This window comes from Winogradskyella marincola, from assembly GCF_029624125.1.
GTDB lineage: Bacteria > Bacteroidota > Bacteroidia > Flavobacteriales > Flavobacteriaceae > Winogradskyella > Winogradskyella marincola.
On the sequence record NZ_JARSBN010000001.1, the window covers coordinates 434,586 to 549,928 of the forward strand.

107 protein-coding genes (2 of these 107 cut by a window edge) are annotated in these 115,343 nt (G+C 33.4%); 54 read left to right on the plus strand and 53 right to left on the minus strand.

Annotation, left to right across the window (positions count from 1 at the left end):
- The 7 genes from P7122_RS02050 to groL form a co-directional block, all read left to right on the plus strand.
- A protein-coding gene (locus P7122_RS02050; RefSeq protein ID WP_278004107.1) for a hypothetical protein crosses the window boundary here: on the plus strand, positions 1-800 show its 3' portion. 136 nt of this gene lie to the left of the window's left edge; the window shows 800 of its 936 coding nt (coding positions 137-936); its start codon lies off the left edge, out of view; it ends in the stop codon at positions 798-800.
- A gap of 2 nt (positions 801-802) precedes the next feature.
- Positions 803-2,068, plus strand: a complete 1,266-nt coding sequence (locus P7122_RS02055) for a sigma-54 interaction domain-containing protein (protein ID WP_278004108.1) — start codon at positions 803-805, stop codon at positions 2,066-2,068.
- Between the two features lie 67 nt (positions 2,069-2,135).
- The gene (locus P7122_RS02060) at positions 2,136-2,639 is read left to right on the plus strand and encodes an LptE family protein (RefSeq protein WP_278004109.1); all 504 of its coding nucleotides are present in this window, start codon (positions 2,136-2,138) and stop codon (positions 2,637-2,639) included.
- 3 nt (positions 2,640-2,642) lie between these two features.
- Positions 2,643-3,569, plus strand: a complete 927-nt coding sequence (locus tag P7122_RS02065) for a DUF8458 domain-containing protein (protein WP_278004110.1) — start codon at positions 2,643-2,645, stop codon at positions 3,567-3,569.
- A gap of 1 nt (position 3,570) precedes the next feature.
- Entirely contained in the window at positions 3,571-3,909 is a 339-nt protein-coding gene (gene secG / locus P7122_RS02070) for a preprotein translocase subunit SecG (protein WP_278004111.1), read from the plus strand.
- Positions 3,910-4,085: 176 nt separating this feature from the next.
- The gene (locus tag P7122_RS02075; RefSeq protein ID WP_278004112.1) at positions 4,086-4,361 is read left to right on the plus strand and encodes a co-chaperone GroES; all 276 of its coding nucleotides are present in this window, start codon (positions 4,086-4,088) and stop codon (positions 4,359-4,361) included.
- A 104-nt stretch (positions 4,362-4,465) separates the two neighbouring features.
- A complete protein-coding gene (gene groL, locus P7122_RS02080) occupies positions 4,466-6,097 on the plus strand; it encodes a chaperonin GroEL (RefSeq protein WP_278004113.1) in 1,632 nt (543 codons plus the stop codon).
- Positions 6,098-6,505: 408 nt separating this feature from the next.
- Here the strand turns inward: groL and P7122_RS02085 are convergent, their stop codons facing one another.
- The 7 genes from P7122_RS02085 to xrtF form a co-directional block, all read right to left on the minus strand.
- A complete protein-coding gene (locus P7122_RS02085) occupies positions 6,506-10,429 on the minus strand; it encodes a LamG domain-containing protein (RefSeq protein WP_278004114.1) in 3,924 nt (1,307 codons plus the stop codon).
- Between the two features lie 475 nt (positions 10,430-10,904).
- On the minus strand, positions 10,905-11,279 hold the full coding sequence (locus P7122_RS02090) for a heavy-metal-associated domain-containing protein (RefSeq protein WP_278004115.1): 375 nt from the start codon (positions 11,277-11,279) through the stop codon (positions 10,905-10,907).
- A gap of 91 nt (positions 11,280-11,370) precedes the next feature.
- Positions 11,371-13,611 carry a TonB-dependent receptor gene (locus P7122_RS02095; protein WP_278004116.1) on the minus strand — a complete coding sequence of 747 codons (2,241 nt, stop codon included), beginning with the start codon at positions 13,609-13,611 and terminating at the stop codon, positions 11,371-11,373.
- Complete coding sequence (locus P7122_RS02100; RefSeq protein ID WP_278004117.1) at positions 13,608-14,336, minus strand: heavy metal translocating P-type ATPase; 729 nt, start codon at positions 14,334-14,336, stop codon at positions 13,608-13,610. Before P7122_RS02100 ends, P7122_RS02095 begins: the two co-directional genes overlap by 4 nt.
- 84 nt (positions 14,337-14,420) lie before the next feature.
- Positions 14,421-14,840 (minus strand): HYC_CC_PP family protein, encoded by a 420-nt coding sequence (locus tag P7122_RS02105; protein WP_278004118.1) that lies wholly within the window; start codon positions 14,838-14,840, stop codon positions 14,421-14,423.
- Between the two features lie 49 nt (positions 14,841-14,889).
- Positions 14,890-15,318: an exosortase F system-associated membrane protein gene (locus P7122_RS02110; protein ID WP_278004119.1), complete on the minus strand. Its 429-nt coding sequence runs from the start codon at positions 15,316-15,318 to the stop codon at positions 14,890-14,892.
- Positions 15,311-15,862, minus strand: coding sequence for an exosortase family protein XrtF (gene xrtF / locus P7122_RS02115; protein ID WP_278004120.1), 552 nt, complete (start codon positions 15,860-15,862; stop codon positions 15,311-15,313). Before xrtF ends, P7122_RS02110 begins: the two co-directional genes overlap by 8 nt.
- 88 nt (positions 15,863-15,950) lie before the next feature.
- Here xrtF and P7122_RS02120 point away from each other — a divergent pair, with 88 nt between their 5' ends.
- Complete coding sequence (locus P7122_RS02120) at positions 15,951-16,406, plus strand: GAF domain-containing protein (protein WP_278004121.1); 456 nt, start codon at positions 15,951-15,953, stop codon at positions 16,404-16,406.
- Positions 16,407-16,427: 21 nt separating this feature from the next.
- Here P7122_RS02120 and P7122_RS02125 read toward each other — a convergent pair whose 3' ends face one another.
- Positions 16,428-17,681: an ABC transporter permease gene (locus P7122_RS02125; protein WP_278004122.1), complete on the minus strand. Its 1,254-nt coding sequence runs from the start codon at positions 17,679-17,681 to the stop codon at positions 16,428-16,430.
- Positions 17,682-17,824: 143 nt separating this feature from the next.
- On the opposite strand from P7122_RS02125, the gene purH reads away from it, so the two are divergent.
- The 6 genes from purH (at position 17,825) to rodA (ending at position 25,043) form a co-directional block, all read left to right on the plus strand.
- Entirely contained in the window at positions 17,825-19,354 is a 1,530-nt protein-coding gene (purH, locus tag P7122_RS02130; protein WP_278004123.1) for a bifunctional phosphoribosylaminoimidazolecarboxamide formyltransferase/IMP cyclohydrolase, read from the plus strand.
- A 113-nt stretch (positions 19,355-19,467) separates the two neighbouring features.
- Positions 19,468-20,496 carry a rod shape-determining protein gene (locus P7122_RS02135; protein WP_243472821.1) on the plus strand — a complete coding sequence of 343 codons (1,029 nt, stop codon included), beginning with the start codon at positions 19,468-19,470 and terminating at the stop codon, positions 20,494-20,496.
- 11 nt (positions 20,497-20,507) lie between these two features.
- A complete protein-coding gene (gene mreC, locus P7122_RS02140; protein ID WP_278004124.1) occupies positions 20,508-21,329 on the plus strand; it encodes a rod shape-determining protein MreC in 822 nt (273 codons plus the stop codon).
- The gene (locus tag P7122_RS02145; protein WP_278004125.1) at positions 21,322-21,828 is read left to right on the plus strand and encodes a rod shape-determining protein MreD; all 507 of its coding nucleotides are present in this window, start codon (positions 21,322-21,324) and stop codon (positions 21,826-21,828) included. The genes mreC and P7122_RS02145 overlap by 8 nt, the downstream gene beginning before the upstream one ends.
- Positions 21,825-23,759, plus strand: coding sequence for a penicillin-binding protein 2 (gene mrdA, locus P7122_RS02150; RefSeq protein WP_278004126.1), 1,935 nt, complete (start codon positions 21,825-21,827; stop codon positions 23,757-23,759). Before P7122_RS02145 ends, mrdA begins: the two co-directional genes overlap by 4 nt.
- Positions 23,760-23,762: 3 nt before the next feature.
- Positions 23,763-25,043: a rod shape-determining protein RodA gene (gene rodA, locus P7122_RS02155; RefSeq protein WP_278004127.1), complete on the plus strand. Its 1,281-nt coding sequence runs from the start codon at positions 23,763-23,765 to the stop codon at positions 25,041-25,043.
- Between the two features lie 57 nt (positions 25,044-25,100).
- On the opposite strand, the gene P7122_RS02160 is transcribed toward rodA, so the two are convergent.
- Positions 25,101-27,734, minus strand: a complete 2,634-nt coding sequence (locus P7122_RS02160; RefSeq protein WP_278004128.1) for a valine--tRNA ligase — start codon at positions 27,732-27,734, stop codon at positions 25,101-25,103.
- Between the two features lie 188 nt (positions 27,735-27,922).
- Here P7122_RS02160 and P7122_RS02165 point away from each other — a divergent pair, with 188 nt between their 5' ends.
- Positions 27,923-28,351, plus strand: a complete 429-nt coding sequence (locus P7122_RS02165; protein ID WP_278004350.1) for a DUF1573 domain-containing protein — start codon at positions 27,923-27,925, stop codon at positions 28,349-28,351.
- A gap of 31 nt (positions 28,352-28,382) precedes the next feature.
- On the opposite strand, the gene P7122_RS02170 is transcribed toward P7122_RS02165, so the two are convergent.
- Positions 28,383-29,657: a retropepsin-like aspartic protease gene (locus tag P7122_RS02170; protein WP_278004129.1), complete on the minus strand. Its 1,275-nt coding sequence runs from the start codon at positions 29,655-29,657 to the stop codon at positions 28,383-28,385.
- A gap of 328 nt (positions 29,658-29,985) precedes the next feature.
- Here P7122_RS02170 and P7122_RS02175 point away from each other — a divergent pair, with 328 nt between their 5' ends.
- The 7 genes from P7122_RS02175 to P7122_RS02205 all read left to right on the plus strand — a co-directional run bounded on the left by P7122_RS02175 (position 29,986) and on the right by P7122_RS02205 (position 35,737).
- Positions 29,986-31,176: a pyridoxal phosphate-dependent aminotransferase gene (locus P7122_RS02175; RefSeq protein ID WP_278004130.1), complete on the plus strand. Its 1,191-nt coding sequence runs from the start codon at positions 29,986-29,988 to the stop codon at positions 31,174-31,176.
- A gap of 1 nt (position 31,177) precedes the next feature.
- On the plus strand, positions 31,178-32,191 hold the full coding sequence (gene murB / locus P7122_RS02180) for a UDP-N-acetylmuramate dehydrogenase (RefSeq protein ID WP_278004131.1): 1,014 nt from the start codon (positions 31,178-31,180) through the stop codon (positions 32,189-32,191).
- 196 nt (positions 32,192-32,387) lie between these two features.
- Positions 32,388-32,924, plus strand: coding sequence for an RNA polymerase sigma factor (locus P7122_RS02185; protein ID WP_278004132.1), 537 nt, complete (start codon positions 32,388-32,390; stop codon positions 32,922-32,924).
- Between the two features lie 7 nt (positions 32,925-32,931).
- Positions 32,932-33,723: an anti-sigma factor domain-containing protein gene (locus tag P7122_RS02190; RefSeq protein ID WP_278004133.1), complete on the plus strand. Its 792-nt coding sequence runs from the start codon at positions 32,932-32,934 to the stop codon at positions 33,721-33,723.
- Positions 33,724-33,878: 155 nt separating this feature from the next.
- Positions 33,879-34,082 carry a membrane or secreted protein gene (locus P7122_RS02195; protein WP_278004134.1) on the plus strand — a complete coding sequence of 68 codons (204 nt, stop codon included), beginning with the start codon at positions 33,879-33,881 and terminating at the stop codon, positions 34,080-34,082.
- Between the two features lie 6 nt (positions 34,083-34,088).
- Positions 34,089-35,201, plus strand: a complete 1,113-nt coding sequence (locus P7122_RS02200) for a glycosyltransferase (protein WP_278004135.1) — start codon at positions 34,089-34,091, stop codon at positions 35,199-35,201.
- A complete protein-coding gene (locus tag P7122_RS02205) occupies positions 35,192-35,737 on the plus strand; it encodes an RNA polymerase sigma factor (RefSeq protein WP_278004136.1) in 546 nt (181 codons plus the stop codon). The genes P7122_RS02200 and P7122_RS02205 overlap by 10 nt, the downstream gene beginning before the upstream one ends.
- Before the next feature lie 64 nt (positions 35,738-35,801).
- On the opposite strand, the gene P7122_RS02210 is transcribed toward P7122_RS02205, so the two are convergent.
- The 3 genes from P7122_RS02210 to P7122_RS02220 form a co-directional block, all read right to left on the minus strand.
- Positions 35,802-36,203: a response regulator gene (locus tag P7122_RS02210; RefSeq protein ID WP_278004137.1), complete on the minus strand. Its 402-nt coding sequence runs from the start codon at positions 36,201-36,203 to the stop codon at positions 35,802-35,804.
- The gene (locus tag P7122_RS02215) at positions 36,190-37,689 is read right to left on the minus strand and encodes a sensor histidine kinase (protein WP_278004138.1); all 1,500 of its coding nucleotides are present in this window, start codon (positions 37,687-37,689) and stop codon (positions 36,190-36,192) included. Before P7122_RS02215 ends, P7122_RS02210 begins: the two co-directional genes overlap by 14 nt.
- A gap of 320 nt (positions 37,690-38,009) precedes the next feature.
- The gene (locus P7122_RS02220) at positions 38,010-39,446 is read right to left on the minus strand and encodes an SLC13 family permease (protein WP_278004139.1); all 1,437 of its coding nucleotides are present in this window, start codon (positions 39,444-39,446) and stop codon (positions 38,010-38,012) included.
- Positions 39,447-39,503: 57 nt separating this feature from the next.
- On the opposite strand from P7122_RS02220, the gene P7122_RS02225 reads away from it, so the two are divergent.
- The 9 genes from P7122_RS02225 (at position 39,504) to P7122_RS02265 (ending at position 52,183) form a co-directional block, all read left to right on the plus strand.
- The gene (locus tag P7122_RS02225; RefSeq protein WP_278004140.1) at positions 39,504-40,367 is read left to right on the plus strand and encodes a DUF4846 domain-containing protein; all 864 of its coding nucleotides are present in this window, start codon (positions 39,504-39,506) and stop codon (positions 40,365-40,367) included.
- 101 nt (positions 40,368-40,468) lie between these two features.
- Positions 40,469-40,846, plus strand: a complete 378-nt coding sequence (locus tag P7122_RS02230; RefSeq protein ID WP_278004141.1) for a DUF8840 domain-containing protein — start codon at positions 40,469-40,471, stop codon at positions 40,844-40,846.
- A 5-nt stretch (positions 40,847-40,851) separates the two neighbouring features.
- Positions 40,852-41,829 carry an FAD:protein FMN transferase gene (locus tag P7122_RS02235; RefSeq protein ID WP_278004142.1) on the plus strand — a complete coding sequence of 326 codons (978 nt, stop codon included), beginning with the start codon at positions 40,852-40,854 and terminating at the stop codon, positions 41,827-41,829.
- An 84-nt stretch (positions 41,830-41,913) separates the two neighbouring features.
- Positions 41,914-44,814 carry a sensor histidine kinase gene (locus tag P7122_RS02240; RefSeq protein WP_278004143.1) on the plus strand — a complete coding sequence of 967 codons (2,901 nt, stop codon included), beginning with the start codon at positions 41,914-41,916 and terminating at the stop codon, positions 44,812-44,814.
- Between the two features lie 55 nt (positions 44,815-44,869).
- Positions 44,870-45,628 (plus strand): LytR/AlgR family response regulator transcription factor, encoded by a 759-nt coding sequence (locus tag P7122_RS02245; protein WP_278004144.1) that lies wholly within the window; start codon positions 44,870-44,872, stop codon positions 45,626-45,628.
- A gap of 97 nt (positions 45,629-45,725) precedes the next feature.
- The gene (locus P7122_RS02250; protein WP_278004145.1) at positions 45,726-46,775 is read left to right on the plus strand and encodes a hypothetical protein; all 1,050 of its coding nucleotides are present in this window, start codon (positions 45,726-45,728) and stop codon (positions 46,773-46,775) included.
- Positions 46,776-46,962: 187 nt separating this feature from the next.
- Positions 46,963-49,479: a T9SS type A sorting domain-containing protein gene (locus P7122_RS02255; RefSeq protein WP_278004146.1), complete on the plus strand. Its 2,517-nt coding sequence runs from the start codon at positions 46,963-46,965 to the stop codon at positions 49,477-49,479.
- A 93-nt stretch (positions 49,480-49,572) separates the two neighbouring features.
- Positions 49,573-50,019, plus strand: a complete 447-nt coding sequence (locus P7122_RS02260) for a hypothetical protein (RefSeq protein ID WP_278004147.1) — start codon at positions 49,573-49,575, stop codon at positions 50,017-50,019.
- A gap of 397 nt (positions 50,020-50,416) precedes the next feature.
- Positions 50,417-52,183: a T9SS-dependent choice-of-anchor J family protein gene (locus P7122_RS02265; protein WP_278004148.1), complete on the plus strand. Its 1,767-nt coding sequence runs from the start codon at positions 50,417-50,419 to the stop codon at positions 52,181-52,183.
- A gap of 102 nt (positions 52,184-52,285) precedes the next feature.
- On the opposite strand, the gene P7122_RS02270 is transcribed toward P7122_RS02265, so the two are convergent.
- The 4 genes from P7122_RS02270 to map are packed head-to-tail and all read right to left on the minus strand — an operon-like array spanning position 52,286 to position 55,041.
- A complete protein-coding gene (locus tag P7122_RS02270) occupies positions 52,286-52,654 on the minus strand; it encodes a DUF423 domain-containing protein (RefSeq protein WP_278004149.1) in 369 nt (122 codons plus the stop codon).
- A gap of 6 nt (positions 52,655-52,660) precedes the next feature.
- Entirely contained in the window at positions 52,661-53,428 is a 768-nt protein-coding gene (locus P7122_RS02275; protein WP_278004150.1) for a class I SAM-dependent methyltransferase, read from the minus strand.
- A gap of 5 nt (positions 53,429-53,433) precedes the next feature.
- Positions 53,434-54,213 carry a DUF3050 domain-containing protein gene (locus P7122_RS02280; RefSeq protein WP_278004151.1) on the minus strand — a complete coding sequence of 260 codons (780 nt, stop codon included), beginning with the start codon at positions 54,211-54,213 and terminating at the stop codon, positions 53,434-53,436.
- A gap of 9 nt (positions 54,214-54,222) precedes the next feature.
- Positions 54,223-55,041: a type I methionyl aminopeptidase gene (gene map, locus P7122_RS02285; RefSeq protein ID WP_278004152.1), complete on the minus strand. Its 819-nt coding sequence runs from the start codon at positions 55,039-55,041 to the stop codon at positions 54,223-54,225.
- Positions 55,042-55,163: 122 nt separating this feature from the next.
- On the opposite strand from map, the gene P7122_RS02290 reads away from it, so the two are divergent.
- Entirely contained in the window at positions 55,164-56,429 is a 1,266-nt protein-coding gene (locus P7122_RS02290) for an acetyl-CoA hydrolase/transferase family protein (RefSeq protein ID WP_278004153.1), read from the plus strand.
- 7 nt (positions 56,430-56,436) lie between these two features.
- Here P7122_RS02290 and P7122_RS02295 read toward each other — a convergent pair whose 3' ends face one another.
- Both P7122_RS02295 and gpmI read right to left on the minus strand, forming a co-directional pair.
- Positions 56,437-56,847 (minus strand): BT0820 family HAD-type phosphatase, encoded by a 411-nt coding sequence (locus tag P7122_RS02295; RefSeq protein ID WP_278004154.1) that lies wholly within the window; start codon positions 56,845-56,847, stop codon positions 56,437-56,439.
- 42 nt (positions 56,848-56,889) lie between these two features.
- Positions 56,890-58,404 (minus strand): 2,3-bisphosphoglycerate-independent phosphoglycerate mutase, encoded by a 1,515-nt coding sequence (gene gpmI / locus P7122_RS02300; protein ID WP_278004155.1) that lies wholly within the window; start codon positions 58,402-58,404, stop codon positions 56,890-56,892.
- Positions 58,405-58,667: 263 nt separating this feature from the next.
- On the opposite strand from gpmI, the gene P7122_RS02305 reads away from it, so the two are divergent.
- Positions 58,668-59,063, plus strand: coding sequence for an ankyrin repeat domain-containing protein (locus P7122_RS02305; RefSeq protein ID WP_278004156.1), 396 nt, complete (start codon positions 58,668-58,670; stop codon positions 59,061-59,063).
- A gap of 43 nt (positions 59,064-59,106) precedes the next feature.
- Here P7122_RS02305 and P7122_RS02310 read toward each other — a convergent pair whose 3' ends face one another.
- Complete coding sequence (locus P7122_RS02310) at positions 59,107-59,874, minus strand: M48 family metalloprotease (RefSeq protein WP_278004157.1); 768 nt, start codon at positions 59,872-59,874, stop codon at positions 59,107-59,109.
- 116 nt (positions 59,875-59,990) lie between these two features.
- Here P7122_RS02310 and P7122_RS02315 point away from each other — a divergent pair, with 116 nt between their 5' ends.
- The gene (locus P7122_RS02315) at positions 59,991-60,416 is read left to right on the plus strand and encodes a GNAT family N-acetyltransferase (protein WP_278004158.1); all 426 of its coding nucleotides are present in this window, start codon (positions 59,991-59,993) and stop codon (positions 60,414-60,416) included.
- 1 nt (position 60,417) lies between these two features.
- On the opposite strand, the gene pepE is transcribed toward P7122_RS02315, so the two are convergent.
- Positions 60,418-61,125 (minus strand): dipeptidase PepE, encoded by a 708-nt coding sequence (gene pepE, locus P7122_RS02320; protein WP_278004159.1) that lies wholly within the window; start codon positions 61,123-61,125, stop codon positions 60,418-60,420.
- A 127-nt stretch (positions 61,126-61,252) separates the two neighbouring features.
- Between pepE and P7122_RS02325 the strand changes: the two genes are divergently transcribed.
- The 6 genes from P7122_RS02325 to P7122_RS02350 all read left to right on the plus strand — a co-directional run bounded on the left by P7122_RS02325 (position 61,253) and on the right by P7122_RS02350 (position 67,761).
- On the plus strand, positions 61,253-62,068 hold the full coding sequence (locus tag P7122_RS02325; protein ID WP_278004160.1) for a carboxypeptidase-like regulatory domain-containing protein: 816 nt from the start codon (positions 61,253-61,255) through the stop codon (positions 62,066-62,068).
- Positions 62,055-62,852 (plus strand): carboxypeptidase-like regulatory domain-containing protein, encoded by a 798-nt coding sequence (locus P7122_RS02330; RefSeq protein WP_278004161.1) that lies wholly within the window; start codon positions 62,055-62,057, stop codon positions 62,850-62,852. Before P7122_RS02325 ends, P7122_RS02330 begins: the two co-directional genes overlap by 14 nt.
- Before the next feature lie 48 nt (positions 62,853-62,900).
- Positions 62,901-63,407: a DUF6702 family protein gene (locus tag P7122_RS02335; RefSeq protein WP_278004162.1), complete on the plus strand. Its 507-nt coding sequence runs from the start codon at positions 62,901-62,903 to the stop codon at positions 63,405-63,407.
- A 65-nt stretch (positions 63,408-63,472) separates the two neighbouring features.
- A complete protein-coding gene (locus tag P7122_RS02340; RefSeq protein ID WP_278004163.1) occupies positions 63,473-65,773 on the plus strand; it encodes a M1 family metallopeptidase in 2,301 nt (766 codons plus the stop codon).
- A 78-nt stretch (positions 65,774-65,851) separates the two neighbouring features.
- The gene (locus P7122_RS02345) at positions 65,852-66,142 is read left to right on the plus strand and encodes a Sec-independent protein translocase subunit TatA/TatB (protein ID WP_278004164.1); all 291 of its coding nucleotides are present in this window, start codon (positions 65,852-65,854) and stop codon (positions 66,140-66,142) included.
- 116 nt (positions 66,143-66,258) lie between these two features.
- Positions 66,259-67,761 (plus strand): S8 family peptidase, encoded by a 1,503-nt coding sequence (locus P7122_RS02350; RefSeq protein WP_278004165.1) that lies wholly within the window; start codon positions 66,259-66,261, stop codon positions 67,759-67,761.
- Between the two features lie 56 nt (positions 67,762-67,817).
- Here P7122_RS02350 and P7122_RS02355 read toward each other — a convergent pair whose 3' ends face one another.
- The 10 genes from P7122_RS02355 to kynU form a co-directional block, all read right to left on the minus strand.
- Positions 67,818-68,459 (minus strand): O-methyltransferase, encoded by a 642-nt coding sequence (locus P7122_RS02355; RefSeq protein WP_278004166.1) that lies wholly within the window; start codon positions 68,457-68,459, stop codon positions 67,818-67,820.
- Between the two features lie 29 nt (positions 68,460-68,488).
- Entirely contained in the window at positions 68,489-68,719 is a 231-nt protein-coding gene (locus P7122_RS02360) for a hypothetical protein (RefSeq protein WP_278004167.1), read from the minus strand.
- Positions 68,720-68,776: 57 nt separating this feature from the next.
- Positions 68,777-69,862, minus strand: a complete 1,086-nt coding sequence (locus P7122_RS02365; RefSeq protein ID WP_278004168.1) for an amidohydrolase family protein — start codon at positions 69,860-69,862, stop codon at positions 68,777-68,779.
- An 84-nt stretch (positions 69,863-69,946) separates the two neighbouring features.
- Positions 69,947-70,483 (minus strand): 3-hydroxyanthranilate 3,4-dioxygenase, encoded by a 537-nt coding sequence (locus P7122_RS02370; protein WP_278004169.1) that lies wholly within the window; start codon positions 70,481-70,483, stop codon positions 69,947-69,949.
- Positions 70,484-70,633: 150 nt separating this feature from the next.
- Positions 70,634-71,416 (minus strand): SDR family oxidoreductase, encoded by a 783-nt coding sequence (locus P7122_RS02375; RefSeq protein WP_278004170.1) that lies wholly within the window; start codon positions 71,414-71,416, stop codon positions 70,634-70,636.
- 75 nt (positions 71,417-71,491) lie between these two features.
- Positions 71,492-72,931, minus strand: coding sequence for an aldehyde dehydrogenase (locus P7122_RS02380; RefSeq protein ID WP_278004171.1), 1,440 nt, complete (start codon positions 72,929-72,931; stop codon positions 71,492-71,494).
- Positions 72,932-73,017: 86 nt separating this feature from the next.
- Positions 73,018-73,524, minus strand: coding sequence for a hypothetical protein (locus P7122_RS02385; RefSeq protein WP_278004172.1), 507 nt, complete (start codon positions 73,522-73,524; stop codon positions 73,018-73,020).
- Between the two features lie 133 nt (positions 73,525-73,657).
- Positions 73,658-74,068: a RidA family protein gene (locus P7122_RS02390; RefSeq protein ID WP_278004173.1), complete on the minus strand. Its 411-nt coding sequence runs from the start codon at positions 74,066-74,068 to the stop codon at positions 73,658-73,660.
- Positions 74,069-74,193: 125 nt separating this feature from the next.
- Complete coding sequence (locus P7122_RS02395; protein ID WP_278004174.1) at positions 74,194-75,612, minus strand: FAD-dependent oxidoreductase; 1,419 nt, start codon at positions 75,610-75,612, stop codon at positions 74,194-74,196.
- A gap of 325 nt (positions 75,613-75,937) precedes the next feature.
- On the minus strand, positions 75,938-77,206 hold the full coding sequence (gene kynU, locus P7122_RS02400) for a kynureninase (protein WP_278004175.1): 1,269 nt from the start codon (positions 77,204-77,206) through the stop codon (positions 75,938-75,940).
- Positions 77,207-77,345: 139 nt separating this feature from the next.
- Here kynU and P7122_RS02405 point away from each other — a divergent pair, with 139 nt between their 5' ends.
- Entirely contained in the window at positions 77,346-78,719 is a 1,374-nt protein-coding gene (locus tag P7122_RS02405; protein WP_278004176.1) for a sensor histidine kinase, read from the plus strand.
- Between the two features lie 142 nt (positions 78,720-78,861).
- On the opposite strand, the gene P7122_RS02410 is transcribed toward P7122_RS02405, so the two are convergent.
- Positions 78,862-79,542, minus strand: a complete 681-nt coding sequence (locus P7122_RS02410) for a hypothetical protein (protein ID WP_278004177.1) — start codon at positions 79,540-79,542, stop codon at positions 78,862-78,864.
- Positions 79,543-79,625: 83 nt separating this feature from the next.
- Here P7122_RS02410 and P7122_RS02415 point away from each other — a divergent pair, with 83 nt between their 5' ends.
- On the plus strand, positions 79,626-80,432 hold the full coding sequence (locus tag P7122_RS02415; protein ID WP_278004178.1) for a methyltransferase domain-containing protein: 807 nt from the start codon (positions 79,626-79,628) through the stop codon (positions 80,430-80,432).
- A gap of 72 nt (positions 80,433-80,504) precedes the next feature.
- Here P7122_RS02415 and msrA read toward each other — a convergent pair whose 3' ends face one another.
- The 3 genes from msrA to P7122_RS02430 form a co-directional block, all read right to left on the minus strand.
- Positions 80,505-81,167, minus strand: a complete 663-nt coding sequence (gene msrA / locus P7122_RS02420) for a peptide-methionine (S)-S-oxide reductase MsrA (protein ID WP_278004179.1) — start codon at positions 81,165-81,167, stop codon at positions 80,505-80,507.
- Between the two features lie 130 nt (positions 81,168-81,297).
- Complete coding sequence (locus P7122_RS02425; protein WP_278004180.1) at positions 81,298-82,083, minus strand: zinc ribbon domain-containing protein; 786 nt, start codon at positions 82,081-82,083, stop codon at positions 81,298-81,300.
- Between the two features lie 2 nt (positions 82,084-82,085).
- Entirely contained in the window at positions 82,086-83,201 is a 1,116-nt protein-coding gene (locus tag P7122_RS02430) for a Nif3-like dinuclear metal center hexameric protein (protein WP_278004181.1), read from the minus strand.
- A gap of 42 nt (positions 83,202-83,243) precedes the next feature.
- Here P7122_RS02430 and lpxK point away from each other — a divergent pair, with 42 nt between their 5' ends.
- A complete protein-coding gene (gene lpxK, locus P7122_RS02435; RefSeq protein WP_278004182.1) occupies positions 83,244-84,242 on the plus strand; it encodes a tetraacyldisaccharide 4'-kinase in 999 nt (332 codons plus the stop codon).
- Here lpxK and P7122_RS02440 read toward each other — a convergent pair.
- The 9 genes from P7122_RS02440 to P7122_RS02480 all read right to left on the minus strand — a co-directional run bounded on the left by P7122_RS02440 (position 84,239) and on the right by P7122_RS02480 (position 94,693).
- Complete coding sequence (locus tag P7122_RS02440) at positions 84,239-86,476, minus strand: tetratricopeptide repeat-containing hybrid sensor histidine kinase/response regulator (protein ID WP_278004183.1); 2,238 nt, start codon at positions 86,474-86,476, stop codon at positions 84,239-84,241. The genes lpxK and P7122_RS02440 overlap by 4 nt on opposite strands.
- A 29-nt stretch (positions 86,477-86,505) precedes the next feature.
- Positions 86,506-87,522: a type I glyceraldehyde-3-phosphate dehydrogenase gene (gap, locus tag P7122_RS02445; protein ID WP_278004184.1), complete on the minus strand. Its 1,017-nt coding sequence runs from the start codon at positions 87,520-87,522 to the stop codon at positions 86,506-86,508.
- Positions 87,522-88,394: a lipoyl synthase gene (gene lipA / locus P7122_RS02450; RefSeq protein ID WP_278004185.1), complete on the minus strand. Its 873-nt coding sequence runs from the start codon at positions 88,392-88,394 to the stop codon at positions 87,522-87,524. Before lipA ends, gap begins: the two co-directional genes overlap by 1 nt.
- Before the next feature lie 159 nt (positions 88,395-88,553).
- The gene (nqrF, locus tag P7122_RS02455) at positions 88,554-89,864 is read right to left on the minus strand and encodes an NADH:ubiquinone reductase (Na(+)-transporting) subunit F (RefSeq protein WP_278004351.1); all 1,311 of its coding nucleotides are present in this window, start codon (positions 89,862-89,864) and stop codon (positions 88,554-88,556) included.
- Positions 89,865-89,876: 12 nt separating this feature from the next.
- Entirely contained in the window at positions 89,877-90,611 is a 735-nt protein-coding gene (nqrE, locus tag P7122_RS02460; protein ID WP_278004186.1) for an NADH:ubiquinone reductase (Na(+)-transporting) subunit E, read from the minus strand.
- A gap of 75 nt (positions 90,612-90,686) precedes the next feature.
- Complete coding sequence (locus tag P7122_RS02465) at positions 90,687-91,319, minus strand: NADH:ubiquinone reductase (Na(+)-transporting) subunit D (protein ID WP_278004187.1); 633 nt, start codon at positions 91,317-91,319, stop codon at positions 90,687-90,689.
- Between the two features lie 6 nt (positions 91,320-91,325).
- The gene (locus P7122_RS02470) at positions 91,326-92,117 is read right to left on the minus strand and encodes a Na(+)-translocating NADH-quinone reductase subunit C (RefSeq protein ID WP_278004188.1); all 792 of its coding nucleotides are present in this window, start codon (positions 92,115-92,117) and stop codon (positions 91,326-91,328) included.
- A gap of 3 nt (positions 92,118-92,120) precedes the next feature.
- Positions 92,121-93,344, minus strand: coding sequence for an NADH:ubiquinone reductase (Na(+)-transporting) subunit B (locus P7122_RS02475; RefSeq protein WP_278004189.1), 1,224 nt, complete (start codon positions 93,342-93,344; stop codon positions 92,121-92,123).
- Positions 93,344-94,693 (minus strand): Na(+)-translocating NADH-quinone reductase subunit A, encoded by a 1,350-nt coding sequence (locus tag P7122_RS02480; RefSeq protein ID WP_278004190.1) that lies wholly within the window; start codon positions 94,691-94,693, stop codon positions 93,344-93,346. The genes P7122_RS02475 and P7122_RS02480 overlap by 1 nt, the downstream gene beginning before the upstream one ends.
- A gap of 164 nt (positions 94,694-94,857) precedes the next feature.
- On the opposite strand from P7122_RS02480, the gene P7122_RS02485 reads away from it, so the two are divergent.
- Positions 94,858-96,111 carry a type IX secretion system plug protein gene (locus P7122_RS02485; RefSeq protein WP_278004191.1) on the plus strand — a complete coding sequence of 418 codons (1,254 nt, stop codon included), beginning with the start codon at positions 94,858-94,860 and terminating at the stop codon, positions 96,109-96,111.
- Here P7122_RS02485 and P7122_RS02490 read toward each other — a convergent pair.
- A complete protein-coding gene (locus P7122_RS02490) occupies positions 96,104-96,601 on the minus strand; it encodes a cysteine dioxygenase (RefSeq protein WP_278004192.1) in 498 nt (165 codons plus the stop codon). The genes P7122_RS02485 and P7122_RS02490 overlap by 8 nt on opposite strands.
- 113 nt (positions 96,602-96,714) lie before the next feature.
- Here P7122_RS02490 and P7122_RS02495 point away from each other — a divergent pair, with 113 nt between their 5' ends.
- The 3 genes from P7122_RS02495 (at position 96,715) to P7122_RS02505 (ending at position 99,068) form a co-directional block, all read left to right on the plus strand.
- Complete coding sequence (locus tag P7122_RS02495) at positions 96,715-98,091, plus strand: pyridoxal phosphate-dependent decarboxylase family protein (RefSeq protein ID WP_278004193.1); 1,377 nt, start codon at positions 96,715-96,717, stop codon at positions 98,089-98,091.
- A 63-nt stretch (positions 98,092-98,154) separates the two neighbouring features.
- Entirely contained in the window at positions 98,155-98,541 is a 387-nt protein-coding gene (gene apaG, locus P7122_RS02500; RefSeq protein ID WP_278004194.1) for a Co2+/Mg2+ efflux facilitator ApaG/CorD, read from the plus strand.
- Positions 98,542-98,555: 14 nt separating this feature from the next.
- Positions 98,556-99,068 carry a hypothetical protein gene (locus P7122_RS02505; RefSeq protein WP_278004195.1) on the plus strand — a complete coding sequence of 171 codons (513 nt, stop codon included), beginning with the start codon at positions 98,556-98,558 and terminating at the stop codon, positions 99,066-99,068.
- 10 nt (positions 99,069-99,078) lie between these two features.
- Here P7122_RS02505 and P7122_RS02510 read toward each other — a convergent pair whose 3' ends face one another.
- Positions 99,079-100,086: a DUF6695 family protein gene (locus P7122_RS02510; protein ID WP_278004196.1), complete on the minus strand. Its 1,008-nt coding sequence runs from the start codon at positions 100,084-100,086 to the stop codon at positions 99,079-99,081.
- A 141-nt stretch (positions 100,087-100,227) separates the two neighbouring features.
- Here P7122_RS02510 and pruA point away from each other — a divergent pair, with 141 nt between their 5' ends.
- Both pruA and P7122_RS02520 read left to right on the plus strand, forming a co-directional pair.
- Positions 100,228-101,853: an L-glutamate gamma-semialdehyde dehydrogenase gene (gene pruA / locus P7122_RS02515; RefSeq protein ID WP_278004197.1), complete on the plus strand. Its 1,626-nt coding sequence runs from the start codon at positions 100,228-100,230 to the stop codon at positions 101,851-101,853.
- 136 nt (positions 101,854-101,989) lie between these two features.
- Positions 101,990-103,681 carry a T9SS type A sorting domain-containing protein gene (locus P7122_RS02520; protein WP_278004198.1) on the plus strand — a complete coding sequence of 564 codons (1,692 nt, stop codon included), beginning with the start codon at positions 101,990-101,992 and terminating at the stop codon, positions 103,679-103,681.
- Between the two features lie 52 nt (positions 103,682-103,733).
- Here P7122_RS02520 and rsmG read toward each other — a convergent pair whose 3' ends face one another.
- The gene (gene rsmG, locus P7122_RS02525; protein WP_278004199.1) at positions 103,734-104,360 is read right to left on the minus strand and encodes a 16S rRNA (guanine(527)-N(7))-methyltransferase RsmG; all 627 of its coding nucleotides are present in this window, start codon (positions 104,358-104,360) and stop codon (positions 103,734-103,736) included.
- A 140-nt stretch (positions 104,361-104,500) separates the two neighbouring features.
- Between rsmG and P7122_RS02530 the strand changes: the two genes are divergently transcribed.
- Entirely contained in the window at positions 104,501-105,601 is a 1,101-nt protein-coding gene (locus P7122_RS02530) for a fatty acid desaturase family protein (protein WP_278004200.1), read from the plus strand.
- A gap of 18 nt (positions 105,602-105,619) precedes the next feature.
- Positions 105,620-106,804, plus strand: coding sequence for a pyridoxal phosphate-dependent aminotransferase (locus P7122_RS02535; protein WP_278004201.1), 1,185 nt, complete (start codon positions 105,620-105,622; stop codon positions 106,802-106,804).
- Positions 106,805-106,863: 59 nt separating this feature from the next.
- On the opposite strand, the gene P7122_RS02540 is transcribed toward P7122_RS02535, so the two are convergent.
- The 5 genes from P7122_RS02540 to trkA form a co-directional block, all read right to left on the minus strand.
- Positions 106,864-107,124, minus strand: coding sequence for a hypothetical protein (locus tag P7122_RS02540; RefSeq protein ID WP_278004202.1), 261 nt, complete (start codon positions 107,122-107,124; stop codon positions 106,864-106,866).
- 8 nt (positions 107,125-107,132) lie between these two features.
- Positions 107,133-107,408, minus strand: a complete 276-nt coding sequence (locus P7122_RS02545) for a hypothetical protein (protein ID WP_278004203.1) — start codon at positions 107,406-107,408, stop codon at positions 107,133-107,135.
- 117 nt (positions 107,409-107,525) lie between these two features.
- Positions 107,526-107,774 carry a hypothetical protein gene (locus P7122_RS02550; protein WP_278004204.1) on the minus strand — a complete coding sequence of 83 codons (249 nt, stop codon included), beginning with the start codon at positions 107,772-107,774 and terminating at the stop codon, positions 107,526-107,528.
- 162 nt (positions 107,775-107,936) lie between these two features.
- Positions 107,937-109,439, minus strand: coding sequence for a TrkH family potassium uptake protein (locus tag P7122_RS02555; protein ID WP_278004205.1), 1,503 nt, complete (start codon positions 109,437-109,439; stop codon positions 107,937-107,939).
- Positions 109,440-109,447: 8 nt separating this feature from the next.
- Positions 109,448-110,797 (minus strand): Trk system potassium transporter TrkA, encoded by a 1,350-nt coding sequence (gene trkA / locus P7122_RS02560; RefSeq protein WP_278004206.1) that lies wholly within the window; start codon positions 110,795-110,797, stop codon positions 109,448-109,450.
- 182 nt (positions 110,798-110,979) lie between these two features.
- Between trkA and ubiE the strand changes: the two genes are divergently transcribed.
- Together ubiE and porT are read left to right on the plus strand one after the other, a co-directional pair.
- The gene (ubiE, locus tag P7122_RS02565) at positions 110,980-111,711 is read left to right on the plus strand and encodes a bifunctional demethylmenaquinone methyltransferase/2-methoxy-6-polyprenyl-1,4-benzoquinol methylase UbiE (RefSeq protein WP_278004207.1); all 732 of its coding nucleotides are present in this window, start codon (positions 110,980-110,982) and stop codon (positions 111,709-111,711) included.
- A 2-nt stretch (positions 111,712-111,713) separates the two neighbouring features.
- Entirely contained in the window at positions 111,714-112,430 is a 717-nt protein-coding gene (gene porT, locus P7122_RS02570) for a type IX secretion/gliding motility protein PorT/SprT (RefSeq protein ID WP_278004208.1), read from the plus strand.
- Here the strand turns inward: porT and P7122_RS02575 are convergent.
- The gene (locus P7122_RS02575) at positions 112,417-113,151 is read right to left on the minus strand and encodes a TrmH family RNA methyltransferase (protein WP_278004209.1); all 735 of its coding nucleotides are present in this window, start codon (positions 113,149-113,151) and stop codon (positions 112,417-112,419) included. The two genes, porT and P7122_RS02575, sit on opposite strands and share 14 nt — an antisense overlap.
- A gap of 103 nt (positions 113,152-113,254) precedes the next feature.
- On the opposite strand from P7122_RS02575, the gene tamL reads away from it, so the two are divergent.
- Positions 113,255-115,343, plus strand: partial view of a translocation and assembly module lipoprotein TamL gene (gene tamL / locus P7122_RS02580; RefSeq protein WP_347402805.1) — the 5' portion only. It continues 476 nt past the right edge of the window; only the first 2,089 of its 2,565 coding nucleotides appear in the window; the start codon lies at positions 113,255-113,257; the stop codon falls past the right edge of the window.

The following is a 115,343-nucleotide window of genomic DNA, read 5'->3' on the forward strand; positions in this document are numbered from 1 at the left end:
CATTATCTATGTATGAGCTAGACACAGACACTTCTATTAATTTCTTTGGTCTTCCTATACGTACAATTACAAATTCTGACCTTAATATTTCAGACAATAAAATTGTATCAAGTACAACAGTTTTTGAATTTGAAGGAGCTCCAAACGAAACAGAAAACCAAACCTTTACTCGTAATGCTCAAGGACAAATAACAAGTAATGTATCTGTAAACTCTAATGGTACAACTACCAATGAATATATCATTACATACACCAACGGACAAATCTCACAAATTACGTACGACTATTTTGAAGATGACTTTGAAGACTACGTTTACAACTTCACATACGACGGTAACTTAATTACAAGAACTGTTGAAGGCTCAAGCATTTCTACAGTATTTACAATAGATGGGTTTGACAGAGTTATAAAAAAGGAATCTTTTGATGGTACTACTTCTATACAAGTAGAAACAATTACCTATAATGGACTTGGCAATATTAACAACAGTGTAGGCACAGGTGAGTTAGACAGTAACTATACCTATGCTTTTGACGACAATACCAACCCATTACAAGTTGTATACAACGACAATTACCTATTAAACTTTTTAAGTGATGACTATTCTGACGAAATAGGACCTATAATTGCTCAGTTTCACTCTACAAACAATTGGAATGGAGCTACATTTAACGGAGACACCTTCACTTTTGATTTAGCGTACAACACAGCCGGAAGAATTACAAGTCGTGATATTGCTTACGATTTTGGAGCTGATTTAATGATAGAAATTAACGAAAGATTTAACTACGTTAATTAAACATGGAATCCATACAAGCCATAAAACAACGCTTCGGCATTATTGGTAACGACCCTAAACTCAATCGTGCCATAGAAAAAGCCATTCAGGTTGCTGCAACAGATATTTCTGTATTGGTAACTGGAGAAAGTGGTGTTGGTAAAGAGAGTATTCCAAAAATTATACACCAACTTTCTCACAGAAAGCACGGCAAATATATTGCTGTAAACTGTGGTGCTATACCAGAAGGCACTATAGACAGTGAGTTGTTTGGTCACGAAAAAGGTGCGTTTACAGGTGCTACACAAACACGTTCTGGTTATTTTGAAGTTGCAGATGGCGGAACCATCTTTTTAGATGAAGTTGGTGAATTACCATTAACAACACAAGTACGTTTGCTTCGTGTTTTAGAAAATGGAGAGTTTATTAAGGTAGGTTCTAGTAAGGTCCAAAAAACCAATGTAAGAATCGTAGCAGCTACAAACGTTAATATGTTTGAAGCTATTAAGAAAGAAAGGTTTAGAGAAGATCTTTACTACCGTTTAAGTACTATAGAAATCAATCTTCCTGCTTTGAGAGAACGCAAGGAAGACATTCATTTATTGTTTAGAAAATTTGCAAGCGACTTTGCTCTAAAATATAAAATGCCAACAGTAAAATTAACTGATGATGCTGTTGCTTTACTTTTAAAATACCGTTGGAATGGTAACATTCGTCAATTACGAAATGTCGCAGAGCAAGTTTCTGTTTTAGAACACAACCGCACTATTAATGCAATTACACTTCAGAATTATTTACCAAACACAGGTTCTAACTTACCTGCTGTAATAAATACATCTAAATCTGAAAGTGATTTTAGCAGTGAAAGAGAAATACTTTATAAGGTTTTATTCGACATGAAAAGTGATTTGAATGACCTTAAAAAGTTAACCATGGAACTCATGAAGTCTGGAAGTGTTTCTGATGTTCAGAAAGATAACGAGCATCTTATTCAGAAAATCTATGGTAATGACGATGATGAAGATTTTGAAAACACTGTTGAAGATTTAGAAGTTCTATCTATACCTGAGCACTCTGAGGTTAACGAACCTTTATCTACTGATGTAGATGACAAATATCATTTTGCTGAAGAAATTGAGGAAGAAGAAACTTTATCGCTACAAGACAAGGAGTTAGAACTCATAAAAAAGTCTTTAGAACGCCATAACGGAAAGAGAAAACTCGCTGCATCAGAGCTTGGAATAAGCGAACGTACACTTTACAGAAAAATAAAGCAATACGATCTTTAAGAAAAGATTAGGACAATATTAGCACTATAAACAAAGCTAACACGTTCAGATAATAAAAAAACGCTACATGAGATTATTAAAATATATCAGCATACTATTTCTTTCGCTAGCACTTACTGGTTGTGGCATATATTCCTTTACTGGTGCAGACACAGGTGATGCAAAGACATTTCAAGTAAACTTCTTTCAGAATAATGCTGAATTGGTAGAACCTGGTTTAGATATAGATTTTACAAATGCACTTCAAGATTTAGTACAAAATCAAACAAGTTTAAGTTTAGTTACAACAGGAGGTGATTTACTTTTTGAAGGTGAAATTGTTGAATACAGAATCGCTCCAATGACAGCAACATCAGACAACAAAGCAGCACAAAACAGACTAACTGTAAGCGTCAATGTTAGATATTTCAACACCTTAGACGAAGAAAAGGATTTTGAACAACGTTTTTCATTTTTCTATGATTTTGATGCCAATGCTCAACTTATTGGCGGCACTAAAGATGAAGCATTTGAGGTTATTTTTGAACGATTAACTCAAGATATATTCAATGCATCTTTAGCCAATTGGTAATATATGCAACTAAAAGAATTAACATATTTACTTCAGCATCCTGAAGCTGTTACAGCGTCTCAAACCGATGCGCTCTTGACTAAAACTAATGAGTATCCTTACTTTCAGCCCTTACGTGCCTTATACCTTAAAGGTCTTAAGCAAAAGGAAAGCTTCAAATACAACAATGCTTTAAAAGTAACAGCTGCTCATACCGCAGACCGTAGTGTTTTGTTCGATTATATTACTTCTGAAGTATTTAACCAGAATGAAATTTCTAATCATATCAAACAAAATTCTGAGCATATAAAAGCTCTGGAAGTTAATGAAGCTGATGATATTTCTGTAAATAAAAGTGTTACCATTGATGATGCACTAAAAGAACACATTAAAGCAACTGAAGGTGTTTTAGACCCAAATTTATTTGAAATAAAACCTCAACAGCAACCAACCAAAAAAGAGGAAACTCCAAAAATTGAAGATTCTATAATTTCGGTTGATGTAAAAAACATAACACCAGAAGAAAAACTCAATATTGGAAAACCTCTAGAGTTTAATAAAAATGAAAGTCATTCTTTTACAGAGTGGTTAAAAATTACAAGTTTTAGACCTATTGAAAGGGAAACAGAAACTCAAACAGAAGAAACAAAAAAAGAGTACACAACGCAACCACTAGCCAATAAACTAGATCTTATTGACAAGTTTATAAGCGAAAACCCTAAGATAAAACCAGTTGCCAGTCATACACCAAAGCCCAAATTAGTAAATAATAACGATGATGTTTCTGACAGTTTAATGACAGAAACTTTAGCCAGAATTTATTTAGAACAAAAAAACTACGACAAGGCTATTCAATCTTATAAAATTTTAAGTTTGAAATATCCAGAAAAAAGTAGTTTCTTTGCAGACCAAATAAAATTGGTAGAAGAATTAAAAGATAATACTATATAAAATGTTTACAATATTTTTAATCTTAATCGTAGCAGTAGCCTTTCTATTGGTAGTAGTAATTATGGTACAAAACCCTAAAGGAGGAGGTTTATCATCTTCTTTTGGTGGCGGAGGCACACAACAATTAGGTGGTGTAAAAAAGACAGGTGACTTCTTAGACAAAAGTACTTGGTTTTTAGGTACAGCATTAATTGTTTTAATCCTTGCATCAAACTTAACTATTCCTTCAGACAACAATATTGACTCTAAAGCTTTAGACGAAAAAGAAGCTGTTGAAATGCCTGCATCAACTCCTGCAAGCACAGAAGATGCTGGTACTACTGACGGTACAGGGAATTAATAATTCCTTTTATTAACAATACTACTAAGCCAACTATATAGTTGGCTTTTTTTATGCTTCATATTTTAGGCAGACAAGTCTATCTGAAAGTTTGTCAGTCTGTTTGTCTTGGCATAATTTTCGAATAACGCTATAGCGTTAAAACAAATTTTAATTAATCAAAAATATTATAACAAATGGCTTTAAACATTAAACCTTTAGCAGACAGAGTTCTTGTAGAACCAAAGGAAGCTGAGACAAAAACAGCTTCTGGTATTATTATTCCAGATAATGCAAAAGAAAAACCGCAAAAAGGGACTGTTGTTGCTGTTGGCAATGGCAAGAAGGATGAACCTTTAACCGTTAAAGTTGGCGATACTGTACTTTACGGAAAGTATGGTGGCACTGAGTTAAAGTTAGAAGGTAAAGACTATTTAATAATGCGCGAAAGCGACATTTTAGCAATTGTTTAAAAACTTTAGCTATTAGCCCTTGGCTTTTAGCACCTAAAATCAATTAATAAACTTATAAGCCTATAGCAAATAGCTAGAGGCAAAAAGCTAAAAATTAAAAAAAAATGGCAAAAGATATAAAATTCGATATTGAAGCACGCGACGGACTAAAACGTGGTGTTGATGCTTTAGCAAACGCAGTAAAAGTAACTTTAGGACCAAAAGGACGTAACGTAATTATTGGTAAATCATTTGGTGCACCTCAAGTAACCAAAGATGGTGTTTCTGTAGCTAAAGAGATTGAACTAGAGGATGAGCTAGAAAACATGGGAGCTCAAATGGTAAAAGAAGTTGCCTCTAAAACTAACGATTTAGCAGGTGATGGTACAACAACTGCAACTGTTTTAGCACAAGCTATCGTAAAAGAAGGCTTAAAAAACGTTGCTGCAGGCGCTAACCCAATGGACCTAAAACGTGGTATTGACAAAGCTGTAGAAACAATTACTGCAGACTTAGAAAAGCAAGCAAAAAAAGTAGGTAACTCTTCTGAAAAAATTCAGCAAGTGGCCTCTATTTCTGCTAACAATGATAATACTATTGGTGAGCTTATCGCTGAAGCTTTTGGAAAAGTTGGGAAAGAAGGTGTAATCACTGTTGAAGAAGCAAAAGGAACAGATACTTATGTAGACGTTGTAGAAGGAATGCAGTTTGACAGAGGTTATTTATCTCCTTATTTTGTGACTGATGCTGATAAGATGGTTGCAGATTTAGAAAATCCATACATTTTATTATTCGATAAGAAGATTTCTAACTTACAAGAAATTCTTCCAATCCTAGAACCAGTTGCTCAATCTGGTCGTCCGTTATTAATCATCGCAGAAGATGTAGAAGGACAAGCTTTAGCTACTTTAGTGGTTAATAAATTACGTGGTGGTCTTAAAATTGCAGCAGTAAAAGCTCCTGGTTTTGGAGACAGACGTAAAGCTATGTTAGAGGATATTGCAATCTTAACTGGTGGTACTGTAATCTCTGAAGAAAGAGGTTTCTCATTAGAAAACGCTGATCTTTCTATGTTAGGTACTGCTGAGTCTGTAATGATAGACAAAGACAACACAACTATCGTAAATGGTAACGGAAATACTTCAGACATTAAAGCTAGAGTTAACCAAATTAAAGCTCAGATAGAAACAACCACTTCTGACTATGATAAAGAAAAACTGCAAGAGCGTTTAGCAAAATTAGCTGGTGGTGTTGCTGTATTATATGTTGGCGCAGCTTCTGAAGTAGAAATGAAAGAAAAGAAAGATCGTGTTGATGATGCTTTACATGCTACACGTGCTGCTGTAGAAGAAGGTATTGTTGCTGGTGGAGGAGTTGCTTTAGTAAGAGCTAAAAAGACTTTAGAAAAAATCACTACAGATAACCTTGACGAAACTACAGGTGTACAAATCGTTAATAAAGCGATTGAAGCTCCTTTAAGAACTATTGTTGAGAACGCTGGTGGTGAAGGATCTGTAGTTATCAATAAAGTGTTAGAAGGCAAAAAAGACTTTGGTTACGATGCTAAGTCAGAACAATACGTAGATATGCTTAAAGCTGGTATTATAGACCCTAAGAAAGTAACGCGTATTGCTTTAGAAAATGCAGCTTCTGTAGCTGGTATGATCTTAACCACAGAGTGTGCTTTAGTAGATATAAAAGAAGATGCTCCTGCAATGCCACCAATGGGTGGAGGCGGAATGCCAGGAATGATGTAGGTCGAACACTTCGGCAAGCAATAAACTCAATGTTTTAGATAGAATTGTTGAGTTTGAATAGTAAAGACAAAAGCCTTTGATTTTCATCAAAGGCTTTTGTCTTTACAGAATATATTAAATTGAAATTTAATTAAATATAAAAACCACCTCTTTTGGAGGTGGAATCTCAATCAATTTACCAAAAAAATTAGGCTTATATACAATAAGCCAACCACAAAATTACTTCTTCTTTGGAGAAGCCTGTGGAGTCTTCTTAGGCGCTTGTTTAGGCGCTGAAGACTTGCCTTTAGACTGTGTTTGTCCCATAACTTATATGTTTTAAAAGAACATATTAAAGGTATAGAAAAAGCAAATCCGTGATATTTTCGTTGGCAAATATTTAACTAAAATTTAGAGAAAGAATGCAAACTAACGCATCACTATTTTCTCTGATAAACTAACTCCTGATTTTAACTTTAAATCTATGATATAAACACCGGTACTACACTCTTGTAGTTTAAGGCCTTTTTCTATTTTTGAAACAGAAACCTCATTGTAACTCTGCACTTTTTGTCCTACGATATTAGTTACAGACAATTCAGACACATCTTCTTGCAGTCCTTTAGCATATAACACATTGGTACCATTAGCTACAAATATTTTTACATTTTCACCTTCAAAATCATCTACTGAAAGAGATTCTTCTTGAGAAAACACAATTTTAAATCTATCATTAATCTCTCCTGCCACATCTGATAAAAACTCATAATCAGAATTTTTTAAATCAATATAAATATTGTTGTGTACATCATACAAGTATATATTTATATCATCTGATATATTTTCGGTTTCTACCATTTCTAATGTAAATGTTTCTACACCATCACTATTTAAAACCAAGCTGACTTCTTTTTCTGGAGTTATAGATGAGTATGATTGAATAACATAATGCTCACCATTAAGAACAGTAGTTAAATCATTTGTGTTTGCATTATCTATTTTGGCATCGTAACCATAATCATATCCATCTGTAGTTACATCGCTGAATGCCAATGCAAGTTCTCTAGATACTCCATTACTAATGGTTAATTTTAGTTTAATTAATTGAATTGTGTCTTCTTCAGCGTCTGTTGATGCTGTATTATTTACCTGATTAGCAGATCTAAAAAACACAGATTCGTTTAAATCTTCTTGCTTAAATATTCTCTGACCATTGTTAAACTCTACAGTTCCATCTGCTATAATTTCAGTCATAAAACCTTGTCCAACAGGAAGATATCTTGTAGGTGTTTTTGTTCCGCTTTGTACACCTGTATCGTTACCTAATACTCCTTCAAATTGATACGCTCTCACTTTTGCGGCTTTATTCAAAATAGCATAACCACCTTCATATTCATCTAAAGCATGAGAATTTCCAGACCATTGCTCCCATAAATATATCACTCCATTTGTTACAGCAACATTATCATCTATAAATTGATGAGCATCTATAGCCGAAGGATAAGGATTACCCAGCAAGTATTCTGTTTTAGAAACGCCTGGCACAGAACCTAAACCACCAACATCTGTAACACTTATTAGTACATCTCCATTATTTGGCTTGCCAGAAAAGATATACTCATAATCTAAACCTGCTGATCCTGGTCCTTTTTGTGTATATCCTGTTCCTGCAGGAATATTAGTAGAAGGTGCCAAAGCTTGCCAATCATTATACGATAGTCCGTTTACATAGGAGTACAACCAGTATGTACTCACTGTTACAGGCGAAGTAAGTGGCACATTATAACTACCTACAAATTGCACACTACCTGCAGAATCCTCTAACATAGATAGGTTAAAGTCGGTATTATTACTAATACTACTCTGCTGACCAACTGGCGAACTCCAATAATTATACCTATACATACTGGCATGACCTTGTTGTCTTCTTAAAATCTTACCTGCACTTGTAACTGCTAGTTCGCTTTTATCAGATTGAATTAATTGAGAATCCTCCATTAAATCAATTGTTCCATTAAGCTCTAGATACAAAGAGTTATTTAACTCATTTGTGCCATTTATAGTTAATGTTTTATTAGCATCGACTATAAGTCCTAAATGATTGTGTGAGGCAGATGTGCTTATATCATTTTTTACATGGACTATTGCCCAATCTTTATTTGGTAAGTCTGTAATATCCCAAACACTACCATTTTCCCATGTTGAAACATCGGTCCACAAACCATCGCTTACGGTTGTATAAGGCATAGGAGCTCCTTGAGCTAATATTGAACTAGACGCTAAATTAAATGCATAGCCATTAGAAAGACCATTAGAGCCATCTATGATACGGTTACCTCTAATAGCATTAAGTGTATAATAAAGTGATAATGAAGACCAGTCTACCGTAGCATCTGTCACAGTATCTGTTATATCCTTAGGGATTACTGAGCCTGAAACTTTACCAGAACCATTTACTATTTCTTGGTAAACCATTTGTTGTATTTGCTCATCTTCTAGCGCAACCGAAAAAACCCTGACCTCATCTATTTCACCTTCAAAATTATCGCCACTTAAAATTGAAGTTACATCACCACCTATATTAAAACTTGCTGCTGTTGTTACGCCTAATAAGGTATTACCAGAAACATCTATTAAAGAGTCTACAAGCTCACCATCAAAGTACATCTTAACGTTGCCATTTTTAAATGTCGTTGCTATATGATGCCATGACTGAGATGTATTTCCTATACCTGATTGTGTGAGATTAAGTCCGCCAACAAGGTTTCCTGCAAAATCGACACTTAAATCATCACCTAATACAGACAAACCTATAACTCCAGGCTGACCAATGATACCTGTTTGTAACAACTCTGTATCATTTGTGCGCTTTACCCAACACATTATAGTTACTTCTGGCAAACCACTAAGATCTAAATTAGTTTCTACAATATCATCTACACCATCAAAAAGCAGAGAAAATGCACCCGAAAGCACATTTGGCTCTGCTATAGTAAAAAACTGACCATCTTCTAAGTCAATAAGGTTAAAGGTTAAAATTTTAGTTGAGGAATTATATGAGCCTTGGTAGTTTTTAAAATTATTTAATCCAGTATTATCTGCAACATATAAATCTAAATTTGCTGCTACTGCATCTGATATCGCTGTAGATGATAAGTCAAAATCTAATTGCATGTTGCCTGTATCTGCAAGAGTTTCACTTACTTTCCATAATCTGTTTAGCATAGACACTGTTCTTCCTGGTGTACCTGTAGATGTTAATGTTGCAGGCAAACCATTGTTACCGACTAACAAAAATCCATTGTCTGTACTTAAGCTTCCTGCCTCACCTTCTAAAGTAAGAATATCTGTAGTTACCTGACTTGTTGTTGCTGACTTTGTTTGTAACAGCCCAGACAAATCATCTCTTCCTAGTCCCATAACATTGTATCCAAATCCTGCATTTGTTGTACCATCCCACACAACAGTGCCTAAAGAATTGTAATAATTGTTACTTGTTCCGAGATATGTAATTGGACTACTTGTCCCTAATGCTGAATCCCATAACTCATCATTTGCTCCTAGAGTAATACCATACTTTATTGCTAAATAAGACTCTATTTTTTGTCGTTCTACAAGTGTTAAAAACCTATCATAAACAATAATTTCTGCTATATCTCCATGATACTCTTCATCAGAGCCTGTGTTACCTGTATTTCTTCTCGCACCAACTAGAACATCTGAAGTCGACGATGTACCAGAACCTGTACCATCATTAATATCTATACCATCTACTACTCCATTAACATAAGACGTTAACCGTAATAATGGATCTACATCTACAGAGACTATACCTGTATTTATTTTAGGTTCATTTTTGACATGAAATGTGCCAGATTTTTGACCTCCATCGACAATGCTTTTTCCTAAAGTATAATTTGCTACTCTATCTACATCATCATACCATAATTGAAAGTTTCGGTTGGTATTGTCTCCTTTAGAAATTACTGTACCTCCAGTAATTTCTCCTGAAGTTGTAACTACAATAACAGACAATGTTTGTAATGAGGGATCTATGTTTAAGGCTAATGGTGTTCCGTAGTTGTAAAAATTATTTCCATTAAAAGTAATAACCGGATTAAAATTTAAACCATCTGCTGTATATTGTGCATCAGTTGTACCATCTGAAGTACCTGTAATATTATTAGGGGATTGGTCTGTCCAAGAATCTACATCTGTTCCAGAAAGTGTAACTCCACTATCGGCTTTTAACCAAATTTGAAGACCTGAAGATACATTTCCAGGATTTTGGGCATGTACATTAATCACAAAAAATAATACATAAAGCAGTTTGAAGGGTAGGTTTGATTTCATAAGCCAACTTAAAATTTTAGTGTGCTTTTGGGCACGGATTAATTTTTACTGTTGTCATTAATTAAGGGACTCAAACCTATTTAACAAGCCGCTTATTTTAATATAAAATACGTTTTTTATCGATAAATTGCATTTTTTATAAATCTTTTTCCTACATATTGTAATTATTGTATTACAAATTTATACGCTATCATTTCACGACGCAAGTACCTGATAATGAAATTAAAAATTAAAATTATTTCAATTTTATTTAAAAAAAAGACTAAAAAAGCAGATAAAAAATTACTATTTCATAAGGCTTGTATAGCTTCTTGATAAAACATGTATTAAAAAGAATAAAGCCATACCAAAAAGGCTAACATGTGTACTTTTTAGATAATAATGTGATCTAAAATGCAGCTTTCAAAAAATCAAAAATTTGAACACAAAAAAAGCCTGAACTCAATGTTCAGGCTTTTTCTTTATGAATTTGTATTTAATTCTTTTTTGATTTCTTTTCTTCTTTATGATCATCTACAATTTCCTTGTCTCTATATCTACAACAAGGATGTACAGAATCATAAGCTTCATCTGTCGCTTTTATTTCTTTGGTATCGTGACCTACAGCTGCAATGTTTTTTGAAATCGTTTCTAAATTTGTTTTTCTTTCATCATACATCAGCTTTAGCTCATGAGTATCAATACTCCATACTGCAGATTTTACACCTTTAGTTCTTATAGCTGCCTTTTCTATTCGTTCCTTACACATACCACAAACACCATCTACTTCCATAGAAGCTTTGGCATTCTTATTTTGGGAAAATGTTACTGTAGTAATTAATAATGTGAATATTAAAATTATTTTTTTCATTTTGTTTTTTCATTTTAGACACTTCGACTGCGCTCAGTGTGATAATTAGTTTATTATTTTAAGCCTTCTTTTGGAAAAATTTGGATGGGATCTATTTTATTCTGTAACGTAATCCTGCGTAATACATACTTCCAAATATTGGGCCATACACATAATTACTATCAAAATTTGCTCCAAAAGGATCATCTTCACTAATGATAGGATTAGACTGCCTTACATTAGTTACATTTTCTCCACCTAAATATACTTCAAAATTAGGAGAAAACACCTTTGTTACCTGTAGATTTAATGTTCCTACTGTAGGCGAATAATCATCTAATTGATATTCTGAAGGGCTTAAATCTGTGCTAGGAAAGCGTTGAGCATCTAACCAGTTGTACGTTGCATCAAACTTCCATTGCTTTGCATTATCCTTTACGTGTGTTTCGTATGAAGCATTTGCAAAGAAACGATGCGTTGGTACTAAAGGCTTTTCTAACTTACCCGAATTGTAATCTGTTTTAACATCGTAGTATTTGTATGCTGTTCGAATATCAAAGTGTTCAAAAGGATTATAGTTAAATTCAAACTGAAAGCTATTAGCGTAGCTATCTCCTTCAAGATTATAGAAATTGATTTCATAAGGGTTTTCCCAATCTACAACAACTTGATTCTGAAAATCTGTTCTGTAAAAATCAAAGGTTACGTCTGCTTTTCTTCCAAAGAGATTAAATCCTTGTAAGTAACTTACTCCATAATTCCATGCCACTTCAGGATCCAAACCATAAATTTTCCCTCCAGAATTTAAAATATTAATCTGTCTAGAACTGGAAAACATATTTTGGTTTTCGGCAAAAATATTAGCACTACGCTTTCCTCTTCCGACAGAAAAACGCAACGCTGATTTTTCCCATGGTGTGTATCGTACATGCAAACGAGGTGTTACAAAAAAGCCTAGTCTATTGTGCTGATCTACTCTTACTCCTGCTGTCATAGATAATTTATCTAAATTATCGTAAGAATACTCAAAGAAACCTCCAACAGAATTCTCTGTACGCTCATAAGTTGAGGCATTTACCAATTCGTCATAATGATCGTAAGTAAAACTTAAACCTGTTTTTACTTTGTGTCTAGAGTCTGAAATTATACTGTTATAGACCACATTTGAATAAAAACTATTATGCTGAATGTCATACAAATTAAGCCCAAAATATGAATCTTGATCGTGATGGCTAAATGCTGTTTGAAATCCAATACTTTGATGAGGAATTTCGGGATTAACGTAACCTAACTTTGTAGTGACCTCAAAACGCTCTGTATTAATCTCACTTCCCCAAAAGTTAGTCGTTCCTTTATCTGTATCTGGATTAAAGTCTAATTGGCCTGCTTGAGTATTGTCATTTAAATATCTTAAGTTTATAAAACTAACGACTCCCTTTTCTGCATTTGTATACTGCCAACGGTTCATTACGTTAATCTGCTCTTTTAGAGGAACATCTAAGAACGTATCGTCATTTTTATCAAACTTTTGATCTCTCATATTGCCATGAACATACAAGCCTGTACTCCATTTATCAGAAATCTTTTGATTTATATGCGTGTTTAATTCTAATCTGCCATTAACACCTGCATAGGCATTAACAAATAACCTGTCATCTGAAACTGGCTTTACCATTTCGGCATTTATCTGGCCTGCAATACTTTCAAAACCATTAACAACACTACCAGCGCCTTTGGTAATTTGAATACTCTCTACCCAAGTACCTGGTATAAAACTTAATCCATAAGCTTGCGAAGCGCCTCTAATAGCTGGTATATTTTCTGTAGCTATTAATATGTATGGAGATTTTAAACCCAGCATTTTTATTTGCTTTGTTCCTGAGACAGCATCAGCAAAATTAACGTCGATTGAAGGATTGGTTTCAAAACTCTCAGAGAGGTTACAACAAGCAGCTTTTAACAATTCATCAGAGCTAACTGTAAAGGTGTTAGTCGCTTGCAAATAAGACTTAACAGTAGCTTGTTTTCTAGAAGTTATTGTTACCGCATCTAACTCTTCTGATGCTTGTAACACATGTTTTATGTACTTATTCTCTGTAACATCTATAGTATCTATTTTAAAACCTACATAGCTTATTACTAACTTAGTAAAAGAAAATTTATACGGTAACGCAAATGTTCCGTCATCATTTGTAATAGTTCCTACAGAAGAGCCTAACCAATATACATTGGCGCCTGGCAATGGATTTTCTCCATTATCTGAAGATTCTAATACAATACCCTTTAACTGGTCTTCTTGAGAAAAAGACAACACAGGCAAAATCACTGCAATAATTAAGATTAACTTTTTCATACGGCATAGGTATTAACTAGCATTATTACAGCCATTATTATCATTATTGCATTTTCTATAAATGTTGCCTTTGTCATAGGTAACTTTAAAGCCGTACCTAAACATGCACATTGAATAGATTTTTTATCGAGTAAGGTTTTTGTAACTCCTATTGTTGTGATTCCTAAAACAACTAAAGTTATTATAAGAGCTGCACTTGTCTGAAAGCGCATTAAAAACATTAAACCTAAAGCGACTTCTATAAAAGGATATACCCAACCGTAAGCAGGTACTGCCTTAGCTAAAGGATCGTACATTCTAAAACTTTCTGGAAACCCTTTAAGATCTAAAAGTTTAAAAAAGCTAAACACAATATAGAATAAGCCCATAAAATCTAGCATAAAGCTATTGGTATTCCATGGATTTCTATTTAAAAGTATTGATGCTACTGTAATATAGCCTATAATTAAGAATAAAGGCATTAACTGTCTTAACTCACTCTTCTCTTCAACTGATTTTACAGAACTAAATACGTTTTTAGTTGCCTGCTCTGTTATAGTATATTTATCTGATAATGCATTTTGAAGTGTATCTACTTCTATATGCTTACTCATGGTTATGGTTGCAGTTTGGCTTTGTAGTTCTACGTCTACTTTAGTAACATTTGGTAATGCAGACAAAGTTTTTTCTACCGAAGCTCTACAACCGTTACAGGTCATACCTGTAACATTGTATGTATGTGTCATTATTTGTTTGTTTTATATTTTAATAATTGATATTAAACCACTTGTAGCTACAAGCAACTTAAGCTTTCAAGAAAAAATATAAAATCAAATTAGGTAAGTCTCGTCCAAGACGTGTATGTCTTTTATGAGTGTTACTGAGGAATAATCCTTATGCGGAATTGTAAGCTTTGGTATGCTTTCAAATAAAGCTACATAAGAATATGTGTAGGCATATAAGACTTGTTTTTGGATATCGTCTAAGTCTTCAAACTTATTTATAGTGATATCACTAAGACCTTCAAAAACGTCTATCTCGTCTTTACAACACGATTTTTTTAAAACTTCATTAGTGCCATCACTAATATTAATAATATCATCGGAGCATTTTTCTACTTCAGTAAATACAGCAACATCAATTAACACACCACCACAAAAATGTTGTTGTATGGTTAATGACAATGTAGATACTAACACTACTAGAGATAGTATAATTGAAAATACTTTATGTGATATTGATAGTTTCACGCTACAAAATTACAAAATTATTGAAACATGATTTAAGTTTATGAAATTCTTAACGATTCAATTTATAGTAATAAAACGCTGGTAATAATAAAATTAAACCTATTGGTTGAATTAAAAATCTCCTAACATTAAAAAACAAGTAGTAATCTTCTTGCTTTGGGTTAATTACAAAATAAATAAAAGGAATTAGCAGTAGTACATAGGCTATAGTGTACAGTAAAACCGAAAACTTAATCATTATCTTGTCCTTAAAAATTAGATACAAAATTCCTAAAGAAGCCAAGGTATTAAGTACATACCTAAAACTTGTGTAAAGCACTAATTTGGCCACTTCTCTCCTTGGATTATCGATATAGAGATAATCGTTTTCAAAAAAAGTAAGATATGGATCGTAAAACAAGTAATCTTCAAAAGCTCTAATTGCCACTAAAACAAACAGTAATAGAACTACCAATATGTAACGCGTAAGTTTAGGCATTGGCTTTGGTGTTTTTAGAAAATCGGTTAACCCAAAACATCCAAAGTAAAAATACTGTGCCGTAGATTAACATCGGAAAAACAACACTATGCAAGACTTCTTTTCTCCATGGATAATGGTACAATCCTACAGACAAAATAACAATGCGAATAACATTAAAAGCATAAATGATGATGCTCCCTGCAAAACAATAGAAAAATGTTGTTTTAAATTTCTCTGCAAAGGCAATAACAAATGATAGAAATAAAATAATAATACTAACAGCATTACAACCTTCTATAACTCTTGCTAAATATTTTCCGTTAATAATCAATTTCATAGAAGGCTCATCTGGATGTGGTAAAACAAATGCCTCATAACCTATAGCATTGAGTATAGAATTGGCTTGCCTGGCTACCAAATTGGTCATATAATCCGGATAGTAAATAGAACCGTCAGAAAATTTTAGATATAAGTTATAACCAATAGTTAACACTCCATACACCAACAAAAATGTGAGTATGAATTTTATAACGAGTTTATATTTTATTAAGAGTTCTTTCAAAAAAAATTTCTGTAAGCAGTTGTTAAATTTATGAAAACCCTAATTTATAATTCAAGCTTTTAGATATTTTTGCAAAAAAATTGCAGTTATGACTTTTGAAACTCTAAAACCAGAAATAAAATCAATAGTATCTAATGCAGATTACACTACAGACGAGCGTCTATTAAAAATCTGCGAACTTCTTGAAGCTAATGTAGATTATTACAACTGGGTTGGTTTCTATTTTAAAAATGGCGACAAAAACGAGTTAAAACTTGGACCTTACGTTGGTGAACCAACTGACCACACCATCATTCCGTTTGGTAAAGGTATTTGTGGACAAGTTGCTGTGAGTAATGAAAACTTTGTAGTGCCAGATGTGTCTGCGCAAGATAACTACATAGCCTGTAGCATTACTGTAAAAGCTGAGATTGTAATTCCAATTTTTGTAAATGGTGAAAATATTGGACAAATAGATATAGATTCTAATACTCCAGATCCATTTACTGAAGCTGATGAACGCTTTTTAGAGTTTGTTTGTGCGGAAGTAGCAAGTTTACTTTAACAAAAACTACTCACTAAAATACTACATTCCAGTTCTGATAGCCTCTACAGGATCTAACTTTGATGCGGAAATTGCAGGAATTATACCAGACAATAACCCTATTCCAGATGAGAGGGCAAATCCTATAAACATATTCCAGAAGGATAAGACAAATTCAAAATCATCACCAACCACTTTATTCATAATCATCGCTGAAGACCACACAAACAATAATCCAATCAATCCACCAACAATAGCTAAGATTATTGCTTCAAATAAAAACTGAAATAATATAAAACGATTTTTAGCTCCTAAAGATTTTTGAATTCCAATAAGGTTAGTACGTTCTTTTACACTCACAAACATAATATTTGCAATACCAAAGCCACCTACTAAAAGTGAGAACCCACTAATAACCCAACCAACAAGGTTGAGTGTACCTATAATAGCATCAACAAAAGATACTAAACCCGATAATTTATTTACAAAAAAGTTATCGTCTTCATCTGCCTTTAGGCCTCTGTAAGCTCTATATTTTTGTTTCAAAACACTTTCAAAAGCACCAATATCTACTCCTTCTTTTGGTTTTATAACCACTGCTCCTGGCAACCCTTCTACACCTCCATTTCTAAATTGCCTTACAAAATTTGCAGGCACAAAACCCTTTACATCTGGTGAGTCTCCTAAACCAGAACCATATTTTTCTAACACACCAATAACCGTAAGTTTTCTACCATAAACTCTAACAACTTTACCTATAGGATTACTTTTGTCAAACAAATTTTCAGCGAGTTCGTAACCCAAAACAATTACAGCCGAACCAGTATCCGACTCTAACTCTGAGTAAAACCGACCTTTTTCAATTTTTAAATTATCTATAGTGTAGATGCCATGAGAAATTGGAGTAATTTCTATGTTAGTAAGTGTTTCTGCCTGATAGCGTATTGTTTCTCTACCACCAAAAATCACGTAAGCAGATTCTTCAATATCTGGAACGTTACGTCTTACAAATTCGTAATCATCATATTCTGTTTGCGGAAAATTGTCGCGTTTCCATCTCGGAACGTCTGTAGGACCAAAAGAATATTTGGTAAGATACATTGTGTTTTTGTCTAATCCAGATAGGTTTTCTTTAATATTTCTATCTAAAGAATCTACAGCAGCCAAAACCGCAATGATTGAAAAGATACCAACCGTAACTCCTAAAAGCGACAAAAATGTACGTAACTTATTATTCCTAAGGGCATTTAGCGCAAACGAAAAGCTCTCTTTGAATACTCTTAAATAGACAAGCATGTGTTGGTTGTTTTAAAACAATTTAAAGATAGGACGTTTTCAACAATTTATTGTTACAAAAAACTTAAAGAAACTAATATAAGCCCTAAGATTATACTATTGTTTATTTTATTTTTGCAGCATCAAAATCACAACACAACATTATGAGCAACAAAACCATATCCTCAGCGCTAATTTCGGTATTTAGTAAAGACGGATTAGAACCAATCGTAAAAAAATTAAACGACCTTAACGTTACCATTTATTCAACAGGTGGAACAGAAAAATTTATTAAAGATTTAGGCATTAATGTCGTACCTGTAGAAGACGTTACATCTTACCCATCAATCTTAGGTGGAAGAGTTAAAACTTTGCATCCAAAAGTTTTTGGAGGCATTTTAAATCGTCAAAATCATGAAGGTGATGTAGCAGAACTTGCTGAGTTTGAAATTCCGCAAATAGATTTGGTTATCGTTGACTTATATCCTTTTGAGAAAACGGTAGCATCTGGTGCTAGCAACCAAGATATTATTGAAAAAATTGATATTGGAGGTATTTCACTTATTAGAGCTGCTGCTAAAAACTATGCAGATGTTACCTGTGTATCTTCTGTAGATGATTATGCGGAATTTTTAGAATTACTTGAATCTAAAAATGGAGAAACTTCTGAAGAAGACCGTAAGCGTTTTGCTGCAAAGGCTTTTAATGTATCTTCTCACTACGATTCTGCTATTTTTAATTATTTCAATAAAGATGAAGAAGAAACCGTTTTAAAGATTAGTGAGACTAAAGGAAAAGTATTGCGTTATGGCGAAAACCCTCACCAAAAAGGATTCTTCTTTGGTGATTTTGATGCCATGTTCACAAAACTTCATGGTAAAGAACTAAGCTACAACAACCTTCTAGATGTTGATGCTGCTGTAAATCTTATTTTAGAATTTAAAGGTGAAGATCCAACTTTTGCTATTTTAAAGCATAATAATGCTTGTGGTTTTGCACAAAGAGACACCATTCACCAAGCGTATGTAGATGCGTTAGCTGGAGATCCTGTTTCTGCTTTTGGTGGTATTTTAATCTCAAATACAGAGATTGATAAAGCGACAGCAGAAGAAATTCACAAGTTATTCTGTGAGGTTGTTATTGCACCTTCATTTAGTGATGATGCTTTAGAGATTTTAAAAGGAAAGAAAAACAGAATTCTTTTAATCTTAAATGATGTTGAACTATCTGAAAAAACAGTTAGAACTTGTTTAAATGGTGTTTTAGTTCAAGATAAAGACAACAAAACTGATGGTTTAGAAGACTTAAAAACAGCTACAACAAAAGCACCTACTGATGCTGAAAAAGAAGATTTAATTTTTGCTTCAAAACTTTGTAAGCATACAAAATCTAACACTATTGTTCTAGCTAAAAACAAGCAACTTTTAGCAAGCGGAACAGGACAAACAAGTCGTGTAGATGCACTAAACCAAGCTATTCACAAAGCAAAATCTTTCAATTTTGATTTAGAAGGAGCTGTTATGGCAAGTGATGCGTTTTTCCCTTTTCCTGATTGTGTTGAGATTGCAGATAATGCAGGTATTACAGCTGTGATTCAACCTGGTGGCTCTATAAAAGACGAATTAAGCATCAATTATTGTAACGAAAATAATGTTGCTATGGTCTTTACAGGAACACGTCATTTTAAGCATTAAAAAATATATTGAGTTAAAACATCTATAAAGGCAGAAATAACGTATAATTTATTACATTTACGCATAGTCATAAACTTATGACAAGAATAACCCGAATAATATTATAAACGCATATGGGATTTTTTGATTTCCTAACGGAAGAAATAGCCATAGATCTAGGAACCGCAAACACACTAATTATACACAACGACAAAGTTGTTGTAGATAACCCATCTATAGTAGCAAGAGACCGTATTAGTAATAAAATAATTGCTGTTGGTAAAGAAGCCAACATGATGCAAGGTAAAACACACGAGAACATTAAAACGATTAGACCTCTAAAAGATGGTGTAATTGCAGATTTTGATGCCTCTGAGCAAATGATAAGTATGTTTATAAAAAACATACCTGCGCTAAAGAAAAAGTTTTTTAATCCTGCATTACGTATGGTTGTTTGTATTCCTTCTGGTATTACTGAAGTTGAAATGCGAGCAGTAAAAGAATCTTGTGAGCGTGTTAATGGTAAAGAGGTTTACCTTATCCATGAGCCAATGGCTGCAGCTATTGGTATTGGCGTAGATATTATGCAACCAAAAGGTAATATGATTGTAGATATAGGTGGTGGTACTACTGAAATTGCAGTTATAGCACTTGGAGGTATTGTTTGTGACAAATCTGTTAAAGTTGCTGGTGATGTATTTACCAACGACATTATCTATTACATGCGTACACAACACAACTTGTATGTTGGTGATAGAACTGCCGAAAAGATAAAAATTCAAATTGGTGCTGCTACTGAAGATTTAGAATTACCTCCTGAAGACATGAGTGTTCAAGGACGTGATTTATTAACCGGTAAGCCTAAACAGGTTCAGATTTCGTATAGAGAAATCGCTAAAGCATTAGATAAATCTATCTTAAGAATCGAGGATTCTGTAATGGAAACCTTATCTCAAACTCCACCAGAATTAGCTGCAGACATATACAACACAGGTATTTATCTTGCTGGTGGTGGATCTATGTTACGTGGATTAGACAAACGTCTGTCTCAAAAAACAGATTTACCTGTTTATATTGCTGAAGATCCTTTGAGAGCCGTAGTAAGAGGTACAGGAATTGTACTGAAAAACTTACCAAAATTCAAAAGCGTATTGATAAAATAAAAGAGAAATAAATGCAACAAATCTTCAATTTTGTTATTAGAAACAAAACCTTTCTGTTGTTTTTATTTCTCTTTAGTATTGGCTTAGCACTTACCATACAATCGCACTCATACCACAGAAGTAAATTTATAAATTCTGCAAACGCCTTGTCTGGTGGTGTTTATGGCACCGTAAATTCTATTGATAAATATTTTGATTTAGAAAAGGAAAATGAAATTCTTGCAGAAGAGAACAAACGTTTAAAAGAACAACTTTTTAATTCTGTAAATTCAGAAAACAATGCTGTTATAGACACTACAATCTCTAGAGAAAACTACAGAATAACAACTGCAGATGTCTATAAAAACAGTTACTCTTCAACCAATAATTTTATTACCATTAACAAAGGTAAAAACGATAGCGTAAAGCAAGATTTTGGAGTTGTAACATCAAAAGGTATTATTGGTATCATTGATAACACCTCAAAAAATTATGCTACTGTACTTTCTATTTTAAGTAAAAAAAGTAGAATAAATGCTAAACTAAAGAACTCTAACCACATTGGCTCTTTAACCTGGAATGGCAAGACACCTGAGTTTGTTCAACTCATAGATGTCTCAAAATTTGCTCCTGTAAAAGTTGGAGATACCATTGTTACAGGTGGACAATCTTCTATTTTCCCTCAAGGAATTAACATAGGTAAGATTGAAAGTTTTGAAACAGACATTAGTGGAGACACCTACACTATACAAGTAAAATTGTTTAACGATATGACGAATATTGGAACAATATACATACTTGAAAACCGAGACAGAAACGAAATTTTAAAATTACAAAACACCAGTAATGAATAGTATTCTCGGAGCAAATAGTGTTCGTTTTATTGTATTGCTTTTGGTGCAAGTTATCATTTGTAGTCATATAAATTTTTTAGGCTACATTAATCCGTACATCTATATCATTTTTATCTTCCTGTTTCCAATCAGAGAAGATCGACTCATATTGCTTATTACAAGTTTTTTATTAGGTATGCTAGTCGATGTCTTCTTAGATTCCGGAGGTGTACATGCAGCTGCTTCTGTTTTTTTAGCCTATGCCAGACCTGTATTTTTAAAAACATCATTTGGAATGCTCTATGAGCACCAAAGCATAAAATTTAGCAATACAGAGTTAGGTAGCTTAATCACGTATATCACTCTTGGTACTTTAACACATCATCTCATATTATTTTCGCTTGAAGTTTTTAACATTTCCAGCACACTTTTAATCTTGAAAAAAACGTTATTCTCTAGTATTTTTACTATAATACTTTGTATCCTGATTATTATTCTTTTTAGTCGAAACAAAAAATGAGAAAACTTTTACTCTTAACCACTGTTATACTTGTTGGTCTTGTTTTTATAGCACGCTTGTTCTATCTACAGGTCTATGGTGGATATGAATACGATATTTTTGAAGATACCGCAATTAAAAAAGAGTTTACCTACCCTAAAAGAGGTTATGTTTACGACAGAAATGGCAAACTACTTGTGGCCAACCAACCTTCTTACGATGTTATGGTTATTCCAAGAGAAGTTGAACCAATGACTCCTGAAGATCTTACAGAGTTTTGCAATCTTTTAAAAATCACAAAAGAAGAATACAACAAAAAGTTAGAACGCGCCAAAAACTATTCACCAAGATTACCATCTCCTTTTGTTCCGCAGTTATCAAAATCAGATTATGCTGTTCTTCAGGAAAAAATGCGAAAGTATGCTGGCTTCTATATTCAAAAACGTTCTTTAAGATCTTATCAAACCACTATTGGAGCCAATGTTTTAGGAGATATTGGAGAAGTAAATCGTAGTATAATTGAAAAACAACCTTATTACAAGTTAGGAGATTTAATTGGTAAGCAAGGTGTTGAGCAATCTTATGAAGAAATTCTGCGTGGCACTAAGGGTATAAAATTTATTCAAAAAGATAGGTTTAACAAAAGTATAGGACCTTTTAAAGAAGGTAGATTTGACACACTACCTGTACCTGGAAAAGATATCACAATAACTATCGATTCTGATTTGCAAGCTTACGGAGAACTTTTAATGCAGCACAAACGTGGTGGCATCGTTGCTATAGAACCTAACAGTGGTGAAATATTAGCTATGGTTACAGGACCAAGCTACAATCCAAATATTTTAGTCGGCAGAAACCGATCTAAGAACTATACAAAGCTTCATTATGACAGCATAGCCAAACCCTTATTTGACAGAGGTCTCTTGGCGCAATATCCTCCTGGCTCACCATTTAAAGTTATAAATGCATTAATAGGTCTGCAAGAAGGAGTCGTAGATGAGCATGATACTTTTAGCTGTAGAATGGGCTATTACTATGGAAGCAGACGTCTTACTGGCTGTCACCACCATAGAAGTCCTGTGGATATGAATATGGGAATTGCACAATCCTGTAATGCGTATTTTGTAAATGTTTACAGACGTATAATTGATAAATACAAAGATGCTGGCGATGGTATGAATATTTGGGCTAACCATGCCAAAAGTTTTGGACTTGGCGATTTTTTAAACAACGATTTATCAGTTGGTCGTCCTGGTCGTATTCCAAATGGTGATTATTACGACAGAGCCTATGGTGATAATCGTTGGGGTTCTACATACAACGTTTCTAATGCAATTGGGCAAGGAGAAGTTGAGGCCACACCAATTCAGCTAGCAAATATGGCTGCTGCTATAGGAAATCGAGGTTATTATTACACACCTCATATCATTAAAAATATTGAAGGCGATACAATTCCCTCAAATTTTACCACACCAAAATACACCTCTATCGATAGAAAACATTTTGAACCTGTCATAGAAGGCATGTTTGATGTGTACAACGATGGTACTGCAAAATCCCTAAGAGTGGAAGGCATTGAAATTTGTGGTAAAACAGGTACAGCAGAAAACTTTGCAATAGTTAATGGTAAAAAAACACAACTTACCGACCATTCTATTTTTGTAGCCTTTGCACCAAAAGACAACCCTAAAATTGCCATAGCTGTTTTTGTTGAAAACGGATATTGGGGAAGTCGATTTGCTGGTAGAATGGCAAGCTTAATGATAGAAAAATACATAAAAGGCAGTATTACAAGAACAGATCTAGAAAATTGGATTTTAACACATAGCCTCGAAGATGAATATGCCAAACCAATATCTGACGAGCCTTTTAAAATTAATGGTGAAACTACACTTCAGGTTATAGATAATTATGCTATTAAGCTTGAAGATCAAGAGACCTTAAAACAGTAATTAATGCTTAGAGAAAATCAAAGACGTTTTAAGTTCGATTGGGTTACCATTATCCTTTTTCTTTTATTAGTAGGATTTGGATATGTTAATATCCTATCTGCTTCTCATGATGGTGAGGTAACAAGCTACCTCAACATGACCGAATTATACGGAAAACAACTTGTTTTTATTGGGTTAACCTTTGTAATTATCATTCTCATCTTATCTCTAGAAGCCAAGTTTTATGAACGCTTTTCGAGTATTATATATTTGGCTGCCATACTCTTACTGGTTGGTCTATTTATTTTTGGAAAGGATGTAAATGGCGCACGTTCATGGTACGGCATAGGAAGTATGACTATTCAACCCAGTGAGTTTGCCAAGTTTGCAACAGCTCTAGCAGTAGCAAAATACATTAGTGATTTGCAAACCAACATGAAAACACTCAAAGATCAGATACGTGTTGCTGCAATCATATTCATTCCTGCTTTATTGATTCTTTTACAAAATGATGCCGGAAGTACAATTGTTTACACTGCGTTTTTCTTTGTTTTTTATAGAGAAGGTCTACAGCAAATTTATTTAATTGTAGCCTTATCACTCATTGTTTTAGCTGTAATTTCTTTAAAGTTTGGCATTATAGCCACAACTATAGTTGCGGCAGTAGCTCTGACAATTCGTTATCTTGTGAGAAAGAAGAAGCGAGCTTCAAAACTTCAATATGTACTGGTATTATTTTTAGCTATAGGATATGGTTACGGAGTAAAAGCTTTTTATAAACACGGCTTACAAATACATCAGCAAAATAGAATAAGCCTTTGGTTGCGTTTAGAAAAAGATCCTGCTAAACTCGAAAGAATGAGAAAGTCTGAAGCTTATAATCTTATTCAATCAGAAGAAGCTATAAGCTCTGGAGGACTAACAGGCAAAGGATTTTTACAAGGCACAAGAACAACCGGAAAATTTGTTCCAGAACAAGAAACAGATTATATTTTTAGTACTGTTGGTGAAGAATGGGGATTTGCAGGAAGCAGTATTGTCGTTTTCTTATTTGTCTTTTTAATTATTAGAATCTTGTATTTAGCCGAAGCTCAAAAATCACAATTTAGCCGCGTGTATGGCTATGGTGTAGCTTCTATTCTTTTTATTCATTTTACTATTAATATTGGTATGGTAATGGGCTTAATACCTACAGTTGGTATTCCTCTACCCTTTTTTAGTTATGGTGGCTCAGGACTTTGGGGCTTTACCATTTTACTATTCATTTTTGTGAAGTTGGATAGCAACAAAATAAATGAGTGGTAAAAAAGAAAAGACCACTTTAACAGTAGTCTTTCTTTTCGTTTTTATTTAAAATTTGAATTAATTCAAACTTGCTAAACTTGCTTTAATCGTTTCAATCTTAGCTAAAGCATCTGCTTCTTTTTTCTTTTCTGAAGCTACAACTTGCTCTGGCGCATTGTTTACAAAACGCTCGTTAGACAACTTCTTTTGAACCGATTTTAAGAACCCTTCAGTATAATTCAATTCTTCAGTTAGTTTTTTAACCTCAGCTTCTACATCTATACTTCCTTCCATTGGAATAAAGTATTCGTTAGATTTTACTCTAAAAGTTAAAGCACCATCTACAGGTTCGTTTACATAATCAAAGCTACTTAGATTACCCATTTTTGCAATAACCTCATCGAACGAAGGTTCTGCTTTTTCGTTATTCACTACTGAGAACCCAATAGCATCCTTAAATGCAATATTCTTTTGTTTTCTAATGTTTCTGATTCCAGAAATCACTTCAGATGTAAAATCGAATTGGGCAATTAACGCTTCATTCGCCTCTTTTTGAGCTGGCCATTTTGCTATGATTAAGGCTTCTTCTGGTGTACGCGATTTCATAGTTTGCCAAATCTCTTCAGTAATAAATGGCATAAATGGATGCATGATTTTTAAGTTGTCTTCAAATAATGCAATTAACTTATTATATGTTATCGCATCAATTGGCTCACCATAAGCTGGCTTTACAATCTCTAACAACCATCCACAGAAATCATCAAAAATTAATTTGTAAATAGCCATTAATGCATCACTAAGACGGTATTTACTAAAATGATCTTCAATCTCTACTAATGCTTTTTGAAATTTAGCCTCGTACCACTCTAGACCAATTTTACTCGATTGTGGTTGCTCTATTTTATCAGATACTTCCCAAAGTGTGGTTAAATAAAAAGCACTCCAAACTTTATTACCTAATCCTTTACCTTGTTGACATAAAGCTTCATCAAACAACAAATCATTACCTGCTGCAGAACTCAATAACAAGCCTACTCTTACTCCATCTGCACCATATTCTTCAATAAGCTTTAAGGCGTCTGGAGAATTACCAAGCGACTTAGACATTTTTCGTCTTTGCTTATCTCTTACTAATCCGGTTAGATAAACATTTTCAAATGGTCTTTGGTCTTTGTACTCATAACCAGCAATAATCATACGTGCTACCCAAAAGAACAGAATGTCTGGACCTGTTACCAAATCATTGGTTGGGTAGTAATATTTTATTTCTTCGTTTTCAGGATTTCGTATTCCATCAAAAACACTCATTGGCCATAGCCAAGATGAAAACCATGTATCTAGTGCGTCAGTTTCTTGCTTTAAGTCTGAAGCTTGAAGCTCTGAATTAGATGTTTTTTCTTGAGCTAGTTTTACAGCGTCTTCAATAGTTTCTGCTACAACAAAATCTTCCTTTCCATCACCATAATAATACGCAGGAATTTGTTGTCCCCAAAGTAACTGACGCGAAATGTTCCAGTCTCTGATGTTTTCCATCCAGTGACGGTATGTATTTTCAAATTTCTTTGGAAATAATTTCACATCACCATTTGTAAGTACAGCATCTAAAGCTGGTTTAGCCAAATCTTCCATTTTTAAGAACCATTGGTCGCTTAAACGTGGCTCTATAATCGCTTTTGTACGCTCCGAGATACCAACTCTGTTGTTGTAATCTTCAATCTTTTCGATTTGACCTAAAGATTCTAATTCCTTAACAATAGCTTTACGAACAGCAAAACGATCTTGCCCTTCGTAATGCATACCATAGCTATTCAGTGTAGCATCTTCGTTAAAGATATCTATTACTTCTAAGTTATGCTTATCACCTAAAACTTTATCATTCTCATCGTGTGCTGGTGTTACTTTTAAACAACCAGTACCAAACTCTACATCTACATAATCGTCTTCAATTATTGGGATAACTCGATTGCAAATTGGCACAATTACCTTTTTACCTTTTAAGTTTTGATGTCTTGAATCTTCTGGATTGATACAAATTGCCGAGTCTCCTAAAATAGTTTCAGGTCGTGTTGTTGCAATCGTTAAGGTATCATCAGAACCTTCTATTTTATAGTTTACATAGTAAAGTTTTCCTTGCTTTTCAACATATTCTACCTCTTCGTCAGACAGTGTTGTTTTAGCCTCAGGATCCCAGTTTACCATTCTGTAACCACGATAAATTAAGCCTTTTTTGTATAAATCTACAAATACCTTTATGACAGCTTCAGACATGTCGTCATCCATTGTAAACTTGGTTCTGTCCCAATCGCAAGAACATCCTAATTTCTTTAGTTGCTCTAAGATAACTCCTCCATATTCGTGCGTCCAATCCCAAGCATGTTTTAGAAATTCGTCCCGTGTTAAATCATTTTTATCTATGCCTTCAGCTTTTAACTTGGCAACAACTTTAGCTTCCGTTGCAATAGATGCATGGTCTGTACCAGGAACCCAACATGCATTTTTTCCTAATAAACGTGCACGACGAATTAATACATCTTGAATAGTATTATTCAGCATGTGTCCCATATGTAAAATTCCTGTAACGTTTGGTGGTGGAATTACAATGGTATAAGGCTCTCTTTCATCTGGTGTAGAATGAAAATAATTGTGTTGCATCCAGTAGTCGTACCACTTATTTTCTACTGAAGTTGCATTATATTTTGATGGGATTTCCATATTTTGGTATCGTTTTTGCTAAGTAACTTACAAAAGTACTTATATTTCTTTTTTTGAAAAATTATTAGATAGTTAATGTGCATATAATGCCTTAAATTCTGTTAAATCGCATGTATTACGTCTAATTAATTTTGATGGGAATTAAAAAGTAAGTAGTTTTGGTAGTATCAATTTAAAAAAATTAAATGATGAAAAATTTAATAGCAATTCTATTTGTAGGCTTAATAAGTTTAGGCTCATTTGCTCAAGAGAAAAAGGTAGCTAAAATAGAATTTAAAACCACAGTTATTGATTACGGAACTATAGAAAAAGGTTCTAATGGTGTAAGAACATTTGAATTTACAAATACAGGAAATGCACCTTTAGTAATTTCTAACGTTAAATCTACTTGTGGATGTACAGTACCTAAAAAACCAAAAGATCCAATTATGCCTGGCGAAACTGGTGAAATAGAAGTAAAGTATGACACTAAGAGAGTTAATCCTATTAGAAAAACTATTACTGTTTTCTCTAATGCTGAAACTCCTACAGTAGCTCTAAAGATTAAAGGATTAGTTATAGATCCTGATAAAACTAGCGTTTTAGACAAGAAAGAAAAAAGCATGATTGAGCAATAAAACTCAATTATTATAATAAACTAGTGAGCTCTCAATCTGAGGGCTCATTTTTTTTAAAGGCATTATCTAACTTAAACCTATACGTTTTTGCCTCTCCATAACGCTCTATTTTGAGCTTAATAGGTCTGCCTGTTTTACCATGCAATATTTCATTGATCTCGTTAAGTTTTAAATCATAGACTTCTTTTCCGTTTATACTCAATAATATGTCACCTACTCTCAATCCTGAAGCGTAAGCATTAGACGATTTACGCAATTCTACTATACTATACATTGGTTTTAGTAGCATTCTATGATTAAAGGAGAGGTCAATTTTCACGGAATTCATTTGATCATTCAAACTATAACCATCGGTTTTGGGTACTTTAATCTGTTCTTTTACAAACATGGTTCCGTTATGCTCTAAAACTATTCCGCTATTATTATATGTGAAAGGCTTTTTGAAATAATGGTTCTTTTTAAAATACAATTTCTCGTTAATGTAATCTATATACAAATTAAAACGCTTCAAAATATCTCCACCTACACTACCATCTCTTTCTTTGTAAATTCTATTTGTATCTACAGAAACCGAGTCTGGATAAGCAACGTTAACATTTTCTAGATTAAAATCATTTAGTTGAAACCCACTAACTTTAGATCTTTTTCCATAAACTGAACCACTTAATCCTTTGCCTAAGTAATCTCTAAAGAAAAGTGAATCATTAGGTGTTATACCCTCAATTTTGTTTTCAAACAACCACAATGCGTCACTACTACCTGTATCTATAAGTAGCTTTACGTCTCTAGAACCTGACTCTAATACAATTTTAGCACCTAAGTAGGGTTTATTTTTATGAATTTCTAATGGAATTGATTGCCATCGCTTTGATTTCTTTGGTTTAAAAGATTCTGGCTTGTGCAATCTTATAAACTTAGAACTGTAATTAATCTCAACAATAAAGTCTTTAAAAACATCATACCCAATAATACCATGCACAACAACACCTAGACGTGGTGTAAAATTTATATCTGCATCAAAAACAACATATAAATCCTGATTGGTACCAACTACATCTCCTACCTTAAATTTGTTATAACTAGATTTTAAAGCTTCAATTTTTCCATCAGCTCCCAAACCATGCAAATAAAAGGTTTTTGTGTTTCTTAAATCGAGAGAATCATTAGCCGTTAAATTGAATAAAATAGGCTTACTAACACCTGTATCTAAAACAAAAGACAATTCCACACCATTAATTTCTATTGGAATTATGATAAGATTGGCAGCAAACTCAAAATCAATTTTATCACTTACGTTATCTTTCAAAAAAAACTGACCTTGAGCAACAACAAACCAACTATTAAAGCATAAAAAGAGCAAAATTATATGTGTATAAAGCCTTTTCAAGATTAATTAGATTTTACTGAATTTACAAATCTTTATTCAACTTTACATTTTCAATGTTAATTTTTGTAGAAATTTTAAGAAATTCAAAATGAAGAGTCTTTACTACATTCTTTAGAGAAACGAGATAAAAATATTTACACAATACTTCAATAACAGTTTAGTCTAAACCAAATTTTGTGTTTTTTGAGTATAAAATTTAGCGTTTTACAGAAGAATTTTCGGAACTTTGCGCTTTAAATTTTTTACCATGCCTAAAATTTCTGAAAAAGGTATTAATATGCCAGAGTCACCTATTAGAAAATTGGTGCCTTATGCTGAAGAAGCTCACAAACAAGGAAAAACTGTATACTACCTAAACATAGGACAACCAGATATAAAAACACCTACAGTAGCATTAGATGCTGTAAAAGTTCACTCGTTAGACATCCTTGCCTATTCGAGATCAGAAGGATCTGAAGAATACAGAAAAAAAATAGCAAAATACTACTTACACAATAATATTGAAGTAGAACATAACGACATCATTGTTACCACAGGTGGTAGTGAGGCTTTGCTTTTTGCTTTCGGTAGTATTATGGATGAGGATGATGAGATTATTATTCCTGAGCCTTTTTATGCCAACTACAACGGTTTCTCTACTGCATCAAGTGTTAAAGTTGTTCCTGTAATTTCTAAAATTGAAGATAACTTTGCCTTGCCTGCAATAGAAGAGTTTGAAAAACTAATTACGCCTAAGACCAAGGCCATTTTAATTTGTAACCCAGGAAATCCTACTGGTTATTTATACTCTAAAGAAGAAATCAATAAACTTGCTGCTATTGTTAAGAAACACGATTTATTCTTAATTGCTGATGAAGTATACAGAGAGTTTGTATACGATGGCATAGAGCATTATTCTATATTACAAGAACCAGGCTTAGAAGAGCATGCAATAGTTATAGATTCTGTATCTAAGCGTTATAGTATGTGTGGTGCTCGTATTGGTTATTTAGTTTCTAAAAACAAAGAGGTTATAAAAACGGCATTAAAGTTTGCCCAAGCAAGACTAAGTCCACCAACCTTAGCACAGATTGCCAGTGAAGCTGCCTTACAAACTCCGCAAAGCTATTTTGATGATGTTAAAGAAGAATATGTAAAGCGTAGAAACACTTTAATTGAAGGCTTAGAAAACATTCCTGGTGTAAAGGTTGCTAAACCTAACGGAGCTTTTTATTGTATAGCAGAATTACCCGTAAAAAACTCTGATGATTTTGCACGTTGGCTATTAGAGTCTTTTGATTATGAAAATAGCACTATCATGGTAGCGCCTGCAGCTGGCTTCTACTCTACTCCTGGTGTGGGTCGTAACCAAATAAGGATTGCGTATGTACTTAACGAAGATAGTCTTAGAATAGCTGTTAAAATATTAGAGGAAGCCCTAAAAGTATATAAAGACTAATATGGTTATAGAGCACAATGTTTCATTACAACCTTTTAATACTTTTGGCTTAGATGCCAAAGCAAAATCGTATTGCAATATTACTAATGAAGCAGCTCTAATTGAGGTTTTAAAAACCCAAAGCAACCAACCAATATTTATTCTTGGTGGCGGAAGCAATATGCTCCTCACAAAAGATATAGAAGCGCTAGTGCTTCATATAAACCTTAAAGGCATTGAAGTAGTCAATGAAACTGATGACACTGTTTTTGTTAAAGCTATGGCTGGCGAAAACTGGCATCAGTTTGTCCTTTGGTGCATAGAGCACAATTATGGTGGTATTGAAAACCTATCTTTAATTCCTGGTAATGTTGGAACATCTCCTATTCAAAATATAGGAGCCTATGGTGTAGAATTAAAAGATGTTTTTGAAAGTTGCGAAGCTATTAACGTTAATACTCAAGACACAAGAACTTTTACAAAAGAAGATTGCAAATTTGGGTATAGAGAATCTGTTTTTAAACAAGATTTAAAAGGCGAATACATCATTACAAGTGTTACATTTAAGCTTAGCAAACAAAACCATAGTCTACATACAGATTATGGTGCTATTAAGCAACAGCTACAAACATCTAGCATTGAAAACCCAACAATAAAAGATGTGTCTAATGCTGTAATAGCAATACGACAAAGTAAATTACCAGCCCCAAAAGAAATAGGCAATAGCGGAAGTTTCTTTAAAAATCCTGTGATTACTTCAGATCAGTTTAAAACATTACAATCTAACTTTCCGGAGGTACCTTCGTACAAAGTTTCGGATACTTTGGTTAAGGTTCCTGCTGGATGGCTTATAGAACAGGCTGGCTTTAAAGGCAAACGTTTTAAAGATTATGGTGTACACAAAAAACAAGCCTTAGTGCTAGTAAATTATGGCAATGCTAACGGCAACGACATTTATGATTTGGCACTCTTAATTCAAAAAACAATAAAACGAATTTTTAATATTTCTATAGAGACAGAAGTAAACATTATATAAAAGCAAAAGTCGTAATGAGGGTTACGACTTTTGAATGTAGAATAATCTTTTAAAAATGCTATTAACCAATCTCTCTGAAAAAAATGATTATTCTAACTTTATATTGTTAAATACTTATTTACGGTATTTAATTATATTTACGATTACAAATCCATTTTGGATGTTTTAAAAATCTAAAAACCAAGATTTTAACATTTTGAGCGTTACACCAACCGAACAAAAAATAATCGATTTACTAGGCAAAGGCGACAAGCGTGCGTTAAATCTGTTATACGAAAACTATTCTAACAGCCTTTATGGTGTAATTTTAAAAGTAACCATAAACGAAGAAATTGCTCAAGACGCCTTGCAGGAGACCTTTATAAAAGTTTGGAAAAACGCCCATAAATACGACCCTTCAAAGGCAAAGCTATTTACGTGGTTGTTTAGAATTGCACGAAACACAGCTATAGACAAATTAAGAAGTTTTAATAATAGATATCAGAAAGAAGTCCAAATCGATACTTCTAACGTATATATCTTACCATCAAGTAATTTAAACCAAGACGTCTTGGATATTAAAGAGCATGTTGGACGACTCGAAGAAAAGTACCAAATTGTGTTAGACGCCTTATTTTTTCAAGGCATGACACAACAAGAAGCTAGTGATGAATTAGACATTCCTCTTGGTACCATAAAATCGAGATTAAAAATAGGATTACGTGAACTCAAAAAAGTTTACGACCCAGAATAAAAGAATTATGGAAACAAAATTACATACCTTTTTAAATTCTGACTTACTAAACAAATACTTAGTAGGTGAAACTTCCTATGAAGAAACTAAGGAAGTAGAATTTTTTATTAGTAATTATCCTGAAGCTGCCGAAGCTTATGAAAAACTTCAGAATAATTTAGAGATTATTGCTAAGGCTGGTGCTGTAGATGTTCCTAAAAACATTTTAGGAAACATTCTAGATGCCTTAGAAGATACTAATGACACTAAAGTGATACAATTAGTACAGCACAAAAAGACTCCATGGTACAGTATTGCTGCAACAGCAGCTGCAGTTTTATTTGCTGTATCTTCATTTTTCTTGTATCAAAAAAACAAGAATCTTTTAGATGAAAACAATGTAGTTATTGATGAGATTTACGACTTAAGAAGTGACATAGAAAAAAACAACAATATGTTATCTGAGTTATCTTCTGAATTAGACAAGTTAAACAATCCTGATGCAAGAAAATACATTATAAGCGGTAACGAAAGAGCTAAAGATCTTAAAACTGTAGCATATATAAATCCGGTAGACAAAACATCTATGATAGATGTTATTAAGTTACCTGAGCTACCAGAAGATCAGCATTACCAAATATGGGCAGAACTACAAGACAGAATGGTAAATATTGGCATATTAGATAAGTCTGACCGCAAGATGAAACAAATTCCTTACATGGAAGATGCCTTAGCATTGAGTATTAAAATTGGTAAGGACGGAGAAGAAACCAATGAAAACAATACCGAAGTTGCTGAAATCTCATTAAAAGAGAAATAAGATTTACAAGAAACTAAAAAAGAGGCGCAAAATTGCGCCTCTTTTTTTTTGATTAAAATTAATAGCGTCTAAAATAACCAGCTACCAAATCATATAATTTAAAGCTTATAAATTTTATTATAAAGCCTTATCTTTGCACAAAACATACAAGTAAAATGAAATTATTACTTCTCACATTAGGAATGTTAGCTTTGGCTGTTGCAGGTATTGCAATAAAAATCTGGGCAAAAAAAGATGGTAAATTTGCAGGTACTTGTGCTAGTCAAAACCCAATGCTAAACAAAGAAGGTGAAGCCTGTGGTTTTTGCGGAAAAACACCAGATCAATTTCAAGATTGTAGCGAACCTCAACACTCTTAAATTTTAATGAGCTTTACCTCTATACTATTTATAGTATTCTTGGTTATAGTTGGCATACAGCTTATTTATTATTTAGCTTTTCTCTTTTCTTTTTCAATCCAACGCGAAGAAACTAAACCGAAAAAGCACATACCGCTTTCTATAATTATTTGTGCCAAAAACGAGGCTAACAATTTAGAAAAAAACCTCCCTTATATTCTTAAACAAGAATACAGTAATTTTGAAGTTGTGCTGGTTAATGACAGTTCGTCTGACGAAACGCTTGAAGTTATGGCGCAATTCAAAGCCAGCAATAGTAACATCAAAATAGTAGATGTAAAATCTAACGAAACATTTTGGGGAAATAAAAAATATGCACTTACATTAGGCATAAAAGCGTCTAGCCATGATTTTTTAGTTTTTACTGATGCCGATTGCAAACCAAACTCTAACGATTGGCTTGCCGAAGTAAGTAGTAAATTTTCTAATCAAAAAGCTATTGTGCTGGGTTACGGAGCTTATTCTAAAAAGAAATACTCCTTGCTTAACGCTCTTATAAGATTTGAAACTATTACAACAGCATTACAATACTTTGCATATGCCAAATTAGGAATCCCATACATGGGAGTTGGCAGAAACATGGCTTACAGAAGAGAACTATTCTTTAACAACAATGGGTTTAATAGTCATATGGCTATAAAATCTGGAGATGATGACTTGTTTATTAATGAAGTTGCCAATGCCAAGAATACAGACATTATTGTTACAAAGGAAAGCTTTACCATTTCTGAACCTAAAAACTCATTTAAAGATTGGGTATTACAAAAACGACGACATGTAAGTACTGCCAAATTTTATAAAAGTAAGCACAAGTTTTTATTGGGCTTATTTTATATATCGCAACTATTATTCTGGATTTTAGGAATTACTCTTGTAGTGCTAAGTTTTAAAATTCAGTGGATCTTGGCTGTCATTGCGCTTCGTTTTACAATTCAGTTATTGTGCTTTGGTCTTACCGCAAAAAAACTAGACGACGTTAATCTTGTGTTTTTAGCACCTATTCTAGAAATATTTTTAGTTAGCTCGCAATTAAGTATCTTTATTGCTAATCTTATATCTACACCTAAACATTGGAAATAACAGACGCAATTTATAGAGCTAAACAAAATGATCAGATTGCGTTTAATTTTCTTCTTGATACATTTTGGAATGATGTGTATTCTTTTCAGCTTATGCGTACTCAAAACGAAAATGATGCTGAAGACATAACCATCCAAACTTTTTCTAAAGCTTTTGATAAAATAGATACTTATGATGAAAATTATAAGTTTAAAACCTGGCTTATTACCATTTCAAAAAACATACATATAGATCTGGTAAGAAAACAAAAAAAATCTATACAAAACACCTCAAAGGACAACGAAGATATCTATTTAGATATTGTAGATGACTCACCTACTCCTGAAGATAAGATTATTACTGAGCAAAATCTTGCAAAGCTATTAAGAGACATAAAAAAGCTAAAACCACATTACCAGCAGGTTATTAACTTAAGGTATTTTCAAGAATTGAGTTATAAGGAAATTTCGGAAGAACTTAATGAACCCATTAATAATGTTAAGGTAAAACTTCTACGTGCTAAAAAACTTCTTGCTGCGATTATTACTAAAGCATAAAAAAAAGCATCCTTAAATAAGGACGCTTTTGGCTTATATTTTTAGCTGAGAACAACTGTAACTATTATGCAGTAACCACTTCTTGCAAAATATTCTTTAGCGTTTCTGCTGTTATAGGTTTTACAACATAATTAGATATGCTCTCGTACTTTTTAGCACGTTGTAAATCTGCTGGATCAATAGATGAACTTACAATGTATATCGTAACTTCTTTATGAGATTCTATCTGAATAAATTCATCTAGAAACTGCCATCCATCCATTATTGGCATGTTAATATCCAACAAAATAACTTCAGGAATTTTTTCTCCTGTAAGCATAATTGGTTTTAAATTGTTGATGGCTTCCTGCCCATTATTAAAGACCATAAAAGAGTGGCAAAAGTTTGCAAGCTCCATCATTCTTTTAGCCCCAAAAATAAAGATTGGATCATCATCAATTATACAGGCTACATCAATTTTTTTCATCTTTCATTAAATGTATATAAAAGGTCGTCCCCTCATTAACCTTACTTTCAACTTCTATTTTTCCGCCTAAGGCTTCTACTTGATTTTTGGTTATAAACAAACCTAAACCTCGAGAATCCTTATGATTATGGAATGTTTTGTACATTCCAAACAACTTGTTTCCGTGTTTTTTTAGATCTATACCTAGACCATAATCTTTAATGGCTAAGATAATAAAATCATCTTTTACTTGAGTCTTTAATTCTATTTTAGCTGACTCATCTGCCTTTTTATATTTGATAGCATTGGTTAAGAAATTTAATATTATACTATCTAAATAAGCAGGTATTCCTTTAACGTATAAATCTTTATCAATATCTACACAAATTTTGGTTTTAGACTCTAAAACCAATGCAGATATACTACCAGAAACACTATTATATTTTTCTAATAAGTTAATAGGCTCTACTTTAAGATTTCGTTCAATATTTATTGCTGCAACTTCATTAAGATTCACTACCGTTTCGCCAAGTTGCCTTACAGCTTCTTCTACTAACGGAAAAATTTCATTATTAGTAGCATCAGGAATATCCATCCTAAAAAGGTCTAATAACATCCCTAAGTTACTATAATGCGATCTTAGGTTATGAGACACAATATGTGCAAAATTTAAAAGACGCTTATTCTGGTTTTCTGTGGTTTCTAATAGTTGTATTACTTTTTTATTGCTTCGCTTTATATCTGATAAATCGTGGATTTGAGCAACAAAGTGTAATGGATTGCCATTATCGTCTTTAATTATAGAAGATGATAATTTGGCCCAGATAACATCTCCTTCTTTACTGAGATATCGTTTTTCTGCTTCATACGAATCTATATTACCATGAACCATATCTTTTAGAGCATCCTTACCTACTTCTACATCTTCAGGATGAGTAATATCTAAAAATGTAAGACTCTTTAATTCTTCTTTACTATACCCAAGAATTCTACAAAGACTTTTGTTTACATGAATCCAACTGCCATCTAAATCAAGTATAGCCATACCGACTAAAGCATTTTCAAAAGACTTTCTTAGTTGTGTTTCTTTTTGGGCTAGTGTTATAGAATTTTTAGTTTTCTTATCAATGTCTTGAAATAAGCCTTGTACTTTAACACACACATTATTCTCTAGCACTGGTGTACCAATAGCCCTTATCCACTTTTCTTTTCCTGTGGCTGTAACAATTTGAAGTTCTTCATCAAACTCCTCATGCTTTTCTAAACAGTCATTAAATAATTGCGTAATCGTATCTCTGCTATAGCCACTTTTGTAAAACAAAATACCAGATTCTACACTTGGCTCGTAGTCTAACGGAACTTCATGAATTTTTTTTGTTTCAGAGCTCCATTCTAAAGATAAAGTCTGGGTATCAAATTCCCAGATACCAATAGAGGCATGTCGTTGAATAAAATCTAAATAAGAAAATTCTTTTTTAATTGTATTCGAAGTTTTAAATGCGTACAAAATAAATAGGTTAAGTAATATTGGGACACAAATATAATCATTTTTTTCAAAAAAATAGAACAAAGTGACAAAAATGACGACAAAACGATTTAAAAAGAAAGTTAATACTTACAAATTGATTTTTAGAAAAAACACACAAATATCTAATACAATAGATAAAAACGCCAAAAAAAACACTACAAAAAAACCTAATTACCAGACAAATAACGATAATATTTTGGTCAAAACAGAATGGTATAAAACTTACATTTTTGAAAAAAATTGCAAAAATCAGACTAAGAAAATATTACAAAGATTTGCATCAAAAAAAGCAGAAAAAACTAAAAAATAAGAGGCAAAACATACTGAAACATAAAAATTAGCAAGAGCACAGAGATAAAATTTAATATCACGCCTACCCTTGCCATTTGGTGCACTTTCACAAAACCACTTGCAAAAACGATAGCATTTGGTGGAGTTGCCATTGGTAACATAAACGCACAACTACTTGCCATAGTAACAGGTATAAGCAAATACAATATTGGCACTTCTAAACCAATAGCAATACCAGCAACAACTGGTGCTAATACAGCTGTAAGCGCGACATTACTCATCAATTCTGTCATAAACAACATTAAAAAGATAAGTAAAGAAGCCGTGAATAAAACGCTTATTTCACTTTTAGAAATGGTTTCTGCAACAATATCTACAATACCACTTGCAGACATGCCTTTTGCCAAAGCCAATCCTCCACCAAATAAAATTAAAATTCCCCAAGCTAACTTTTGGGTGTCTTTCCACTCTAAAATAAACTCGCCTTTATTAAACTTATGAGGCACTACAAATAACGCTAAAGCACCTAAAATGCTAATCATAGTATCTGTAAGACCTAATTGCGGAAACACACCATTAATGACTGTTCTAAAAATCCACAACGACACTATCACTGCAAACGTAACTAGCACTTGCCTTTCTTTAGATGAAATTTTACCAAGCTTATTTAACTCTTCAACAATTACAGTTTTTGAAGCACTAAACTTTAAACCTTTGTTTGGAAATAGCTTAATAAGAACAACATAAATTATAGCAATTAAAATAACGGAAAAAGGAAGACCAACCATCAGCCAATTCAAAAAGGAAATTTCCATATTATATTCGTTTTCTAACAAACCTATTAGAATAGAATTTGGTGGTGTGCCTATTATTGTTGCTATGCCACCAGCATTAGCAGAAAACGCAATACCTAGCATTACACTAAGTGCAAAATTTTGATCTTGTTTTGTAAAACCATCTGTGTCATTTATGAGCAAGTTTATTACAGACATAGCTATAGGAAGCATTACAACTGCACTTGCAGTATTACTAATCCACATGCTCATAAAAGCCGTGGCAATCATAAAACCCAGAATAACTTTATTAGGTGTTGTGCCAGTAAACTTTATGATATTTAGAGCTATCCTTTTATGAAGGTTTACCTTTTCTAAAGCAAGAGCCAAAACAAAACCACCAAAAAAGAGAAACACTATAGGACTTCCGTAATTAGCACCTACCTCATCCATTGGCATCACTTTAAATAAAGGAAATAAAAACAAAGGCAATAATGCTGTTACCGAAATAGAAACCGCTTCTGTAATCCACCAAATAACCATCCAAAGAGCTATAGCAATAACGGTATCTGCTTTCTCTGAAATTAAGTTAAACTGAAAAATCTGAAGAAGGATAAAAAGTAAAGGACCTATAATTAATCCCAAACGTTTTGATAATGGATAATTGCTCATAATTAATTAAAATTAGAACTATAATACGAAATCTTAAAAAAATAACGTTTATCGAATATGAAGAAAGTAATACTCCTATTATTTATTGCAGGTTTAATTTTTGTTGCTTTTCAGTTTAAACCTGTAGAAAAAACTTACGATACCGTAAAAGCTATTATTGAAACACCAAACTTAATCAACGAAGATAGCTTAACCATAAAATCTAGAGTCAACATACCTGAAGGTTATAAACGTGTTGAATATCCAAAAGGCAGTTTTCAAGAATATCTTAGAAACTACAAGTTAAAAGCTTTTGGCAGCAAAATTATAAACTACGATAACACAGAGTATTTTTGGCAACGAGGACACATTGGTATTCTAGAAGTTCCAGTACCAAAAAATGGCTTGCAACAATGCGCAGATGCCCTTATTAGAATACGAAGCGAATATCTCTGGGATAACAACAGAAAGGATGAAATTGGTTTTAATTTTACATCTGGTCATTATTGCTCCTGGAAAAAATATGCAGAAGGTTATAGACCCAAAATTAGTGGCAGTAAAGTTTCTTTTCACAAAACAGCAAGCACTAATCACAGTAAAGAGAATTTTTATAAATACCTAAACCTCATATATACCTATTCTGGGACGTTATCTCTTTATAATGAACTAAAATCCATAAAATCTAAAGATTTAAAAATTGGCGATATGCTTATAAAAGGAGGTAGTCCAGGACATATAGTTATGCTATGCGATGAAGTTGTAAATGACAAAGGCGAAAAATTATTTCTTCTATTTCAAGGCAATACACCTGCACAAAGTGTTCACCTCGTTAAAAACTTAACCGATTCTTCTATTTCTCCATGGTATAAATTAGAAGATGATGCTATTACACCTGTTTCCAATTACACTTTTAGTAGTGCGAAATTTGTTAGATTTAAATAAGTATTGTCATTCCTGCGAAGGCAGGAATCTTCTTCATATTAATAATTCAATGTTGTATTTTTGCCAAAACTAAATGGATTCCCATTTTCATGGGAAATAATATGAGCAAAGCACTTACAAAACAAGAATTACACAACCTAGCAATGAATCATGTTGGTAAAGATTTAGAATCTAGAGGTTTTGAATTTGTTGCCATCAATAGCAAGCTAAAAAAGCATCCACAATTTGTTTGTATAGACAAAAACAGTCAATACTACTTTGTAATTGTACGAGCAGTTATTTTACCCGAAAACCCAAATAATTACGATGTAGTCTGGATGGAAACATTCAAAAAACATGCTTTTGAAAAAAATGCCAAGGTTTTATATGCTGGTGTTGGGTTAGGCAATCCTGATGGCGAAAACTTACCTATCTACTTAAACGAAGAATATCTAATTGAATATAATGGCATTCAAGTCATAGAAATGAACCTCAACTAATCAAAATGAAGAAAATCTATTTTTTACTACTTATTTTCACCATATATTCATGCCAAAAAGAGCCTAAAAACATCAAAGTTTCAGGACCTGTTTTTGGTACTGGTTACAATATTCAATTTTATTCTGAAAATGGTGAAAACTATCAAAAACAGTTTGATAGCCTTTTTAATGTCATTAATCAATCTCTATCTACATACATTCCAGATTCGGATATTTCTAAAATTAATAACAATGAAGATGTTGAAGTCGATGAGCATTTCAAACGCGTTTTTAAGAAATCTAAAGAAGTATACAGATATACAGAAGGTGCATTTGATCCAACAATAGGAAATGTTGTTAACGCATGGAACTTTGGCGCAGATGCCAATAAATTTTTAACCGACAGTACAACTATAGACAGTCTTATGAAATTTGTTGGATTAAACAAAGTAGGACTAAAAAACTCTAAAATCATAAAACAAAAAACATCTTATTTAGAGTTTAATGCCATTGCTAAAGGTTATGGTGTAGATGTTATTGCAGAATTTTTAGAACATAAAAACGTTAAAAACTATTTGGTTGAAATTGGTGGAGAAATTAGAGTTAAGGGCATAAATTTTGAAAAACAATCTCCTTGGCGAGTAGGTTTGGACGAACCTCGTTTTGATGGAAAGCAATCTGTTTTTAAAGCTTTGGAGATTAAAGACGAAGCCATGGCAACCTCTGGCACATACCGAAAGTTTAAAACCGATGAAAACGGAAATCGTTATGCGCATATTATAAATACAAGAACTGGTTACCCAACAAAAACCAACATTTTGAGTGTTTCTGTAATTGCACCAGATTGTATGACCGCAGATGCATATGCTACAGCTTTTCAAGCTATGGGAATAGAAAAAGTTGAAAATGTACTCGCAAGACAATCTCACTTAAAGGCCTATTTTATTTTTGAAAACGAAAACCAAGAAATAGAAACTTTGAGTCTTAATGGTTTTCCAGAGTAGATTCAGCAAAGAAAAAGCTTAAATCAGCAAAAAACACACAAGGGTTTACTTTTAAAGATTAATTTGTACGCAAATTTTTCTTTCATGAACAAGTTATTGTTGTATTTCTTTTTTTTATGCTTTGGGCTTAACGCCTTAGCTCAAGAACCAGCAAAACTTCATTTAACCGAAAAAGACGGTCTTCCAGATATTGAGTTTTATAATATTATTGAAGATTCTAAAAAGTTTATTTGGCTTGCTGCAGATAAAGGTTTTTTTCGTTACGATGGAAAAAATTACCAGCTTTTTACACATCCAATTCAAAAAGGAAATTCCGTTTTTGGACCTTTTGAAGATGCTTCAGGTCGCGTTTGGTGCAATAATATATCCGGACAGTTCTTTTATGTTTCTGGAAACACTATGCATCATTTTATTGATTTGTCTGAAGAATTAAAAGGGCAACTTGCCGAATTTATAGTCACAGATTCGCAATTGATTATTTTCATCAGACACAATATTTTTTTTGTTGATTTAGAAACTAAGGCCATCCAAAAAAGCTTTAATAAAAAGGTGGAAATTGGTAAGCTTTATAAGAATAATAAAGGATATTTATATACAGAAGATTGTAAAATAGTAAAAACCGATTTACAGTTTAAAGGCAAACACTATCTACCGGTTAATATTTTTAATAATTTTGAAAGACCAAAAGGGATTTCACGCCTTATTAATATTGTTAAAAATGATAGTATAGCATTTTATTTTTTCTCTCAATTCAATAAAAATAATTTCTTCACATTCGATGAGCATTCAGGGAACAGTGCAAAAATAAAACTTCCAAAAGTGCTTGAGAATAGAATTATTGTTCACGTTTTTTTTAATAAAGACGAAATCTGGTTTTCTACAGATTCTGGACTATACATTTGTAAATTAAAAAATCAAGAATTAGTACTTGTAAATACTTTTTTTTCGTCTAAATACATTACAAAAGTTTTAAAAGACAGCTTCAATAATTTCTGGATAACAACTAAAGGTGATGGTATTTATATCTATCCAAATATTAATGTTTTAAATTATAATCTAGCATCGGCAGATAAAAGCGTATCTCAAATAGAAAAGCTAAATGACTCAACGTTAATTTTTGGAACCAATAAAGGTTATGTTGGTCTTATTAACGTCAATACAGGCAAAGTAAAAACCATAGATACTACAGCTTATCGTGTTTCTAATATTTTTTATGAAGACACATCTAATGTTGCCATTATTTCAAAAGAAGATAGAACGTTAATTTATAATTTGAAAGACAAGATCTTAACTCAAGGCGCCAACGAAACTAAAGGAGCGAAAGACATTGATTTTGGTAAAGGAAAATATAGTATTTCAATATATGATTTTTTTGGTTTTGTTGATAACGTTCATCAAAATGTAGAAGTTGTCATGCCCAAACGATCTTATGCAAATCACTTTTCAAAAAAATATAATGCGTTTTACAATGCTTCGGTAGACGGACTTTTCTATATCAATAAAAATAACAACATAAAGGCTGTAAAGGATGAAGACAAAGCCGTTTTTGTAAAATCAATAACTGAAACTAAATCTGGTACTATTTGGGTTTCAACATTTAAAAACGGTATTTATCAGGTAGAAAATGATGCAGTTGTCAATCATTTAACTGTTGAAGACGGTTTGCTTTCAAACAAAATAACACAAATACAAGGCGATGATAATTTGCTATGGATTGCAACAGAAAAAGGTATACAGTTGTTCGACCTTAATTTACAAAAGTTTAAAACTTTGACCATGCAAGATGGTATACCTTCGTATCGAATTATGGACATAGAACCAGTTGGCGATAACGTGTTTTTCGCATCAAACGAAGGACTGTTTAGTATCAATAAAAAGACAACCTTTAAAACTACGATAACGCCAGAAATCTATTTTACAGCGGTAAATGTAAACTTTAAAAACCAAGACCTTTTACCCGAATATAACCTGTCGCACAATCAAAATTCATTAAAAATAGCTTTTAATACCAACGGATTTAAGAGTCACGAACATACAAAATATCAATATAGATTAATAGGCGAAAACAATAAATGGCAGACTACAGAAGACCTTGTAAATACTGTAAATTATAACGGATTGCCAAGTGGTAATTATACCTTTCAGGTAAAAATTGCCAATAGCAATAACGCTGTAAAGCGTATCGATTTTAATATTGCTAAACCGTTTTGGCGCACGTGGTGGTTTTATGCACTTGTAGGTTTAATTTTAGCGAGTTTGTTGTATGCCTTTTACAGACGAAAAATAAACAAACTCACTAGAGAGCAAAATGCAAAACTACAGAATGAAATGATGAGCAGACAGCTTGTACTGTCGCAATTAGAAAATCTTCGTTCGCAAATGAATCCACATTTTATCTTCAACGCACTTAATTCTATACAAGAATATATTGTGTTGAATGAAAAGGATTTGGCAAGCAGTTTTCTTATTAAATTCTCACGATTAATGCGAATTTATTTAGATCATAGTCAGCAAGACGAAGTGTTACTTTCTGAAGAAATTAACGCATTAAATATCTATTTAGAACTCGAAAAAAATAGGTTTGAAGATGCTTTAGAATACAAGATTGCTATTTCAAAAGACTTAAAAACTAATCAGATTAAAATTCCGTCGTTATTTATTCAACCTTATGTTGAGAATGCGCTTAAACATGGTTTGCTTCATAAAAAAAGCCACAGAAAACTTGATGTTACATTTAAATTAGACGATTCTAAAACTAAATTTCTTTGTATTATAAAAGATAATGGTATTGGTGTAGAAGCTTCAGCAAGATTAAATGAAAACAGGAATCCGCAACATCGTTCGTTCGCTACAAGCGCTAATAAAAAACGCGTTGAGCTTTTAAATCATAACCGAAAACATAAAATTGAAGTTGAAACCGAGAGTAAATCTTATGCAGAAGATTCTGGAACAACCGTAACCATAATTATACCTTTAAATCGATAATATTGTAAGCAATGTTACATTTAGAGAATTACAAATAAAAGCCAATTATAAGTACATGAAAGCACTAATTATTGATGATGAAAACAAAGCAAGACGCCTTTTAAAATGCATTATAGAAGAGCTTTGTCCAGAGATAATAACAATTTTAGAAGCACCAGATTTAGAAATTGGCGTTACATTAATACAACAAGAACAACCAGAAATTGTGTATTTAGATATTGAAATGCCGGAATATTCAGGGTTACAAATTGTTGAGTTTTTAAGTGAAGAAGAGATTAACTTTCAGATAATCTTCACCACAGCGTACAATAAATATGCAGTAGATGCCTTTAAAATTTCGGCAATAGATTATTTGTTGAAACCTATAGATAAAACCGAGCTTCAAACGGCAACTAAAAAAGCCATAGCTACCATAAAAAAATCGAATATAAACAACCAATTAAACGATTTAAAAAACACCTTCAAGCAGTTGTCTTTAAACAAAATAGCTTTAGAAGTGCCTAAAGGATTTATTTTTGTGTCGCATGAAGATATTGTACTTTTTGAAGCCGATGGTATGTACACCAAAGTATATTTAGAAAATGGTGATACCGAATTTATTTGTAAACCAATAAAACACTTTGTAGAGCAATTAAGCAACTTGACTTTCTTTCATAAAACACATCGATCTTACTTTATAAATTTGAAGCATATAAAAGAATTATCAAAACGCGACGGACATCATTTAGTTATGAGTAATAATATGACTATTCCAATTTCAAAAGATAAACGTAACGAGTTTATGACTATTATTCGAGAAACTTTTAATACCTAAAAGTACGTTCAGCAAAAAGTAAATCACTTTCAGAAAGAAAAAATTAAAGGCAGCTTACAACTTATCATTTTTGTTTCGAATTAAATAAAAAACGAAAATGAAAACATTTAAACTATTTAAGTTCTGGATTTTTTTAATCGCTATTTCAGCTCAAGCTCAAGAGGTGAAAAATCAAAGTGAAATTATTAGAAACAACGTCTCAAAAGGCGAATACCGAATTGTTGCCGATTTATACAAAAGTCACAGTGGCGTTATGGAAATTACCGATGTGCAGTTCGATAAAAATCAACCTAACGATCACTTTGAAATTGTTTTAAAACAATACCCAAATCACGCAACAGAATCAACGAGAAATGAGACCAGTCAATATTTTCCTGATAACATAGCTTTTCCTGTAACCTATGTAAATAGTGTTTACGAGGGCAATAAAAAATTACAAGAAAAAGTGGGTTATGTTGTTAGAGAAGGAAGAAGCGTTGGTCGTGATAGAATTGTGTTTATAGACGATTACATGTTTTTTCTTCAAAAATGGGAAAGTAAGGATGATTATGAAATTAGATTCGTACTAAAAGCACCTAAAATAAAGAAAGAAACTACGGAATCTGAGCCAGGCAAAAAGAAAAAGAAGAAGAAAAAAGGCGGTTTTTTAAAGTCTATAAAATCAAAAATGAGAAGCTCTAAGTCTATAGGAGGCAGTGTAGATATTGATAAAGTAAAGACTGAAGTGTTACAACCGTATTTAGATGAAGCTACTAAAAAACAAGAAACATACTATAAGCAATGGATTGCAAATTCTGAAAATGCTAAAACAAAAAAATATATCGACGATAAGCGTGCCATGATGGATAAAGCGATGAAGCAATACAACGACGATATTTTTAATAGTCCAGAATACCAGCGTATGTTGGCATACCAAAAATGGTTAAAAAACAACGTTAATGTTACTGTTGCTAACAAAAAAGGAAGCACAATTTGGGTAGGTTCTTCTAAAGAAGCATTTATCACACACGAAATACCTTCAGGTGGTCAATCTACGCAAACGTGTACTACAGATTTATACTATTATTACAGTGATGCTAAAGGATCACCAGGTCATAAATTTTATTCAGCAGATAGTAATTGTGGCCGCACAGTAACCATTAATTAATCTTTATGATACTCATAAAAGGATGGTGTTAAGGTTTCAGGTTTTAACACCTTTCTTTTGTTCTTAATCAAAATAGATTAAGACTGAAAGTGCCTTTCAGCAAAAAATAAATTCCTTTCAGAAAGAAAAAAAGAAGCCTACTACTTTTTTCTAGAGTTTTGAAACCTAATTTCAAATCAAATTTACAATGAAAACAAAATTACTTATGTTGCTAGTGTTTACTAGCTTTTTTCTTGCTAACGCACAATGGAATCAAGTTGGAAGCGCCCAGTTTACAAACTTTACAGATAATGTTGCAATGTCTTTCCACCCAACAAATGGGAGACCTTATGTAGTTTATAACGATGCTTTAGATAGTAATAAACCAAAAGTAATGCGTTATAATGGGGTGTCTTGGGTTGCGGTTGGCGGAGCAATATCTAATATGGCATCTGCTAATCATGCAATTAAATTTAACCCTGCAACAAATGAACCATGGATAGCTTATAGAAGAACAGCAGACAACCAAATGGATGTCTATAGTTTTGATGGAACAAATTGGGTTGCCAGAGGAACAAATCTTAATTTAAATTTTGGAGATTTTAAAATGCAAATTGCATTTAATAGTTCTGGAGACGCGAGAGTTGTTGGTAGAAGTAATAATTATACAAGAATAGCAAATTTTCCTGGAGGAGTGTTGAGTAACACTGCTATAGAACACAACAATTTTTCACCTCAACTTTACGATTTTGAAGATTATAATCGTATTTATGAAACCTACTACAGTAGTAATTACACTTTTTTAAGAAAAAATCCTGTTGGTAATCCTTCAAATTGGGATTTTACTCATTTTGATAGTCAAACACCGCCTTATTCATTGAGAGAAGTAGAAGGAATTAGTGGTGAAGATTTAGCAGTTGCCAGAGATGTGGGAACAAACCCTAATATTGTGCTTGTGAATGCAACTAATGCAAACTTAGCGCAACCAAATAATTCGGCAAATTGTGTAGGTTTTTTAGAATTTAAAAAAAGTTCCAGAGATAACAAGTATTATTTAATGTATGCAGATGCTACCTATAACCTACAGTTTGAAAAATATAATTCTACTACAAACAGTTGGGAAGTTGTGTCACATCCTTCAATTTCTACATCTAATACTGGTTTTTTTGTTGATATGAATATGAACCCAGTTACAGGTAATATGTTTATTGCTTACATGGATTCAGGTAAAGTTTCTGTACAAGAGTTTTCTATCGACCCACCATTAACAAAATACTACGTAAACGCTAATGTATCAGGAGGTGATGGTAGTGGCGATTCTTGGGTAAATGCTATGCCAAATTTATATGATGCTTTACTTTCAGCAGGAGAAAATACTTCTGAAGTTTGGGTAGCTTCAGGAACTTATAAACCAGGAACTAGTAGAAGTAGTTATTTTAGTATCTCAATTAATGGTCTTCATGTTTACGGTGGTTTTAATGGTACCGAATCTTCAGTTTCAGAACGTAATATATTAGCAAATCCAACCATATTATCAGGCGATTTAAATGGAAATGATGCAGGGCATGGTACAGGAACAAGAGGAGATAATTCGTATCATGTAATGCAAATATCAAATGCTGATAATGCTGTGATTGATGGATTTAAAATTATGTATGGTCACGCCAATGGTTCAAGCACAAACGCTTATGGTGGCGCTATTAATATTTTGGGCCAAACATCTAATTTAATTATTAAAAACTGTGAGTTTGATGAAAACTTTGGGTTAAATGGCGGTGCAATACGCTCGTACTTGAATAACAATACAAGCATGACGTTTCAAAATTGTGTTTTTAATAATAATGTAAGTCGTTACGGTGCTGGTTTATATTTTCTTGTAAATCAAAATAGAACAGTTACATTAGATGTGGTTAATTGCTTGTTTACCAATAACACTTCAGAAGATGTAAATTCATCATACTTAGGTTATACTGGTAGTTCAGCTTGGATAAGAGCAAATGATTCAGGTTCTAACCTAACAACCACTATTACCAATTGTACTTTTGCTAATAATTCAGATGTCGGAACACAATCAAATTCAGATAGAGGTACTTTAGGCTTAAGTAGTAGAACCGATGGTAACAGTACCCATAATGTTATTATAAATAATAGTATTTTTTACAATAATACAGGAGCATCAGGAACAACAAAAGCGGTAAATAGTGGACATACATCTATGCCTAATCAAACTTTTGTAAACAACTCTATTGATGAAGACGGGTTTTCTAACTTATCATTCTTAACCAATACATCAAATGCAGACCCATTATTTACTGATGCTAGTAACAATGATTTTACCTTACAATCAGGTTCGCCAGCTATAGATGCAGGAGATAACAGTTTAGTGCCATCTGGTATTACAGCAGATTTATTATTTAATCAACGTATACATAATGCAACTGTAGATATGGGAGCTTATGAATTTGGTGCTAGTTCTACTTTATCTGTGGACGATTTCGGTTTATCAACAGATTTAATTAGAGTATATCCAAATCCAACGAATGGTATTTTAAACATAAACACTACTTCAACTATTAAGACTATTGAAGTTTATAATGTTTTAGGAACGAAAGTAAAAACAACTAAATTACCTAGTGTTAACCTTTCTGGTTTATCTAATGGATTCTATTTAGTAAAAGTTAATACTGAAACAGGAAGCGTTACAAAACGCATTATTAAAAGGTAGCAACAATTAACACTTAAAGATGAAAAGAGGAAAGTCAATTTAAAGGCTTTCCCTTTTTTTTAAAACGTTACTTATAACTATAACATTAGTATCATGAAATATATTCTTTCAACTATAATTCTATGCGTTTCATTTACATTAAAAGCGCAAGACAGTAAACCAACAGAAGCTATAAATGGAAAATATCATCTTATGGATGCAGAAGGCGCTTCTCAAGGTAAAACGACTAAAATTAAATTTTTTGAGTTTGGCGAACTCAATGGTAAAGAAGTGCTAGCTATTGCAGCATGTGAAAAATGTATGCCTGCAATTTATACTTACAAGCCCGAGGAGAGCAAAGAAATAAATCGATTGGTGTTTTTTAACAGTGCAGGCTTGTATGTAATACAATACGACAATGAAAGTTTTGTAATGATTATGCCAAACCCTAATGGAGAAGATTGGCTAGATTTTATGTTTAGCAACTTTTACAGTAAAAATAGTACTAAAGCAGAACAAATGACTCAAGAAAAGATAAAAGCGTTTATAGAAAATTTATAGTAAGTATTATACTGGTATCTTGAACAACATGATGTTTTTTTGATAGACTTATCAAAAAAACAATATCAATCGTCTTGATATATAAAATAAAAAAAAGCATAGCCACTTAGGTGGCTATTTTCTTTTAACACCAAAAAATCTCTTAACTGCCTTAAATTTTAGCGATATACTATTCTATTGTCTTTGCAACAACTTGATCTCACACTAAAAAGATGGTACTTTTTTAACACAAAAAATACATAAAAGAAAAAAAATGAACACGATTTTATAGTATTTAAAAAAAATACAAACCATACACAAATACAATAATTGAAATTTTCATGTAATCGATTAATCTCTTTAATTTTGTTATTTATACTAAGTCTAAATTAAAATAATAAATCAAATCAAAATCAACATGAAAAAAAATTATTTTTCTAAAACTTCAATCTTATTAGTATGTCTCACATTTATATTGTTAACACTAGGTCACGCAAACTCTAGAAGCAGCCATGATCTATATAATTATTATGACAATCCTTCAGACTATATTTCATATACAATAACAGGCTTTAATGAAGATGTTATTGCAGAAACAGGTAATTTGGGAGGAACAACTACTGCTAGTGTAGATAAAGCTACAGACAACTATTGTTACATAACCAACAATGTTGGCATTTCTTATGGAATTCCTATTGATGGAGTATTGTCTTATGGAAATATAGAATATCAATTAGCGGACTTTACAGGCAATAACTCTTTACGCTTAATAGGTGCATCAAATTCTTTATCAGGAGTAGGCAGCCCAGAGGAAGGAAATCCTACAAGTGGTTCTATAAGTTTTACGGAGGCAGAACAACTAGAAACATTGTATTTGGCTGTTACTACAGGTAGTGGTGCATCGATTATTAGTGGTACAATTCATTTTCAAGATGGGTCTTCACAAAATTTTTCATCTTTATCAATACCAGATTGGTATGCAAACGGAACAGTTGTAGCTAGCAATTTAGGAAGAGGTAATAGAGGAAATAACGCTCTATCTGGTGCGCCATCAGGAGGACCTTATATTTTTCAAGTAAGTATAGATATAAGTATTGCTAACCAAAGTAAAATTGTAACTGGTATGACTATACAAAATGATACTTCTGGTGATGAAGTATTTAATCTTTTTGCTGTTAGTGGCAAGGTTGTTCCTTCCTGCTATAGCCCAACAAATTTATCATTGTCTGCTGTTAGCGCTACTGCAGCATCTTTAAGTTGGGACGAAAGCACTGGTAACACTTTTGAATATGCTTTTGTTTTAGATGGTGAACCTGCACCAACAACATACCAAGTAATCAGTAATAACAATTTAGATCTTTCAAATTTATCATCTAACACAGATTATGTTTTTTATCTTAAAACAAATTGCGGATTAAATGGTTACAGCACACCTACAACTATAGCCTTTACTACACTTTGCGACTCGGTTAGTAGTATAAATGAAGAGTTTGAATCTGACCCTTCTTGTTGGTTAATATATAATGAAGCCAGCAATAGTTCTTATTGGGATAGATTATCTTCTGGACAAATGAGATCTTGGACAGTCTACAATGAAAATGCAGACAACTATTTAGTTACTCCTTCTTTTACAGTAACAGAAGGCAGCACTGATGCTATTTCTTTTGCTGCTTGTAGATTATTTGGAGATTTAGAGTTAGAGGTTTATCTAAGCTCCCAAGGAAATACACCTTTAGATTTTAATGAGTTATTAGAAACCATAAACCCTATTACTGTAGAATATCCAGATTACGATGACTCAAATAATTTTGACACTTATGTTGTAGATATTCCATCACAATACGTTGGAGAAGAAGTTTCAATAGCATTTAGAGTTAGAGGTCTAGCCTCTACTACATCAAATCACATTAGACTAGATAACGTTTTCACAACCCAATCTACACTATCTGTCGATAATTATAATCTTAATAAAATAGAAGTATTCCCAAATCCTACCAAAGACATATTATATATAAAAAATATTGATAGTGAAACGGTTATTAATATCTATGATATTTTAGGTAAACAAATCATTATTAATGTAGTTGATAATAGTATTGATGTATCTACATTAAAAGATGGTATCTATGTTTTAGAAATTAAACATCAAAATAGAGCTAAGTCAATTAGGTTTGTAAAAAACTAATTGCATAAAATCTTGTTAACTAAAAAGGCTGAGTAAAATTTTTACTCAGCTTTTTTATTGAGATATTTTAAGAGGTAAGTCTAAATAAAGGCTTTCCTTTTTTTATATCGCTTGCAATAAAATAAGCAACCAACCAATTACAAAAAGTAAACCACCAAGAGGCGTAATTGGTCCTAAAAATTTTAATTTCTTCCCTTTAGCATCGCTTAAAACTAAACCATAAATACTAAACGAAAAAAGAACAACACCTGAAGTGAAACACCAATACATTGCCGAAGTTGAAAACTGAAAATTAAACCCAAGTATAAGTAAAACAATAGCATGGTACATTTGGTATTTTACACCAGTTTCAAAGCTTTTAAGCTGATCTTCAGAGAGTATTTTCTTTAAAGCATGAGCTCCAAAAGCACCAAATATAATGGCTAGCATTCCGAATAAAGCACCTGTAATAATAAAAACTTGTTGTGTCATGTTGGTTTAATTTTTTCTAACTAAAGGAATGATTTCACCTTTGGCTAAACGGAATTTATCAATTTCAGAGTCTGATAAAGTAGATGTATAATCCACTTCTTCAACCGTAAAACCAATACTTCTCAGTTTGTCAAAGTAATCTCTACCATAAACACGAACGTGGTCATATTGTCCAAAAATTTTAGCACGTTCGGACTTATCAGTTATACTATCATCTTCAAATGTAACGTCGCGATTTAAATCTTGAGGAATTTGAAAAATTCCCCAACCACCTGGCTTCATCACACGAAATAATTCTTGCATAGCCTTAGTATCGTCTGGTATATGCTCTAACACATGATTACAAAAAATAACGTCGTAACTGTTATCTTCAAAAGGAAGATTACAAATATCAGCTTTTACATCAGCAATAGGAGATAGTAAATCTGTGGTTGTATAATCTAAATTTTTAAGTTCTCTAAAACGTTTTAAAAAACATTGCTCTGGTGCGAAGTGAAGTAATTTTTTTTCGGCAGTAAAAAAGTCGGTTTCATTTTTAAGATACAGCCAAAGCAGGCGATGTCTTTCTAAAGAAAGTCTTGATGGTGCTAAAATATTATCGCGCTGATTTACATAACCGTAAGGCAAAAACGACCTAAAACTCTTACCGTCAATAGGATCTGTATATTTATTACCTCTAAGAAAAAAAGCTAAAACAGGCCTTACACCATAACTTAACCTTATTAATAATGGTCTTGGTACTAAGTTTAATATGAATTTAAAAAGTTGCTTCAACGTAATTAAACTTCAACTGTTTTATTTAAAGATATTAAATTATAAATACCATCCCAAAGTGCAATTCTATGCTGCAATGCTAACTTAGAAACCTCTAATGTTTCCTCCCATTTTTTAGCATCATTTCCACATAATTCTTCAATCATTTTAAGTGATAAAGGACCATGTTCATCTCCATCTAGCTCAATATGTCTGTTTAGATAATACGTAAGTTTACTGTATGTATTATCGCTAGTTTTAGATTGATTTATAATCTGAAAAAACATATCAGGAATAACATCTTCTCTTCCAAATGTAAATGCAGATGCAATTTTGTGAGTTTCTTTGGTATCTATAATATTAAAAGTAAACTCAATAAACCTATATGTAGCGTCATCTAAACCTACTAAAATCGAAGCTTCTTTAATAGACTTCCCTTGTTTTATTTCACTAAGAAAACGTTCTATTTGTATTGTGCTAGAACCTATTTGGTGCATTGCATCAATATACATTTCGTAATGGCTTTTTGGTTCATTTAGCTCATTAACATCACTTTCTTCACCTAATACAATTTCGTTTATAAAACGAGATGTAGCAGGATTAATTACAGGTGTCCAAGGAACTGATGTATTGGTTAAATTGTTTTGAAGTGCTTTTAGTAAAGACATAAAATCCCAAACAGCAAACACATGCTGTTCCATAAAAATTTTAATATCTTCAATAGTTTCTAATGCACTATATAATTTATGATTGTTTAACTCTGCTCTAAGCGAAGTTAATTCGGATTCTAGTTGTGTAATGTTCATTAAATGCAATTATAAAACTAATGCTTCTTGTCTAAATTGATCTTCTTCTGTTGAAGCAATACCAAGAGCTTCGTGTACGTAAGCAAAAGTTGAAAGTATTTCTGGTTTACCATCTACAATGGCAATATCGTGTTCAAAATGCACACTTGGCTTTCCGTCTTGTGTAACAATTGTCCAACCATCTTTTAGTTGCTTAACTCTATGCGTTCCCATATTAATCATAGGCTCTATAGCAACTACCATACCTTCTATAAACTTTTTACCTCTACCACGTTTTCCATAGTTAGGCATTTCAGGGTCTTCGTGCATTTTTCGTCCTAAGCCATGTCCTACAAGCTCTCTAACTACACCATATCCTTGCGCTTCACAATACTGCTGTATTGCAAAACCAACATCTCCTACTCTATTTCCTACTCTAAGTTGTTCTATACCTACGTATAAAGACTCTTTAGTGGTTTTAATTAATTTTTTGGTGTCTTCGGCAACATTTCCTATTTCAAAAGTATAGGCATGATCTCCATAAAAACCATTCATAAGCGCACCACAATCTACAGATACAATGTCTCCATCTTTTAATGGCACATCTGTTGGTAATCCATGCACTACAGCTTCATTAACACTACATAGTAATGTAGAAGGGCAATCGTATAAGCCCTTAAAACCTGGTAAAGCACCATGTTCTCTTATAAACTCTTCTGCAATAGTATCTAAATGATTGGTGGTTACTCCTTCTTTAATCTCTTTTGCAAGCATACCTAATGTTTTAGAAACAATAAGTGCGCTTTGTCTCATTAATTCAATTTCTTCTCTAGTTTTTACTATAATCATGTTTCCTAAATTGAGGTGCAAAGATAGGCAATTATAACTATTAAATAATTTTAGTAAAACATGATAAAAAACAGTTTTTATACACTTTTTGAGCAGTAAGTTTGTAGTATAAATTTCAAGAAATGTTCAAAACAGTAAGCGCAGAAGAAGCCGTAAAAGTCATTAAATCTAATGACAGAGTTTATATACAAGCTGCAGCCGCAGCACCACAAAAATTAATAAATGCAATGTCTGCCAGGCATGAAGAATTGAGAAATGTTGAAGTATGCCATTTGCATATAGAAGGTGAAGCGCCTTATGCTAATCCAGAATTAAAAGAAAGTTTTCATGTTAACTCCTTTTTTATAGGCAAAAACGTAAGACACACACTGCAAGCTGGTAACGGATCTTATACTCCTGTTTTTTTAAGTGAATTACCTACCTTGTTTCATCAAAATATTATTGACCTAGATGTTGTCTTAATTCATGTTTCTGAACCAGATAAACACGGTTACTTATCATTAGGTGTATCTGTTGAAGCTACTTTAGCAGCTATCGACAATGCTACAACTGTCATAGCTCAGGTTAATAAAAATATGCCACGTACTCATGGAGCTGGAATTATACATTATTCTGAAATAGATTATTTTGTAGAGTGTGATGACGAAATACCAACAATGCATGCCTGTGAGCCAACAGAAATTGAAAGTAAAATTGGCGATTATGTAGCTAGTTTAATTGAAGATAGAAGCACCTTACAGATGGGAATTGGCAACATACCTAATGCTGTTTTATCGCGATTAACAAATCATAAGGACTTAGGCTTACATACCGAAATGTTTTCGGATGGTGTTATTGATTTAATACTGAGTGATGTTATTAACGGAAATTATAAAAAGATAAACAGAGGTCGTGCTTTAACTACTTTTTTAATGGGCTCTAAGCGTTTGTATGATTATGTAGACGACAATCCTTTTGTAGAAATGAGAGCTTCTAATTACACTAACAACACATCGTACATAAAACAAAATCCAAGAATGGTAGCCATAAATTCTGCTATTGAAGTCGACGTAACTGGGCAAGTCTGTGCAGATTCTATAGGTTCTAAAATGTACTCTGGTGTTGGAGGACAAATGGATTTTATAAGAGGTGCATCTTTAAGCAAAGGCGGAAAAGCCATTATAGCTTTACCTTCTGTAACCCGAAAAGGCATTAGTAGAATTGTTCCTTCACTAAAACCAGGTGCAGGTGTTGTTACTACTAGAGCACATGTGCATTATGTAGTAACAGAATATGGTATTGCTAATTTATTCGGAAAAACAATAAAACAACGCGTAAAAGCACTTGTAGATATAGCACATCCAGATCACAGAGAAGAAATTGACAAAGCTTATTTTGAGCTAATGTAAAAATGGCTTATTTAAACCAGCCAAACAGACCTCCTTTTCTTTTTGGCTGCTTTATATTTGGCTCTTCATTGGTTATCATCTGGTAGATTTCTCCCCAACCAAGTATGCCGCCAATATTTCTGTCGTCTATAAACAAATCGGCATGAATTTTTCGGCTTCGACTGTAATCGTATTTTTCTTCTGGAAAACTTGCATTTACAGCATAGAATTCAATACCATTTTCTTTACAAAAATCAACTGCTTCTTGTAGTTTGGTACCATTTCTATATGTCCATAAAATAAGTCTGTGACCATCTTGTTGAAGACGCTTTAACGTCTCGAAAGCAAAGATTCTTGTTTTCCCTATTTTGGGATAAGCATCTTCTACTATGGTTCCATCAAAATCTACTGCTATTATTAATCTATCCTGAAAATTCATGCAATCAATCAATTAGGCGACAAAGTTACAACAATGTGTCATTTATACAAGGCTATGTTGTGTCATAGCATCAGGTTGTTCTACACCAATTAGTTTTAGAATTGTTGGTGCTATATCTCCTAAAATACCATCTTTTATAGCTTTGAGGTCTTTATCAATTAGTATAACCGGAACCGGATTGGTTGTATGCGCTGTATTAGGTGTTCCGTCAGGATTTATCATAGTTTCACAATTACCATGATCTGCTATTAAAATTGTAGTATAATCATTCTCTAGAGCAGAAGTCACTACATCTTTTACACAAGTATCTACAGCCTCACAAGCTTTTATTGCGGCTTCCATAACACCTGTATGGCCAACCATATCTCCGTTTGCAAAATTAAGACACACAAAGTCTGCCTCTCCTTTATTAAGTTCTGGAATTAAAGCATCTCTTAGCTCAAAAGCACTCATCTCTGGCTTTAAGTCGTAAGTAGCAACTTTTGGTGAATTTCTAAGAATTCTTGTTTCTCCTTCAAAAGGTTCCTCTCTTCCTCCTGAAAAGAAAAACGTAACATGAGGATACTTTTCTGTCTCAGCTATTCTTATTTGCTTTTTTCCGAATTTTTCTAATACTTCTCCTAGAGTTTCAGATAAATTATCTTTATTAAAAATTACGTTGATACCTTTAAAATTATCATCATAATTGGTCATGGTTACATAGTGCAAATTCAATTTGTGCATGTTGTACTCATGAAAATCTTCTTGCGAAAGTGCTTGTGTTAATTGTCGTCCTCGATCTGTTCTAAAATTAAAAAACAGAACAACATCTCCATCCTTTATAGTTGCAACTGGCTTACCATTCTCACTAACAATAAGTGGTTTTATAAACTCATCTGTTACATCTTCTTCATAGCTTTGCTCAATGTCTTTTAAAACATTTTTAGTCTGTGTTCCATTGCCATGCACTACTGCATCGTATGCTAATTTAACACGTTCCCAGCGCTTATCTCTATCCATGGCATAATAACGTCCTGTAACGGTTGCCAGTTTTCCTGTTGTTTTAGCTAAATATTCTTCTAACTCTGATATAAATCCATAACCAGATTTAGGATCCACATCTCTACCATCTGTAAAAGCATGTACATAAACATTCTCTAAGTCATTCTCTTTTGCGGCATCTAACAATCCGTAAACATGGTTGATATGAGAGTGTACACCTCCATCACTTACCAAGCCTAACAAATGCACGTCTTTTTTATTAGCTTTTGCATAATCAAAAGCATTTTTGAGCACTTGCTCTTCTTGAAGGGTTTTATTTTTTACAGCAAGGTTAATCTTAACTAAATCTTGGTATACAATTCTACCAGCTCCAAGGTTCATGTGCCCTACTTCGCTATTACCCATTTGCCCTTCTGGCAAACCTACATGCAAACCATCGGTTCGCAAACTTGCATTAGCGTATGTATTGTACAATCCATCTATAAATGGAGTTTCTGCGTTGTCTATTGCTGATACTTTTGGATCTGGCGATTTTCCCCAACCATCTAATATCATTAAGATTACCTTCTTATTCATATTCTTGTGTTTATTACCTCAAATATAAGGTATAGAATACGACTATAATTCTGTATTCAGAAAATTTTGAATGTTATTTAATCCTGAAGCTATACTATGCTGATTGTTATATAGATACGCGATTTTACGAAAGCTTTAACAGATTTGTTTTCAAAACGTTAAATCTATGTTATATAAAATTTTAAAGTGTAACATTATAGAAATTATGTCGTCTCTTTAGTATAATCAAAAAACAAATCAATTAATTTTTTAAATCTTTCATCATGAAAAAAACAGTAGTAATTTTAGCCTTAGCATTGGGCTTTTCAATCACAAATTTAAATGCATCAAACGATCTTTTAACTTCAACAAGTGAAGTAGCTGTAAAAACTGTAGAAATAAGCCCTTTATGTAAAGCTGTAGCTACTGGTGACTTAGATCTTGCTAAATCTTTAATAGAGCAAGGTGCAGATGTAAATGCAAAATCTAATGGTATGAGTCCTATACACTACGCTGCAAAATACAACCGTGTAGAGTTAATTAAAGTATTATTAAAAGCTGGTGCTGATGTGCACAAGTCTTGTGACCTAGGCTACACTGCCTTAAACCACGCAGAGCAATCTGAAGCTAAGGAAGCGGCACAGTTTTTGAAACGTTTTAAAAAGAAAGCGTCTAATTAAGACAATTATTTGAGTTAGTTAATTGTAAAATGCGTCTTAATAATTAAGGCGCATTTTTATATTTTTTAATAGCTTCTCTAATCTTTTCTATTCTATTTTCTGGATCAGGATGTGTGCTCTGAAATTCTGGAACACGATTAGGACCTGCAGCAGCTTTTAAAATCTCCATGACACCTATCATTTCCTCAGGATTGTATCCTGCTTTTATCATAAATTTTACTCCCAGCTCATCACTTTCTAATTCGTCTCCTCTTCCATTTTTTAAGAGTTGACCTTGTCCCATTTGCTGAGCAACACCTCCCATATCTATGGCAGAACTACCCATTGCTATCACTTTCCAAAAATTTGCATTTGTAATGCGCTCATTAGAATGCCTGCCTAAAACATGACCTATTTCGTGACCTAAAACTCCTGCCAACTGATCTTGGTTTTCTAATTTTGAAAACAAAGCATAGGTTATAAAAATTTGTCCTCCTGGTAATGCAAAAGCGTTTATTGTATTTTCATCTGCTAATAAATGAAACTCATATTCGTAAGGTGTTTTTTTAGCAATACTACTATTTACAAGCTTATTACCTACATCATCTACCAAAGCTTGATATTGGTTATTGGGATGTAAACCACCATGCTGTTTTGCCATACCTGGAGCACTTTGCAAACCTATAGCGATCTCTTGATCAGGAGATAGTGATATGGCTTGTTTTTTACCTGTGTAGGGATTAATTTCTTCTTGACTGCATTTTCTAACAAACGCAAAGGCTACCACAGCCAAGGCTATAAGAATTCTAACTTTAAAATTACCTCTTCTCATGATGATTGTCTTAGTCTGATAAATTTACAAAAGTTTGACACATAATTTCCTGAAAAGTCATCTCATATAGCTTCAAATTTCCAAAAACATTAATTTTACAGTTTTAAACTACTAGAATGAACTACGACTTTAAAATACTACCTAACTCTGAGCTAGAGTCTATAATACCATTGGTTTTTGAACTAAATAACGGGAAGATAGAAGCTTCTGTTTTATCATCACGATTTAACGAAATAAAAAATCAGAACTATGAATGTGCTATCATAACTTTAAAGAATGAAATAGTTGGCATCACTGGTTTATGGTTTTGTACAAGGCATTACTCTGGGAAATCTGTAGAAATAGACCATGTATTCATAAAACCTCAACACAGAAATAAAGGATTAGGAAAATTATTTATGCGTTGGATTCAAGAGTATTGCAAAGCAAAAGGTTATGAATCTCTTGAGCTAAACACCTATGTTCAAAATCATCCTTCTCACAAATTCTACTACAATGAAGGCTTCAAAATTTTAGGCTATCACTTTCTAAAAAAGATATAACCTATTTTAAAAATCTTAAATCAGAGTTGGTTGGCAGTTCGTAAGGATCTTTATTGTACTCAAAAATTCTAGCTTCCAAATCACCTTTTAGTGTTAGGCTATCATCTTTTACTTCTATCCAACTCCCTTCTCTTAACCCAATAACAGGTTGCGTATTAAACGCATGAAACTCTTTAATTCTGGTTTCTCTGGTTTCTCCCATATGTGTACTACTTGGATCTGGGTCTAGATAGTGCGGATTTATATTAAACGGCACCAAACCTAAAGTCTTAAAACTTGGTGGATAAACAATAGGCATATCGTTAGTGGTATTCATTGTAAGACCGCAAATATTACTACCTGCACTTGTGCCTAAATATGGCGTCCCATTATTTACAGCCTCTTTTATTGAAGATAATACATCGTTTTTATACAACTGATTTACTAAAACAAATGTATTTCCACCTCCTGTAAAAATACCTTCAGCTTCTTTAATCGCTTTTTTAGGATCATCAAAAGTATGAATCCCTCTCACTGTCTTACCTATTTTCTTAAAAGGCTCAGCCACTTTAGCTGTATACTCATCATGCGAAATACCACCTGGTCTTGCATAAGGAACAAATAATATTTCGTTTGCTGATTCAAAATGAGTCTTTAATTCATCTAAAAGGTACTCTAAAGAACCGCTTCCATGAACGGTTGATGTGCTGGCTATAATAACTGATTTCATACAACAAATTTAACATATATAGTTGTAAACTTTAAAATCGAAGCACTCCACTTTAACAAAGTTTTATTAACCCTTTTATATGAAAATTGATGAATAAGCACGAACTTTATATAACAATAACACCAACATGAAACACATACTACTTATAATAAGTTGCTTATTAACTATTTCTATTTATAGCCAAGATATTGAGAGGGTTGCTGTAAACGGAAAAATCTCAGTTGCCTCTGAAGACAAAGAAGGCGTAACTGTATTTAATACAACAACCAATAAAGGAACTATTACAGATGAAAACGGAGAATTCTCAGCTACGGTTGCTGTAAATGATGTATTAGAATTTAGCGCTATTCAGTTCAAAGATTTTAAAGTTACTATTACCAAAGACATCATAAAATCTAAAAAACTTACTGTTATCCTTGTAGAAGAGGTTAACAAACTAGACGAAGTCGTTATTTTACCTTTTGGACTTACAGGTAATATTAATGCCGACTTAGAAAATGTAAGAACCTACAATGTAAGTTTAGATTATGTATACTTAGGACTAGACAATATTGAAGATTTTGAGTTTTCTGCAGATTATAAAACCAAAGCAGATAATTTGGCTTTTAATGAAAACAATCCTACTGTAGGAAACATGCTAAACATTGTTAATCTTGCTGGTTTTATTGTAAGCCAAGTTGTAGATATAGAAAAAGAAGACAAAACAGATGCCCAAAAAGCCATTAACAGAACACCTTTTAAAGAAGCTCTAGATAAATATAGTGTTAACTACATTCACACTAATTTTAATATTCCTCTAGATCAGGTAAATGCTTTCATTGACTATATTGAAGCCCAAGGCATCGATGAAGAACTCCTTGCAGAAGACAAAGAAATGCAATTTCTAGAACGCATAACGCAACTAAGCAAATCTTTTCTTAAGGATAAAAGTGAAAAAGACTAAACTCACATTTAGTCTTGTAGCACTAATTTTTTCGTTGTTGTTGCAAGCTCAAAGGCAAGAAATTAAAGGCAAATTAATTGCCGACGATGATGTGGAAGGTATTCATATCATAAACAAAACAGCATCAAAATACACTGTATCTAACGAGAAAGGCGAATTTAGTATTGAAGCAAAAGCCACAGATACATTGTTCATTTCTAGTTTAATTTATAATAACAAAGAGATCATAATTTCAAAAGAACACGAAGATTCTAATTCTATTGAAATTAAATTAGATGAAAAAGTAAGCGAACTCGATAAAGTTATTGTAGGCAAAATACTTACCGGAAGTTTACAATCTGATTTAGAAAACTCGAATGCCAAAACCGAAATCAACTTCTATGATCTTGGCATACCAGGCAACACCAAACTACCACTTACGCAAAACGAAAAAAAACTACATGATGCAGATGGTGGTTCTTGGGGACATTTAGGTCTTGGATTTGGTGTTAATTTTCATAAACTTCTCAATAAAATTAGCGGCAGAACCAAAAAACTAAAAGACATTGTAGAGCTAGATGACAGAGACAAATGTATCAACAGACTCAGAATTGATTATGAATCTATAATTTTTGAAAACGACACACTTCCCAAAAACCTTAGAGACGAGTACTTTTTATTCTCCCAAGAAGACGAAAATTTTCTAAACCTATGCAAAAAAGACAATGACATTGAGCTGCTAGAATTTTTACAACAAAAATTAAAAGCTTACAGAGAAAACCTTGATAGTTCTAATAATGATTAACTTTGGAATACTTTTTGGGTTTTCTCAAAAAGAATAAGAAAATCTTATATGAAATCAGCATCCTTTATTTTCGCCTTAGTCGTAGGCATACTATTAACATCCAGTAGCACTAAACACGAATATTACGTAAGTGTTACCAATATAGAATATGCTAAAGAACAGCAGTCTGTTCAGATAATTAGCCAGATTTTTATTGATGATTTTGAAAGACTTATTCGTCAGCGTTATGATGAAACCATAACACTTGCCGAGGAAGATGAGCCAGAGATTGTAGATGAATACATGAAACGGTATCTAAAAGACAAACTAAAAATTAAAATTAACGGCACAGCATATGATTTTAATTACATTGGAAAAGAATATAAAGACGACATTACCTATTGCTATCTCGAAATAGAAAATATCAAAAACATCAAATCTATAAATGTTGTTAATCGTATTCTGTTTGATGTACTTCCAGATCAACAAAATATCGTTAGACTAAAACTATTAAACAAAAACAAGAGTTTCTTACTCATTTCTGAGAATGATGAATGCGTGTTAAACTTTAACTAAAAATTCTGTTAAAACGCCTTAATTTCTCTATTTTCGGAATCATTTTTTAATTAACACTAATTGCAATGAAAATTTTCAAGTACTTCTTTGGTGCTATGCTTTTTGTTTCGGCAAGTGCTTTTGCACAAGATGACATTAAGCCAGAGCGCAAGCCAGGTCACACTAACCAAAACAAATTCAAACAATTATACGATGAATTTGCCACACCAAACATGTTTAGAACTGGTTCTGGCGCACCAGGTCCTGCTTACTATCAACAGCAAGCAGACTACAAAATGGATATAGAAATAGACGACGTTAATGCCAAATTATATGGTAACGAAACTATTACATATACCAACAATTCACCAGATGAGCTAACATATCTTTGGGTACAACTAGACCAAAATATGAGAGCTAAAGACTCTAAAACACCTTTAATTAATAGTTCTGGAATTGGTCCTGCAACTTCAGCTTCAAGAGCAACAGGAACGTACTTAAAAGATAGTTTTGACGGAGGTTTTAACATAGAGCATGTAAAAGACACTAATGGTAAAGATTTACCTCACACCATTAACCGCACAATGATGCGTGTAGAGTTACCAACACCTATGAAAACAGGAAATAAATTTTCTTTTAATATAAAGTGGTGGTACAACATTAATGATCACGTTAATGATGGAGGACGTTCCGGTTATGAATATTTTGAAGAAAACGATAACAGATCTTACGTTATAGCACAATTTTACCCTCGTATGGCTGTATACAACGATTTAGAAGGCTGGCAAAATTCTCAGTTTTGGGGAAGAGATGAATTTGCATTACCATTCGGTAACTTTGATGTTAATATTACAGTACCAGCAGATCATATCTTAGACGGAACAGGTAACTTAACCAACAGAGAAGAAGTTTTCTCAAAAGAAATGATGAAACGTTACAATAAGGCTAAAAAATCTTACGATAAGCCTGTAATGATTGTTACCGAAGACGAAGCTCGTAAAACTGAAAAGACTAAAAGCAATAAGAAAAAAACATGGAAACTTTCTGCCAAAATGGTTAGAGATTTCGGTTTTGCAACATCGAGAAAGTATATATACGATATGATGGCTGTAAAAATTGGAGACAAAGATGTTATGGCTGTTTCTTTATATTCTAAAGAAGGGAATCCGCTTTGGGAACAGTGGTCTACAAGAACAGTTGCTAGTACATTAAAATCATACTCTCGTATGACATTTGATTATCCGTACCATAAAGCCATTTCTGTTCATGCACAAAGACAAGGAATGGAATACCCAATGATTTGCTGGAATTACGGAAGACCAGACAAAGATGGTAACTACTCAGATAGAACTAAGTACGGAATGATTAGTGTTATCATCCATGAGGTTGGCCACAACTTCTTCCCTATGATTGTAAATAGCGATGAGCGTCAATGGACATGGATGGACGAAGGATTAAACACTTTTGTTCAGTATGTAGCAGAGCAAGATTTTGGTGAATGGAATCCAACCGCTTTATCTCCAGGTCACGACCAATACCCTTCTCGTAGAGGTCCTGCTAAAAATATCGTAAGATATATGGGAGGCGATCAAGATTTTATTGCACCTATTATGACTAAAGGTTTAAACACATATCAGTTTGGAAGCAATGCTTACAGCAAGCCAGCTACAGGACTAAACATACTGCGTGAAACTATAATGGGTCATGATTTATTTGACTATTCGTTTAGAGAATATTCAAAACGTTGGATGTTTAAGCACCCAACACCTGAAGATTTCTTTAGAACTATGGAAGACGCATCTGCTGTAGATTTAGACTGGTTCTGGAGAGGATGGTTCTACACTACAGATTATACAGACATAGGTATTAAGGAAGTTAAGAAATTTGCAGTAACTAACAACCCTAACGAAAATGGAAAAAAACTTGCTGAGCAATATAACATAGACCCGAATTCTCTTGTTTATTTTATTGCTGAAGGTGATGAAGGCTATGATGATGCTTTAAAAAGTGGTAAAGCTATAGAAGACCTTCCTACAGTAAAAGAATACATAATGGACAACTTTACTCCAGAGCAGCAAAAAAGCATGAAGAAGTCTCCAAAGTTTTTCTACGAAGTAACTTTTGATAAACCAGGTGGTTTAGTTATGCCATTAATTGTTGAGTATGTATATGCTGACGGTACAAAAGAAAAAACTACTTATCCTGCTCAAGTATGGAGGCTAAACGATAAAGAAGTAAGTAAAGCTATTGCTTCTGATAAAGAAATCGTTTCTATTACTGTAGATCCAGACCTTGAAACAGCAGATATTGACACTTCAAATAACTCTTGGCCAAGAGAAACTAAAGAAAGTGATTTCGATAAGTTTAAAAACAAAGTGAAAGATTAAGAAAAATTTATTCAAAATTAAAGCCGACTTTAACGAGTCGGCTTTTTTTATTACATAAAGTCACTCTATATTTGCATTGTGATACAATTAGCAACATTTTTATTTATCGGAGGTACCGAAATTGTTTTTATACTATTCATATTAGTATTAGTTTTTGGTGCAGATAAGCTTCCTGAGATTGCCAGAGGGCTTGGTCAAGGTATGCGTCAGCTAAAAGACGCCACAAATGATATAAAGCATGAAGTAACCAAAAGTGCTAAAGAAAATAATATCATAGATACTGATACTACAAAAGAGATTCAAGAAGAAATCAATAAGGTTAAAGATGATCTCGAAAACTTTACTGGCTCTGTAAAACGCAATAGATAAAATACATTATCCTTTAATTTTTTGCTATTTATTTAACGCATCAATAATAATTCAAGCGATTTTTAATCAATTATTTAATATATTTAGACATACACTAACGTCTAAACCATTATTAAATGAAAAGAAATTTCTTAAAACTATTACTTCTATCAGTAATAGTACTAGTATCGTGCTCTAAAGATGATACTAATTTAGAAAACCAATCAGAAATTATTCAATTTCCTGAAGAACCACTCTCTGTAGAACAAATTAATTCAAGAATTACTGAAACTATAGAAAACACAGGCGATTTTGACTGGAATGCCGTTGACGAACATTTTTTATGGAGTGCTGTTGTTCACGGACAAAATGTACTAACTGTTGGATACGGAAATCCTGACCAAAGTTTCAGCGAAACGGAAGATCCTGTTTTAGAGTCTAAAAAAAATGCATTAATAGATATTGTACTTCAGAATGAAGATTTTGACGAAAGAAAACTAAAATTAATAGAACACGAAATCATTACCGTGTTTGATATAGAAGTTACAAAAATTGAAACCATTATTGAGCTAAGAAAGAGCGATTTTGTTCGCTATTTAGAACCTAATGGCTATAATCAATATTCAACCTTTACAGCCAAAAGCAGTTCTGGTTGCGACAAAAATCCTGACAGTATAAATTCTGCGCACTACACTACAATTAGTCCAAATAATGCGCAAGTGTCTTGGCATTTTAACGAGCATAACATTCCTCAGGCTTGGAATCACAGCTCTGGTTCTGGTGTTACCATTGGTCTTATAGATACTGGTGTCTCTGCTTCTCAATATTTATTAAATGCATCAGGAATTAATGATGGTGCTTCTACAGGTAGATTTGTTCAGAAATACGGAACTTTTATAGATTCTTCATGGTGGTGGAGTAACAACTATGATGGACCTCATGATAAGTGTGGTCACGGTACAGCAATGGGCTCTACCATGGCAGCACCAAGAAACAATGACGGCATGCCTGTTGGTGTAGCATACAACTCTAATCTAGTTGCATATAGAGCAACTGAAGATGTTTTATTAAATGATTACCATGAACGCAAAGGTGTGTCTGCAGCTTTAACACAATTAGGCAATAGAAATGATGTAAAAATCATCTCTATGTCTATTGGTTACGTTTGGTCTATAGGTAACATTAAAGATGCTGTAAAATACGCTTATAGCAAAGGAAAATTAATCTTTGCTGCTGGTGGAACCTCAACAAGCTTTACAAATGGCTTTGGTGTTATTTTCCCAGCAACAATGAGCGAAACTGTCGCTGTAACTGGAGTTAATGATGGCACTAGCTATGAACGATGCGAAACCTGCCATAGCGGAAGTAAAATTGATTTTACAATAATCATGGAAGGAGACAACAACACTAGTAAAGCACCTCCTGTTTTAGGGTTTAACACAGGCCAAAGACGTTACACTGGCGGATCGTCTGTAGCAACAGCAACAACTGCAGGTATAGCTGCTTTAATATGGTCTAAATATCCTGGTTGGTCTAGAACCCAAGTACTCAATAGACTTAAGCAATCTTCAGAATTTTACCCAAGCAAAAACAGTAGTTTTGGCTATGGTAATATTGATGCGCTATTAGCTGTTCAGTAAGAATTGAACTATCAAAAACTAAAAAGAGCTTCGTGAATTAACACAAAGCTCTTTTTTTATTTTCTTCTGGAAATTGTAAGTCCATCTCTTATAGGCAACAAAACTGTTTCAATCCGATGATCTTCTTTTAGCAGATTGTTGTAATCTAAAACCGCTTTTGTTGAAGTATCTTTTTCTTTTAGTGGCTCAACGACTTTTCCATGCCATAGGACATTGTCGGACAATATAATTCCGCCAGGATTTAGTTTGTCTATGATAAGATGAAAGTAATTACTGTAATTAGGTTTATCTGCATCGATAAAAACCAAATCAAACATCATATCTAACTCAGGTATAATATCTAGTGCGCTACCTGTATGCTGTATAATTTGAGAACCGTAATCCGATTTATCAAAATACTTTCGCTGAAAATCGTGAAGCTCCTCATTGATATCAATAGTATGAATAACTCCATTTTTTTGCAAACCTTCGGCTAAACACAATGTTGCATAGCCTGTAAAGGTTCCTAATTCCAAAACAGATTTAGGATTTACCAACTTAGAAATCATGCTCAATACCCTACCTTGATAAGGACCACTAAGCATAATAGGCTGTAATATCTTTTGATACGTTTCTCTAGTTAATTGTTGTAATAACTCTGGCTCTTGCTCAGAATGTGAAACCACATAATTGTCTAATGCCTCTGGCAAAAAATACATATCAAAATAATTTTAAAAGAAATATTAATTTATTCAGCTTTTTCTGGTTCTTCAGGAAGCTCTAATTCTACTTCCTCTTCCTCAGGCTTACCTAAAAAGAATAACACAGCTCCTACAACGACTAAACCAATTTTTATAGCCCAAGCCACACCTTCGCCCCATTCATATATCCAATCAGTAAATCTTATTGTTAAACCTACAAAAGGTAAAACAATTAAACCTATACCTATTAATGCCATGTAAGAACCTACTTTTCTCATATTACTTGATTGTTTGATTAGATTCTAAATATAGACAAAAAATTGAAAATTATAGCCTTAAGACATTATTCTGGCTACTAAATCCTTTTTAGCCTTTTCATCATCACCACACAACCATTGTATCACGTTGTCTTCCCAAATAGCATCACGTTGTGGCTCTGATATAATTTGACGCTCCATAGCTAAATCTAGAATTTTACCAGGATATGAAGATTGTTGGGCACTTTCCATTTCACCCAAAGGATAAGGATCATCCAATCCCATAATAACTTGATTAGAACCTTGATTCTTTATCAATAATTCTAAAGAACCTGTGTCGTGTACTAAAGTATCAAAGAAAATATTTTTATGACCAACAGCCTTACGAGGATGCTTTTTTCCTTCAAACAAATCTGGTCTTCCATCAAATCCTTGAATTCGACGACCAAGATTAATCTGAGCTAACTGTCCGCCATGAGCAAAACAAATTCGCATATTAGGATACTTTTCGTAGTACCCATTTAAGGTTAAAAAATGGTATGCATCTGCACATTGTGCTAACATCCAAATTAAGTGAAAACGCCAAGATGTGTTTTCTAGCTTTATGAATTTTTCACCATCGTACGGATGAATTTCAACAGCTAAATTATATTTATCGGCAAGCTCAAAAATAGGTTCGTTTTCTTCATCAAAAATGCAACGCCATGTTCCAATAGTATCCATATAATGTGTTGGCAAACACAACAAACGCATTCCTAAAACCTCAACACAACGCTCTATTTCCCAACAAGCGCCTCTTACAAAACCAGGATGCACCACAAAACCCGTTGTAAATTTACTCGGATGATCGTGTTGTATGCGTGCATTAAAATCATTTTGAAAACGCAAGGCTTGTTTCATCTCTTCCAACCTTAAACCATTACCATAAAGTTGAGATAAATTCAAAACAACAGCATGATCAATTTTAAAGTGCTCCATCCATGCTAACTTTTCATTTAAGAAAAAACTAGAATCAGTAATAGGTCTATTCCAATCCTTTTGAAGCATAAATTTTCGGTCTTTATCTACCCAAAAAATCCCCTTGTCTTTCATAAAATCAGGAATTTCTTCTGGGTAAGGTAGTAAGTGTGAGTGACCGTTTATTCTTAGTTTTCGTTTTTCCATTATCTGTAATTCCTGCAATAACAAGAATCTTTAGTTTTAGTAATTAGTTAAGATTTTTAAGTTCCTACGCGTGCAGAATAACAATTAGCCTTCTAATTGTACTTTTTTTGGAGGTTGCATAACAGCCTCACAATTAGGACATGTACGTTTTACTTTGTCTCCATAATATGCATCAAAAATTTTCGGCATATCGGTTTCAATATTATCTAAAGTAAAGTCTTCTTCATATAATTTAGTTGTACAATTTTCACAAAACCATAACAACGCATCTTGCACACCCTCTTCTCGAGGATATTCTATCACCAAACCAACGGTATTAGCACCTCGTTGCGGTGAATGTGGCACTTTTGGTGGTAACAAAAAGATCTCTCCTTCTCTTATATGAATATCTTTTGGTTCTCCATTATCAATAACTTTTAAAACAATATCACCTTCTACTTGATAGAAAAATTCGGGTGTTTCGTTGTAATGGTAATCTTTGCGACTATTTGGTCCGCCAACAACCATAACGATAAAATCACCATCCTTCCAAACCACTTTATTACCAACAGGTGGTTTTAATAAATGACGATTTTCTTCAATCCATGCTTTAAAATTAATAGGCGGAAATAATTTGCTCATAATAAAAGGCCCATCCTAGCCTTCCCAAGGGGAAGGAACTCTTACTCGGGTACGTAAGAGTATTTATTTTTACTAAAAAATTTTACAGTTTAAAGATAGTAATATTCAGACAAATTTCCCTTCCCTTAGGGAAGGGTTAGGGATGGGCTTCTACAAACTTTTTGTTCTACCACCATCAACCGGAAGGTTAATTCCGTTAATATAGCTGGCACATTCACTTGCTAAAAAGGTGATTGCAGCAGCTAATTCTTCTGGTTTTGCAAAACGTTTTGCTGGTACAGCACTTTTCATAGCGTTGGCTTCTTCTTCTTCTGTTTTACCTGTTTTATCGCTTTTGTTTTTAATAATTTCGGTTAAACGTTCTGTTCCAGTTGCTCCAGGTAACACGTTGTTTACGGTAATGCCAAATTGTCCAAGCTCGTTAGCTAAGGTTTTGCTCCAATTGGCTACAGCACCACGAATGGTATTGCTTACACCAAGTCCATCTAATGGCTGTTTTACTGATGTTGAAATCACGTTAACAATACGTCCATAGTTTTCAGCTTTCATAAACGGAACAACAGCTTGTACTAATACATGATTACATTTTAAGTGCTGTGTAAAAGCGCTTTCAAATTCTTCAATTTTTGCTTCAAAAACTGGTCCGCCAGCTGGTCCGCCTGTATTGTTTACCAACACATGAAATCCGTGATTATTCTTAATATAGCTTTCAACTTTTTCTTTTAATTCCATCGGATTAGAAAAATCAGCTACGATATAATCGTGATTTCTGTGTTTTGGTAATTCGGCTAAAACAGCCTTTAGTTTGTCTTCGTTTCTTGCTACTAGTGTGATATTTGCACCTTCTTCAGCTAAAGCTAAAGCAGTTGCTTTACCAATACCTGCTGTGCTACCACATACTAATGCGTATTTGTTGTTTAGTTTTAAGTCCATAATAACTTCCTACGTAGGCAGGAATCTTTTTAGTTTATATTGTTAAATGAGATTCCTGCTTTCGCAGGAATGACATTAATACTTTATACATACATTCTTAGCCTCAGTAAAAAAGCGTAAAGCTTCAAATCCACCTTCGCGACCAACTCCGCTTGCTTTAACGCCGCCAAAAGGTGTGCGTAAATCGCGCATCATCCAAGTGTTTACCCAAACAATACCTGCTTGTAATTCGTTACTCATTCGCATGGTGCGTTTTAGGTTATTTGTCCATAGCGTTGCTGATAATCCGTATTTTACTTTGTTAGCCATCTCTAACACGTCGTCTTCAGTTTTAAATGGCATAATAGTAACTACTGGTCCAAAAATTTCTTCTTGGTTTACACGACATTCGTCCGTTTTTACTTCGATAATTGTTGGTTGTAAATAGTAACCATTTTCGTAACCTTCAACAGTAACTTCGCTTCCGCCACATAAAATAGTTGCGCCTTCTTCTTTAGCAATTTCGATGTAGCTTTTCACCTTTTCAAGATGCGGTTTTGAAACTAAAGCACCAATATTAGTGTCTGTTTCAGAAGGATGACCAACTTTCAAGCTTTTAACTTTTTCGACAAAGTCGGCTTTGAATTTCTCATAAATAGTTTCTTCTACAAAAATTCGGCTTCCACATAAACAAATCTGACCTTGATTAGCAAACGACGAACGTACAGTTGTGTTCAGCATATTCTCGTAATCGCAATCGGCAAAGATGATATTTGGGTTTTTTCCGCCTAATTCTAAAGACAGTTTTTTAAACATTGGTGCGGCAACTTTGGCAATATGCGCACCAGTTGCTGTTCCGCCAGTAAAACTAATGGCTTTGATATTTGGATGCTCTACAATAGCTTGACCAGTCGTAGTGCCTAAACCGTGAACAATATTCAACACACCTTTAGGGAGGCCAGCTTCATTACAAATTTCACCTAACAAATAAGCCGTCATTGGTGTGACTTCGCTTGGCTTGGCTACAACACAATTCCCTGTGGCGATTGCTGGTGCGATTTTCCAAGTGAACAGATACAATGGTAAATTCCAAGGACTAATACAGCCTACAACACCAATAGGTTGGCGTAGCGTATAATTTACCGCATTTTGACCAACACTTTCGTGGCTTTCGCTTGCAAATTGAGTAATGGCATTACCAAAGAACCTGAAATTACTTGCTGCTCTTGGTATATCTACCATTTTGGCGAGACTTACAGGTTTTCCATTATCCTTACTTTCGGCTTCTGCAAAACGGTCTAAATTGGCTTCTAATAATTCTGAAATTTTAATTAAAATTCTGCTACGTTCTTCTAAAGTAGTTTGACTCCAGCTAGAAAAAGCAGATTTAGCAGCTTTGTAAGCTTGCTCTACATCGTCTTTTGATGAGTTTGGGATTTGCCCATAGACTTCACCGTTTGAAGGATTGTAGTTGTCAATCCACCCATTAGCAATGGGAAGCGAGAAATCTCCGTTTATGTAGTTTTTGATATTCAATTTATTTGTTTTTTAAACTGACTAATAAGTTAATATTTAAAAGGTATCATTTCAAAATTTAGATTCTTAAAGATTAATTATAAAATTTATCTCATCCAACTTCCAACCTCTTTTTCCAAGACCCATTGGTTATTTTTCTTTTTATAAATAAAAGAGGAACCACTAAACTCCTTGTAGTCAACCTGAATAAAGGCTAAATCTTGTCTTTGATTAAAAACAGGTTTTAATATATAAATATGCTTGTGCTTTTCAAGAAGTTTAAAAACCTTATCTAAAGAATCTTGAGAGACCAGTTTTTTTTCCACCAAAGTATCGCCAATGTATGATCTATCAATTAATTCATCATAATTAATAGTTTTAAATCCTGCTTCAATTAAATCATCTAAAATAAAATTGTCCGATTGAATTTGGTTGTAAACGAATGTTGTATCTTTTATGTTTAAGTACTTCGAAATTAATTCTACTTCAGATATCCATCTAATTTCTCCGTTTTCAGTTAAAGGTTTTTTAACATTAAAAAACCTTTTTTTAAAAACATAAGCGTTTTTATAATATTTAGTAAAAATACTTGTATCCTTTGAAATTGAAGTCAAAAACTCTAATTGTAATTCTTTTACGGATATTTTTCTTTCTTCGGAATTCTTACAAGAAAAACCAAAAAAAAGAATAATCAGGTATTTGTAATAGTATTTCAATAAAAATATAGTTAAATAAATTAAAGTTAATTTACTTTTTATAAGCCATCACCTTAATCTCAACCAACAAATCAGGATGCGGTAATTGGTGTACAGCAACGGTTGTTCTTGTTGGTCCAGTAGCTTTTTCAAAAAACTCGGCGTAGGCTTTGTTGTAACCTGCAAAATCGTTCATGTTTACTAAAAAGGTAGTTACATCAACCACATCTTTCAAGCTGGCACCAACGGTTTGTAAATTTTTATCGATGTTTTTTAAAACTTCTCTGGTTTGAACTTCGATATCTAATTTTTTGGTGTTCATTTCGTCAATAAGTTCTACACCAGCAATTGTATTGTCTGCGCGCCTTGAACTGGTTCCTGATACGAAAATGAAATCGCCGACCACTTTTACATGTGGATATGCGCCTCTTGGTGTTACTTTAGTTCCTGCGTTTGTGTTCATATTGGTTGTCATTCTGAACTTGATTCAGAATCTATTTTTTGATTATTTTATCTTCCTGAGACTTCTCGACTGCGCTCGAAGAGACAGTTTATTCTTTTTTATGACATTCCTGCTTTCGCAGGAATTTAGTGATGCATCGTTTTTGCAACGTTGTCATCATCTATAATATTGTTAGTTTTTTCTTGTACTTTTTGTAAAGCTTTTTCTAATTGCTCATAAGTCATATCTGCTGTTATCGATATCTCGTTATCTGCAATCATATTTAAAATAGCTTTGTCTTGCGCACGACCTTTGGTCATGGCTTCATGATAGCCAATATTTTCATTGAATGTTACCATCGAGTATTTTGAAAAATAGTGCTCTGGAAAATGCTTTTCTAATTGCATTTCTAATTGGCGCTTTGTTTTGAACATTGGATTGGCAACGTGATCGCGCATTTCGTAATAGTTCTCTTCGGCTAATTCGCCAATAGCGTCTGCATCTGCCTTTCTAACCGATTGATAGGTTTTAAAAATGGTTTCCCAATTACCTTCATGTTTATCAATAATGCTATCTAAAACCGCAACATCTTCAAAAGACGCATTCATTCCTTGACCGTAAAACGGAACAACAGCATGCGCGGCATCACCTAAAATTAAAGTATTGCCTTTATAATGCCAAGGTGAACATTTTATAGTGCCTAAAGCACCTGTTGGATTGTTTGCAAACTCGTCTGCAATATTTGGAATTAGCGCCAATGCATCAGGAAATTGCGCTTGGAAAAAGGCTTTTATGTTGTCTTCTGTATCTAAATCTTTGAAATTATAATCGCCTTCTTCGTGTCCTAAAAACAACGTCACCGTAAAACTTCCATCTAAATTTGGTAAAGCGATAAGCATATATTCGCCTCTTGGCCAAATGTGTAAATAGTCTTTACTGATTTGATGACTTCCGTCTACAGCTGCAGGAATTTCTAATTCTTTATATCCATGCGTTAGGAAATTCTGTGAAAAACTGAACAAGAATTTACGTTGTAAAAAGTAGCTTTTTCTTAATTCTGAACCTGCGCCATCAGTACCAAAAATAACGTCTGCAGTGACGTTAAAAGCTTCATTTGTATTACGATTTTTAAAATGAACGGTATTGGTATCTAAATCTACAGTTTCACATTCGGTATTAAAATGAATGGTTAGATTGTCGTATGTATCGGCTTCAGTTAATAGCATTCCGTTTAAATCACCTCTTGAAATTGAGTTGATGTATTCGTTATCGCGACCAGAATAGTTGGATGCAAAGGTATTACCTTTGGTATCGTGCATTAATCTACCTTTCATTGGGATACAAATCTCACGCGCTTTATCTTCAACATTAGCTAAACGCAAGGCTTTGAATCCGCGATCTGATAAGGCAAGGTTGATAGAACGACCCGCAGAAATATCTGTTGTACGTAGATCTGGTCTGCTTTCGTAAACACTAACGTTATAGCCACGTTGTGCTAAACGTAGTGCTAAAAGTGAACCGCATAAACCTGCGCCAATGATTAATATGTTTTCTTTTTGTTTCATAATTTATTTTTCATTCTGAACTTGATTCAGGATTTTATTTAATGTTCATTTTGCCTTGATGCAAAACGAACCAAAAAATCATATCAAAATTAGGAAATTGCTAAAGCATCATTCGCTTTCGGAATTTCGTGCTTAAAGCTGCGCTTTGCATCTTCATTCCTTCGCTCATTATTTCTGAATTTTGACGTTCAATTCCCTGAATTGATTTAGGACTTTACTTTCCTAATATTTTTTTTATCTGAAGTGTCACACTGAGCTTGTCGAAGTGTTGATTCAGAATTTATTATACTTTTATCTTTGATTCCTGCTTTCCAAGAATGACTGTTTAATTTAAAATTTCTTTCAACTTTTCTACCATTCTAAATACATCTTCAAAACTGTTGTAAAGCGGTACTGGTGCACAACGAATCACATCAGGTTCACGCCAATCTGTAATTATGTTGGCTTCGGTTAATTTGTGATGTAAACTTTTATCGGCATCTTTAACTTGAATCGATAATTGGCAACCACGTTGTTTTGGATCTGTTGGTGTGATTATTTTTATTTTATCGTTGTTTAATTCATTAATTAAAAATTCAAAATAACCGGTTAGTTGTTCTGATTTTTTGCGTAACGCTTCCATACCAACCTCGTTAAACATGTCTAAAGACGCTTTTATGGCAGCCATAGACAAAATTGGCGGATTACTAAGTTGCCAACCTTCGGCGCCAGGTGTAACATCTAATGGTTGACGCATGTTAAAACGCGTGTCTTTATTGTGACTCCACCAACCAGCAAAACGTTTTAAATCTTTTTTGTGTGCGTGTTTTTCGTGAACGAAAAGTCCGCCTAAACTACCTGGTCCAGAATTTAAATATTTATAAGTACACCAAGCTGCAAAATCGACTCCAGAATTATGTAATTCTGGTTGAATGTTTCCTGCGCCATGAGCTAAATCGATACCAACCATGCAGTTTTTGGCGTGACCTAATTCGGCAATTCGTTTTAAATCTAAGTATTGACCTGTATAATAGTTAACACCACCAATTAGAAGCAAAGCGATTTCATCACCTTGTTCATTTAAAATGGTTTCTAAATCTTCAATGTTTAGTAATTCTTCGCCTTCGCGAGGTTTCCATTCAATTAAACCTTCATTTGCATCAAAACCATGAAAATCTAGTTGTGTTTGCACTGCATATCGATCTGACGGAAATGCATCACTTTCAATTACAATTTTGTATTTGGTTTTCGTAGGTCGATAAAAACTAACCATAAGTAAGTGTAGGTTAGTGGTTAGCGTATTCATCACTACAACTTCAATAGGTTTTGCGCCTACGATTTTCGCCATGCTTTCAGTCAAGAATTCGTGATACGGCATCCATGGGTTTTTGGCTTCAAAATGCCCTTCTACACCAAGATTTGCCCAATCGTTTAACTCTTGTTGAATGTATTTTTGTGTACTTTTTGGTTGTAATCCTAGCGAGTTTCCTGTAAAGTATAACCAGTCGTTTCCTTCTTTATCTTTTGGAATATGAAATTGATTGCGGTAATACGCTAATGTGTCGTTTTGGTCTTGTGTTTTTGCGTAATCAAGACCGGTTTTATAGTTGGTCAATTGTATGTTCTTTTGCGTTGTTAACAAAAATAAGAATAATTTTTGTGCACTTAGGCTTATAAAAACAAAGCATAAAACCCTGAAATTGAGTAGATTTGCATTTATAAACTTTGTTAGTCCCAAATTAACACTCATCATAATGCTAAAAAATCTTTGGTTTTCATACAGGGAATGGTATATAAATTATCTTGGATTACAAGATCACAAGACCAAAACAGATAGACTATCTTATTACAGAGATTATCTTTTTATATCAATATTTACCCTAACCATTGTTTTGGGTTCTGTATCGTATTTTCCAAGCATTATTGCTGCTATTGTGCTAGACAAATGGTTTGTATTTTATGCCGACACATTTGCTATCCTAGCATTATTTTTTTGTTTCTTCTATAAAAATCTAAGTCTAGAAAACAGAAAACTAATTTTTAGCACCACCTTTTTATTATTATCATTTGGACTTGTACTCGATTTAGGTTTAGGCGGCAATGGCACTACATTACTTTTTATGCTAAGTGTTTTAATAACGCTTTATAGCAGCACAAAATCTGGTATTTATTCTGTGCTACTTACAGCTCTGTTTTATTTCACTGTTATCGTCGTAAAATATTTCAAGATTATTGAGATTAACTTTTTTGTAGAAGGTCCTATAGAGGGATTAGCTATAGTATTTACCAACAATATAATTTTCTGCTTGCTTACAGTATACTCGGTTTCATTTTTAATTCAGCAACTTCACAACGCCTATGTTAAAGAAAACGAACTGCAACAAATGCTAAAAAAAGAACACGAAGTGGCGCTAAATGCTAAAAACCAAGCAGAGCAAGCAAATAAGCTTAAAACAGCTTTTTTAAGTAATATGAGCCATGAAATTAAAACACCTTTATATGGTATTACTGGTAGTACCGAATTACTAAAATCTAGCTTAAACATAAATGAAACACATACTGAATACATTCAAATTATAGAAAACAACAGTAATTTGCTGCTTGATGTGTTTAATGATGTATTAGAAATTTCAAGATTAGAAAGTGGTAATTTACCTATGAATTATTCTCAAATAAAAATCTCTGATCTTTTAAATTACCTAGAAAAGGAATTTACAAAAAAAGCAAAAGACAAGGACATCTTATTTTCTACAGTCAATAGCCTAGATGAAGATAGAATACTCATTAGCGATAAAGATAAGCTCCTGAGAGCACTAGGTCATATAATTGATAATGCGATAAAATTTTCTCGAAATAAAGGATTTGTAAACCTAATATGCTATCCTATTAACTCCAATACTGTTGAGTTTAGAGTTAGAGATAATGGAATTGGCATACCTAAAGTTCATTTAGATAAAGTATCCTTACCTTTTTTTACTATCGATTTAGACAATAGAACGGGAGCACATGGTGCTGGACTTGGTTTAGCTATAGCTAAATCTTACATAAGCCTTCTTGGTGGAGCATTGCAAATTGAAAGTAACATTGATGAAGGAACAGAAGTCTATTTTCAATTATCCGATCAATAAAAAAGCGCTTTGAAACAAAGCGCTCGAAAATATATATAGACGCCAAATGGCGGAAAATGTAAGCTATACGTTTTAAGTCGAATGACCCACGCGAAACTTACATTATAGGTTTCAAAAGTAATGCCAAAATTTTAAATCTCACTTATTCTAGTGTTATACTAACGTCTGTGAAGTTTAAATTCCAATTGCCATTATCCTTTTTATGGTCTATTGCTATTTTAATACCGTTGAAATCCTCATAATTTTCAAACGTATTAGATAATGATGGTTCTGGAGAATTTCCTTGCCTGTAAGACCATTCTTTAATTAAATAATTTTCATCATAATAAATATCGTAAGCATCTCCTGGTGTATAACCTCCTTCTATAGGATATGCGATTGTGATCATATCAAGTTTCTCTTTAAGAATAGGTGATTCTACTTTTTTAGGCTCTGAAATTGTCGCAGATGAATCCCAAATCAGCTGAAATGGCACCAACAGCCAAAATTTATCATTTATAAAAGCTTTGTCTGCATTAGTAGGTACACTATCTAGATTGCGTCTTGAATATTTAATATTATGCGATCCTGATTTCATATAAATACTGTCGCTTTTTGGAAACCAAACCCAAGATCGTCCACTACTCTTCACATTATCTCTATCAACTTTAAAAGTAAATGTTACTTTCTCTACGTTCTCCCATTGTTTATATCCATGAGCATTGGCAATTTTTTCAGCAATACTTAATTCCGTTTCTTTTGTTTTTTGGGGAGTTTCTTTCTTTTCAGATTTACAAGAAAAAACGAAAAGCAAGCAAATGAAACTAAGATATAAAGACTTCATATTAAAAAGATATTTTAAATTACATCAAAATTAAGGAGCACACCAAGCTTCGCAAAAGGAAGACACAAAAAGTTATTAAGAAGATGGAAAATTTTGAAAACTACTTTAACACAAATAAAGAAACCTGGAACAAAAAAGTAGCTATACATGCACAAAGTGAAATGTATGATATAGTATCTTTTAAGTCTGGTAAATCTTCTTTAATGCCATATGAATTAAAGGCTTTGGGAGATTTTAAAGGAAAATCACTTTTGCACCTACAGTGTCATTTTGGTCAAGACACCTTAAGTTGGCAACGTATGGGTGCGCAATGCGTTGGTGTAGATTTGAGTGATGAAGGCATAAAACTTGCCAAGAAGCTTAATAACGAATTGCAGCTTGATGCTGAGTTTGTATGTTGCAATGTTTTGGATACTTCTGAATACGTAAAGGATAAGTTTGACATTGTTTTTACAAGTTATGGTACTATTGGATGGTTGCCCGACTTGAAGCCTTGGGCTAAGATGATTTCGGAACGTTTAAAAACCGGAGGTATATTTTACATAGTTGAATTTCATCCTATTCTTTGGATGTTTGATTATATTGATGGTAAACCAAAACTAAAATACCACTACAGTCAAGACGAGGTGATTTATGAAGAATACAGAGGTACGTATGCTAATCAATCTTCAAAAATGGTGAGTAAGGAATACGGTTGGAACCATGGATTGAGTGAAGTTGTAAATGCACTTATTGAAGCTGGCTTGCAAATAGACTATCTTAATGAATATGATGAAAGTCCTTATGATGTGTTTCCTGATTTAATAAAAACAGAATCTGGAATGTATAAAATGAAAGATCAGTTATTTCCTATGATTTTTGAGATTAAAGCGATTAAAAAGTCCCTTTAATTCCCAAAGGGGAAAATAAACTACTTAAACACTTACAACTTACAAGTTCTAAAAAACTTTCTGAATAGCACTTTAATGCTTTTCTTCGTCTTTTAACAGCTCTGGAAACTTAGCCTTAAAACGATTTAATCGAGGAATAGAAACCGCTCTCACATAACTTTGATTTGGATTTCGTTTTTCAAAATCCTGATGATAATCTGAAGCCTTATAAAATTTTAAGAATGGATATACTTCAGCTGCTATTGTTGCATCTAATTCTTTTGCAAGAGCAGCTTTCTTATCCTCTATAATTTCTTTTTGTTCATCATTTTGATAGAATATAATTGATCTGTATTGCGGTCCTTTATCTGGCCCTTGACCATTAACTTGCATCGGATTCTGAGATCCAAAATATACATCTACTAATGTTGAAAAACTCACTACCTCTGGATCGTAAATAACTTCTACAGCTTCTGCATGGCCTGTTGTACCAGAATGACTTTTCTCGTAAGTAATATCATCTGTGTGTCCTCCAGAAAAACCGCTATAAACCTCTTCAACACCTTTTACACTTTGGTAAATCGCTTCTACGCACCAAAAACATCCACTTGCAAAATAGGCTTTTGCTTTACCATCTTCCACAGGTACTTCTACAGGTTCTGCATTAATTATTTCTTCTTGTTTTGGATTGGTTTGCGCCTGATTATGGCAATTAAAGCAAAGACTTATGCTTAAAATAATAAGTAACTTTTTCATAAATTTTTATTTCTTTTTCTATAGACGTATAAAATTACAATTCCTTAAAAAGAAATCTTTTAAAGTTTTATTAAATAAAAAAAGCCTTCACAGTTTGTGAAGGCTTTTTTTGAATATTATTTAATGGTAATTACTTTGCTAGTTTAACAAATAATTTATCCATTTTTTCTTTTTCTTCTTCAGCTAAAGCTGCATCAACTAAGATACGACCACTATGCTCATCTGTAATTACTTTTTTACGAGAAGCAATTTCTACTTGTACTTGTGGTGGAATAGTAAAGAAAGAACCACCAGATGCACCACGCTCTATTGGTACAACAGCTAAACCATTCTTTACGTTATTTCTAATTCTTAAATATGCTTTTACTAAACGCTCATCAATTTTCTTTTGGTACTCTTCAGACTTACCTATAAGCGCTTCTTCTTCTTTTTCAGTTTCTTTTAAGATTTCGTTTAATTCACCTTTTTTATGTTTAAGGTGCTCTTTACGATCTTTTAAACGGTCCTTAGTTTCTGAAATAACATCTTTCTTCTGCTCTATTTGAGCCTTAAATTCTTTGATGTGCTTTTCAGCTAATTGAATTTCTAATTCTTGAAATTCAATCTCTTTAGTTAATGAATTATATTCTCTGTTATTTCTAACATTGTTTTGCTGCTCGCTATACTTCTTAATTAAAGTTTTAGCTTCTTCGATTAAATTTTTCTTTCCTTTAATCTCATCATCTATAACAGCAAGGCTATCATTTAATTTCTCTAGTCTGGTATTTAACCCTTCTACTTCATCTTCTAAATCTCTTACTTCTAAAGGAAGTTCTCCTCTAACATTTCTTATTTCGTCTACTCTAGAGTCAATTAACTGTAAATCATAAAGCGCTCTTAAACGCTCTTCTACAGTAGCTTCAGCTTTTTTCGCCATAATTATAAATACTTTACCGGATTTGTATTTGTCTTTGATAAAACGACCCTGCCTGCCGGCAAGGCAGCTGCAAAATTAGTAATTTTTTTCGAGAGATAGTCTACTAAAAACGATTTTGTGAACTGTTCGCTCTCATAATGACCAATATCTGCTAGTAAAATACTGTTTTCTGCACTAAAAAAGTCGTGATATTTAAGATCTGCTGTCACTAACAGGTCTGCGCCAGATGCTTTTGCTGCTCCTATAGCAAAACTTCCAGATCCGCCTAATACTGCTATCTTTTTTACAGGTTTACCTCGTAATTCTGAATGTCTAACACACGCAGTATTCATTCTTTCTTTTATGTATTGCAAACAGTCTAACTCTTCCATCTCTTGAGCCAACTCACCAATCATTCCCATACCAATATAGTGATTAGTATTATCTAAAGTTGTGATTTCGTAAGCTACTTCTTCATAAGGATGTGTGCCAAAAAGTGCCTTTAAAACCTTTGATTCTATATGTTTTGCAAATACTACAGAAATTAAAGTTTCATTTTCGGTGTGCAACTCTCCTTTTTGTCCTAGAGTTGGATTCGACTCTTCATTTCCTCTATAAGTGCCTTTGCCTTCAAGATTAAAACTGCAAGCATCATAGTTACCTATGTTACCAGCACCAGCATTAAATAGTGCTGTTCTTAATACTTCAGCATTTTCGTTTGGTACATAGGTTTGTAACTTTTTGAGTGTGCCAGATTGCGGTATTAAGATCTTTTTATTGTGTAATTGTAACTGATCGCAGATTATAGAATTAATGCCTTCAAACGCATTATCTAAAGCTGTATGTATAGAAAAAATTGCAATATTATGCTGAATTGCTTTTATAACAACACGCTCTACATAGGTTTTTCCTGTTAACTTTTTTAAGCCTTTAAAGATGATTGGATGAAAACTTACAATAAGATTACAGTTATTTTCTATAGCTTCATCTACAACTGCTTCAAGCGTATCTAAGGTTACCAAAACACCTGAGACTGTTTGATTTTTATCACCTACCAAAAGGCCTACATTATCAAAATCTTCGGCATAATTTAAAGGTGCCAGATCGTGTAAATGATTTATTACGTCTTGTACTATCATAAGCGTATATTTGTTTTTCAAAAATAATATAATTTAGTGCTTGTGAAATTTCTCCGCATCATATTGTTTCCTGTTGTACCAATTTATTACATGGTAACATGGTTAAGAAACTGGTTATATGACCAAGGTATTAAGTCTTCAAAATCATATGATATTCCTGTTATTTGTGTTGGAAACCTGAGTACTGGTGGCACAGGAAAAACACCAATGATAGAATATTTGATTCGTTTATTAAAAGATGAAAAATCTATTGCAACGCTCAGCAGAGGCTACAAACGTATAACTGAAGGTTACGAACTAGCAGACCAAGGTGCTACCGCAGATACTATTGGTGATGAACCTTTTCAATTTTTCAGAAAGTTTAAGGATATAAAAGTTGCAGTTGATGGTAATCGCCAAAATGGAATTTCGCAATTGCTACAGTTAGAACACAAACCCGAAGTTATTTTACTGGACGATGCTTACCAACACAGAAAGGTTAAGGCTGGTTTTAATATTTTGCTCACTGCATATTACAACCTATATAGCAATGATATTGTTTTGCCTACAGGCAACTTACGAGAACCTAGGTCTGGCGCAAAAAGAGCTGATATAATTGTGGTAACAAAGTGTCCTGAAGCTATTTCTGAGAGTGAAAAAGCCAAAATATCTAAAGACCTAAAGGTAAAACCACATCAACAATTAGTATTTAGTTCTATTCGTTATGCTGAAAAAGTTGTTTCAACACATTCTGAAATGGCACTACAATCCTTACCAGAATTTACACTCGTAACTGGTATTGCTAATGCAAAGCCTTTGGTTGACTTTCTTAAAAATAAAGGGTTAAAGTTTGAACATATAGAATATCCTGACCATTACAGCTTTAGAATAAACGATATTGAAGAGTTAGCTAAAAAAGAATTAATTATTACTACTGAAAAAGATTTTGTAAGACTTGTAGATAATGATAGTTTAGAAGCTAAATTATTCTACCTTCCGATTGAAATAGCTATTGATAAAAAACATGTTTTTGATAGTGCAGTAAAATCTTTTGTTGGTTAAAAGAAACTAGACACTACTTCTTTACCAGAAAGCACATCGTATAACTTACCTTCAAAATCTTCTTGTTTGAATGGTTTAGAGATAATGTCATTAAATCCGGCTTCACCAAACTCGTGCATCTTATCTTCTAAGGTTACAGCTGTAAGTGCAAAAATGACCAAGTCTTTATTAAAAGTTCTAATAATCTTAGTCGCTTCTAATCCACTAATTCCTGGCATGTGAATATCCATTAAAACAACGTTATAATCTGTTGATTTCACTTGTTCCACAGCAGCTTCGCCATTATCTACAACATCACAATAAAGCCCCATCTTGTTGAGAATCTTTTTGGTAATCATCTGGTTGATTTTATTGTCCTCGACAATTAAAATCTTTACTTCGCTTAGATCCAAATCTTCCATCTTATTTGATTGTTTAGTTTCCTCTACTGTTTGTGCTTCGACCACTTCAGCCTTCTCTAAAGGAATCTCAAAGAAGAATGTAGTACCTTTTCCGAGTTCACTCTTCAAGTAGATTTTACCTTTAAGAATTTTGATAAGTCCTTTTACAATAGATAAACCAAGACCAGTTCCGCCATACTTACGGTTAATCTGTACAGAGCCTTGGGAGAAGCTCTCAAACATTTGATCTTGTTTTTCTTTTGTAATACCAATACCATTATCTTCAATCTCAAAACGTAAGGTGTACATTTCGTCCTGTTGTTCGATTTTGTAGGCCCTTACCCAGATGTCTCCATCTTTGGTGAATTTAATAGCATTTCCAAGTAGGTTAATTAAGATTTGGGAAATCTTTAGCTGGTCTCCATTGTAAGTTTCTGGTAAACCATCTTCATAGTTAAAATGTAATTTGGTGCCATTATCTTTAGCTGAATTACCTAAAGCAGACATTACATTTTCTATCTTATTTTTAAGGTTGAATACTTCTGGGTCTAGCTCAACCTTATTAGCTTCAATTTTATTTATTTGAAGTATATCGTTAATAAACGTCAACAGATAATCACCTGAAAACTTTAATGATTTTAAGTGAGGCACTTGATTTTCTTTAGGACTTTCATCAAGCAACATATTTGTCAGGCCTGTAACTGCATATAATGGAGTTCTTAGCTCGTGCGTTACTGTTGATAAGAAATTAGCTTTTGTTTTAGAAGCCAATTCAGCCTTTTCTTTTGCTACAATAAGCTCGTCATTTTTTTTATGAAGCATATTGTTGGTCTTTAACCTAATGTTGTTGTTTTTGTATAACGACAAGGTTAAAAGTGACAGAATTGTAATTAAAGCTATACTTAATATTGTTGTTATTCTTGTAAAATTACTTTCTGCACTTACTTCGTCTATTTGCGCTTTTAATTGCGCGTTTTGGTCGTCCTTGTACTTATTAATAAACTCACTAGAAATTCCTGGAGCTAAATTCTCTCGCTTTACATTGAGGATAGAGTCTGAAAGACGAATGTGCTTGGTTATATTCTCTAAAGAACTTTTGTAATCGCCTTTTTTCTTATGAATATCACTTAAGGTTAAGTAAGCTTCATTCATATTCTCAACGATATGGTAAGTACTGGCTATAGAGAGCCCTTCTTCTACCTGATTTAGTGCTAAATCTTCATTATTAAGCTCACTAGACACTTTTCCTGATTGGATTAATGCACTACTCAGAACTCTATTTTGTTCGTATTTTTTTGCTATGATTATAGCCTTTTCTAAATAGGTTTTAGCCTCCTCATATCGTTGTAGTGCAATAAGAGCTTTGGCTTCGCTCAAGGTAACTTCTGAAATGTATTCTTCTAAATCTTCTTGCTCAAATAAATTTTTTGCAGATTTATAATAATCTAGAGCCAGTTGATATTTTTCGTTTGTACTATATACAACACCTTGAATATTATAACTAACAGCCAAATTTCCGTAATCGTCATTTTTGCGCTGCAGCTCTATAGCCTTGCTTAAGGCTACATTGGCTTTATCGGTTTCTCCTACTAAGTAGCGCACTTTAGCTATTTTAGTAAGTGTAGTACCAAGACTTATTTGATCTTCAATTTTTTCTGCAAGTTTTTTAGCTTCTTCAAGATTGCTCAAGGCATTATAATAATCACCTCTATCGCTCTCTAGTTTTGCCTGACTTACACGTTCTTGAAGACGCATAGACAGCATATCTTCATCTTCTACAACACCTTGTTGAGAGAAAATGAAACTAGAAAAACATGCTAAAAAAACAAATATGTGATATTTGATTCGGGACATTTCAGCTCCTTTTATTTAAACAAATATAATTATTTATTCGACAAAAGTGCTTTTTTATCCGATAAATTGCAAATTAAATCTAAAATTCTTGAGCTATATCCTGTCTCATTATCGTACCAACCCACTATTTTCAGCATGTTTCCGATGACTGAGGTCATTTGAGAATCGAAAATACAAGAGTGCGGATTACCTACAATATCAATAGAAACTATAGGATCTTCTGTATATTCTAGAATACCTTTTAGCGAATTTTGAGATGCTTTTTTGAAAATTGAGTTGACTTCTTCAATTGTTGTATCTCTTTCAAGATTAATGGTTATGTCTGTAAGCGACCCATTTGCAACAGGAACTCTAATACCACAACCACCTATAACATTTGATAAATCTGGAAAAATTTTAGTTAAAGCCTTTGCTGCTCCTGTTGTTGTAGGTACAATAGATTGGCCTGCTGCTCTTGCTCTTCTTAAATCTCTATGTGGTTGATCGTGCAAACTCTGGTCTGTAGTATATGAGTGCACTGTAGTAATATACGCTTGTTTAATGCCAAAATTCTCTTTAATTAATGCTATCATTGGTGCAGCATTATTTGTGGTACAAGAGGCATTAGATACAATTAATTCTGATCCCTCTACACTAGTATCATTAACACCTAAAACTATGGTTTTAATATCATCTTCTACTGGAGGAACAGATAATATTACTTGCTTGGCTCCGTTATTAATATGGTGTTGAAGTTCTGATTTGGTTTTAAACTTTCCTGTTGCCTCTATCACAATATCTGGCTGAACGTTATTCCAGTTAATTGTCTCAGGATGCTTTTCATTATAAAGTGGTATAGCAGACCCATCGATTACGATACTATTTTCTGTAAAAGACACTTCGTTATTAAGAACTCCATGTATACTATCGTATTTAAGCAGGTGACTTAATGTTTGTGCATCTGCTAAATCATTTATCGCTACAACTTCAATATTAGGATGATTAAGCGCTAATCTAAACACTCTTCGGCCAATCCTACCAAAACCGTTTATGGCAACTCTAATCATTAATTAATATGTTTCTGTGCCTTGTATGAAGATCTTACCAGCGCACTACTTTCAACATGTCTAAATCCAAGTTCTAACCCTACTGATTTATATTCATCAAATTCATCTGGATTTATAAAACGTTGAACAGGCAAGTGTTTTTTTGACGGTTGTAAATACTGTCCTATTGTAACCACATCCACATCGTTATCCCTTAAATCGTGAAGCGTTGCAATAACTTCTTCTCTGGTTTCACCTAAGCCTAACATAATACCAGATTTAGTTCTACGTTGACCTTGTTGTTTAAGGTACTTTAAAACACCCATACTACGATCATACTTTGCTTGTATACGCACTTCTCTTGTTAAGCGACGTACGGTTTCAATATTATGAGAAACGACCTCTGGAGCAACATCTATAATTCTGTCTATATGTTTTTCTACACCTTGAAAATCTGGTATTAGTGTTTCTAAAGTAGTTTCAGGATTCATACGTCTAACAGCTTTTACTGTTTCTGCCCACATGATACTTCCCATATCTTTAAGATCATCTCTATCTACACTTGTTAAAACAGCGTGTTTTATTTGCATTAACTTAATAGAACGTGCCACTTTTTCTGGCTCATCCCAATCTACAGTTTCTGGCCTACCTGTTTTAACACCACAAAAGCCACAAGAACGTGTACATACATTACCTAAAATCATAAAAGTAGCAGTACCTTCTCCCCAACATTCACCCATATTAGGGCAACTTCCAGAGGTACAAATTGTATTTAATTTATACTTATCTACAAGACTTCTAAGTTCGGTGTATTTTTTTCCGGTAGGAAGCTTAACTCTTAGCCATTTTGGCTTACGTTCTGGTAGTATATTTGAAGCAACTTTTGTTTCCATCGACTTTCTTTTTCTAATTGTCAAAGATACGAAGTAAATTATTAAAGAAAGATTATAACCAATAAAGCATTGCTGGTATTAAAAAAAGATTAACACAATAAAAAAATCCTATTCAAAAAATATTCTGAATAGGATTTCTTTAATGATTTGCTTTGGTGATTATCCACCGAAGTCATCAAATCTAATATGTTCATCTGGAATTCCGAAATCTTCACCCATTTTCTGAACAGCTTGGTTCATTAATGGTGGACCACAGAAATATAATTCGATATCTTCTGGTGCATCGTGAAGACTTAAGTAATTATCGATAACACAGTTATGAATAAAGCCAACGAAACCGTCACCTGCTTCATCATGGATATCTTTCTTTACTTTCCAGTTATCTTCTTCTAAAGGTTCTGATAAAGCTAAGTAGAATTTAAAGTTAGGGAAATCTTTCTCTAGGGCTCTAAAGTGCTCTAAATAGAATAACTCTCGCTTAGATCTACCTCCATACCAATATGTTACTTTACGACCAGTCTTTAATGTTTTGAACAAGTGATATAAGTGCGAACGCATTGGTGCCATACCTGCACCACCACCTACGTATAGCATTTCACTTTCAGACTCATTGATAAAGAACTCACCATAAGGACCTGAAATAATAACTTTATCTCCTGGTTTCTGAGCGAAAATATACGATGAAGCTACACCTGGATTTACAGTCATCCATTGGTTCTTAGAACGATCCCATGGTGGAGTAGCAATACGTACGTTAAGCATAATTTCTCTTCCTTCTGCTGGGTAAGAAGCCATAGAATATGCACGCTCTACAGTTTCAGTATTTTTCATTACTAAAGGCCATAAACCAAACTTATCCCATTCTGCTTGAAACTTATCTGGTGTTTCATGCTCTTCTGGATGCGCTGTAATATCAATATCTGAATATTTGATTTCACATGGTGGAATTTCAATTTGAATATATCCACCTGCTTTATAGTTCATATCTTCAGGAATTTCTACTACAAATTCCTTGATAAATGAAGCAACGTTATAATTTCTTACAACAACAGCTTCCCATTTCTTAATACCAAATACTTCTTCTGGAATGGTAATTTCCATGTCTTGCTTTACCTTAACCTGGCAAGCTAAACGAGCTCCATGCTGTAATTCCTTTCTAGAAAAGTGAGGAGTTTCTGTTGGCAAGGCTTCACCTCCACCAGAAAGTACGTGACACTCGCACTGAATACAAGTACCACCTCCACCACACGCAGATGGTAAGAATACTTTGTTATTTCCTAAGGTACTTAATAATGTACCTCCAGAAGCTACTTCTATTTCTTTTTCACCATTAATCTTAATCTTTACAGGACCAGAAGGTGATAACTTTTGCTTTACAAATAATAATAGTGCAACCAATATTAAAGTAACTAATAAAAAGGCTGTTACTGTTGCTACTATAGTTCCGACTGTACTTGCTGCTAATAATATCATACTAATCTATTACTTGTTTGTGTTTTCTGCTACATCAAGGTTAGTCTTAACCTCAGTATCTGATTTTACATCCTCTTTAATTACTTCTGTAGCAGCAGTTTTTTCTTCTGATTTTGCCTCTTCATCACCACCTGTTAACATACCTCCAAAACTCATAAAACCAATAGCCATTAAACCAGTGATTATAAATGTAATCCCTAGTCCTCTTAATGCTGGTGGCACACTACTATATCTAATCTTTTCTCGTATTGCTGCAATAGCTAAAATTGCTAAAAACCAACCAATACCAGACCCAACTCCATAAACTGCAGATAATCCTAAAGTTGGAATTTCTCTAGATTGCATGAATAAAGAGCCTCCTAAGATGGCACAGTTTACAGCAATAAGTGGTAAAAATATACCTAATGAGTTATAAAGTGAAGGTGAAAACTTTTCTACTACAATTTCTACAAGTTGTACCATTGTAGCAATAGTAGCGATAAACATAATAAATGATAAGAAGCTTAAGTCGTAAGCTGCATATTCATCACCTAACCAAGATAAAGCTCCTGGTTGTAATATATATTGATCTAATAGCCAGTTTAAAGGCACTGTAATTGCTAATACAAAGATTACAGCAGCTCCAAGACCAACAGCAGTAGATACTTTTTTAGATACAGCCAGGTAAGAACACATTCCTAAGAATGTAGCAAATACCATGTTATCTATAAATATTGATTTGAAAAATAATTCTAAATGTTCCATTTTGTTTAGTATTGAGTTTTGAGTAGTTAGTCTAAGAGATTTTGAATCTTATAACAAACACCTCATTACTATTTTTTAATCTTCGATTAAGTCTTTGTTTCTTGTACGTTGTACCCAAATAATAATTCCTACTACTATAAGTGCCATTGGCGATAATAGCATAAATCCATTATTTTCATATCCTAAAGCGTAAAGACCTGTCTTCTCAATAGGATCTCCTAAAACAGGGAAACCTAATAACGTACCAGATCCTAGTAATTCTCTAAAGAATCCTACTATTACAAGAATAATTCCGTAACCTAAAGCATTACCAATACCATCTAAGAAAGATCTCCAAGGGCCATTTCCTAAAGCAAAAGCTTCAAAACGTCCCATGATAATACAGTTGGTTATAATAAGCCCTACGAAAACAGATAGTGTTTTACTTAACTCATATGCAAATGCCTTTAGAATTAAATCTACTATAATTACTAATGTAGCAACTACGATAAGCTGAACTATAATTCTAATTTTTGAAGGAATAATGTTACGCATTAAAGAGATAACAACATTTCCTACACCTAATACAAATAGTACAGAAATAGACATTACAATAGACGCTTCTAACTCTGCGGTAATTGCCAATGCAGAACAAATACCAAGAACCTGAATTGTAATTGGGTTGTTATCTGCTAATGGATCTAAAATTAATTTACTGTCTTTAGCCATGTTCTATTAATTTTTTAAAGATTTAAAATAAGGTACATACAACTTTAAATCACTTTTAATCATTGCTGTTACACCATCACCAGTAATTGTAGCACCAGCTATAGCATCAACCTCATTATCTGTTTTATTTTCATTCTTAGGGTCTGCATTACCTTTTGCAACAGTAATTCCTTTAAAAACACCTGCATCAGTTAACAAATGCTCTCCATAGAAATCGTCCATAAAGAAACGTTGCTTAATGTTAGCTCCTAGACCAGGAGTTTCTCCTTTGTGATCAAAATAAGCACCTTGTACAACCATATCTTTATCCATTGCTACATAGCCCCAAATAGCATCCCAAAGTCCTTTACCATAAATAGGCGCAACGTATATTTTTTTACCGTCTTTTTCTCCTATAAATAAAGGTAACTGTCTTGGTTCGCCAGACTTGGCATTAGACTTTTGTTTTTTAATATCAATAAGGTAAGGTTCCTTATTGTTATTTTCTGCCATGTATTCATCACGTGTTTGGCTTTTTAACATCTTACCGTTAGCGTCTACAGTGATAACCATTTGTTCTTTTATATTGCTAGCAAATTCTTTTGATGCAACTTCTGTAGATACGAAAACAGCACTAGACTCATCGTTTTCATTAACACCCATTGCATAAAGGATGTTTTGTTGCTTTTCAATTTCCTCATTTTGAGTAATCATTGGCTTAGTCCAACTAAACAAACCTGCTAATATAACACCTACTATAACTACCATTCCGATAGCAAAGATGACTGTGTACGAATTTTTTTCTGTATTAACTGCCATGTTTTATGCTGTTTTTACTTTTACACGTTTCATTCTTTTCTTCACATTACCTTGAACCACATAATGGTCAATTGTTGGTGCAAAAACGTTCATTAATAATATTGCTAACATTACACCTTCTGGGTAAGCTGGGTTAAATACACGGATCATTATAGAAATAAATCCTACTAAGAAACCATAGATCCATTTACCCTTTGTGGTTTGAGATGCTGTTACAGGATCTGTAGCCATAAATACAGTACCAAAAGCAAATCCACCAATTAGAAGATGGTGCCAGAATTCTGTACTCATTAATCCGTAGAATTTACTAGATTCAGTAATCCAACCAGAACTAACAACTCCGTTAAAAATTAATCCCATTACTAAAGCACCAATTACTGAAGACAACATTATTCTCCAGCTTCCAATCTTTGTAAAGATTAAGAATAAAGCACCTAACAAGATTAATAATGTAGAAGTCTCACCTACAGAACCAGGAATAATTCCGTAGAACATATCCATCACATTATAACCTACTTCTTTATTTTGAGCCAGTGTACCTAAAATAGTTTCGCCAGAGATAGCATCTAAATTTTGTCCTGCCGCAATAGCTTGATCGCGTTCTACAGCACCATGAATCCATACTTTATCACCTGACATCCATGTTGGGTAAGCAAAGAATAAAAATGCTCTTATTGTTAATGCTGGGTTAAGGATATTCATCCCTGTACCACCAAAAACTTCTTTACCTATTACAACACCAAAAACAACTGCTACAGCTAACATCCATAATGGAATATCTACTGGTACAATTAATGGCACTAACATACCTGTTACTAAGTAACCTTCTTCTACTTCGTGACCTTTGATAATTGCAAAAATAAATTCTACTGCAAGACCAACTCCGTAAGACACTATTACTAATGGCAATACTTTCCAGAGACCAATAACAAAGTTATCCCATGTCCAGAAAGAAGCACCAAAGAATCCATCTGCAGATTCTATAAGTCCTTGTGCTAAATGATGCTGATAACCTGCATTAAACATACCGAATATTAAACATGGTACTAAAGCCATGATTACAGTATTCATTGTACGCTTAAGATCGTCAGCTGCCTTAATATGAGTACCATTATGTGTGGTCTCATTTGGCATATATAAGAACGTAAAAAGGGCATTAAAACCTGGAAGCCACTTCTTGTCTTTGTTCTTCTCTTTAAAATTGTGTAAATTTTGTTTTAAACCCATTATCCTATCTCTTTAAGCATTAAGTCTAATCCTTCTCTTATTATCTTTTGATGTGGTTGCTTAGACACACATATAAATTCTGTTAAAGCAAAATCCTCTGGTGCAACTTCGTACATACCAAGTGCTTCCATCTCATCTAAATCCTTATACATACATGCTTTTAATATTTGCATTGGATAGATGTCTAAAGGAAAAACTTCTTCGTAACTTCCTGTTACAACAAAAGCACGATGCTCACCATTTGTATTGGTGTTAAGATCATACTTTTTCTTAGGGTTTAACCATGAAAATGTTAAGGCTCTAGATGTAGAAATCTTATTGAAGATTGGCTTATTCCAACCAAAGAATTCGTAATCATCACCTTCAGGAATTACTGTAAGCACATTACTGTAATAATCTAAAGCTCCGTCTGGCGCTACTTTCTTACCTGTTAATACATTTCCTGAAATAATTCTGTCGTTACCGTCTTTATCTACTCCATTGTCGTAAACCATAGTAGCAACTTCAGAACCTATCTTTGTTCTAAAATATCTTGGTTTCTTAACAGAAGAACCTGCAAGAGCAACAACTCGTTCTGCATTAAACTTTCCTGTTAACAATAACTCACCGATTATTACTAAATCTTGCGCATTTACAGTCCAGACAACTTCACCTTTATTAATAGGATCCACCTTATTAATTAAAGTACCTACATTACCTGAAGGGTGTGGTCCTGAAACTTTATGAACACTAACATCGTTCAAACCGGCAAGAGGAGAGTTGTTATTTCCTACAGAAACATGAACTTTACCTTCAGTAAGTTTAGACAATGCTGAAACAGCCGCCTGAAGCTCTGCTTCTTTACCAGCAAGAGTATAATCTAGGTCTGCTGCTAATGGCGCGCTTGCATATCCAGATATAAAAATCGCTTTTGGAGAATGGTTAGGATTTGCAACCACGTCGTATGGACGTTGTTTTACAAAAGCCCAACAACCAGAAGCTAGCAAATGTGCTTTAATTTTATCTGCATCAGCTGACGCATCAAACTTACCATGATCCAGGTAAGATTGCTCTTTGTCTGCAGTTATTTTTATTGCGTCGATACGACGTCTCGGTCCACGTTGTACTTCTGTAACCTCTCCAGATACTGGAGATACAAATTTCATTGCCTCATTATCCTTATTATAAAACAAGGTTTCACCTGCTTTTACACGTGTACCTTCTTTTGCAACAAGTTTAGGAATAATACTGTGGAAATCTTCTGGTCTGATATAATAGAAATTGCTAACTATAGCATTTTCAGTAGTTTTCTCGGCTTCGCCAACTAATTTTATATCTAAACCTTTTTTTATTCTGATGTCTTTTGACATATTAAGTTAAAGATTAGTTATCTAAAAATCCGTGCAAATTTAAAGAATTAAAGGGGAAAATATTTTCAATTTAACACCAACATTTCTATTTATAATGATTATAAATAAGGTGAAAGTGCTAAGGCATAGAATTTGATTATCTTTATCCTTTCATATTTTAACTTATGACAGCAAAGAATACATACTTCATTCTATTTTTTTTAGTCTTATCTATAGATTTATTCTCTCAGGCAGAGGAAGTAAGTCCTCCAGATTTTATAAAAACAATAAGCTTTAAAAGCAACACCACGCAAGGTCAATTACCTGTTTTAAAATTAGGTGAGCCTTTAATCTTAGAATTTGATGCGCTAAATGCTAACGAAGAAGATTTTTATTATGTGATTGAGCATTTTAATTTTGACTGGACACCTTCTGTTCTTGCAAAAGCCGAATACCTACGAGGCTTAGACAACCAAAGAATTTTAGAGTATTACAATTCTTTCAACACCTATCAAGTGTATTCGCATTACAAGCTTCAGGTACCAAACATACAAACCAGAGGACTTTTAAAAAGTGGCAATTACATGATATCTATTTATGATGAATACGACGAGCTTATGTTTAGCCGAAAATTCATGATTTATGAAGACATGATTAACGTAGGCGTTAAAGTAAAACGCTCTAGAGATGTAAGTGTTATAGACGAAAAGCAATCTGTAGATTTAACCATATCTACAAACAGCATCAACTTTAACAACCCTCTTGAAACCATAAAAACGATTATTATTCAGAATAACAACCTCAACACATCAATATCAGATTTAAAACCGCAATACACATTGGGCAACGAGCTTATTTATCGTTATGACACTGAATCTGCTTTTTGGGGCGGAAATGAATTCTTTTGGTTTGAAAACAAAGATGTTAGAACCTCTAATGTTGGTGTTCAATTTATAGATTTGAAGGATATTTACCAAAGCTACCTGTACACAAATGTTCCCAGAACCGGAAAACCATATACCTACAACCCAGACTTAAACGGAAATTTTCAGGTAACAGCATTGGACCGATCAAATGTAGACATTGAAGCCGATTACACAATGGTTCATTTTTCGTTAGCACAAGAAGAACTCATCGGAAAGGATATTCATGTGTATGGAAACTTTAATACCTATGCCATTGAGCCATTAACAAGAATGGAATATATTCCTGAAAAAGACAAATACGAAGTTAGTTTTAGATTAAAACAAGGATTCTATAACTACAAATTTGTTGTGGTTGATAGTGAAACAGGAGACATAGATGAAGGTGCCATTAGTGGAGATTACTGGCAAACCGAAAACAACTACAAAGTATTAGTGTACTATAGAGATCTAGGTGCTAGATACGATAAGCTCATAGGTTACGGAGAAGCGACATCTGTAGATATCTCTAATTAACCTGAGTTGGCACAATACTTTTGTAAGTGTCATAACTCAATTTTGTATCGACCAATTTATCTAAGTGCTCATCAAAAGTAAGACTTTGCTCTATTGGTTTAGCATACACATGAAGACTTAGTGCCTTAGCATTTTGCCCATTTCTTAATCGGTGAAAAGCTTTAACTTCATCAGACTTTGTAACTTCATGTGGTTTTAAAACCTTAGTTGAAATGTACTTTAATTTGCCATCAACCTCCATTTTATAAAAGTCTTCTTCTAGCTCACCTTCCAAAAGATACACCCAACATTCCTCACCGTCATGATTGTGAATTGCCGTTTGCAAAGCTTTATCCCAACAAATTAAGATAAGTTCAAAATTTTCGTCTCTGTAAAAGCAATTTCTCGTGTAAGATTGAGGCATCCAATGCTCTATTTCAGAAAAGTCAATATTTTGAAAATTAAAATTTAATAAAATATTTGTGTAATCTTCTTTAGGAGACTTCGACAATAGCTGAATAAGTGAGTAAATATGTGCCTGAGTATTCAATATTTAGGTAAATATTTCTTTAATACCGAAAAATAGGAATAAATTTATGCTACGCAAAATTTGAAATCAAACTAATGCAAAAAGACTTAAATATATTTATTGAACTTGCCGAACAACTTTTACTTGAAGAACAAAAACAGCCTGTAGCAAAACATATACCCACTTCAAAACTATACAATTCACTAGACCTATCCTTAAATGATGAAGGTCAAGTTGAAGATGCACTAATAGAAAACCTAAAAGGCATCATAAAGAGCACTCCAAAAACAGCGTCTAAATCTTTTTTTAATCAGCTTTTTGGAGGAAGAATCGGAAAAGCAACATTAGGCGATTTATTAGCAGTAATGCTCAACAACAGCATGTACACCTATAAAGTAGCAGGACCACAAGTTGGTATAGAAAAACAGGTTTTAAAGAATATTTGCAAGCTAGCTGGTTATCCTACAAAAAGCGACGGCACTTTTGCACCTGGAGGTTCCATGAGCAATATGATGGCACTTATCATGGCCAGAGATGCAAAAAACAAAGATGTTAGAGCAAAAGGTCTTTCTGAAAAGATGATACTCTACACATCAGCAGAATCGCATTATTCTATCGCAAAAAACGCAGCGTTAACTGGTATTGGAAGAGAACAAGTAAGACTGGTTAACACCAATGAAAAAGGAGAAATGCTTGCCTGCCATCTGGAAGCTTTGGTTAAGGAAGACCTAAACAACAACTACCTGCCGTTTTTTGTAAATGCCACTGCTGGCACCACAGTTCTTGGTGCTTTTGATGATATTGAGGCGATTAGTAAAATCTGTAAAAGCAACAACCTATGGCTTCATGTAGATGGAGCATATTGTGGTAGTGTTATTTTCAGCAACACATACAAACACTTAGTAAAAGGCTTGGAGCATTCAGATTCTTTTAGTGTTAATGCACACAAAATGCTAGGCACACCTCTAAGCTGTTCTATTATTGTTACCAAGCATCCTGAGCAACTGCATCATTCATTTTCTAACGAAGCGGATTATTTGTACCAAACCGATGATGATGATTTTAACCTGGGCAAAACCTCATTACAATGTGGCAGACGCAACGATGCCCTTAAAATTTGGACTTTATGGAAATCTGTTGGCACAAATGGATTAGAGAAAATTGTTGATAAGCAATTTGAAATGGCACAAGTTGCGCGAGACTATATAAAAAACAACAAAGATTATAAACTCTACAGTTTTGATGATTCTATTTCGGTGTGCTTTAACTATAAAGACATTGACCCAAAAGAATTATGCACTGCATTATATGAAGATGCTCAGTTAATGGTTGGCTTTGGGTCTTACAAAAACGAACAGTTTGTTCGAATGGTAACCATAAACAGTGTTTTAGAAAAAGAAGACATTTCAGCATTTTTTAAAACATTAGAAGCTTATGTTGATGAAAAAATGTTAAAAATATCCACGACTTAACTAAAAAAGCATTGCTCAATGAAAATTTATTTTATTTTAGCATACACAACTCTCAGATAATCTATGGTACAACAAGTTACAAGCGGTATTAAAATTTCCGTAGAAACCAACTTCGAAGGCACATTCTACAAAAACTACAAAGTGCATTTTGCTTTTGGTTACAAAGTAACAATTGAAAACCAAAGTAAAGACTCTGTTCAATTACATTCTCGCCATTGGAAAATCCTTGACGCTCTTAATAACGAAGAGATTATAGAAGGTGAAGGTGTTATTGGAAAAAAACCAGTATTAAAACCTGGCGAAAAGCATACTTATAATTCTGGATGCCTACTAACCTCTCCTTTTGGCGCTATGCAAGGCCATTATAACATGGTAAACTTTACTAAAGCCAATAAGTTTAAGGTTTATATTCCTTCTTTTAAACTGAGTGCGCCTTTTGCGCTTAATTAGAATCATAGACTAATATGAAGATCAAAAAAGCCCTTTTCTTAATTTTTGGGCTTGCGATTATTCTATATACAATTACCTACATATCTGGCTATTCACTGATAATAGACCTAAGTTCTAGAAAACACATTCATAAAGTTAAATGTTTAAGCGACTCTATCAGTCCTTTAAAAAAATTCAACTTTGAAAGCGATGATAGTTGGGAAGCACATTTAGTCTTAGATTTTCATGATGTGAATCTATTACCTAAAGACCTTCCTAGAGCTAATTATTTAAAGACTACTGACATATCGGTCTTAAAGAACATGGGTAATACCTGGAATTTTAAATGCTCTTATGGAGATATGGCGACCGTTACAAGTAAACTACTTTTAACAAAAAATGGCACAGTGGTTTTTGAAACAGGTATACATATTACCAATGAAATTCAAGGATTACAAAGTGAAGACTTTGGCTGGATTCAATCAAAAGCAATTCTTCAAGATGTAAAAAAATTTAAACGAAGCTTCATGCCAGTTATCTTTATTTAATTCATAAAACTTAATTACCATATTCTGTAATGAATTCAAAATTATAGAGCTTAGACTCCTGCTCAATATTAAAAAACAAACAATTGGAGTAATGCACAAACTGATAGTCTTTTAAAATATCGAAACTATCATCATTCACTTTGTAAACACCGTCACAGTCGATGTTTCCATAAGGAGAAATTCTTCTAAAACGAAATTCAGAATCATGTCCTAAATCATGAAGCTCAAACCAAGCACCTGCAGCAATACCACTTAACCATTGCGCATGTTCTTCTTTAACTTCATTATGCTTGGGTTTTAGCGTTCCTACCAAACTTGGACTATAACCTTTTAGCCTATCTAAAAACAATCGTCTATTTTCCCTGCTAACTGTAGATTTAAATTCAGATATAACACCTTTTTCATTTACCAAATAGACAAAATCTTTGGTATCTGCAATAACAACGTTGCCAATGGTACTTGGCGTGAACCATTTAGATTTGATAAGTTGCTTTTTAACACCTTCATCTAAAACACCTGCAATTAAAGCATCCGTAACAAATCTAGCACAATTACAAGCCTCTTTTATAAATGCCGCATATCTAATAAAACCTTTAGTTTGCATGGCATCAATATGTGCTCTGGCTAAATCGTAATTAATAGCATCACAAACCGACGCATACAAATGACCATCACCATGCGTCAATTTTGGATTCATTGCTAAAAACTCAAGAATTTCATTTAAGTTTTTAACTGTATTGTCTTCAATTTTTGCTTTTACAGGAAAATGCAATTCAAAGTCCGTCTCTCTTCCTCGTACACGTCCATTGGGTTCTGAGGTAATGTATCTTCCAAAATCGTGATACTCTAAAACACCTGTTTCTTTATGAATTAAAACCATAGCTGCATGACCTGCTCTCACATGATTTTTATTGCCGATTAAAAGGTATTTTAAATACCTAGAATACCATTCGTCTGCATGAGACACAATAGTTTCTGGATAAGCGAGCGTTAAAATAAAGGCATCATTTTTCAACATGCTTCTTTGTAGATAATTTAGACAGCAACTTACAAAAAATTATGCTTTTAAGTTTCACAGAACTATAACGTTTGAAACCTACTTTCTACTTTAAAAATTGTACCTTTGCACTTTCGAAATTTAAACAAAAACAATCATATTATGTCAAAAGGATTCTTTAATGTACCTGTAGCTGTTAATGAGCCTGTAAAGTCTTATGCACCAGGTTCACCAGAGCGCAACGCTGTAGCCGAAACTTACAAAGCTATGTTTAACAGCAAAGTAGAAGTCCCTTTATATATTAATGGAAAAGATATAAAAACTGGAAACACCAGAACCATGTCTCCTCCTCACGATCACCAACACATCGTTGGCGAATACCATGTGGCAGAGCAATCTCATGTTGAGGAAGCTATTGCTACAGCATTAGAGGCTCGTAAGACTTGGTCTCAATTACCTTGGGAACAACGTGCTGGTATTTTTCTTAAAGCTGCAGAATTAATTGCTGGTCCTTACAGAGCAAAAATTAATGCTGCAACTATGATTGCACAGTCTAAAACAATTCACCAGGCAGAGATTGATTCTGCATGTGAGCTTATAGACTTTTTACGTTTCAATGTTCAGTTTATGACTGACATCTACATGGAGCAACCAGAAAGCACAAGCGATGCTTGGAACCGTGTAGAATATCGTCCGCTTGAAGGCTTCACTTATGCTGTAACACCTTTTAACTTTACTGCAATTGCTGGTAACTTACCTGCTTGTATGGCATTAATGGGTAATGTTGTCGTTTGGAAACCAAGTGATAGCCAAGTATATTCTGCTAAAGTTATTATGGATGTCTTTAAAGAAGCTGGTGTACCAGATGGTGTAATTAATGTTGTATTTGGAGATCCTGCAATGATTACAAATACTGTTTTAGCTAGTCCAGATTTTTCTGGTTTACACTTCACAGGTTCTACATTTATATTTAAAGAACTTTGGAAACAAATTGGTGAAAACATTCACAACTACAAAACATATCCAAGAATTGTTGGAGAAACAGGTGGAAAAGATTTCATCGTAGCTCACAAATCTGCTAATGCTAAGCAAGTAGCAACAGCTATTTCTCGTGGTGCTTTTGAATTCCAAGGTCAAAAATGTAGTGCTGCATCTAGAGCATACATTCCAAAAGGTATTTGGGCAGATGTTAAAAACTATGTTTTAGAAGATCTTGCTTCATTCAAAATGGGTTCACCTGAAGATATGAGCAACTTTATCACTGCAGTAATCCACGAAGGTTCATTTGATAAATTAGCTAAATATATAGACCAAGCAAAAGCTGATAGTGATGCTGAAATTATTGCTGGTGGAAATTACGATAAATCTAAAGGTTACTTTATAGAACCAACAGTTATTGTAACTACAAATCCTAAATACTCAACAATGTGTACTGAGCTATTTGGCCCAGTAATTACAATCTATGTATACGAAGATGATGCTTATTCAGAAACTTTAAAACTTGTTGACGAAACAAGCGAATACGCTCTAACTGGTGCTATTCTATCTACTGACAGATACGGGGTTGAAGAAGCTACAAAAGCGTTACAAAACGCTGCAGGAAACTTCTATATTAATGACAAACCTACAGGAGCTGTTGTTGGTCAGCAGCCATTTGGTGGTGCCAGAGCTTCTGGAACAAATGACAAAGCTGGTAGTGCTCAAAACTTATTACGTTGGGTGTCTCCAAGATTAATAAAAGAAACGTTTGTAACTCCAACAGATTACAGATACCCTTTCTTAGGATAAAACACTATAACAACTTGAACTACAAATCCTTAAAAGCATAATGCTTTTAAGGATTTTTTTTGCGCTTTATAGAAAATATAACTGTTACCTTTTTAAAACTATTATCTTTTGAGTCTAAAACCAAAAACTCCCTCACATGAAAAAACTTTACATTGTAATCTTTTCAATTATTCCCTCTTTACTTTTAGCTCAAAATTCTTTTACATCGAGTATCACTCCAGATTTATCAGCTTATGGTGAAGCAACCAATTATCCTGGAGAAGGCGAATATGAAATCTTTTTAGGTTCTGACGGAGAATTAAATAAACCTATCATTTTAGTTGACGGCTTTGACCCTGCTGACTCAAGAAACATTACAGGACTATACAGTTTATTAGATTTTACAAGCAGTTCTGGCACACAAAACCTCGCAGACTTAGTAAGAGCAGAGGGTTTTGATGTAGTTATCTTAAACTTTCCGGTTTACACAAGAGCTGCTGATGGAGCTACTATTGATGGTGGCACTGATTTTATAGAACGAAATGCCATGTTATTAGTAGAACTTTTAGATATCATAAACACATCGAAAGCAGGCGCTACCAATCCTGAGCAAAACGTTATTATTGGCCCTAGTATGGGTGGATTAATATCGCGCTATGCTTTAAATTATATGGAAGCTAACGCAATGGATGCCGATACCAGATTATACATGTCTTTTGATTCACCTCATCATGGCGCAAATGTTCCTATTGGTTTGCAACACCAATTAAACTTTCTTGCTTATAATGGTACACAACCAACAGTTGAAGTACAACCTCTTATAGATTCATTTTTAAAATCTCCTGCTGCAAGACAATTACTGGTAGATCATTTTGAAGCACATCTTCAATCTGGCAGTTTAGTAAATTTTGACCCAACGCTTACCTTACCACAAGCCCATCCTTTTAGAGCACAATTTGAAAGTAATATCAATAGCTTTAATCTTTCTGGCTTTCCTGAAAACACACGAAACGTTGCAATCATTAATGGTAGTGGTATTGGTAATTCTTATTTTGCAATGAGCAATAGTGGCCCTACAGTTACCAACGGCTATTCCGTAATTAATGACAGCTTTAGTGTTCCTGCTGGTAGCTTTACAGCAACTGTTGAAGTAGAAATAAACTTTACACCTGCTGCAAACACCACAGGTACAGTGAGCGATATTGGCATTTCGATTTTTGGTTATGAAGTTGAAGGTTCTGAAGCAAGCAGCCAATCATTTATGTATTCTGATGGTGTAGATTCTGCACCTGGAGGACTTTTTGACTTAGCAGCTTTAACAGGAGATATTGGCTCTGGTGGTGGCACCTCTGGCGATTTTGTAAACGCTTTACAAATAGACAAATTTAGTTTTATCCCTTCGGTAAGTGCACTTGCACTAAACATTACCGATAATGAAATAGATTGGCATCACGACATAAATTTAGCCAACAGAGGTACGACCAACATTACACCTTTTGACAACACTTTTTTACCTGATGACAATGAACCTCATGTACAGTTAACCGAAGACAATGTTAATTTTGCTTTAGCAGAAATCTTAACTCCTCCGCTGAACATTTCAGACAACGATGAAATCACATTTCAACTAGAAAGCAATCCAATAAAAGACCAACTGACACTTCTTACAGATACAGAATCTAATGCTTTAATACAGATTATAGATGTTTCGGGAAAAATCGTTTTTAACACTTCTATTTTATTAAAAAACAGAACTACAATACCTGTAAATCTAGCTTCTGGTTTCTATATATTGAATATCAATTCTGAAAACAACACTAATTTTACAACTAAGTTTATTGCTAATTAACCCTATAATAACTTACAATCAAAAAAAAGCGCTTCAGTTTGAAGCGCTTTTTTTATTTATGTTTTAGAGGCAAGTGAATTACTTTTTTAGTTTCAAAAAAGTCTTCTTCAAAATAATCTGATAACAGATAAGCCTTAACTGTTGTGTATTGTTTTAACTCTTCGGTTAAATCTCCTCCCTTTAAGTACAAAATACCGTTCTTTAATTCATTTCGTTGTTTTTTTGCTGTTTTGCCCTTTACCCATTTTGTAAATTCTGGCATTGCTGTTACAGCTCTACTCACAATAAAATCGTAGGTTTCATCAATAGCCTCTACTCTACTATGAGTTGTTCTTACGTTAGTTAAACCAATAGCTTCGCTAACCGCATTGATAACTTTTAGTTTTTTATTAATGCTATCTACCAAATGAAACTGGCAATTAGGAAACATAATAGCTAAGGGCACACCAGGAAAACCGCCTCCAGTACCTACATCAAGAATTGAAGAACCATCTGCAAAATTCATGACTTTAGCAATACCTAAAGAATGTAAAACATGCCTTAGATACAACTCATCAATATCTTTTCTGGATACTACATTGATCTTTGAGTTCCAATCTTTATAGAGTGTCTCTAGAGCTTCAAACTGTTCTATTTGTTGCTCTGAAAGGTTAGGGAAATATTTAAGAATTAAATCCATCAATTATAATTTGTGCAAAAATAACTATTTTAATGTGCATAAATTAACGTCTTAGCATAAGGCTGCGTTTTATTTATTATTTATCTTTGGCAACTTATAATGATTTTAATCCCTTTTCGTTATAGATAAAAAATAGATTTATGGCTCAACAAACCTTATCATTCTCAAGAGTTGACTCAGCAAAGTTCTTTAGAACTTTAAACAAACGTGTTAACAGCTACTTTAAAGAAAACAACATTAAAAGGACAGGCAACTGGCAACTTTGGTTAAAAACAATTGTTATGTTTGCTATCTTTTTAACTCCATACTTTTTACTAATTACCTTAGATATACCTACTTGGGCACAACTGCTTTTAACTGTAGTTATGGGTATAGGTATGGCTGGAGTTGGCATGAATGTAATGCATGATGGCAACCATGGTGCATTCTCTAACAAAGAATGGGTAAACCGCCTAATGGGAAGTAGCATCTACATCTTAGCAGGAAATGTTTACAACTGGCAAGTACAACACAACGTACTTCATCATACGTACACTAACATCCATGGTCATGATGAAGATTTAGAAGCCGGAAGAATCCTTAGATTTTCTAAGCATGCTGAATGGCACAAACATCATAGATTTCAGCATTACTACTCAATTTTCCTTTATGGATTATTGACTATTAACTGGGCAATTACTACCGATTTTCAGCAAATGAAACGCTACATGAAGCGTAAATTATCTTATGGAAAATTACCAAACCCAATTGTTAACTGGAGTAAATTGGTAATATCTAAATTAGTCTATGTTGCTATGTGGATTGTTTTACCAATTCTTTTAACAGACTTAGCATGGTACGAAGTTTTAATTGGCTTTTTTATTATGCACTATGTAGCAGGTCTTATTCTTAGTGTTGTTTTTCAATTAGCACATGTTATGGACGAAGCAGAAATGCCTATGCCAGAAAAAGATGGCACTATGAAAAACACTTGGGCAATTCACCAGCTTAAAACCACAGTAAACTTTGGTGCTAAGAACTGGTTAGTAAATTGGTATACTGGAGGTCTAAACCACCAAGTAGAGCATCACATTTTCCCTAACATAAGCCATATCCATTATGGAAAAATCGCAAAAATTGTGAAGGATACTGCTAAAGAATTTAATCTACCTTATAAAGAATACGAAACCACAAGAAAAGCTATTGCTGCGCATTTTAGATTTTTAAAAGAAATGGGAATGCAACCAGCAATGCAAGCATAATTCTATTATAACTAGCACATGGACCAACTTTCTGATAGAATTAACAATCTATCGACTTCAGCAACCCTAGCTATGGCTGCAAAAGCCAGAGAACTGAGAGCAGAGGGTAAAGACATTATTGGATTAAGCCTGGGAGAACCAGATTTTAACACGCCAGATTTTGTAAAGGAGGCAGCAATAAAAGCTGTTAACGACAACTACAATAGCTACACACCTGTTGATGGCTATGTAGAACTAAAAGATGCCATTATAACAAAATTTAAACGTGATAATGGACTAGATTACTCAAGATCTCAAATTGTAGTATCTACTGGCGCTAAGCAATCATTATACAACATTGCTTCTGTAATGCTTAATGATGGAGATGAAGTTATTTTACCATGTCCTTATTGGGTAAGTTATGCTGATATTGTAAAGCTTAATGGAGGTGTTCCTGTTGAAGTAAAAACAGACATTTCTAACGACTTTAAAATGACTGCAGAGCAACTTGAAGCTGCTATAACTCCAAAAACCAAAATGCTTTGGTACAGTTCGCCTTGTAACCCAAGTGGTTCTGTATATAGTGAAGAAGAGTTAAGAGCTATTGCAGATGTATTACAAAAATATCCAAACATATACGTAGCTTCTGACGAAATCTATGAGCATATTAATTTCATTGGTGGACACCATAGTATGGCTCAGTTTGAAGATATGTACGACAGAACGATAACCATAAATGGTGTTTCTAAAGCCTTTGCTATGACTGGTTGGAGAATCGGTTATATTGGTGCACCAGACTGGATTGCCAGAGCTTGTAACAAAATGCAAGGTCAGGTAACAAGTGGTGCAAATTGTATTGCTCAGCGTGCTGTCATTTCTGCTTTAGAAGCTGATCCATCACGCATAAAGTATATGATCGATGAGTTTAAAGAACGTCGTAAGTTAATCCTAGGACTGCTTGATGGTATTGATGGTTTTAAAACCAATGAACCTGAAGGCGCTTTTTATGTATTTCCAAACGTATCTGCTTATTTTGGAAAAACCGTAAAAGGAAAGACTATAAATAACGCTACAGATATGTCTTTATTCTTATTAGAAGAAGCTCTTGTAGCTACAGTAACTGGTGAAGCTTTTGGAAACCCTGACTGTATACGTATTTCTTATGCAGCTTCTCAAGAACAAATTATAGAAGCTATTAAAAGAATAAAGGAAGCTCTAAGCTAAACCTTACCAATAACATTTTAAAAAAGCTATAATTCTGAATGATGAATTATAGCTTTTTTTTATGATGCTAATAGCATCCAAACCAAAGGCGTTATTATTATAATGGAGACAATACTAATTTTTAACCATAGTATTTGTTGTTCTCTCTTTAACTTATTTCTTATTTCAAGCAGAATTTCTGGTGTTGCTTCAGGGAAATCAAAATTCCCTTTTCGATTTTTATTATAACCTCCAAGCGTCTTTCTAAAGCGTTTAGACTTATCAAGCATAACACTTTTATTACTCTTAAGAGAGCTTATCATTGATTCTGCTAGAGGCATAATGAGCATTATTTTAATTCTACATAAACCAAATAAGCTAATCCTAAAAACAAGATAATTGTTAAAGCAACAACTTTAAAAGTTCGTCTCTTACGTTCTCTTTGCATTCTTTCTTTTATCTCATTAAGCATTTGTGGTGTAACCTCAGGAAAATCATACTCTGGTTTTTGTTTGCTATATCCAGAACTATGTACTGTTTTCTTGAAATTACCTCTTTTAGAACGCATCTTTTCGTTGTTCTTAAGAGTTGTTATCATTGCTTGTACAGACCCACCAAAACTCATAATTATTGAATTTAAAGTTTTAATATTTAGATAAAAGATAGTTTGTTCGCTTGTAAGAGCGCACGATATAAAAGACATAAATGTCAGTTAGAGTTCAGGAAATAAAGTGAGTATATTTTAGAAAATAGCGATTAAAGCTATAACGAATACAGACAATTTTAATATGGCTGCAACGTGGTCTACTTTACCTAATTGTGAAGACTTAATACGTTGTCTAATTCCAAAAACAGATTTTGTTGTAGACTTACTAAAGTTTTGCTTCACAATAGATTTGTAATTAGAGTTTAACAAACCGTTTGTTGTGTAATGCGATACCACAATGGGTTCTGGTACGGATTCTAATTCTTGATTTAATACTAATTCCATGATTGATAATTTTTAATTGGTTACGATAATAAGACGTAACAGAATTAAAAATGTTACAAACACCTCTAAAATAACAGCTTGGTTTTGAGTGCTTAAATCACAAAAATATCAATGGAATTATAGGCTAGCTAAATTTAAAAAAACTTTAAAAAATTTTAATTTTTATCTGTTTCTCCAGAAAAAAGGTGTCATTATTATGAGCACAGTAAACAATTCTAACCTTCCAATCAGCATTAAAAATGAAGCCCACCATTTTCCTAAAGGTGGTAATGCTGAATAATTATTTACAGGACCATATTCTCCTAATGCAGGCCCTACGTTACCCAAACTAGATGCCGACAAACCTATTGCAGATTCAAAATCCATTTGAAACATAGAAAACACTAATGCACCTATAATAAAAGACAGCATGTATAGAATAAAGAATCCTAAGACATTAAATACAATATCTTTAGAAATAGATTTGGTATTATACCTAACAGGCAAAATAGCATTAGGATGCAATGAACGTTTAAATTCCAAGAATCCGTTTTTGATTAAAATTAGGTGCCTTACTACCTTTATACCTCCCGAAGTACTTCCGGCAGAACCACCCAAAAACATTAATCCGAAGAAAAAGACAGTTAAAAACGGTGTCCATAAAGTATAATCGGCAGACACAAATCCTGTTGTTGTTATTACTGTTAGCACCTGAAATAAAGCATGTCTTATAGCACTTTCTCCCTCTCCCAAAACCATAGGATGAGCAATTGTAGATTGAGACACATCTGCCTTAAAATAAATTAATGAAGCTGCAATAATCGTAAAAATGATGATAAACTTAAAGTATAATTTAAACTCATCATCTTCAATTATTTTTGAAACCTTACCCTTAAAAAGATAATAACTCAACACAAAATTAGTACCAGCTAAAAACATAAAGAAAATAATAATGTATTGAATTAATGGGTTATCATTCCAATACGCTACACTTGCATTTTTGGTTGAAAAACCACCCGTAGACAGCGTACTTAAAGCATGATTAATAGCATCAAAAAACGACATACCTGCTACTTGCAACAAGATTGTTTCCGCAACCGTATAGCCAAAATAAATAAGCCACAAACGCTTTGCTGTATCTGTAATTCTTGGGTGTAATTTATCTCCGCCTGGACCTGGTGCTTCTGCAGCAAAAAGCTGCATACCTCCAACGCCCAGCAATGGAAGAATTGCAATAGCTAATACAATGATTCCCATACCACCAATCCAGTGTGTCATACTTCGCCAAAACAAAACACCTTCTGGCAATATTTCTATATCATTTAGAATACTTGCTCCGGTTGTGGTATAGCCAGACATGGTTTCAAAAAAGGCTTCAGTAAAAGTTGGTATAGATTCTGTAGCCATATAAGGCAAAGTTCCTGTAAGCGACATTACTATCCAACCAAAGGCTACAACAATATAACCTTCGCGCTTGTTCATTTCCTTACTATGATTCTTTGTAGCGTACATAGCCACACCTCCAAGAAGTAAAGTAGATAAACTTGCTAAAAATAAATTAAGAGTTACTCCGTCTTTGTATATAAGACTAATTAGAGTAGCGAGCATCATAAATCCACCATTGAAAAGCAATAGCAGTCCAAAAAAGTGAAAAATGATTTTATAGTTAAGTCGAATTCTAGACATAATGGTTTTTACGAGAAAAAGGCTTCTACCTCAGAAATTGAACGTGGCAAACAGCAAACAACAACTCTGTCTCCAGCTTCAATTTTAAAGCTTCCTAACGGAATCATACCTTCACCATCTCTAATAACACCTCCAAATATAGCAGACCTAGGAAAGTTTAAGTCCTTTATTATTTTATTTGTAATCTTAGAATTCGGTTTTACCACAAACTCTAATAGTTCTGCATTCATATTGGTAAGCTTGGTCATGGCAACAACCTCACCTTTTCGCATGTACCTAAAAATATTATTTGCTGCTAATAACTTTTTATTGATTAGCGTATCTATACCTATAGATTGTGATAGCTGATAGTAGTCCATGTTTTCTACTAAAGCAATTGTTTTTTTAACACCTTTAGATTTTGCCAATAAGCAAGACATGATATTAGTTTCAGAATTACCAGTAACAGAAATAAAAGCATCCATGTCGTTGATATTTTCTTCATCTAAAATCTCTACATTTCTACCATCTCCACAGATTATTAAAGCGTTTGGCAATCTATCTGCTAAGTCTTCTGCCAATGGTTTTTTGCTCTCTACAAGTTTTACATTAAACTTACTTTTGCAAAGATCCCTCGCTGTTTTATAACCGATTTTACTTCCACCAAGAATCATTACATTCTTAATATCTGTTTTTGCTTTACCAGAGAGTTGAAACAATTCGGCATCACCACCTTCAGAAGTCATAAAAACAACCTTATCCCCTTCTTTAAACTGTGTATCTCCTCGAGGTATAATAGTGTACTGTGTTCCGTAACGTTGAATTGCAATAGGAATAAAATGTAATTCTGAATAAAGCTCTGCTGCTTCCTTAACGGTCTTTCCTACAAATTTTGCAGTTCTAGAGAGTCTTAAACCAAGCATAGTTAACGCTCCTCCTTCAAACTCATAAGTATCATTAAAACCATATTGATTTAATAATAACTCTATCTCTGATGCCGCTAACGATTCTGGCGAAATCAACTCATCTATCCCAAACTGAGAAAAACCAATAGCATCCTTCTGCTCAATAAATTCGGTATTAGAAATCCTAGCGATGGTTCGTTGTGCTCCCAATTGCTTAGCCAAGACACATGCTGTAATATTTGTAGTCTCAGAAGATGTTACTGCGATAAATAGTTCTACAGACTCAATACGTGCTTCCCTTAAGATCGCAATTGATGTAGCATCCCCTTTTATGGTTTTTATATCCAGATGCTCACCTGCATAAGTTAAGTTATCCTTTTTGGTATCTATAAGAGTGATCTCTTGCGACTCATAGGATAATAATTTTGCCAAATGAAATCCTACCTCTCCTGCACCTGCGATAATTATTTTCATCTAAAGTTTTATTCAAAATAAACATACAAATATAGTAAGAAGTAATAAGTTAACGCATCACTAAGCTTTAAACTTAATGTTGGTGACAAACTATTAACATTTCAAGAAAATTTTCATTTGGGATTTGTGAATTCTGAATTTTCAAACAAAAAAATTCACGTATTTTTGCAAAAAATTTTTTAATGGCTGAAAAAGTTAAACCCTACAAAGACAGTGATGCTTCTAAAAAAGAGCAGGTCACAGAAATGTTTGACACTATCTCTAATAAATACGATGGTCTTAATCGTGTTATTTCCTTTGGTATCGATGTAAAATGGAGAAATAAAGTTGTAAAAATTGTTAGCAAAAAGCAGCCAGAAAACATTTTGGATATTGCCACTGGTACTGGCGACTTAGCTATTAATCTTGCCGCTACAAATGCTAAAGAAATTATTGGCCTAGACATTAGCAATGGCATGCTAGAGGTTGGCCGAAAAAAAATAGCATCTAAAAAATTAGAGAATATTATCTCCATGGTTATTGGTGATTCTGAAAATCTACCTTTTGAAGACAACACTTTTGATGCTATAACTGTATCGTTTGGTGTTAGAAATTTTGAAAATCTAGAAAAAGGACTCTCAGAAATACTTAGAGTACTAAAGCCTAATGGTATTTTTGTTATTTTAGAAACTTCGGTACCTACCAATCCTATTTATAAATTTGGCTATGGTATATACTCTAAATACATTTTACCAACTATAGGTAAGTTATTTTCAAAAGATAAAATAGCTTATAATTACCTTAGCGAATCGGCTTCAGTTTTTCCTTATGGTGAAGAATTGAACAATATTTTGAGAAAAATTGGGTTTATAAATGTCGAAGATAAACCACAAACTATGGGTGTGGCAACTATATACATAGCATCTAAAGCATAATTATGAAGAAAATCTTAGTTTTCTTAACATTCTTAATAGCATTTCAATCTGCGACTGCGCAATTATTTACTAAAGAGAAGGTGGCTAACAATATTGACAACTTAGATCAAAAGTTTTTGTCTTGGGGTTACTTTTTAGGCTTTAATCAATACGATTTTAAGTTTGATTATGAAGAAAACCTTGATGACATCTTAGTTGACAATACATTTGGATTTCACCTTGGTCTTATTGGTGATATGCGTATCAATAACTACATGAATTTAAGGTTAGAACCTGGAGTGTTTTTTACAACCAGAAATCTTATGTATAACGAAAGTTATTTTGCTGGCACAGAATACAATGATTCTGATTTATTGAGAGAAGTAAAGTCTACTTACATTCATATTCCTTTGCTCTTAAAAGTATCTACTAAACGAATAAACAACTTCAAGCCTTTTATAATTGGTGGTTTTTCTACAGCATTAAACCTTTCTAGCAATCAGGATAATCCTGATGATAATAGTTCTGGTGAATTTAGAATGAAGAAAAACACCTACTTCTACGAGATTGGTTTTGGTATAGATCTGTACCTTTTATATTTTAAATTTACACCTTCAATTCGTGGAGTTTTTGCTATAAACGATGAAATTGTTAGAGATGCAGATCCTAATAGCCCATGGACAGGTAATGTTGCCAAAATGCAAACCAGAGGTATCTTTATCAACTTTACATTTCAATAGTTCGTCTTCTAAATTCGCTTAGCACAATTGCTGCTGCATTAGCAACGTTTAGACTCTCTGTTTCTTTACTTTTCCCAAATTGAGGAATGGTTATTTTTCTATCTATTATAGACGATATTTTTTCTGAAATGCCATTAGCTTCATTACCCAAAACAATAATTCCTTCACTTGGTAATTTAGAATTATAGATATTTTCACCATTCATGTAAGTACCAAAAATTGGGCTTTTAAGGTTTGATAAAAATTCGTCTAGATTGGTATATGTTATATTAACTCTCGTTAAAGATCCCATTGTTGCTTGTACAACTTTAGAGTTATAGCAATCTACTGTATTGAGACTACACACCAAATCTTTTACTCCATACCAATCACAAAGTCTAATGATTGTTCCTAGGTTTCCTGGATCTCTAACGTCGTCTAAAGCCACAATTAATGTATTGTCTTTTACGTCTTCTGATTTCGGAATTTCAAAAATTGCCAGAGCTGTATTAGGATTTTTTAAAGCTGTTATCTTTTTTAATTCGTTTTCAGAAATACCTACAGCATCACCTTTTGAATTGTCAAAAATCTGTTTTGTTGTATATAAACGATGAAGTTTGAAATCTGATTTTAGAAATTCTTCAATTCCTTTTATACCTTCAACAGTAAATAAGCCTAACTGTTGTCTGTATTTTTTTTGATTTAAACTTTTAATTAACTTTATTTCTTGCTTTGTAACCATTAAAATGTCTTTACATTTGCTTAGATTAAATACAAAGTAAACCTTTTTTGGACTAATTTTTGTTTAGAACAATCAATAACAAAAAAAACATATATTAAAAAGCTTGCAAATTCTACCTTCAATAGTATCTAAAATTCCTAAAGGACTACACTCTATTTTGTTGTTGGTTTTTATCATGCTTTTTAATTCTTGCGATGTAGTTAAGCGCGTAAAATCTAATGAGCACCTCATTACCAAAAACACCATTGTTGTAGATGGTAAGGTTAACAAAGAAGAACGCGTTAACAACATTATACTTCAAAAAACTAATACAGGCATGAATAGTTTGTTGGGTTTTCCGTTAAAACTTCATGTTTATAATTTAGCCAGACCAAACATAGATTCTATTTTAGAAGCCAAAGTATTGAGCGATTCTTCTAAAGTAAGCTGGAAAACAAAACTGCTATCTAAGAAACAATTTGACAGAGAAATAGAGGCCAGAAAAAACTTTAATAGCTGGCTAAAACGTACAGGTGAAGCTCCTACGATTTATAACGAAGATAAAGCTGAAAAGACAGCAAACAATTTAAAGAAATACTACTTTAGCAAAGGTTGGTTTGATAACGAAGTGGTATATGAAGTTGACAAAGACAGCAACAAAAGAGCCGAAGTAACATATAAAGTCACCAAAAAAAAGCCATACATACTAGATTCGCTTAGACCAGTAATTAGTAGCCCTCTAATAGACTCTCTTTACCCTAACTTTGTAAAAAGAACACTCCTAAAAAAGGGCGAACAATATGACGAAATAAACTACGAGAATGAGCGCGACCGTATCAACACCTACCTAAGGAACAAAGGTTTCTATTACTTTGGGCAAGACTACATAAGGTTTGAAACCGATACCATTGATACAAATCATAAAATAAATACCGATCTTATAATTTCGAACAGAGTTATAAGATTTGACGACTCTTCTAAAGTAGAACCTTTTAAAATATACAAAGTCAAAGAGGTTAATATTTTTACTGATGAAAACTTTAACAATCAGAATAAAGCAATTTCAGACACTACAGTCTATAAAAATTACAACCTATACAGTAAAGACAAATTAAGATTTAGACCCAAAGCACTAACAGATGCTGTTTTTATTAACAAAGGAGATATATACACAGATTTAGCACGAAGCAGATCGTTACGATACCTCAATGATTTACAGATGTTTAGATACCCAAGTATTGAGTATGTAGAAAACACTGAAGACACCACACTAACAGCAAACATATATCTAGAACCAAGAAAAAAATATGCACTTAGTCTAGATGTAGATGTATCGCAAAGTAATATACAAACCATTGGTTTTTCTGTAACACCAGGTTTAAAAATTAGAAATATTTTTAGAGGAGCAGAAACTCTTGAAATAAGTGGTATTGCTGCCATAGGAGCTTCTAAAGATGGTAGTGACGATGACGACAGTTTTTTTGATATTAATGAGTTTGGTGGCAACGTAAGACTTACAATACCACGACTATTTACACCTTTTAACACAGACAGTATTATCCCTAAATACATGTCGCCAAGTACTGCTATAAACATCTCTACAACCAGCCAACAGAATATTGGACTAGACAAACAAACCTTATCCGGACTTTTAAGCTACAACTGGTCACCATCAAGAACAGTAAATAATACGTTAGAACTTTTTAACGTTCAGTTTGTAAAAAACCTAAACACCAGCAATTACTTTGGCGTCTATACAAACTCTTACAGCAGACTCAACAACATTGCTCAGAACATTGGCTATATACCATCAGACAACAACCTAAGTATTCCTACTGAAGCAGATCAATTTATTAATGATGTTTTAAACGGAAACACAAGTTTAACCTCTTCTGATGATGATTTTTTAACGGTTAATAATATTGAAGAACGAAAAGAGCGTTTAACAGAAAACAACCTTATTTTTTCAACAAGTTTTGATTACCGAAAAAACAGACGTACCAGTATTTTTGACAACGATTTTTCCATCTTTAGATGGCGTGTAGAACTTGCCGGAAATCTACTCTCTAACCTTTCTGAAATTTTTGGATCTTCAAAAAATGAAAATGGAGACTATGAGTTTTTTGGTGTTGCTTTTTCTCAGTATTTCAAAACAGAAATAGATTATATTAAATATTTTGACTTAGGTAGAAATAATGTCTTTGCATTTAGAA

Coding starts and splice junctions, on each gene's coding strand:
- P7122_RS02055 (WP_278004108.1), top strand. CDS start 803: ATGGAATCCATACAAGCCATAAAACAACGCTTCGGCATTATTGGTAAC.
- P7122_RS02060 (WP_278004109.1), top strand. CDS start 2,136: ATGAGATTATTAAAATATATCAGCATACTATTTCTTTCGCTAGCACTT.
- P7122_RS02065 (WP_278004110.1), top strand. CDS start 2,643: ATGCAACTAAAAGAATTAACATATTTACTTCAGCATCCTGAAGCTGTT.
- secG (WP_278004111.1), top strand. CDS start 3,571: ATGTTTACAATATTTTTAATCTTAATCGTAGCAGTAGCCTTTCTATTG.
- P7122_RS02075 (WP_278004112.1), top strand. CDS start 4,086: ATGGCTTTAAACATTAAACCTTTAGCAGACAGAGTTCTTGTAGAACCA.
- groL (WP_278004113.1), top strand. CDS start 4,466: ATGGCAAAAGATATAAAATTCGATATTGAAGCACGCGACGGACTAAAA.
- P7122_RS02085 (WP_278004114.1), bottom strand. CDS start 10,429: ATGAAATCAAACCTACCCTTCAAACTGCTTTATGTATTATTTTTTGTG.
- P7122_RS02090 (WP_278004115.1), bottom strand. CDS start 11,279: ATGAAAAAAATAATTTTAATATTCACATTATTAATTACTACAGTAACA.
- P7122_RS02095 (WP_278004116.1), bottom strand. CDS start 13,611: ATGAAAAAGTTAATCTTAATTATTGCAGTGATTTTGCCTGTGTTGTCT.
- P7122_RS02100 (WP_278004117.1), bottom strand. CDS start 14,336: ATGACACATACATACAATGTTACAGGTATGACCTGTAACGGTTGTAGA.
- P7122_RS02110 (WP_278004119.1), bottom strand. CDS start 15,318: ATGCCTAAACTTACGCGTTACATATTGGTAGTTCTATTACTGTTTGTT.
- P7122_RS02120 (WP_278004121.1), top strand. CDS start 15,951: ATGACTTTTGAAACTCTAAAACCAGAAATAAAATCAATAGTATCTAAT.
- P7122_RS02125 (WP_278004122.1), bottom strand. CDS start 17,681: ATGCTTGTCTATTTAAGAGTATTCAAAGAGAGCTTTTCGTTTGCGCTA.
- purH (WP_278004123.1), top strand. CDS start 17,825: ATGAGCAACAAAACCATATCCTCAGCGCTAATTTCGGTATTTAGTAAA.
- P7122_RS02135 (WP_243472821.1), top strand. CDS start 19,468: ATGGGATTTTTTGATTTCCTAACGGAAGAAATAGCCATAGATCTAGGA.
- mreC (WP_278004124.1), top strand. CDS start 20,508: ATGCAACAAATCTTCAATTTTGTTATTAGAAACAAAACCTTTCTGTTG.
- P7122_RS02145 (WP_278004125.1), top strand. CDS start 21,322: ATGAATAGTATTCTCGGAGCAAATAGTGTTCGTTTTATTGTATTGCTT.
- mrdA (WP_278004126.1), top strand. CDS start 21,825: ATGAGAAAACTTTTACTCTTAACCACTGTTATACTTGTTGGTCTTGTT.
- rodA (WP_278004127.1), top strand. CDS start 23,763: ATGCTTAGAGAAAATCAAAGACGTTTTAAGTTCGATTGGGTTACCATT.
- P7122_RS02160 (WP_278004128.1), bottom strand. CDS start 27,734: ATGGAAATCCCATCAAAATATAATGCAACTTCAGTAGAAAATAAGTGG.
- P7122_RS02165 (WP_278004350.1), top strand. CDS start 27,923: ATGAAAAATTTAATAGCAATTCTATTTGTAGGCTTAATAAGTTTAGGC.
- P7122_RS02175 (WP_278004130.1), top strand. CDS start 29,986: ATGCCTAAAATTTCTGAAAAAGGTATTAATATGCCAGAGTCACCTATT.
- murB (WP_278004131.1), top strand. CDS start 31,178: ATGGTTATAGAGCACAATGTTTCATTACAACCTTTTAATACTTTTGGC.
- P7122_RS02190 (WP_278004133.1), top strand. CDS start 32,932: ATGGAAACAAAATTACATACCTTTTTAAATTCTGACTTACTAAACAAA.
- P7122_RS02195 (WP_278004134.1), top strand. CDS start 33,879: ATGAAATTATTACTTCTCACATTAGGAATGTTAGCTTTGGCTGTTGCA.
- P7122_RS02200 (WP_278004135.1), top strand. CDS start 34,089: ATGAGCTTTACCTCTATACTATTTATAGTATTCTTGGTTATAGTTGGC.
- P7122_RS02210 (WP_278004137.1), bottom strand. CDS start 36,203: ATGAAAAAAATTGATGTAGCCTGTATAATTGATGATGATCCAATCTTT.
- P7122_RS02220 (WP_278004139.1), bottom strand. CDS start 39,446: ATGAGCAATTATCCATTATCAAAACGTTTGGGATTAATTATAGGTCCT.
- P7122_RS02225 (WP_278004140.1), top strand. CDS start 39,504: ATGAAGAAAGTAATACTCCTATTATTTATTGCAGGTTTAATTTTTGTT.
- P7122_RS02230 (WP_278004141.1), top strand. CDS start 40,469: ATGAGCAAAGCACTTACAAAACAAGAATTACACAACCTAGCAATGAAT.
- P7122_RS02235 (WP_278004142.1), top strand. CDS start 40,852: ATGAAGAAAATCTATTTTTTACTACTTATTTTCACCATATATTCATGC.
- P7122_RS02240 (WP_278004143.1), top strand. CDS start 41,914: ATGAACAAGTTATTGTTGTATTTCTTTTTTTTATGCTTTGGGCTTAAC.
- P7122_RS02245 (WP_278004144.1), top strand. CDS start 44,870: ATGAAAGCACTAATTATTGATGATGAAAACAAAGCAAGACGCCTTTTA.
- P7122_RS02250 (WP_278004145.1), top strand. CDS start 45,726: ATGAAAACATTTAAACTATTTAAGTTCTGGATTTTTTTAATCGCTATT.
- P7122_RS02255 (WP_278004146.1), top strand. CDS start 46,963: ATGAAAACAAAATTACTTATGTTGCTAGTGTTTACTAGCTTTTTTCTT.
- P7122_RS02260 (WP_278004147.1), top strand. CDS start 49,573: ATGAAATATATTCTTTCAACTATAATTCTATGCGTTTCATTTACATTA.
- P7122_RS02265 (WP_278004148.1), top strand. CDS start 50,417: ATGAAAAAAAATTATTTTTCTAAAACTTCAATCTTATTAGTATGTCTC.
- P7122_RS02270 (WP_278004149.1), bottom strand. CDS start 52,654: ATGACACAACAAGTTTTTATTATTACAGGTGCTTTATTCGGAATGCTA.
- P7122_RS02280 (WP_278004151.1), bottom strand. CDS start 54,213: ATGAACATTACACAACTAGAATCCGAATTAACTTCGCTTAGAGCAGAG.
- map (WP_278004152.1), bottom strand. CDS start 55,041: ATGATTATAGTAAAAACTAGAGAAGAAATTGAATTAATGAGACAAAGC.
- P7122_RS02290 (WP_278004153.1), top strand. CDS start 55,164: ATGTTCAAAACAGTAAGCGCAGAAGAAGCCGTAAAAGTCATTAAATCT.
- P7122_RS02295 (WP_278004154.1), bottom strand. CDS start 56,847: ATGAATTTTCAGGATAGATTAATAATAGCAGTAGATTTTGATGGAACC.
- gpmI (WP_278004155.1), bottom strand. CDS start 58,404: ATGAATAAGAAGGTAATCTTAATGATATTAGATGGTTGGGGAAAATCG.
- P7122_RS02305 (WP_278004156.1), top strand. CDS start 58,668: ATGAAAAAAACAGTAGTAATTTTAGCCTTAGCATTGGGCTTTTCAATC.
- P7122_RS02310 (WP_278004157.1), bottom strand. CDS start 59,874: ATGAGAAGAGGTAATTTTAAAGTTAGAATTCTTATAGCCTTGGCTGTG.
- P7122_RS02315 (WP_278004158.1), top strand. CDS start 59,991: ATGAACTACGACTTTAAAATACTACCTAACTCTGAGCTAGAGTCTATA.
- pepE (WP_278004159.1), bottom strand. CDS start 61,125: ATGAAATCAGTTATTATAGCCAGCACATCAACCGTTCATGGAAGCGGT.
- P7122_RS02325 (WP_278004160.1), top strand. CDS start 61,253: ATGAAACACATACTACTTATAATAAGTTGCTTATTAACTATTTCTATT.
- P7122_RS02335 (WP_278004162.1), top strand. CDS start 62,901: ATGAAATCAGCATCCTTTATTTTCGCCTTAGTCGTAGGCATACTATTA.
- P7122_RS02340 (WP_278004163.1), top strand. CDS start 63,473: ATGAAAATTTTCAAGTACTTCTTTGGTGCTATGCTTTTTGTTTCGGCA.
- P7122_RS02350 (WP_278004165.1), top strand. CDS start 66,259: ATGAAAAGAAATTTCTTAAAACTATTACTTCTATCAGTAATAGTACTA.
- P7122_RS02355 (WP_278004166.1), bottom strand. CDS start 68,459: ATGTATTTTTTGCCAGAGGCATTAGACAATTATGTGGTTTCACATTCT.
- P7122_RS02360 (WP_278004167.1), bottom strand. CDS start 68,719: ATGAGAAAAGTAGGTTCTTACATGGCATTAATAGGTATAGGTTTAATT.
- P7122_RS02365 (WP_278004168.1), bottom strand. CDS start 69,862: ATGGAAAAACGAAAACTAAGAATAAACGGTCACTCACACTTACTACCT.
- P7122_RS02370 (WP_278004169.1), bottom strand. CDS start 70,483: ATGAGCAAATTATTTCCGCCTATTAATTTTAAAGCATGGATTGAAGAA.
- P7122_RS02375 (WP_278004170.1), bottom strand. CDS start 71,416: ATGGACTTAAAACTAAACAACAAATACGCATTAGTATGTGGTAGCACA.
- P7122_RS02390 (WP_278004173.1), bottom strand. CDS start 74,068: ATGAACACAAACGCAGGAACTAAAGTAACACCAAGAGGCGCATATCCA.
- P7122_RS02395 (WP_278004174.1), bottom strand. CDS start 75,612: ATGAAACAAAAAGAAAACATATTAATCATTGGCGCAGGTTTATGCGGT.
- P7122_RS02405 (WP_278004176.1), top strand. CDS start 77,346: ATGCTAAAAAATCTTTGGTTTTCATACAGGGAATGGTATATAAATTAT.
- P7122_RS02410 (WP_278004177.1), bottom strand. CDS start 79,542: ATGAAGTCTTTATATCTTAGTTTCATTTGCTTGCTTTTCGTTTTTTCT.
- P7122_RS02415 (WP_278004178.1), top strand. CDS start 79,626: ATGGAAAATTTTGAAAACTACTTTAACACAAATAAAGAAACCTGGAAC.
- msrA (WP_278004179.1), bottom strand. CDS start 81,167: ATGAAAAAGTTACTTATTATTTTAAGCATAAGTCTTTGCTTTAATTGC.
- P7122_RS02425 (WP_278004180.1), bottom strand. CDS start 82,083: ATGGCGAAAAAAGCTGAAGCTACTGTAGAAGAGCGTTTAAGAGCGCTT.
- P7122_RS02430 (WP_278004181.1), bottom strand. CDS start 83,201: ATGATAGTACAAGACGTAATAAATCATTTACACGATCTGGCACCTTTA.
- P7122_RS02440 (WP_278004183.1), bottom strand. CDS start 86,476: ATGTCCCGAATCAAATATCACATATTTGTTTTTTTAGCATGTTTTTCT.
- gap (WP_278004184.1), bottom strand. CDS start 87,522: ATGATTAGAGTTGCCATAAACGGTTTTGGTAGGATTGGCCGAAGAGTG.
- lipA (WP_278004185.1), bottom strand. CDS start 88,394: ATGGAAACAAAAGTTGCTTCAAATATACTACCAGAACGTAAGCCAAAA.
- nqrE (WP_278004186.1), bottom strand. CDS start 90,611: ATGGAACATTTAGAATTATTTTTCAAATCAATATTTATAGATAACATG.
- P7122_RS02465 (WP_278004187.1), bottom strand. CDS start 91,319: ATGGCTAAAGACAGTAAATTAATTTTAGATCCATTAGCAGATAACAAC.
- P7122_RS02470 (WP_278004188.1), bottom strand. CDS start 92,117: ATGGCAGTTAATACAGAAAAAAATTCGTACACAGTCATCTTTGCTATC.
- P7122_RS02475 (WP_278004189.1), bottom strand. CDS start 93,344: ATGGGTTTAAAACAAAATTTACACAATTTTAAAGAGAAGAACAAAGAC.
- P7122_RS02480 (WP_278004190.1), bottom strand. CDS start 94,693: ATGTCAAAAGACATCAGAATAAAAAAAGGTTTAGATATAAAATTAGTT.
- P7122_RS02485 (WP_278004191.1), top strand. CDS start 94,858: ATGACAGCAAAGAATACATACTTCATTCTATTTTTTTTAGTCTTATCT.
- P7122_RS02495 (WP_278004193.1), top strand. CDS start 96,715: ATGCAAAAAGACTTAAATATATTTATTGAACTTGCCGAACAACTTTTA.
- apaG (WP_278004194.1), top strand. CDS start 98,155: ATGGTACAACAAGTTACAAGCGGTATTAAAATTTCCGTAGAAACCAAC.
- P7122_RS02505 (WP_278004195.1), top strand. CDS start 98,556: ATGAAGATCAAAAAAGCCCTTTTCTTAATTTTTGGGCTTGCGATTATT.
- P7122_RS02510 (WP_278004196.1), bottom strand. CDS start 100,086: ATGTTGAAAAATGATGCCTTTATTTTAACGCTCGCTTATCCAGAAACT.
- pruA (WP_278004197.1), top strand. CDS start 100,228: ATGTCAAAAGGATTCTTTAATGTACCTGTAGCTGTTAATGAGCCTGTA.
- P7122_RS02520 (WP_278004198.1), top strand. CDS start 101,990: ATGAAAAAACTTTACATTGTAATCTTTTCAATTATTCCCTCTTTACTT.
- rsmG (WP_278004199.1), bottom strand. CDS start 104,360: ATGGATTTAATTCTTAAATATTTCCCTAACCTTTCAGAGCAACAAATA.
- P7122_RS02530 (WP_278004200.1), top strand. CDS start 104,501: ATGGCTCAACAAACCTTATCATTCTCAAGAGTTGACTCAGCAAAGTTC.
- P7122_RS02535 (WP_278004201.1), top strand. CDS start 105,620: ATGGACCAACTTTCTGATAGAATTAACAATCTATCGACTTCAGCAACC.
- P7122_RS02540 (WP_278004202.1), bottom strand. CDS start 107,124: ATGCCTCTAGCAGAATCAATGATAAGCTCTCTTAAGAGTAATAAAAGT.
- P7122_RS02545 (WP_278004203.1), bottom strand. CDS start 107,408: ATGAGTTTTGGTGGGTCTGTACAAGCAATGATAACAACTCTTAAGAAC.
- P7122_RS02550 (WP_278004204.1), bottom strand. CDS start 107,774: ATGGAATTAGTATTAAATCAAGAATTAGAATCCGTACCAGAACCCATT.
- P7122_RS02555 (WP_278004205.1), bottom strand. CDS start 109,439: ATGTCTAGAATTCGACTTAACTATAAAATCATTTTTCACTTTTTTGGA.
- trkA (WP_278004206.1), bottom strand. CDS start 110,797: ATGAAAATAATTATCGCAGGTGCAGGAGAGGTAGGATTTCATTTGGCA.
- ubiE (WP_278004207.1), top strand. CDS start 110,980: ATGGCTGAAAAAGTTAAACCCTACAAAGACAGTGATGCTTCTAAAAAA.
- porT (WP_278004208.1), top strand. CDS start 111,714: ATGAAGAAAATCTTAGTTTTCTTAACATTCTTAATAGCATTTCAATCT.
- P7122_RS02575 (WP_278004209.1), bottom strand. CDS start 113,151: ATGGTTACAAAGCAAGAAATAAAGTTAATTAAAAGTTTAAATCAAAAA.